Consider the following 115,343-nt stretch of genomic DNA (forward strand, 5'->3'; position numbering starts at 1 on the left):
AGGAAAATATGAAATTATTGAAGATAGTTCAGAGTTAGACTTGTATTTTGAAGATGAACAGTGGGAAGAGGCAGAGGAAGGTGGTTTTATTCGAATATCTAGGAATGAAAACTCTATCCTGTTTACTCTTGATCCTGATACTTACGCCTTACAACAGGTTGATAGTCTCACTGTAGATAGTGTTCCTATTGTAGGAGCATTAGTGGCTCTTCAATCTGAAGCAAAAACTTATGTTGGCTCAATGAATCGTGCCCAACAAGCAATTTATCTAGATGAGTCCAGATTTGCTTCAACAATGGAAGATCTGCAACAAGGAATTCCAGAAGAAACTGAATACTATTCCTATCGTGTTGAATCTAGCGACCTGCTAGCTATGAGTGCTGCTATCTCAAAAGAACCAGAATTAAATAGTTACTTAAGCATAACCGCTAAAAACAGAAATCGATTAGAATCAGTCATGTGTGAAGTTGATGGAATTCTTAATCCTCTTCCAAATTTGTCGTCTATTCAATTAAACAACGGCAGTCTTGAATGTCCTATTGGTGAAGAGATGTAATGCGTGTTGTGCAATAGTGAATCTACTTTTTGCCGATAAGGTTGTGAAAAATCTATGGTGACCCAAAACCTCACGAAAAATTCTACTGAATCAGGCACTCAATTATATAGTAATTCAGCCCGCGTAAAGCTCAAAGGCAAATTCATACGAGCTCTACGCTCTAAAGAGTATTCAATGACTAAACTATCTGCTTCAGGTACTTCCAAAGGAACTGAGATAAGTTGCTGGTTTGTCCCATAGATACATTGACCTGACCAAATTGGTTTCCCGTCAGCAGAAATCTCTACTTGATACGTTAAATCTACATCTCCACTTGATATATCTTCAATTCCAAATTGAAGTAAAATCCCTGATTGCTGGCCATTTAGCTTAAAGGCAACTCTTTCAACCGTTGTACCATATGGATTCACCGTGAAAATCGGCCTATAAATTCTCCCCAGTATAAGTATCTCTGAATTGCTAAAATCGGCATTTCCTGATACCAACAGATCACGAGTAAATAGATCTGCGCCTTCAAATTCTTCTAACTTTGCAGGCTCAACATTAAATCCTTGTTCTGGGAAAAAACCAGGTAGCTCTTCATTTTGATATTCTGGGTCTTCAGCTCTAATTATTACATCACGCCCAGCAGTAATAATCCCAACGCTTGTCCCTAAAGAAATATCTTCACCGTTGATAGGATTGTTTGTTTCACTTATGGGGCTACCATTACCTTCTGTTTCTTGTGTTCCATCCCCAATATCAACTTCATTCTCATTCCCTTCTATCGATGGACTACCATCTCCTGTTGTCGCGACATTTAGACCATTATCCCCACTAGAAATGACAATAGAGGACTTGCTAACTCTGACATATAAATATGCAAGTCCTCCAGCAATACCTGCTGTGAGTAAAGATCCAATAATTAAACCAACTACAAATACAGTAAGAAATAAACGACCTTTACGACGCGCCTTTGGATCATCCATTTTTATCAGTGTGACAGCCTTCGGGCAATATTATGGCTTATGAAATTTGATAATGCTTGTATTGTTAGCGTTTGTTCACTCAACAGCATTATAAGACAGTGCTACGGGCTGTCGATGAATTCTGGTGCAACGACGTGACGGTATTAGATCGTATGTCTCATATAGTCGATTGTTCCCCTTCATGTTCAATATAGCGGCGCAAAACCGAATTGATTAAAACACTGTAATCCTTATCCTGAGCCTGAAACCACTTCAGAATATCCGGATCAATTTTGACCAGCCGTTGCGCTTGCGGTGCAGGAATTCGCAACGTCGCATTTTCAAAGAATTTTTCCGTCAACGGTGGAATGTCAGAATAGTCAATTCTTTCATCATCCATCGACTCCAATGCTTCCCAATTAGTACGAGAGATATTGTTCAAATCTTTGTCGTTCATATCGATTTGCCCGTCGTGCTGAAATAATCCGAATTACTTCGTTTCGTCGCTCTGTCCAAACAACAACCGCTACGCCATTTCCCAGAAACCCAATCCCAAACCAGCGGTCTTCACCATAGTCAAATCGAGTATCTAGCTCAGTTAGCATTGGGCCATCAAACATTTCAGGGACATCAGCGAAATCAATCTCATGCTTGCGAATATTTTCTAAATTCTTCGCTTCATCCCACTCAAACTCCATGCAACTCCAGCCACACCCATCAAGCTAAATCAATTATTACCTGTCTGATTTTAGTGCGATCGCACTTTTCCAGTGGGTGTAGATGCGATATGGAAACTTGCGATCGCAGTTCACTATGCGATCGCATATCCCGTATGCTCACGTATATATGGTGGATGAAATGCCAGCACAATCTTGTCTTTCGGAATCCCCTCAGCCACGAGATCTTCCGTAATGCTGCCTTCTATACCGTCATAGTGAATCCAAATTTTGCTATCTCGGATTTCCGCATGAACCACCATGCCGTGAATCCGACGATGCTCCTGCCAGCCCTCATGCATCAGCATAAAGTGGTTGCCATCCCGACTCACTAACACATAGGTTTGAACGTTTTCATAGGGATAAGGCAACTCAGCATAGTGTTGAAGAATCTGCTCTAGAATTTCTCGCCATTGATTTAGGGTTTCCATTGCACAATTTCCTCAGTAGTCGGATTAAATACAATTAGCCGAAAACCAGGTTCCTCCAGCAAGAGCTGTCCAGCCTCTTCTGCAAATAAGGTTTGAAAAACAGTTTCATTCACAGCTAGATATAAAAGACGCTCCGGCTCTTGTTTTTGTAGGGTCCTAGCGTATAGGAAAAACTGCCCCCAAGCATTTTCCAAATCACTAATCGGCGAAGGACTGAGAAAACTTTTCACCTCTACAGCTATTTTCTCTAAACCCCGTTCCGCTGCAATCAGCTTTTCCGCACCCAGATCAACAAACACTGAACGCAAACCAATCGTCAAAATCAGCGGATCAGCCGTAATCGTCCAACCCTCTTTCTCAAGAGCATGACGAACGGCATCGTGAAAAAGGTCTTTAGCAGGCATACTTTTTTAGCTAGCCCTGTTCATCCACTGTTGCCGTCGTTTCAATTGCTTTCATTCAATCACCATCCACATAGGCGCGATCGCAGATCTTGCCTGAATTATAGCTTTCCTAAAAAGTGAGATCGCACTCTGACCGTTGCCAGAGATGCATTAAACTCCTATTGATTGTCATGTTGTTCGTTTGCCTTCACCATGCCGTCCCAGGGACTATTTATCGGGTTAATTACGCTCGACTTGATTTATCAGGTTGAGCATCTGCCCCAGGCCAACGAAAAGATGGTTGCCAACGCCCAAGTGATTGCCGCTGGTGGCCCCGCAACCAATGCCGCCGTCACCTATCAACAACTTGGCTCTAGCGCTCAAATTCTGGGAGTTCTGGGCACCCATCCGCTTTGTACGCTGATTAACGCCGATCTTCAGCAGCAGCAGGCCAAGCTGATTGACCTCCAGCCTGAGCTGAGCACGCCGCCGCCCATGTCGTCGATTTTTGTTACCGCCGCAACAGGCGATCGCGCAGTGGTGTCTCGCAATGCCGAAAAGCGACAGGCCACGTTTGACCAAATTCCCAAAGACATTTTGCAAGGCGTTGATCTAGTGCTGATTGATGGACATCAGATGGCAGTCGGATATGCGATCGCACGTCACGCTCAGGCGCAAAATATTTCCGTTATTATCGACGGCGGCAGTTGGAAACCCGGCTTTGAGGAAGTCTTGCCGCTAGCCGATTATGTGATTGCGTCCGCCAACTTTTTGCCGCCGCGCTGTGAAACAACTGAGCAGGTATTGGATTATCTGGCCCAACTGGAAATCCCCTATGCGGCTGTAACCCACGGCGAGAAGCCAATTCAGTATCAGGTTGTGGACGGGAAAAGGTGCGATCGCAACTCCCTCCCCGTTCCCCACATCCAGCCTGTCGATACCCTCGGCGCAGGCGACATCTTTCACGGCGCATTTTGCCATTTCATTCAACAGCAATCATTTCCCGAAGCACTGCAATCTGCGGCGGAAATAGCTGCACTAGCTTGTCAATCCTTTGGAACACGGGAGTGGATAGGCGAAATAAGAAGTGAGGCGAGAGGAGTGAGGCGTAAAGTAACCTAAATTCACTCAACACTCAGCACTCACTCCTTTTACTTCTCCTGCTGCTCCTGCTTCAACAAAAACAAAAACGCCTCCACCTCTGACCGGATTGGCTGAGCTGCGATCGCACCTGGTCGAGTTGTAGTCAAACCACCAACCGCATTGCCATAGGTGACAATCTGCCGCGCATGGTCGGGATGGTCGATTTTAACTAGCCCATGAGTGGCAAGCTGGTGCACTACTCCGGCCAAAAAGCCGTCGCCTGCGCCCGTCGTGTCCTCCACTTCCACTGGCAAGGCGGGAACGCGACCTTCATTACCTAATATATAGTAGGCGCAGCCCTTGGCTCCCTGAGTGACAAAAACCGCTTCAATATCTTCAAGCTGACGTGCGATCGCACCTGGATCAGTCGTACCAAACAGCCATTCCCCTTCTTCTTCCGACAGTTTAAGAAAGTCGATACGCGGCAGAATATCCCGAATCAGGGGCAGAGCCGCATCAGGATCAGGCCAGAAAACGGGTCGCCAGTTAACGTCTAGCGCGACTTTCAAATAGCGCTGTTCGGCTAAATCCAGTGCCGCTGCGATCGCAGCTCGCGTATCCGGATAGGCCAGTTCCAGCGTACCCAGTACCAGAAAGTCAGCTTCATCAAAAAGCTGTACATCAAGCTGATCTGCTTGTAAACGGGTATCCGCAAATGCAGTCGTTTCGTATTGCTTGAACCCGGCAAATTCGCGATCGCCTGTTTGCGATCGCACTACATAAATCTCACGCGTCGGTGCGGTGGCATGTCGCTGCACCCCTTGAGTATTAACGCCAATCTCATTCAGTAGGTTCACAAGCGTCTCACCCGGTGCATCTTGACCTACGCAGCCAATAAAAGCCGCAGGCGTCCCCAGTTTGACGAGCGCACAGGCTACATTGGCCGGAGCCCCGCCAGGATAGGCTGTCCAAGATGAAACCGACTCCAACGGCTGTCCGGCTTGATCCGCCAGTAAATCAAACAGCACTTCTCCTAAACACAAAACACGGGGGCTGGTCACGACGAAATTCCTCAGACGAGAAGGCAACTCACAGAATGAAGCACCTGCCATAGATTAGCAAAGGCTTCCCCTGTTCTAGATCGGCCATTTCTCTTCTTTAAGCATTTAAAAAGGTTCGCCTGCTTCTGGCTTAGGGTTGAGCACGGAGGATTGGGTGCTAGGTGTTGGGATGCTAGGTACTGGGTGTTGGGTATTGGGTCTTAAGGTTCCTGGCTGCTATAGCCGTAGCCACATCAGTTAGGACAGTAGAAAATTCTGAAAACGTTCCAACGTTCCAACGTTCCAACGTTCCAACGTTCAAATGCTGAACATGAGCCAACTTAATTTGCCTTCTCCTCACTTTTCACGCCTCACTTCCTACGGTTTAATCTCTTCAAGCTGAGTTGCAATCCGTTCGCCGAACTCTGGGTCGATATTTGCCAATCCCAAAAGCTGTAGATACTCTTGCTGGCTGAGCCCCGTTTCCTCAATTTGGCTAAATGCTTCCGCTACGATGTCATGCTGAATCCGCAGCGATTCGGATTCAGTTTCCGCTTGCTGGAGTTCGGCTTCTCGCTGATCAATGAGTTCAACCACTTGAACATATGCCTGCACAAACTGGCTAATCTTCTCGGATGAAATGTCGTCAACTTGGATATCAGACGTGTTGAATGTGGGCGTTGCTGGCACGATATCGAAATCCGGCTGTTCCTCCGCATAGGCGAAGTGATGGCCTGGGCTACTTAGGTTAGGAGATAGGCCAATGCTGAACCAGCACATGAGTAGGAGACAAAAGGTGCTGAAGATTTTTAGCGCATGTTGAAGGGTGGGGTAAGGTGCGATCGCAGATTTCCTTGCTTGATGCAGTCCACAGTGCCTGAATTTCAACATGAGTTTTATCCTGACTAAATCTCTGCATTTTCTAACGTAACAATGAAAAAGTTTGAGGAAATCATAAATCTGAGTTATAAGATGAAACACTTTACCCGCTGAATGTCGGCCCGCTGAATGGTTACGTCCAAATTCGGGCAATTGGAAAATTTCTTCCGGGGTGAGGGTTTCAAAATGTCATAAATCCCCTCCTCTTTCAGCGAGAACCCTTTAGAATCTAGGGTAGATGAGTACATATACACAGGTAGGAATGACTATGGCGAGCGGTGAGTCTCACATGCACAGTGCCCTTTCTGAGCGAGAAATCCAAATCGTGGAAATGGTTGCGAAAGGCTTAACCAATCAAGAGATCGCCGAAGAACTCGATATCAGTAAGCGGACTGTGGACAACCATATCAGCAATATTTTGACCAAAACGGCGACTGGTAATCGCGTTGCTCTGTTTCGCTGGGCGCTAGAATCCGGTAAGGTTTGTCTAGATAATGTCAACTGCTGCGTTTTGCCTCCATTTGACGAGAAAACGGTTCACAATGGTTCTCTGGAAAATTCTGATGTTCAAGGTAAGAGCATTGCTTAATTGCGGTTAGTACTACGACAAACCTAAATGAGGGCATTACCGTAGGGTACATTCGCGCAGCAATGAACCACTCCAATAGGGTTGTAAACTGACATCAACTGACGAAACAACCGACGAAAATCATCCAAATATCTAAACAACACGATTAAGCAGCAGTCCAATGGCTAAATCGCCAACGTTTGAATTTCCGTCTGAATATCAATTGTGCTGTCCTCATCTACCGCTGGCGGTTTATCGGGAAGTGGCTGCGCATTTGCAGCAGGTTGATGGAGTTGAGGTACAGCTTTTGCGGCAGCAGTCTCAAATCTTTGACTACCAGCAAAGCCAAATCGGCGGCATCCGCATCCGACATAAAACTGATGATGAAGCGTCCTATCATCGTGCGGAGCAAATTCTGGCCTACTATGGGCAACGCTTCGGTGCATGGGAAACGCTGCGTTCCTAACTGTGACTGGGTATCATGCGGCTTTATTGTTCTGCTCAGTTTAGTTCCGGCAAGCTAACTTGATAGGATAGGAACGCATTAAGTTTTCATACAGTTTGGCAGTGCTGCACCCAATGTAGCACTCGCATTTTGCATTAAAAGGAAAGAGAATCTTGTCGCCGCTGTGCGGCGGCAAGCCTTTTGTTTTGAGCTCTTATTCTAAACAGCAGCAGAGTCGATAGGACTGTAATCAATCATGAGTGCGATTAAGGCGTTACGAGGAACGCGGGATATTCTGCCCGACGAGGTGAAAAGCTGGCAGATGGTGGAAGCGGAGGCCCGCAAAATTTTGCATCGGGCGGCCTATCAGGAAATTCGTACGCCGATTTTTGAACAAACAGCGCTGTTTGAACGAGGCATCGGTGAAGCGACTGATGTTGTCGGCAAGGAAATGTATACGTTTCAGGATCGCGGCGATCGCTCCGTGACACTGCGGCCAGAGGGTACGGCAGGCGTCGTCCGCTCCTACATTGAGAATAAGCTGCATGCTCAGGGTGGTGTGCAGCGGCTTTGGTATACCGGCCCCATGTTCCGCTATGAGCGTCCACAAGCGGGACGGCAGCGCCAATTTCATCAGATTGGTGTGGAGGTACTGGGCAGTGCTGATCCCAGAGCCGATGTGGAGGTAATTGCGATCGCAACCGATTTTCTGCGATCATTGGGGCTGCAAAATCTGCACCTTGCCCTCAACTCCGTCGGCACCAGCGACGATCGACAGCGCTACCGCGATGCGCTGGTGGAATATCTAACCCCTTACAAAGCTGACCTAGATGCGGATTCGCAAGATCGACTGACCCGCAATCCGCTGCGGATTCTCGACAGCAAAGACCCCAAAACCCAGGAAATTGCCAAAGCGGCCCCCAGCATTCTGGACTATCTGGCACCAGATTCGAAGCGCCATTTTGATCAGGTGCAGCAGTTGCTGACGGATCTAGACATCACCTATGAGCTGAATCCCTGTTTGGTGCGCGGTTTGGATTACTACACCCACACGGCGTTTGAAATTCAGTCAGATGATTTGGGAGCTCAGGCAACGGTCTGCGGCGGTGGCCGCTATGACGGCTTAGTTGCGGAACTGGGCGGCCCGGATACCCCAGCAGTAGGCTGGGCAATTGGCCTGGAGCGTTTGGCACTTCTACTGCAACAGCGGCAAATGTCAACGGCACAAACCGTTGATCTTTATGTGGTGTCTCGTGGCGAGCAGGCAGAAGCTCAAGCTCTGCTGGTGGCGCAGCGTCTGCGGCAGGCGGGATACACAGCGGAACTCGATCTCAGTGGCAGTGCTTTCGGCAAACAATTTAAGCGCGCCGATCGCAGTGGAGCCAAAGCCTGCATCATCATCGGTGACGATGAAGCGGCCAACAAGACTGTACAGGTGAAGTGGCTTGAATCGGGTGAGCAGGAGCAGTTTCTTCAGGCCGATTTGCCCCAAAAGTTAGAGGCAAGACTGCGATAGTTTTTTGTTTTTGAACGACAGAATTAGGCGTTAGCGGCATAATTCTGCTAACGACTAATTCTGTCGTTTTATTAGACTTTATCGGAAATTGTTTTGTAGCGCAGCTCCACCGCGCTACAAAACAATTTCCACCCCCCAAAAACTTTATTTCCAATAAAGTCTATTCTTCCAATCGTGTAACTTGGAGTTTTTTGAAATATCTGGCGATTGGAAATAGCTCGAAGCCAGCTTTTTCATAGACGTAATGGGCTGGGGCATGACCGGGATCGCCACCGATTTCGACCATCGCAATTGACATTCCGGCCTCTGTCATCCAATCAAGTGCAAATCGAATCAGAGCGCTACCGATGCCGCGTCCTTTAACTGTTCTAACGTTTCAACGTTGCGTTGCGTAAATATCTCAACCAAAATAGCGACGGATAACAGGGCGATCAAACTCACCAGCGTAATCATCAACTTGCGATCAATCGAGTAAATGTAGTACCGAGTTGGCAAAAATAGCGGCTTGGGTGCGATCGCGAAAATTTAAGCGGCTCAGAATGTGGGTGACATGATTTTTGACGGTGCCTTCAGATATGTAGAGTGCCTGAGCAATTTCGCGATTGCTGGCACCTGTCGCCAAGTGGCGCAGTACCTCCTTTTCGCGCGGCGTTAGCTCCGTAAAGCCATCTGGGAGTTCTGGCTTCTGTTCCGGTGACGGGTTAACCTGTGCCGCCATTAGCTTCTGCAGAATCCCTGGCCCAAACTGGGTGTAGCCCCGGTGAACGGCCCGAATCGCGTCGGCTAGCTCTTCCGAGGGCGTGTCCTTGAGCAAGTAGCCGACTGCGCCCCGCTGCATCGCGGCAGCCACTAACTCATCCTCATCAAATGTCGTCAGCACCAACACTTTCAGATTGGGATACTGAGTGTGAATTGCCTCAGTTGCCGCCACGCCATCCATGACGGGCATACGAATATCCATCAGCACCACGTCCGGGAGCTGGGTTTGAGCCTCAAGTTCTGCCAGTTTTTGCAGGGCTAAATGCCCATTCTCGGCTTCCCCGACAATGTCTAAATCGGGTTCCAAATCCAGTAAAGCTTGCAGTCCCTGGCGCAGAATGCTTTGGTCATCCACCAGCAGAACTCGAATTTGAGGGTCATCGATTTCTTTCATGAATGTGATAGATAAACGGCTTTGATTCTACCTTCAGCCTCTCGCTATGTTAGATGCATTCCAGAGACATCCATCTTTACCGCCACACCGGAGGCTACTTCTCATGGTAAATCCAGCCAATTGCCCCGACCGGGAACAGCTTGAAACCCTCTATCAAAGTTCTGCTGCCCCCTCATTTCGTCAGCGGACGCTCTCCTCCATTCAAACCGCGCTCAAATCAGTCAGCATTGCCATATTTGAAGCACTGACTCGCGATCGCACCGAGCCGATTATCCGGCGACGGATTAACTATGACGGCACGCCGATTTGGTCAGTCTATGATCCAGTGACGCGTCAAACGTTCGTAGCAACATCGCAAAATGAAATTCGCGCTTGGCTAGAGCAGCGATATTACCAGTAGTAGAGTCAGAGGCACGCGTTGCGTGCCTTTTTGCTTGATGGCATGAGACTAATCCTTCGAGCGCCAGATGGTAAATTGAGCTGCACTGCCTACAATAAGCTGGCTTGGCGGTCATGCCAAATCCGATTTTGTAGGAGAAGCAAACATGATATTCAATAACTGGTCATCGCTTTATCAAACACTTGTAGTGGGGGTGCTTGGCTATCTTGGAGTTATCGTTTTGCTGCAAATTTCCGGTAAGCGAACGCTAGCCAAATGGAATGCCTTTGATTTTGTTGTCACCATTGCCTTTGGTTCCATCTTGGCTGCCATGGTGCTCAACAGCAGTACTTCGCTGATTCAAGGCTTGTTTGGATTTGGCTTACTGGTGACGTTACAAGTTTTCGTTAGCTGGTTGTCAGTACATTCTTCTAAAGTTCAAAGCTTAGTGAAAGCAGAACCGACGCTGCTGCTTTATCGAGGCGAATTTAAGCAGTCTGCCCTACAGCGAGAGCGCGTCACCAAACGAGAAGTACTGGCTTCTATTCGCTCCAATGGTATTGCGGCAGTAGAAGAGGTAGAAGCAGTGGTGCTTGAAACAAACGGCACGTTTAGCGTCATTCCCATGAGCGATCAAAATTCAGCTTCAGCATTGGCTGATGTCAAAGGATATCCCCGCGATATCGCTCCGGTTTAGATGCAGAATTAGGGTCGAGGCTTGACGAACACTTGCCAAAATTCTCCGGCAGCCAGAGTGGCACCACCCACAATGAGTAAGCAAGCCAAAATGACGCTCCAGGTTGGCTCCGCTAAACCACATAGAATCAGCAACAGAGTCGATAGCAAAGGGGCGGTGTAGGATAACGCGCCGAGTAGCTTGATATCGCCATGCTTGACGCCGTAGTCCCAGGTAAAAAAGGCCAGCCCGACTGGGCCAAGTCCCATACAACCGACTGCTAGCCACTGGCTGCCGACAGGCCAAACGGTCGGTTCAAATAATGCGTGGCAAATCCAGGCCAGGATTGCCGTTGCGCCGCAAAAGCCGCCGACCGCATTGGTTGGGATTTTGCCTAATCGGCGAGACAGTAACGAATAGCTCGACCAGGTGAGGGCACAGATCAGCGCCGCTAGGTAGCCCAGGCTGTACTGCTGCTCAAAGGCAAACGATTGGCCTTTGGTCACCAACAATCCTGCGCCAATAAAACCTGCGATCGCACCTGCAATATGGAACCAGCGCAGCCGTTCACCGGGTAGTAATGCCGCCAGCACCACAATCAGCAGCGGCCACAGGTAAGAAATCAAGCTGGCTTCCACTGCGGGTGCTCGATCCAGCGCCACGAAGTAGAAAAGGTGGTAGCCAAATAAGCCGAATATGCCCAACAGCCAAACCTGGGGCGGCAGTCGCAGATGATGCAGTATGTTGCCACCCTGACGTATCCACAGCGCGAGGCCAATACAAAACGCAATGGTAAACGACATCGCCGTGAGCTGAAACGGCGGCACTTCGCCGCTCAGCGTTGTCAGCAGCGCCAGAGTAGACCACATCAAAATGGCCGTGAAGCCAATCAGCGTCGGATAGCGGGCCAGGGCAAAGCGGGAATGATTAGGGCGGCGAGGGTCAGACATCGGGGGTACTGTTTCTCGTTGATTGATCGATGAATGTGAATGGGACAGGATGGGCAGGGAAGCAGGGAAACAGGGGGCAAGCAAGAGGGAATTTTCAGCCAATTGATAAGGTGGGTCTCTATCGTCCGGTACTGGGATTGAACCTGCGATCGCAGGTTAGCTAGACCTATGTAATCCACAATCCAAAATATTTTAGTTCCAGATATGACAACTCCAATTCAAGGCATTATTTTTGATATCGACGGTACATTAGTTGATTCGGTTGGTTTTCATGCCCAGGCGTGGGAACGCGCATTCAAAAAGCATGGTTATGAAGTGCCCTATCTAGAGGTCAAAAAGCACATTGGCAAAGGCGGCGAATATATCGTCGAGTCGTTTGTGCCTGAGGATGAAGTTGAGCAGGTCGTTGATGCCATTTCTAGCGATCGCAAAAATTATTACCAGTCTGAGCTGCTGCCCAAGGTAAAGCCGTTTCCAGAGGTTAAAGCGCTGTTTCATCGCTTACGGGCAGACGGCATTCGAATTGTGCTAGCGTCTTCTGGCCGACCCGCTTCAATCCAGCACTACATTGAAATGCTGGATATTGGCTCGCTGATCGATGATGCCACGTCCACTGAAGACGTGGAATGCTCCAAACCAGAACCGGACATTTTTGAGGCCGCACTGGAAAAGCTGAGTCCACTGAAGAAGGAGCAAGTCTTGGTGGTGGGAGATAGCCCCTATGATGCGGAAGCTGCAAGCCGCATCGGTCTGACCACGATTGGCGTTCTCTGCGGTGGATTTCCAGAGCAGCGGCTCAGAGAAGCGGGTTGTTCCGCCGTCTACAAAGATCCTGCCGATCTGCTGAATCACTACTCTGAGTGGTTACCCGCGCTAGTCGCTTAGGAACATGGATTTGATAAGGTGAAATCTTTGGATAGGGACACGGCAATGCCATGTCCCTACTTCCTAAATGACTTGATACACAAAGCTCAGGGTTGCCCAGGCGTTGGTATGCATCGCATAGGTTTCCGACGGCACATCATCTGGATTGACCAGCGGCATGCTGGCCTGGTGAATATCTTGCAAAACGGCTCGCGCGACATTTAGCGGCTGGGACAGCATACTGACGCGGCGGGCACTGCTAATCGAGCGCATCGACTCCGACAGCGCATTATAGGTTTGCGTCAGCGGTGAAGGACTAAAAATCAGATGAGTCTCGGCAAATCCTTTCGGTTCATGGACGACCCACTCCGATGAAACCGAAGCTTGTGGAATCACCAGCGTTTCACCTGCATGAATAATGCTGTCACTCGGAACAGGCTTGGCTTTCGATTCTTCACTGGATGCGGTCGGGGCTGGATAAAGTGCGATCGCACTACCGCTGCTGTCTAGTCCTAGCAAAATGAAATACAGTGGGCGATCGCTGAAATTTTCTAGCCGATACTGAATGCGGCTATCCACCGGGATCATCGGCACTTCTCCTTCACCTGCCAGTAGAGGAGCAACTTGACTTTCAACTGGGGGATTGGCCGAGCGAGAAACCTGCTGCTGCATAATAATACGCTCTTGCGGCGACACCATTTCCAGCGTCGCCCGCACCCCGACGCGGGACGATCCAGCGTTGGCGGTTAACCGCAGCAGTTTAAGCGCGAGAAGCGTCTGCAATTGGGGCGTTAAGCGCGTAATCGCCGTCTTGACCGCCTCTTCTCCATCCGCAAGCGTATTGGGAATAGCAGCACGTCCGACCCAAAACAATCCGTAACCGCTCTGGGGCGCATCGCTGCCGTTCTGAGCCAATAAGTCTTCAATCTCTTCTGACGACAGCGATTCATCCGAAGATGCCGCATAGGCGGCCTGGACAATACCCTGCGCCTTGCCAAAGAAGCAGTCAGCGGGCTGATCGCCTGTAATCACTGAGGAAACACTCGGTACACTCGAAAAGGCGCTGGTTGCATCCACCCGCTCAATCCGCTCCAGCGTCGAATCTAGCGCCACCGTCAAGCCAAGTCCTTTGGGCAACAGACGCAGCACTTCCCAAATTTGATTCCCGACCACTACCGCCTGCGGTAAGGGTCTACTCGCACCGTAGGGTTTGGCGCGAACTACGAGACCATTGCGGCTGCGAATCTGTAGCAGCGGTGCCTGAGACTGGAGAATTTCGCCCTCGCCCGCTTCTGCTGCGGGAAGTTCTGCGGCAGGTTCAGTACCGGACGCTGCGGCAGAATCGTCTGTGGCACTAATGGCTGACACGACCTGCACAATCGCTCCAGTCGTATAGTTTTCCACAATTGACGGAGGGAGGCCACCCAGCCACAGCTTGAAGCTGTTGCCGTTGTCTTCAACCGCTGTCACTACCCCATCGGCTGAGCTGGAGAAAGCAGGCGACAGAAAGTAAAGCGGCAGACCAGGATCACGGCTCGCTTGTCCGAGCAGTTGTGGCTGTTGTTCCTGACCAAGATGCTGCTCCACTTGACCAGCGGCTCGTCCCAAGGCAATCCGTAAGGTAGTGGCAGGAGTGGCCCACCAAAGCTGCTGAGTTAGAGCGTAGGTAAACAACCCTGCACTGAAGCTATTCCACTGGCTCTCTGCTGCAATGCCCTGGGTCTGAGCCGCAGCCAACAAAATGCCGGGAGCTTGACCCGCTCTCTGCTGCGCCCTAATTTGCTGTGGTGTGACTTTAACCTCAGCCAGCAGCTTTTCCTGCAGCGCTTGCTCTGCGTCGCTGATTTGACCTATTGGCATCAAGGGTCGCGATCGCAAATGCAAACTGCTCTGCAACACCCGTCCAGGGCTGTTGTAACTGAGATCGAGAACCGTCGTCACCTTCTGCGTTTTTAGCGATCGCAACAGCAGCCACAGTGTGTCCTCCATCAAGTCATGGATAATTGGCTGCTCATTGGTGGGCAGGTAGCCATCTACAGGTACCAAACTGTTATAAATCGTACCCGTTGAATCATTCAGTTTGACCTGGCTGCCGTAGCCGCTAAAGTGCAAGACCACCACATCTCCCGATCGCGCTTGGTTCACCAAATGATCAAGAAACGCCGTCTCAATGGCCTCGCGAGTGGCACGTTCGTTGGTCAACGTAAACACATCGTTGGGCTGAAACCCAAATCGATGCACTAACAGCTCACGCTGTAGCTCCACGTCTGTCACGCAGCCAGTCAGCGCTGATCCCATCGCCTTCACAGACTGATAGGTGCTTTCTGGATATTGATTAATTCCAATCAGCAAGGCCAATTTGCGTCGCGTAGGTTCAGCAAGCGCCTGCTGATAGCGAGTAGCCCAAGACAATAGGCTGGTTTGACTCACACCTAGGGTGGTGAGAACAAAGCCAGCCTGTTGTAAAAATGCGCGTCGATTAAACAGCACAGAGATTCCTATACTTCTGCCGGAACTTTCATTGCTTTCGCAAGTTCTGCAGCTACTTCCGGACGAGAAAACTCTGGCGGGGGCAGTTCACCCCGGCGCAGCATTTCGCGTACTTTGGTGCCGGAGAGGTGAACCCGCTCCTCTGGCAAGCTCGGACTCGTCTTGGTCGTAGCCATCGTCTGAGTCCGAGTGCAGTAGAAAGCATGCTCGAACTTCATCGGAATGATACCAAGTTCTTCAGGTTTAAACTCATCAAAAATGTGCTGAGCGTCATACGTGCCGTAGTAATCGCCTACACCCGCATGATCACGACCCACGATGAAATGGGTACAGCCATAGTTCTTGCGAATCAATGCGTGGAAGATTGCTTCCCGAGGGCCAGCATAGCGCATTGCCGATGGATTAATCGCCAAAATTACCCGATCGTGGGGGAAATAGCGATCCATCATAATTTCGTAGCAACGCATCCGCACGTCTGCCGGGATGTCATCGCTCTTGGTTGCACCAACCAGCGGATGGAGGAATAAGCCATCTACCGTTTCTAGCGCACACTTTTGGATATATTCGTGAGCACGGTGAATGGGATTACGGGTTTGGAAGCCAACTACCGTTTTCCAGCCCCGCTCCCGGAACAGGGCGCGGGATTCAACCGGATCAATCTGATACTTCGGGAACAGCGGATGGGGATCACGCTCTAGCAGCCATACTGGGCCCGCCAGATTGACTTCGCCTTGGTCATAAATCACCTTCACACCAGGATGCTTATCTTCGCTGGTGCGATACACATGAATTGCCTCATGGACTTTGTCATAGGTGTATTTTTGAGTCAGTTCCAATACACCGACAAAGCGACCTGTTGCATCATCTAGACGAACTAGGCTCCCTTCTTTGAGCGGCTCAGCAACTTCTGTGGTTACAGACAGAGTGACGGGCACTGACCAAACCGTTCCATCAGCCATTCGCATATCGGTAACGACTGGCTCGTAGTCTTCTTGGGTCATGAAGCCAGAAATGGGACTAAAGCCACCGATTGCAATCATAGCCAAATCAGATAGCGCCCGCTCATCGAGCGTAATCCGAGGCAGCGCATCTGCCTGGGCGAGAAATTCTTGCTTTTGTTCGGGGGTGGCAATCCGATCAATCAGAGTGCCGCCGTGGGGTGCGATCGTATCTTTGACGCTCAACGTTTTTACCTCCTAACGATCCATCCAGTTGTGCCAACAGGTCAATGCAATCGCATTTGAATTGCTTTCACTTTCAATCTGTATCCTATTACGCAATGGTTCATAATCCGCAACAAATACAGATAGCCTCATCCATTCTTCAAAGAGTTAAGAAACCGAGCCGGAATCAGCTTAAATTTCCGGAACGGCTGGTTTGGACAGGATGAGGTTGAAATAGCGACAATTCTTGTGTGCCCAATTAATCAATGCAAATTGACATTGACGATGCATCTTGAGCCGAAGCCCAGCAGGCTGATTTTGCCGATACACAAGTCAAGATCACCTCTTTGAGGGCGCATAGGCAAGAGACAACATGTCAATTAATCACTCGATTGATCTTCAGCAGTGGAAGCAATCGGCTCAGGCTGAGGCTGAGACACTTCTAGGATGCCACCGCCCAGCAGAACGTCCCCATCGTACCAAACCGCTGCTTGTCCAGGCGTAATCCCAAACTGCGGTTCGTCAAAAATCAGTCGGACTTGACCGTTCTCCTCCGTCTGATCCATTGGCACAATCGTGACCGGAGCAGGTTGAGAACGATAGCGAACCTGTGCTGTTGCCCGGATTGGCGCAGTCGGTGGGGCAATCGACACCCAGTTGACGCGACTCACGGTACAGTCAGCATCCAGCACGCTATCCCGCTCGGCTACAATCACCTGATTTTTACCCGCGTCAATGCCCACCACATACAGCGGCTGCGGCGCAGCAATGCCCAGTCCCTTGCGCTGACCAATCGTATAGTGATGAATGCCTGTATGCTGACCAAGGACACGACCAGAACGGTCTACGATGTCGCCGGGTTTGGGCGCTAGATATTTATCTAAAAACGCCTGCATGGAACCGTGACTTTCAATCAGGCATAAATCCTGGCTTTCCGGCTTGTCAGCGGTATGCAGATCAAATTCAGTAGCGATCCGGCGAGTTTCATCTTTCGTTTGCTCCCCTAAGGGAAATACCGACCCGGCGAGTAGTTCTTGAGTTAAGTCGTACAGAAAATAGGACTGATCTTTGTGCCGATCAACAGCTCGGAGGAGCTGATAGCGATCGCACTTCTCGTCGTAACGAATTCGAGCATAATGCCCCGTCGCAATTTTGTCGGCTTTCAATTCCTCACAGGCATAGCGCAGCATCGGCCCAAACTTCACCGCCCGGTTGCACTGGGAACAGGGCAGGGGCGTAATCCCGGCTTCATAGCCGGATACGAGGTAGTCCACAATGTAGGACTGAAAGGTTTCGCGACTATCGACGATGTGGTGAGGGATCTTCAACTCTTCGCACAGTCGCGCCGCGTCCACCATGCCTTCTGAGCAGCACTGACCTTTACCCTTCATCAGCCAGAGGGTGAGGCCAATAACCTCATAGCCTTGGTGATGCAGGGCAGCAGCAGCAACTGAACTATCGACGCCTCCAGAAAGGCCAACAACGATCTTGGTCATGGCAGATTACGGCTTAGTCGTGTGCATGTATTGAAAGGATTAGTTTTTCTAGGCTAGCATTTTGCACTCAAACCAGAAGAGGGCATTTTGCTGACGCGATGTGGCAGCAAAATGCCCTCGAATCTGATTCTAGAGCCAGGATCTTTAACGCTTTGGTCCTAAACCAACGGCACCTGCATAGATAGCCTGATCACCTAGTTGATCTTCAATTCGCAGCAAGCGATTGTATTTTGCGACCCGTTCGCTGCGGCAGAGAGAACCCGTTTTGATTTGCCCCGCCCGAGTCGCAACGGCTAAATCTGCGATCGTCGTATCTTCTGTTTCACCAGAACGGTGACTAATTACCGAGGTCATGCCGCTGCGGGTCGCGAGTTCAATGGCCTGTAGGGTTTCAGTCAAGGAGCCAATCTGGTTGAGCTTAATCAGAATTGAGTTGGCTGCTTTTTGGTCAATGCCTTTCTGCAAGCGGGTGATGTTAGTAACAAACAGGTCATCACCGACCAACTGAACGCGATCGCCCAGTTTCTCGGTCAGCAGTTGCCAGTGCTGCCAGTCTTCTTCATGGAGACCGTCTTCAATCGACACGATGGGATACTGATCCACCAGCTTGCTGAGGTAGTCCACCATTTCAGCGGGCGAATGAGTGGCACCATCGTAGGTGTACTGACCGTCCTTATAGAGTTCGCTGGCGGCTACGTCTAGCGCTAGTGAAACCTGTTCACCCGGCTTATAGCCTGCTTTTTCGATAGCCGCAATCAGCATATCCAAAGCCGCTTGGTTGGAGGGCAGGTTAGGCGCATATCCGCCTTCATCCCCGACACCGGAGAGTAAGCCTTCTTTGTCCAATACTTTGCTGAGGCTAGCAAAAACCTCGGCTCCCCAGCGGAGGGCGTCTTTGAAGTTGGACGCGCCGTGGGGCACAATCATGAACTCTTGAATGTCCACATTGTTATTGGCATGGGCACCACCGTTGATCACGTTCATCAGCGGTACGGGCAGCACATTGGACAGCGGCCCACCCAGATAGCGATAGAGCGGAATACCAAGTGCTTCAGCAGCGGCTTTGGATGTTGCCAGTGAAACAGCCAGAATCGCATTTGCACCGAGATTCGACTTGTTTTCAGAACCATCGAGTTCGATCATGGCCTGGTCAATAGCGCTTTGATCGATGGCGTTCATGCCGACGAGCTTGGGCTCGATGGAGTCGTAAACGTTTTCAACCGCTTGCAGAACTCCCTTACCGCCATAGCGAGCGGGATCGTCATCTCGCAACTCATGCGCTTCAAATGTTCCGGTTGAGGCTCCGCTGGGCACTTGGGCTATACCCTGCGCTCCACCTGCGAGATAGACCTCTGCTTCGACCGTGGGTCGGCCACGGGAATCGAGAATTTCACGTGCTTCAATTGACTCGATTGTGGTGTCCAATGCGTCAATCACCCTCTCACCTCTTTAACTCTGACTAATTACAGGCTTACCTAATGACAGGCTTTTAGAATTTACACTTAAGCCTGCTTATACGACTACTTTTATTACACGGACTGGTTTTGCTAGCCTTCCGAAAGTCATAACTATTGGGCCATTCATGACACGGTCAAGGTCATGCTAACGGGGTTCGTCTGGAAATTGTCCTAAAACTTTCTAAAACCCAACCTCATCGATTCACAGTCCTCAGCTAGGATATGCTGTGCCAGCGTCGTTTGAACAGACGCGATCGCAGATTTCGCTATTTTTCCGTGTCAGCATTTGCTGAAATGCAAAGTCAATGCACAGTTCAATTCATGCATTTCACCTGATGCATTTCAGCAAAAAAGCCGCTCATGCGGCCTTAGTTAGAATGTCGGCTTAACAGTCGGAAGCAAGCACTACGACTGAGGCTGCACCAGATTTTCTGCACCGTCAATTACCTTGGCGTACTCAATGCGATCGCTGGTGGTCAAGTCTTTCAAAATTTCTGGATTTTCAACCACGTAGCCAAAGGCTGCATAGCGACCATCTAGCATATTCCGGCCAGCAGGTGTCACTTCGGGATCATAGAGCTGGAAGAAAATCTGGGATGAACCACCATTGGGATCATCAACCGGACGTGCGATCGCAACCGCACCCAGGGCGGAAAACGGCAGCGCGGGTTCATCTAAATAGCGACCAATCGACTCTAGCGTAAAGCTGTAAATCGGCTCTTCATCACCGCGTACCATGATTTCTAGGGGAACTGCCCGATATTCGCCCGTGTTGGGATCAATAAAGCCCGCTGCGTCTCCGTCTGGGTCGCCCGTTTGGACAATGAAATTATCCATGACGCGAATAATCGGCAGGCCATCATAAAAGCCCCGCTGCACTAAATCCAAAAAGTTACCTGCAGAAACGGGCGCATTGTAACCATCTAGCACAATGGTCATCACGCCTTTAGTCGTACCCATTTCGACCGTGGCGCGACCTTTGAGCTGCGGCAGATTACTAAATTCTTCGGGCACCTCAAACGGGAAGCCGTCCACCATGTCTTCTTCGACTTTACCCACTAAAGTCAGAACGGCCCGCCGCTTCAGCCAGATCGTTCCCTTATCTTGAGTTTCGAGCGCTGCATCCAGATCATCAAGACTGGTTTCAATCTGATCCAGCAAGTTCGCAGCTTCAGTCTTATTCCGTTCCGGCACCGATGCCAAAATGCGATCGCGCTTGCGCTGTATAACTCGTCGCGCGTTGCTAATCTCTTTGGAAATGGAACTCCACCGCTTGGCCCGCAACTCTTCAGCAATATTTTCCAGGCTCTTTTGAACTTGCCGAATCTCATCGTTGTCAATCGGCAGAGCATAGCGCAACAGGTCTTCCCCATTGGTGACGGCATTGCCGGGCGGAAGGGCACTAATCAGCGTTCCGTTGCCAAGCTCACTGTAGGTTAAATTAACCGTGCCGGTATCTGACCAGCGCGCGGCGCTTAACCCAATTGAGAAGGTAAATAGCAGGATTGCTAAAAACCCCGTTTTAATCCAGCGTTGAATCACAGCCATGAGTCCTGTTGCTTAATCCTCCGTCTAATTGAAACTAAGTCGATTGGCACAAACTAACTCTCAAAGCTCCAAACCTGGGGGAACGTCCGCTAGGTTTGGGTTTTCAAAAGAATAATGTTTAGCTACTGCATCAAATCACCTAGATCTTGCCATAGGTTGGGGGCAGGTTCTGGATATCGAACGGAGGAATTCAGCGAAACGCTTGCTAATGTCAACGATTACGCCCGGATCAGTGGAGAGAACGACAGGGCTATTTGCGATCGCACACCAATCACAAAACCAATTTTCCCAAGGGACTGTACGGGAATATCCCACTGAACGGTAAAATAAATTGCCGATTGTTCCACAGCAGCAAGCATCATGATCTCCAGTAATGATTTTCGTCCCGGCGTTAGTATCGAACTCGAAGGTTCCGTTTGGCGCGTTGTCGAATTCTTGCACGTCAAACCCGGTAAAGGTTCCGCCTTCGTTCGCACCAAATTAAAGAACGTCCAAACCGGCAGCACAGTTGAAAAAACCTTCCGCGCTGGCGAAACCGTTCCCCAGGCCACCCTGGAGAAAAAGGTCATGCAGCACACCTACCGGGAAGCTGAGCAGTTTGTCTTCATGGATATGGAAACTTATGAAGAAAACCGCCTGACAGAAGATCAGATCGGTAGCGGCGTCAAATACCTGTACGAAGGCATGGAAGTCAACGTCATTCGCTGGAATGATCAGGTGCTAGAGGTTGAACTACCCAACTCTGTCGTTCTAGAAGTAACCCAGACCGATCCGGGTGTGAAAGGCGATACCGCGACAGGCGGCACCAAGCCTGCCATCGTTTCAACTGGAGCGCAGGTGATGGTTCCTCTGTTCATCTCCATTGGGGAAAGAATCAAAATTGACACCCGCAACGACTCCTATCTAGGACGTGAATCCTAAGTCGTGAATCCTAGGAGGAGTGAACCTGTGGCTCGGTGCGTTATGAATGAGGTCGAATAAGTGGAATTGGATTTTAACGAGATTCGTGAACTGCTGGCGGTTTTAAGCCAATCAGACATTTCAGAGCTATCGATAAAAAGCGAAGAGTTTGAACTGACTGTCCGCAAAGATCGCCCAACAGCGGCAACTCCCGTCGTCTCTGTTGATGCACCGCCACCTGCTCCCCTACCAACAACTGCTGCATCCCCTGCACCGACTCCTGCGGCAGCGGCTCCAGCTCCACAAGCGTCTCAGCCGACGGCTCCTCCTTCTGCGGACAGCAACGTTGTGGACATCACGTCGCCGATGGTCGGCACGTTCTACCGCGCCCCATCCCCCGACGATGACCCGTTCGTCAATGTAGGCGATCGGATTAAAACGGGGCAAGTTGTCTGCATTCTAGAAGCGATGAAGCTGATGAATGAGCTGGAGGCGGAAGTTTCTGGCGAAGTTGTCGAAATCCTAGTCGAAAACGCTGATCCTGTGGAATATGGCCAAGTTTTGATGCGGGTTCGCCCTTAATTAATTGCTCTCTGTCGAAACAAGCAGCGGGCAGCTAGCAATCAGCTAGCTGCCCGCTGCTTGTTTCAACGCTTTGGCTTTTAACCGGCTGAAACAGGTGTGCGTCCGTCAATTTCAGTAATCAGCTCATCTGCTGCTTGACACAGTTGGTCATGACAGTGGCCATGACTGGCGAGCAAACCGCCCCACTGGGCCACATCTTCTTGGTTGTAGAGTAATGGCGAACCATCAAAGCGTGTCCACTTGCCGCCTGCTTCCGACAGCACCAGTTCCGGCGCGGCAATATCCCAATCCTTGGGAGCCGACTTGCCCGAAAGACCAATGTAGACCTCGGCTTCTTGCTCTAGAATCGTGGCGATTTTGCAACCGACACTACCCACCGTGCGCTGTTTTTGTACCGGATAGCGCTGGAGCAGTTCAACCAGTCGTGCATCCCGATGGCTGCCGCTGGCAACTACAGTTAAATCATCCAGGTTTGTGCGATCGGAGACCTGAATTTTTTGCTGCTGGAATTCGCCGTTCTCACGAGTTTCGCAGTAGGTGCCGTGGCCTTTTGCGGCATAGTAGAGCTTGCCTAGTTCTGGACAGGCAACAACGGCTAATACAGGCCGACCTTCATTAACCAGGGCAATATGAACCGCAAATGTGCCCGTCCGCTCAATGAAATCGCGGGTGCCATCTAGCGGATCGATGATCCATACCCAGGGATGATTGAAGCGCTCAGACGTGGGATCAGCTTTGTAGGTTTCTTCACTGAGATAGTAAAAGTCTTCTTTGCCGAGCTTGGAGTAAAACAGTTCCAGGATGTAATGATTAACCGCTAAGTCAGCCTTCGTAACGGGGCCATCTTTTTTATCTTTAATTTCCAAAGAATCACTGTCAGTTTCGTCCTTGGGATAGTAGTAGGACAGTAAAATGTCTGCGGCTCCCCAGCCCGCCTCGCGAGCAATTGCTAAGACATCTTCGACGGAATGGCCCGCGATCGTTTGTAAGTCAGCCACGCTTTAAATCCTCCAACTGTTCTTCGCTACGTTAGCAAGTTTTGTAAAGCAGCGGCTAGATACCGCTATACGTTTCACCATCAGATTTACAAATAATTCACGCAGCATCCTGTAAATTTGCGATCGCTTCTTTAAGAACGTAAGGCAAGAGGAGTAAACGATGAAGATAGCAGCCACATTGGTTAAGGCATGGGTAAATTCTAAAAACGTTCAAACGCTTGAATGCTGCATCGTGTAACTGCCGCAACCAAAACAGGAAATATCTGGCAGTTCGGCCAATTTGATCGCCCATCTCGTGAAGTAACGCAAAATCTTGCACTCTACCGAGTTCCAGCCGATGTAGAGGATCTGCTGCGGATTTTATAGTGATTCCAGTTAAGAGTGAGAAAACGAGAGAGGAGAGTGCCTCATCCTGAGGCACTCTCCTCTCTCGTTCTTATCTAGAACCCCTATAGTGGGTAGTTTGGAAGCTTCATCAGGTGAAGCATGAGCATCCGGTCGGGGGGCACTGCCCGCCAAATCTTTGGATAACTGCAAGCATCCGGTAAGTATTGTTCACCAAATCTGAACTATCACAAGCGTACAAGCATCATTCAATTCTGCCGTAGCGTGCTGTGAGCTGAACGTTCGGATTGGCTTGCTGTTGCTGCCAGGCCCACATTTGGTCGCCATAGGAAAAATGCCACCACTCGTTGGGATGCTGGCAGAATCCAGCTTCGCACATCACACGGCGTAAAAGCTGACGGTTGCGATGATAGGTCTGCTCAAGGGATTGCTGACTGTTAGCAAAATGGTTGGGATACGAACGAGGTGAGGGTTCATCAATCGGCGAACCCATTGCGATCGCAGTGCCAGTCTCGTCAACTACTGTAACATCTACGGCAGCTCCAGTACTGTGAGGTGGCGGATAGGCCGGGTCAGGATTGGGGGCAGCCCAAAATTCATAAACCTGCTCAAACACCTGCTGGCGTTCGGTCTCCGTCATCGTTTCAACGGCCAATCCCTGAGCAGCAGCAATCTCGTGAAACGTGTGATAGACCATAAACTTCTGCACAGCCACGGGACGATAGGCATCAAAAATTTGAATTCGCCAATTGGGGTACTGCTGTTGGAGAACGGCTTGCGCATGTTGAAGACGGTTGCAGACTCCCTGCCGCACAAAGAAGGGAGAGCGATCGCCATAGGGAGCACCCAGCTTAGCGTAGGGATGAGGCTGCACCAGGGCAAACTGTTCTGCCGACAGAGGCACTAGTGGTTCACGGCAGTCTTGAACGGGAATTGTTTGGTAGGGCTTCATGGCTAATAGAGATGACCGCAGCGGGAGCCTGTTACCTTGATTACGGGGGGCAACGCTCATTTTCCGATAGGCTACACATAGGTTGTGTTGCAAAACCTGTGGTTGGAGCACCAACTACAGATCTAAAACAACACCACAACTATCATTACTTACAGCATATTCATGATTCAGGCGATTCTATACGACCTTGACGGCACTCTGGCTGACACCGACCCGATTCACTTTCAAACCTGGCAGCAGGTGCTGAAGGATCACCAGTTTGAAATTGACCATGCGTTTTATCGCCAGCACTTCAGCGGTCGGCTCAATCCAGATATTGTGCGCGACCTGCTGCCCCATCTAAGCGATAAGGCTGGCAAAGAATTGTGCGATCGCAAAGAGGCCTTATTTCGAGAATGGGCTGAACAGCAGCTTCAGCCGCTGGCCGGACTGCTGGATTTAATTGCCTGGGGCAAGACAAACCATATTAGGCAGGCGGTCGTGACCAATGCGCCGCGCCTGAATGCTGAATTTACCCTCAGCCTCTTGAATCTGACCGATGTCTTTGAGTTTGTTGTGCTGGCGGAAGATTTACCCAAAGGCAAACCCGATCCGCTGCCCTATCAAACGGCCTTGAATCGGCTGGGCCTGGAGCCGACAGAAGCGTTGACGTTTGAGGATTCTCCCTCTGGTATTCGCTCCTCGGTGGCAGCGGGCATTCCAACCATCGGCGTGGCTACGACCCACGCTCCGGAGGATATGCAAGCCCTCGGTGCTGTGATAATTGTTGACGATTTTACCGATGAGCGGATTCAAACCTTGTTCCAAGCATCGGAGACGCCTGGCGTTTTGCCATAGGGCATGCCAAACCGTTGTCTTTTTAAGCGCTACGTGGTTAGAAGCCGATAGTTTTGAGCAGCCGCGCGGAGGCGCGGCTGCTCAAAACTATCGGCTTCTAACCTGATTACGTTCAGTACAAGAGTGACAACGAGGCTGGATATTAACCAAAGATGCTGCCGAAGAAGTCCACCGCTTCTTTGAGTGCCACGATAAACGTATCAATCTCTTCCTTGGTGTTGTAGAAATAGAGGCTAGCCCGCGCTGTGGACTGGGCACCCACAACTCGGTGCAGCGGCTGTGTACAGTGGTGGCCAGCACGAATGGCGACGCCCGCCTGATCCAAAATTGTGGAAATATCGTGGGGATGAACCGCTCCGGTCGTAAATGACGCCAGCGCTGCATGACCTTTACCACCGGACTGAGGCTTCGGCCCGTAAATTGTTACGTCGGGCACTTGCTCCAGCTCTTGGAACAGATAGCTAGTCAGCTCATTCTCGTAGGCATAAATTTTGTCCATGCCGATGCCATTGAGATAATCAACGGCGGCACCGAGAGCAATCGCTTCTGCGATCGCAGGTGTGCCCGCTTCAAACTTGTGCGGCACATCGGCATAGGTGGAGTGATCCAGGAACACATCGGCAATCATCTCGCCACCACCGAGAAACGGCGGCATTTGGCGCAAAATTTCGCGCTTGCCGTAGAGGAAACCGATACCCGTGGGCGCACACATTTTGTGGCCAGAGGCAACCAGCCAATCACAGTCAATGGCCTGCACATCCAGCTTCATATGGGGGGCGCTTTGGCAGGCATCAATCAGCACTTTCGCGCCGTGCTGATGGGCCATCTCGGCGATTTGTTGGACGGGATTGACGCAGCCCAGGGTATTGGAAACGTGAACGACAGAGACTAGCTTGGTGCGATCGCACAACAGATCTTCGTACTGATTCAGATCAAACGCCTGATGCTCGTCTAGTTCGACGAACTTGAGTACTGCACCCGTTTTCTGAGCCACGATCTGCCAGGGCACCAGGTTGCTGTGGTGCTCCATGACCGTCAGAATCACTTCGTCACCCTGCTTCAGGTTGTTCATGCCCCAAGCGTAGGCCACTAGGTTAATCGCTTCAGTGGCATTGCGCGTGTAGACGATTTCTTCGCGATGGGCCGCATTGACGAAGGTCGCCACCTTATCCCGTGCTCCCTCGTAGGCATCGGTTGCCCGCGCACTCAGGGTATGGACGCCGCGATGCACATTGGCGTTGTCTTGCTCGTAGTAGTTCCGCAAGGCATCCAGTACCGCCACTGGCTTTTGGGAAGTGGCGGCATTGTCTAGGTAGACAAGCGGCTTGCCGTGAATCTGCTGATTCAAAATTGGGAAGTCCGCACGCACCTTGGTAGCGAGAGTGATGTCTTGAGCAAGGGTCATAGTGGTTGGCTTGGGTTCTAGCGAATAAAGAAACGAGCGTTACGTGAGCAGTCTAGTCGGGGTGGATCTGGAGAACGGAAAACATGAAGTCGTTAGTGAGTTTGTTCAGTCACATACTGAGTCAAGGTTTGCCGCAGTTCCGCGATCGGAATGCGATTGATAATGTCTTGGGCAAAGGCGTAAATCAGCAGGCGCTGAGCGTTGTCCTGGCTAATGCCGCGGCTCTGTAGATAGAAAACCTCATCCGCTTCCAGCTGGCTGATCGTGGCTCCGTGAGCACACTTGACGTTATCGGCCACAATTTCAAGCTGCGGCTTGGTATCAACTCGCGCCTTGTCCGACAGTAACAGGTTGCGGTTGAGCTGGCTCGCGTTAGTCAACTGAGCATTTTGTGGCACAAAAATCTTGCCGTTGAATACGGCATGGGCCTGATCATCGACAATGTTTTTCTGAATTTGATCAGCCGTGCCGTGGGGCTGACTGTAGTGAATCGCGCTGTGGGTATCTGCGACTTGCTTCCCAGTCAGCAGTGATAGCCCATACAAATTAGTTTCCGTTTGCGGCCCCGTTTGGAAGATATCGATATTGTGCCGAGACACCTGACCGCCAAGTGCGATCGCATTTAACGTATATCGACTATCACGAGCCTGAGATACTGCTGTTTTACCGATATGAAATGTTTGGTTAGTATCCCGCTGAACGCGCGTATGGTTGACCTGCGCGTTTTCATCGAGCCAAACTTCAGTCACAGCATTGGTGAACTGAGCGGTATCGCCAAAGCCGATGTAGTCTTCGACTAGCGTGACGGCACTGCTGGATTCAGCAACGACGAGAGTGCGAGGTTGAGCGAGCTGATTCGCTGTAGCTGTATTAACGAACAGCAGATGCAGAGGGGATTCAACTACCTGATTGCGCGGAATCCAGACAATCGCTGCATCTTGGAACCCTGCCGCATTCAGAGCGGTAAAGACCTCATTGCCGCCTTTTTGCTGCCCCAGATAGGTCGAGAGTTTGTCTCCCTCTAGCGCATCTAGATTGCCGACAACGACTCCATTGGGTAGATCCGCTGTTGTGGATAGTTCTGACACATAGCGACCATCGACAAACACTAGCCGCGTCTGGGATTCAGTTAGGGCGTAGCTTTCAATCTGTTTGGTATCCACTGAGCCAGAAGCGGCAACAGGATGAAACTCCGTGCCCAGCATGGCCGACAGATCAGTGAACTTCCACTCCTCATCGCGAGTCGAGGGAAAGGTTTGTTCATGGACAAGAGCAGAAGTGCGATCGCGCAGTTCATCGAGCCAATTACCCTGATCGGCGCGAACGGAACGCTCCAGAAGTCCCTTTAAGTAAGCTTGCCGCTCAGCGGCAGCTTTGCTCTGGGGTGGAGCTTGCGTTTCGGGAGAGACTTGGATGGTCATACGGCAGCCACCTCTACTTGGTTCTCTGCCAAAATCCAGTCATAGCCACGGGATTCAAGCTCTTCGGCCAGCTCCTTGCCGCCCGTGCGGAGAATGCGACCTTGCGCCATGACGTGAACGAAATCAGGCTGGATATAGTTCAGCAGCCGCTGGTAGTGGGTAATCAGCAGAACGCTGTTTTCGGGCGTTGTGATCTGATTGACGCCACCCGCTACGGTTTTGAGCGCGTCAATGTCGAGACCGGAATCGGTTTCGTCCAGAATGGCCAGCTTCGGCTCTAGCAGAGCCATCTGCAGGATTTCATTGCGCTTCTTCTCACCACCGGAGAAGCCCTCATTTACGCTGCGGCTCAAGAAGCTAGGATCCATCTTGACGACATCCAGCTTTTCTTGAATTAGTTCATCAAAGTCAAAGGAATCTAGTTCCTCTAGACCTTGCTGCTGCCGATGGGCGTTGTAAGAAACGCGCAAAAAGTCGAGGTTGCTGACGCCTGGGATTTCAATCGGGTACTGAAACGCCAGAAAAATGCCAGCCCAAGCCCGCTCTTCCGCTTCCAGCTCAGAGAGATCCTGCCCCCGGAACAAGATTTCGCCACCCGTCACCGTATAGTCGGGATGACCCGCCAAAATCTTGGAGAAGGTACTTTTACCGGAACCGTTTGGCCCCATAATGGCGTGGATTTCGCCTGCCTTAATTTCTAAATTCAAGCCTTTCAGAATTTGCACGCCATCGACCTCGGCTGTGAGGTCTTTGACTGAAAGAATGACTTCTGCGTTCTCGTTAATCACGGCTCAATCTACGTCCTAACTCGTCCTAATGGTGTCCTAAATCGTTCCTAATAGTTACTGTATGCCTTTATGCACATCAAGCGATAGCATTGACCAGCATTGAGCAATACCCAATTAACCGACTGAATTTTCTAGCTTCAGCGCTAGCAAACGATCCGCTTCGACCGCAAACTCCATCGGCAGTTCGTTAAACACGTCCTTACAGAAGCCGCTGATAATCATTGAGACAGCGTCTTCTTCCGAAATGCCGCGCTGAGCAAAGTAGAAGAGCTGATCCTCGCCAATTTTGGAGGTTGACGCTTCGTGCTCCACCTTGGATCGATTATTTTGCACCTGGATGTAGGGGAAGGTATTGGCCGAGGAGGTGTCGCCAATCAGCATCGAGTCGCACTGAGAGTAATTGCGCGCCCCTGCTGCCTTCGGGCCAATTTTGACCAGACCTCGGTAGCTGTTCTTGGATTTTCCAGCCGAGATACCCTTAGAAATAATGGTGCTGCGGGTGTTCTTGCCGATGTGGATCATCTTGGTGCCCGTGTCGGCCTGCTGATAGTTATTGGTCAGTGCTACCGAGTAGAACTCACCCACGGAGTTGTCACCTTTGAGGACGCAACTGGGGTACTTCCAGGTAATCGCAGAACCTGTCTCCACCTGGGTCCAGGAAATCTTGGAGTTAATGCCCGCACAAAGACCGCGCTTAGTAACAAAGTTGTAAATGCCGCCTTTGCCTTCCTCATTGCCAGCGTACCAGTTTTGGACGGTGGAATACTTGATTTCAGCGTTATCCAGTGCCACCAGTTCAACCACGGCTGCATGAAGCTGGTTGGTGTCGAACATGGGAGCTGTGCAGCCTTCTAGGTACGTTACCGAGCTGCCTTCGTCGGCCACAATCAGCGTCCGCTCAAACTGGCCAGACTCGCCGTTGTTAATCCGGAAGTAGGTAGACAAGTCCATTGGGCACTTGACGCCTTTAGGAATGTAGACAAATGAGCCATCACTAAAGACAGCGGAGTTGAGCGCGGCATAGTAGTTGTCGCCCGTGGGAACAACGCTGCCCAAATACTTCTCAATGAGTTCCGGATAGTCTTTCACGGCTTCTGAAACGGAGCAGAAGATAACACCTGCCTCAGCCAGCTTTTCCCGGAAGGTCGTGGCAACGGAAACGCTGTCAAAAATCGCGTCAACCGCGACGTTTACGTTAGCCAAACGCTTCTGCTCGGACAACGGAATACCGAGTTTCTCAAAAGTTTCCAGTAGAGCGGGATCAACTTCATCTAGGCTACCCAGCTTCTCTTTCTTCTTGGGCGCTGAGTAGTAAACAATTTTTTGATAATCAATCGGCGGATATTGCACATTGGGCCAGGTTGGTTCCTGCATCTTGAGCCACTGACGATAGGCTTTCAGCCGGAAGTTAAGCATGAACTCCGGCTCACCTTTCTTGGCTGAAATGGCGCGTACAACCTCTTCACTGAGTCCAGGGGGTAGAGAGTCGGACTCAATGTCGGTGATAAACCCGTACTTATACGGTTGATTAACAAGCGTTTTAACAGATGTACTCATGGGTGATTTAATGCTCTCGACTCTCTCTACGGATCTCTTGGGCTGATGATGGTTGTGGCCATCGTGGGGGGAATGTGCGATCGCACTTGATATATCGTGCTCAATTCATGAAATCTGACATATCATCACGTCGCACATCTCTTGCAAGTACTCCAAGTTAAGTAACTTATTAGTACTTGCTCGTCTCGGCCCGGATTTGTTCAAATGTAATCTCCTGGCTTTCACCCGCAAAGTCATTATCTGGGGTCAGGAACAACATACAGTGGCATTCTTTCCGCTCGCGCATGGGAACACAAGGGCAGTTCCAGAAGGCTGCGGCAACCTCAGCTTCCTTATCTTCATAATGACGGCAGGGACACAGCGGAGCACCTAGCTCCTCTTTGTGCTTGGCTAATCCCTCAATCACCACAGCCGTTACGCCTGGATCTACACAAAAGTAGGTGCCCGTGCGCTTGGCATAGGTTTCTGAGAAGTTGCGCATCGCCTCAAGATTTTTATCGGATGCTTGCTTTGCTTCTGTCGGTACTGAATTCATTTCGATCAGGTGCAGGACAACCAGTTAATTTTATAATTAAAGCAACAACTCTATTGCTTATATCTATTGTAGGCTACTTTAGAAACATAAAAGTTGTCAAAGTCCAGCCGAACCTTTTTTGAGGCGGTACCCCGTACTTGGTCTGTGTGAATTGCTCAGTTATTCATGAGGCAATGCCTGCTGTATCGGCTTTGCACCAAGGTTTACAGCGAGTAGTCACAGTTCAGTACGATTCGCCTCAATTACCGTAAATCGCGCAGATTAAATTGCGGCAGGCCAGTCGGTACGCACATCAGTACGCACACATATGGGGAAGACAATGTCAACGACCCAGTCTACTTCGACAAAGCATGACATTCTGGAATATTTGCTGAAACACGGAGAGGCGAATGCCCATGATTTAGCGGAGCATCTGGATATCAGTCCGCAAGCGGTGCGCCGCCACTTGAAAGATTTGGAATCGGAATCCCTGATTCAGCACCACGCAATTCAAGAAGGCATGGGGCGACCCAATCATAAGTATTCTTTGAGCCAAGAGGGACGCGATTGCTTTCCGGCTCAGTACGATGAATTTGCGATTTCGCTGCTGGATACGCTAACGGAAACCGTTGGCCAAGAGCAGGTTGGCACCATTCTGCAAAAGCAGTGGGAGCGCAAAGCCAAGGAGTATCGCGAGCACCTGGGTCAGCAGCCGTTAGCCGAACGAGTGGCGGCACTGGTGGAACTGCGGCGCGCCGAAGGCTACATGGCCGAGTGGTATCGGGTGGAAGAAGATGAATCTGAGGCATCTGAGCCGTCTGAACCGTCTGAGTCGTCTGAACCCAAATTCATCATCACAGAATATAACTGCGCTATTTCGCAAATTGCGGAATCGTTCCCAAACGTCTGCGACCACGAACTGGATATGTTTCGGGTTGCTCTAGATGGCTGTTTTGTCGAGCGAACTCACTGGATCGTCAACGGCGAACACCGCTGCGGCTATTTGATTAAGGCAAAAAATGATCAGTAAGGGCGAATGGCGTAGAGGGCGAATGGCCATTCGCCCCTACAAGGTTATGTCGGTCTTGTAGCCCTTCTTTGTAGGTCGGGTTGAGGTACGAAACCCGATGAATTCAGTGATTTTTTGAGAATGTCACCTTGTGCTGTTGGGTTTCCTTCGTCAACCCAACCTACGAATTATGACTAATGTGGTCAGGCTTGTGAGTTAATGGGCTTATGGCAAAACGGCTTCAGAGCCGACACATTTGAGGGATCGAGGAAAACTGTGCATTTGTTAATTCCAGCGGCGGGCATGGGGCGACGGATGAAGAGCGATCGCAACAAGCTGCTGCTGTCGCTGCTTGGCCGACCACTGATTGAATGGAACCTGCGGGCGATTGATCAGGCTGAATCGATTACCTGGATTGGCATTATTGGCCAACCGACGGATCAGCCGGATTTAAATGCGATCGCAACCAGTTTGAACCTGAGTAAACCTGTTGAGTTTATTATTGGCGGCGCGACTCGGCAGGAATCGGTCTATAACGGGTTGCAAGCGCTGCCGGATGATGCGACGCACGTGCTGATTCACGATGGCGCTCGCTGTTTGGCCACGCCGGATTTGCTCAACCGCTGTGCGGCAGCGTTAGCAACTTGTCCCGGACTGATTGCCGCTGTGCCCGTTAAGGACACGATCAAAGTGGTAGACGATCAGCACCGGATTAAAGACACGCCCGATCGCAGCTATTTGTGGGCAGCGCAAACGCCCCAGGGCTTTGAAGTACGGACGCTGAAGGATTGTCACGAAAAAGGTCGTCAACTGGGCTGGGAAGTGACCGACGATGCGGCATTGTTTGAAAAATGCGGCTTGCCCGTGCAGATTGTCGAAGGCGAAGAGACAAACTTGAAAGTGACCACGCCCGTTGATCTTGCGATCGCAGAATTTATCCTCCGCCATCGCCAGGACTCGGTCTAAGACAGGTAAGTGTCATTGAGCCTTGCCATACCAAATCTGCTCCGCCTGACCCGCAAGCTGACGTGCCCGATCCCAGTTGGGCTGATCGAGCAGAATCGTGACGTGGCCCAGTTTGCGTCCGGGTCGGGAATCTGCCTTGCCGTACCAGTGGACGGCTGCGCCCGGAATTTGGGCAAGCTGCTGCCGCCGTTCCGCGTAATCGGATTGGGAATATTCAAAACCGAGTAAATTGACCATCACTGCCGCTTGGCAGTTTTTGAAGGCAACGCTGCCCAAAGGATAGCCACCAACGGCGCGGAGCTGCTGCTCAAACTGGGAGGTTTCGCTGGCATCCAGCGTGTAGTGGCCGGAATTGTGGGTGCGGGGGGCAATCTCGTTGACTAAAACGCGATGATCAGGTGTCAAAAAAAGTTCAATGCCGAAGATGCCCACCACGTCTAGCTGCGTCAAAAGTTTTTTTGCCATGTCTTGTACCTGATCTGCGATCGCAGATTCAACATGGGCCGGAGCAAAGACGCGATGACAAACCTGATTTTCCTGCTCGGTAACCACGACCGGATAAACGGCAATTTCGCCAGACCGCGATCGCGCCGCCATGACCGCCAGTTCAGCCTGGAACGGCACAAATTCTTCCAGCAGCACCGGGGCATAATTCAGCTTTTGCCAAAGTTGAGCGAGGTCGTCCAGCGTTTTCAGAATGAACGTGCCCTGACCGTCATAGCCGTGCCGTCTGGTTTTCAGCACGACTGGAAAGCCCAGTTCCGTCAGCCGATCCGCATCGTCCTCATCTTCCAGCGTGATAAATCGCGGCGTTGGTAGCCCAATCGACTGGAGATAGCAGCGCTGGTCATACTTATCCAGCAACGGACGCAGCGCATCTAGCCGAGGACAAAACAGCGTGCCCGCCTCTTCTATCGGCGCTAACCGATGCAGATCAATAAATTCATTCTCAAACGTAATTACATCACAGCGCTGGGCTAAATTTGCCGTTGCTTTGGCATCCGCTACCGGAGCCAAAATCGTTTCGGTTGCGATCGCAACTGCTGGATCGCTCGCACTTGGTGTTTGAATAATCAAATCGAGCTGAAGTGCTGCGGCCCCATCTGCCATCATCCAGGCCAACTGCCCACCGCCAATCACTCCGACTCGACGCGCGGGAGCAGTGCTAGAGAACGTTTGAGCAACAGAGTCAGGTCGCAGAGAAGTCATAAGTCGGATGCAAAAGTGAGGCTAGCAAGGTCGGTATTATAGCAATTGCTTGGGGAAATCTGAGGAAGGGAGATGGGCTGACGCATCACGTCAGCCCATCTCCCTTCCTTAAGTGTTTATGGATTCGACGACGTTAGCTCTGAGTCATCAACGACGACGTGGCGGGGCAGCTCAATCCGAAAGGTAGAGCCCTGTCCTAACGTACTTTCAACTTCAATCTGACCGTTCATAATCCGCACCAGCCAGTCAGAAATGGCCAGCCCCAGCCCCGTACCTGAATAGTGACGGGTCATAGTCTGATCGGCCTGACGAAACTCGTGAAAAATCGCTTCTAAATCTTTTTGATCAATGCCGATGCCGGTATCTTTAACGGTGATGATAATCGTATCGGTGGCCTCATTGTGGGCGAGATGAATATTAACTTCACCCACTTCAGTGAATTTGATGGCATTGGAAATGAGATTGACCACAATCTGGCGTAGCCGCTTGCGATCATTGACCACATAGGGGTTATTGAGATGAGTCTGGGTAATCAGCTTGAGCTGTTTTTGGGCAGCTAGCGATCGCAATTCAGCAACCGTGCTTTTGACCAAGCTGCTGAGATTAAATTCTTCTAAATTCAGCTTTAATCGTCCCGCTTCAATCTTGGACAGATCCAAAATGTCATTAATCAAAGACAGCAAATTTTTGCCGTTATTCAAAATGCGCTGCACCATATCGAGCTGGGCCGGCTGAAGCGGGTGCTGGCGCTGGCGCAGCAGCAGTTGCGAGAAGCCAATTACGGCATTCATGGGGGTTCGCAGTTCGTGGGACATGGTGGCGAGAAACTGGGATTTCAGTCGCGAGACTTCCTGGAGCTGTTCATTCTGCTCCTGAATTTGCTGGCGATGCTGTTCGAGCTGGGCATTTTGCTGGGCCAGTAGCTCGTTTTGGTGAGCCAGTTGGATTTCGCGTTCTTCAAGCGCCTGAATCAAACGGGCATTGCTCAGTGCGATCGCAGCTTGTTCCCCAAACGCCATCAGCAGCTTCTGATCTTCCGGCTTAAAGACCCGATCGTTTTGCCAGTTGCCCACGGCCAGCACGCCTAAGCGCCCTTCATGGGACGACTCAATGGGCACCGCACACAGCGCCGACGGCACCTGTACATCTTCTGACACATCCACCGCCGCCGCCACCTGGATCAATAGCGGTTCGCCCGTGCTGTAAACCTGACCCAACCAGCCCTGGCCAACATCAAACCCCTGCTCGGCATCAATTCTCTCCACGTTATGGCCTGTAGCTGCCGTAATTTCCAGCTGTTGAGTTTGCTCGTTGTGCAGCACAATCAGACCAAATTCGGCCACTGGCAGCGCTTCTTGAATCGAGCGCACCATCACCTGCAGGAGTTCGGGTAAGTCTGCCAGCCGTTGATTCAGCAAATTGGTCAACTGCTGCAGCGTCTGCATTTGCTGCTGCTGTTCGCCCAGAACGACAATGGCGCGACGCAAGCGATCGCTAGCGTCTTGGGCCTGACGATAGAGGCGAGCGTTTTCGACAGCCAGTGCCGCGCGCCGCGCCAAATCTTTCGCTGGCACCAGATCGAGCTCGTCATAGGTGTGGTTGGGCTGCGTAGTAATCAGCGACAGCGCCCCTAGGATACGCCCTTGAACCATCAGCGGTGCAACAATGACCGACTGAAAGCCAAGCTGCTTCAAAATCTGGAAATGCTCATCATTTTGCGCAATGGTTCGCTGAACATCGTCGGAGATAGACGAGATGAGCTGCGTTTCCCCCGTTTGAAGCGCCGTGCGAATCGCCTGATGGCGTTCGAGCGTGGGCGGATAATCTCGCAGTTTTTCAATCAGATTGACATTAAGATTAGGGCCAGAGTGAGCCGTGGCTACCCGTTCAAACATGCCGTCTTCGCGGACAACATCAATGACACAGAGATCAGCCAGATAGTCCACGGACAGTTGAGCAATACGCTGAAGCGTGGTTTCGTAATTGAGCGAGGTGGCAAATAGCGTACTGGATTCCGACATCAGTCGTCGATACTGCTCAATCCGGCGCTGCTCTTGGATATTACGTGCGATCGCAACAAAGCGTGGCTGTTCACCTGATGGAGCCACAAACTGAATAAACAGCTCCACGGGCAGTAGCTGCTTTTCATGGGTGTAAAAAACCGTCTCAATCGTGTAGGAGGAGAGATTGCCCTGGCGCAGCGTTTCCAGAATCGGGTTGAGTCGTCCCTGCTCCAGCGTCGGAATCAAGTCCAAAAGCCGCATTTGAAAAAACTGATCTTCCCCATAGCCCAACTGCCGAATTGCACCCTGATTCACGTAGAAAAACTGCAGGCTCACTGGCTCGAACATGAAAATGCTGTCCGCACTGAGATCGAGCGTGGTTTTGAACTGGCTCAGCGCGATATTGGCTCGCCGCAGCCGTTCGCGAGCCTGGTTCTGTTCCGTTACCTCAACGGCATGCACAAAAATGCCGTCCACCTGTCCCTGGTGGTCATAGGTTGGCAAGTGAACAAAGTTAAAATAGGCTGTCCGCGCACCAAAACGACCTGTACTAAATTCAACTTTGACATTGTTGCCCACCAGCGGTTTATTCGTGCGATAAACCTGGTGCAATTGATCCAAAAAGCCGTGATCCACAGCTTCCGGCCATACTTCAGCAATGGGGCGACCAATTACGTCATCCATACCCACAAACTGCCGATAGTAGGTATTGGCAAACTGGTGAATAAAGTCGGTTCCTTTCAGCCAGCAGATAATCGCTGGAGCCTCCATCAGAACTGATTGAAACGATGTCGGTGCTGATGTGGACGCTACATTTTGGGTCGGACTCTGGATGAACTGCTCTGAAGGAAGGGGTTGGGAAAAGGGCTGAGAAGCTGCGATCGCAGTTGACTCCAGTTCTGGCTCCAGCCCTGCGGGCATCTCCGCTGGCGTCTGGACACACTCCGTTGGCCCAGCCCCATCTGCGTAGCTATCAATGTAACCATCAGCTTGATGTCCATCAGGATAAGTGACATCACGAGTGTAGGAAGCTGACTCAGCCGCCACAGAGTGAGAAGCCTGAGAAATTTGAGGCGTTTGAGATGTTAAGGAAGAAGTTGCGATCGCATTCTGAAACCGCTGCTTGAGGCGCTCAATATTGGTAAAGGTGCCAACCCACTCGACGACCCGACCATCAGTATCATAGACAGGCACCATCTGCATCCAAAACCACTGATAGCAGCCATCGAATCGTTGCAGCCGCAGCTCAAGACCTTGGGACGGATCACCATTAGCGTTAGCCCCATCACCTACAGCAGACGCATCTACTCGGGGAGGACAGCATTGTCTCACCCGCTCAACGTCATCAGCGTGAATCCGCCGCAGTACAGACTCAACGTCATAAGATTGTCTAGATTCTCCGCGCCCATCCCCGCACTCAGACGAATGCTCCTCAGCATTGCCCTCCAGATAAAATTGCCAAGCTGCATTCCAGTCTTGAGCCTGGCCGTGATTGTCTACAATCCACACAAGCTGTGAGAGAGCCTGTAGCCGCTGTTGATACTGTCCCGGCCTATCTTGTTCCATCTCTACTCATTTACTCAATACTGGGGCTGAATTCTGCGATCGCTTAGCTTGGTGGCTGAATCCTGATGTTGATGCTGCTGTTAGTTTTGATACGAACCAAGGCTAAATATTTGGTCTGACGACTAAATACGACAACTAAATACTAGTACTGGCCCAATAACAGCGGTTAACAGTAGATCTACTCATCATTCTGTACCTTGTATCTGGCTAAACTAACACCAGAAGAAATAACTTGCTATCCACTTGTGGTAGCAAATTAGCTCTTAGAACTGTTTGGCGTCGGTCAGCATGATAAGCCTATCTATAGTCCGTATCCACCTTATCCATATGGTGCTTATCTATAAAAATGCTTGTCCGTACTTATTCAGTGATCTAAAACTAAACATCTAAACGGGCTTTATGCTTCTGATTTGATACTGAGTTTGATAACAGGTCAACGACTTCGGAGTTTATTACCAGCATAGTTGAACCCGCTCCGACTGCGTTAGAGCCGAAAGTCTGAGATATAAATCTGATCTTAGATAGATTACGGTGCGCTTCAAACTTGTTTATGATCAGCCCGTTGAGATGAATACTCATTGTTATTCAGACCAAACAGTGCTGCAATATTTTTCCTACAATGTTTTTGCCCTGGTGAGGATACTGATTAGATTGTGGTGGAGGTCAAGATTAGAATAGCTGCTGAGTTCGTATCTTGAAACACATCTTTCAAGTCGAGAATTAGCAAGAAATTGGCAAAGCTTTGAGGAGCTCCCAATCCAGCTAATGTTTTTTCAGGTTAAGATGTCAATCTAAACTGACTCATTTTCTCACTAATGGTTCATGCTGGTTAGTGAAACTGGATAATAGAAATTGATGGGTAGAAAGTGAACTGAGCCTATCTCAATCATAACTTCTGCTTTTTGATACAAACCTAGGCTACAGGCGAGCTGAGCCTAGTTAAGCAAAGGGTCATGAAGTAAAAGCTACCGCACCGCAATAGCGGCGATGGAGATTAGCGCATCAAGATCGACGATCCTCACTGGCTCCCACTAGCATAGAAAAAATTTTGGGGTTACTGTTTTTTCGTTACGCAAAGGCACAGATAAGGCTATGGATGACATTCGCGTTGTTCTCGTTGAAGATCACGATTTGACCCGTGTAGGTATGCGGACTGCGTTACAGCAAAAAAATGGCATCATCGTGACAGGTGAGGCTCCCGACGGACGGCGGGGACTCGACTTGCTGAGAACAGCTCGGCCAGATGTAGCGATTGTTGACATTGGCCTACCCGATATGGATGGTGTTGAGCTAACGCGACAGTTCAAGCAGTTGGCAGAAGAGCATGAAGAGATCAAAACTCGAATTTTAATATTGACGCTGCAAGATAATGACGAAATCGTGCTGGCAGCTTTTGCGGCTGGAGCGGATTCCTACTGCATGAAAGATGTCAGCTTGGAGCGTCTTGTAGAAGCGATCAAGATTACTAATCAAGGAAATAGCTGGATTGATCCCGGCATTGCCAAGGTGATCTTGAAGCAAACGAAGCAGGCTCAGCCGGAATCCGCAGATATCGGTACTGTAGCAATTGACGCCGCTCAACCTGAGTATGCTCAGATGCTAGAAGCCTATCCGCTGACAGAGCGGGAGCTGGAAGTCCTGGAGCTAATCGTAGAGGGCTGTAGCAATGCTGCGATCGCAGAAAAGCTCTATATTACCGTTGGTACCGTTAAAACCCACGTTCGTAATATCCTCAACAAGCTCTGCGCCGATGACCGGACGCAAGCAGCTGTTCGAGCCTTACGTGCAGGTTTAGTTGGCTAAATGTTAATTCAACAAAATAAAGTGGGCATTCTTGAAGTTACGACGATAGAATGCTCACTTTTTTTTGGATATTACTTTGGATATTGCCTAGACATCGAATGATATTAGATTTGTTCAACCGACTTGAGTAGCTGCATTTGTATCCTCACAGCTTGCCGCCAAACCCAGAATGAACACTTTGTCATCTGGATAGGATAGCCAGTTTTTACTGTGGATTCAGCATTACAGATGTAGCAAGTGAGGAGAACGTCTTAACATAGGTGGCGAATGTCATAAAGTTTGGGGAGTTGTAACCGTCTCTCTGGCGAATGTCCCCCTTGATTCCAAGCCCCAACATCCCAGCAGAGGGAAAATGCATGAGTAGAGACTCTGACTGCAAGCTAAAGTTAATGGTTGTCGATGACGAACCGGATAACCTGGACTTGCTTTACCGCACGTTTCGCCGTAACTTCAAGGTCTACAAAGCGGACAGTGGACCAAACGCACTGGCGACCTTAGAGCAAGAAGGAGAGATGGCGATTATCATCTCTGACCAGCGGATGCCTCGAATGAACGGCACCGAATTCCTCAGCCGCACAGTTGAAGCTTATCCCGACACCATTCGGATTGTGCTGACGGGCTACACGGATGTCGAAGATCTGGTGGAAGCCATTAACTCCGGCAAAGTTTTCAAATACATCACCAAACCCTGGAGTCCGGAAGAACTGAAAAACGTCGTTCATCAGGCCGGGGAAACGTATCGGGTCTTAAAGCAGCGCACCAATGAACTGAACCGCGCCCTCAGGCGTGAATCTCTGTTCAATGCTGTGATCTCGGCAATTCGCGAATCGCTCGATTACCACAGCATGCTGCAAACTGTAGTGAATACGCTAGGGCAAACGTTTGAAGCCGAACAGGCCATCCTCTTTCCCATTGATGCACCACGGTTAACAGATAAAGCCTTTTTCTATCCTGGCAGTACTACCGAGGATGTTCTACAGCAGACACGGTCTGAGCTGACGGAAACTTTAGCCACATTTCTCAGTCAGTCTGCTGATCAGTCAAAGCAAATTCACATTTTGGCACAGGACAGCAGTGAGGCGAATGCAAAGCTAGCGGTCTTAATTGCCGATCAGCAGGAGTGGCTAGCGCTGCTCGATCTACAGCGACCGTCTGGTCAAGACTGGTCGGATGAAGATGTCAATCTCATTCGCGAAGTGGCCGAACAAGCAGCACTGGCGATTTCTCAGGCCAAGCTTTACCAAACTATTCAGATCCAAACGCAGCAGATGCAGGCTGAACTGGAGGTAGCCCGCCAAATTCAGAGCAATTTACTGCATCAAAGCTGGCCCGAATTTGAGCAGATCAAGGTGCAAGCCTGCTGCCATCCGGCACGAGCCGTTGGCGGTGACTTTTTTGAGGTTTATCCCCATTCTCAGGAAGATATCTGGCTAGCGGTTGGTGATGTCTCTGGCAAGGGCGTTCCGGCAGCATTATTTATGGCGAGCGCACTGTCGGTGCTGCGGCGAGAACTGTCTCAGGAGGTTTCACCGGAGCCGGATATAGTAATGCGCAACCTCAATCAAGGCCTGTCGAATGACCTGATTAGCAATAACTGCTTCATTACGATGGTGCTAGCTCGCTATCGACCTTCACAGCAGCAGCTGGTATATGCCAATGCAGGGCACATTTATCCCATGGTTTGGCCTCATCAGAAGCTGAAAGCGCAACCTCCAGAGGAGAGAAAGACAATTGAACCGACTTATTTGAAAGAAAGAGGGATTCCTTTGGGCATTCTACCTGTATGGCAAGCGAAGTCTGGAACAATCTCGATGTCTCCTGGTGATGTTGTGTTGCTCACAAGTGATGGAATTACTGAAGCAACCGTTGATGGACATCAGAACCACTCCGCTTCTGGCATGTTGCAGCAAGAAGGGTTGTGGCAAATTATTCTCCAGCATCCGGATGCTTTGAATTTAGATAAACTCTTGTCCATCATTCAATCCAACACGTCCATGCAAGAAGATGATCAAACCATTTTGTCACTGGAGGTCCTGTAGTCCATGAGAACTGAGCTCCACGTTCCAAGTGATTTGAAATTTCTTTCAATTGTTGAAAATTGGCTGCTAGGTTCGTTAGAAGCCGAACTAGGAGAACAGGTTGACTGGCCGAAGCAGTCGAATCGACTCCGACTCGTTTTGGTGGAAGCTTATTCCAACGTAGTGCGCCACGCCCATCGTGACCAGCCCAACTTGCCTGTATTAATGCGATTAGAGCTGCATGGACGGGATCTGTCGCTGGAAATCTGGGATTACGGCGGCGGATTTGATATTTCAACCTACCTGCCACCTAGCCCCGAAGATCGGCAGGAAAATGGCTATGGCTGGCTGATTCTAAATCGGCTGATGGACAAAGTGGAGTATCGGTTACAGGTCAATGGTCAAAACTGCCTGAAGCTAGAAGCCAGTTTGGCCCAATCCGAATAGTATATTCATCATGGCTGGTTGTCATGCTGAAATTAGTTGAAATGTTGAAATAAGCGGTTTTAACCGTATGTTGAGGTCATGGGACGCGATGCAAAATTAAGGAGACAGCGGCGGGAACAGCGACACGACCAGCCCACTGGCGATTTAGATCAAGCCAATGCGCCTACGACAGAGCGCTCCCCATTTCAGAATTTGGAAGAGTTCAACCAGGTAGAAGTGCCTGCGATCGCACCTGCCACTTCAGCGTCTGAATCCTCCTCGCCATCTTGGCTGGAACGTTTATTACCCTTTAAGCGTGCAGCTAATAGTACGCTTTATCAGTCTGGTCAGGAAATAGGCGAATTTTTTGACACCTATCAAACAACCTTAGGTGCGATCGCATGGCATGGTTACAAAACTCAGGGGCGCGGCTTTGTGTTGGCAACTCCGACCCAGCACGATACAGTACAACTGCGCTATGTGAGTCGTAAGACGCTCAAGCAATTTATCCAGCCAGAAAAACGGGCCATCTGTCGCCAAACGATGGAAAGCTACGATCCGCAGGCTGAGGTGATTCTTGTGCTTTTTGCGTCTATGGGTGATATGATGCTGCATTCACCTGAGGCAACCGAGCCGTCACCTCAGGTATGCTACCAGCAGTGGCGAGAGCAAGAGGCAGACTGATTCCAGCGCTACTTTTTTAGCCATTTTTCTGCAAGTTGTCGGAAACTTCAGCTTCCGAATTGAAGTCTTAATTGAAGAGAACCCTAATGTTTAACCTCAATTCACTTGGATTGAGGTTTTTTGCTTGAGTAGATTATAAATTCTTCTCACCTCCGACCCCTCTCCCGGCGGGAGAGGGGAGCAAAAAACAAGCTATCAAGCAGCAGGCTCGTCAACGTAGTACAGCAAATAACCGTGCTTGCTTAGACCTTGCCAGGTGCGATCGCCAACAATACCATCGGCAGCCAAACCGCTATTTTGCTGGAAGGCTTTCACCGCATTTTCAGTTGTTGCACCGTAGAAACCATCAATCGCGCCGCTGTAGTAGGTCGAAAACTGAGTATGGTTTTCAACTATAGCGGTTTGCAAAATTATGCAGTACGCTCGTTTGTACTGCTTTGGTCATGCCTATGCGTCCCCACTCCGCTGATTTACGTCACCGTATCGTCACCCTTTACGAGCAAGGTGAAGGATCCATTCGACAATTAGCCAAGCGCTTTCAAGTGAGTCAAGATAGCGTCCGTCTGCTTGTGAAACAGTATCGAGCTACCGGAAGCATCGCCCCCAAACCCTATGTCGGCGGTCCTCAACCCACGCTTCAAGCCAGTCACCATGAGGTGTTACGGGAGCTAGTAGAAGCGGATAATGATGCCACGTTGGCCCAACTGGCTGAGCGCTTAGCCGCCCGAACCGGCATCCAGGTGAGCGGTAGCACCATCAGTCGCACCCTCAGCAAACTGGGCATCACGCGAAAAAAAAAGTCTCAAGGCCAGTGAGGTCTATAGCGAAGCAAAACAGCAGCAACGCTATGACTACTGGCAAAGCATTCGGAATGTAGCCGTCGAAGATTTGGTGTTTCTTGACGAAACGGGAGTTAACTTGGCCATGGTGTTGCTGTATGCGCGCGCTCAACGAGGTCAACGGGCCTATGCCCAGCAACCGAAAGGCCGTGGCAAAAACCTCACGATCCTCGGTGCCATGAGCCTCAAGGCTGGGTTCCTTGAGGGCCTCAGCTTTACGGGTGGCACGACAGGCGATGTGTTTTTGTGGTTCATCGAAACGCTTCTCTGTCCACTCCTATGGCCGGGAGCGGTCGTGGTGATGGATAATTTGCCTGCCCATAAAGTGGACGGCGTCAGGCAAGCCATTGAGGCCGTGGGGGCACGAGTGATTTATCTGGCTCCTTATTCCCCAGATTTCAATCCGATTGAAAACCTGTGGTCAAAGTTGAAAGGGTATTTGAGAGCCGTTGAGGCACGAACTCCGCAAGCCTTGCATGAGGCGATCGCTCAGGGGCTTTCTCTGATCACCTTAGAAGATGTGCGTCACTGGTTCACCCACGGGTGCTACTGTGCTTAATCAATCTGCACACCGCTATAAGTACGTCAAAATCGTTTGCACAATTCGGACTTCTTCCTGACGACTACCCCGACGCAGCACAGGCATATCAACTGGCGCACCGGAATACAGCGCTCGCCAGGTCTTATTACCCACGATGCCATCATTTTTCAGAAAATGGGTGAGCTGGTAATCCTTCACACAGCCTTCTGTCCAGGCACCGAAGATGCCATCTACGGGCAAACTGTAGTTGTAGTGATTAAGTAAGCGCTGGAGTTCTTCAACGTCCCGGCCACGAGAACCCAAGCGGAGCGTCGGTTTTTGAATAGTTGTTGCAGTCATGGTTTCAAACCCGAATGTTTAATGATTGACATGCAATAACCTCAGCTCACTGCGATCGCATTTCGTAGGGTGATCCTCCCCCACAAGGGTAGGATTTTGGATCGCACCCATTTCTATTTTGATCTATAGCGGTTCTAGATCAGAACGAGAAAGGAGAGCGCCTCAGGCTGAGGCAATCTCCTCTCTCGTTTTCTCACTCTTAACTGGAATTACTACATAGCTGTAGCCAGCTAAGTTAGGACATGGACGTTGTTGTGGTACGGCAATGCCGCGCCACAACAACGTCCTGACCCATATCGCTATAACTAGCCCCATAAAGCAGGAAGGAGAGATAGGTTTGCCCTATCTCTCCTTCCTGTTCAGCAATTGCTACGGTAGAAGCAAGATGTACGGTCTTAGTTAGCAATCACTCAGTAATCACTTAGCAACCACATTGTTGGTAATACAACAAATAACCGTGTTTGCAGAGACCATACCAAGTGCGATCGCCAACAACACCGTCAGCGACTAAACCACTACGGCGCTGGAATTCTTTGACGGAACTTTCTGTAATCGAGCCATAAATGCTGTCAATCTGCCCCATATAATAAACAGAAAAATCTGTATCATCTTTAATCAAATTAGCCAAAATCGTCTGAACAATCTTGACTTCTTCTTGACAGCATCCTAGACGCAACATTGGCATATCAACTGGCGCACCAGAATAAAGCGATCGCCACGTTTTATTGCCAACAGTCCCATCATTTTTCAAGAAGTGAGTAAATTGGAAATCTTTTACACAGCCTTCTGTCCAAGGCCCGAAGATACCGTCAACAGGTAAGCAATACTCGTAGTGATTGAGCAAACGCTGAAGTTCTTTAACATCGTCACCACGCGAACCTAAACACAATGTTGGTTTTTGAAGAGTTGTTGCTGTCATGACTGCAACCTCCAATATTTGATGGTTGACATCTATAACTTCAACAATTGACTCCAACATTATAAATAGGAGTTAAACAACTATATTTATTGTGATATTCCGCATTGTAAACATGAACAAGCTCAGCGTTTATACGTACAATCTACTCGCCGCCAACTTAGGCTATTTTTCAACTTGTACGCCCCGCCAAAAAGCAACATAGCCTTTAATATTTTGAGCGGCACTTTTTGGATCTGGATAGTACCAAGCGGCGTCCTTATTTTCCTGACCATCAACGACGATTGTGTAGTAGCTGGCTATCCCTTTCCACGGACAGGTGGTGTGGGTATCACTCGGTTGAAAATAGTCTTGATTGATCGCATCAGGCGGAAAATACTGGTTGCCTTCGACGACTTCACACTGGTCGCTCTCAGCTAAAACCGCTCCGTTCCACATTGCTTTAGGCACGATAAACCTCCAAATCGAAGACAAATTTGAGAAAATTGGTTCTAACCAATTCGCAATCCTAAGACAGATGAAGTTCTGTCCCGCTTTTTGCGCTACTCATACTGTAGCTGGATAGGATAAAACCGTGTCAGATTAATTGACTCATCAAAATTGCTTGTTTACCATAAATCTCTTTCTATACAAAGTCAGAGATAAACCCTTATTTGGATTTCAGCCCCTAGGAGTACCACCATGATTCAGGCCGCTGGTTCAACCCCACTGCGAGGTCGCAGCATCACAGAGATCAAAAATCTCACGAATTACCGTGAGATTCAATCCATTCCGGAAATGTGGCCGATTGCTGCCAGCCAATATGGCAACATCACGGCCCTACACGACCCGCACAGCGAACCTGAAATCAAGTTTTCCTACGCTGAACTCAGCCAAGCTATTCAGCAGTTTGCTGCTGCGCTACAAGCACTGGGCATTCAGGCCAATGACCATATTTCCCTATTCTCTGAAAATTGTCCCCACTGGATGGTGGCCGATCAGGGCATTATGACTGCTGGTGCTGCTGATGCGGTGCGGGGTGCTCTAGCGGATCGGGATGAACTGCTCTATATCTATTCTCACAGCGACAGTGTGGCGTTGGTTGTGCAGGACAAGGCTACGCTGGACAAGCTACAACCCCAACTGACGGAGCTATCGCCTCGGTTTGTTGTGCTGCTGACGGATGAAGCAGTTGAACCCGATACCCCTTTCAAGCTGCTAAATTTCACTCAGTTTATGGAGCTGGGAGCGAATCAATCCGTAAAACTAGCTCCTCGTCAGCCCAGTGATTTAGCCACGCTCATGTATACCTCTGGCACGTCTGGACAGCCGAAAGGGGTGATGTTGACCCACGGTAATTTGCTGTCGCAGGTGTTTGGTGCAAGTGAAGTTGTCCAGCCGAATAAAAGCGATCGCATTTTGAGCATTCTGCCTATCTGGCACTCCTACGAGCGCTCGTTTGAATACTTCACCCTATCTTGGGGCATCACTCAGATTTACACCAACATTCGCCACGTCAAGAAGGATCTGCAAACCTTCAAACCACGCTATATGGTTGGCGTGCCGCGTCTTTGGGAATCGATTTACGAAGGGGTGCAAAAACAATTTCGTGAGCAACCGGCCAAAAAGCAAAAGCTGATTCATTTCTTCCTCAATGCCAGTCAGCAGTACATTGAGGCCCGGCGAACAGCCAATAACGTCAACCTCAATCGGCTCCATCCATCCCAGACGGAGCGCATGATGGCAGGGTTAAAAGCGAGCTTTCTGGGTATAGTGCATGGTCTGGGCGACAAAATGGTCTACCAAAAAGTTCGCAATGCAACGGGTGGCAATATTGACTTTCTGGTCAGCGGCGGTGGCTCATTGGCTGAACACCTAGAAGACTTTTTTGAAATTATTAATGTGACGATCCTGGGCGGATACGGTCTGACTGAAACCTCCCCGATTACAAACGTGCGGCGACCTTGGCGCAATCTCCGCAGCGCAGATGGTCAACCGTTACCGAATACGGAAATTTTGATTGTCGATCCGGAAACCCGTAAACCAGTACCCAATGAGCAGCAAGGACTGGTGCTGATTCGGGGGCCACAGGTGATGAAGGGCTACTACAAAAATCCAGAGGCGACCCAAAAAGTCCTCGACCCAGACGGCTGGTTTGATAGCGGCGATTTGGGCTGGGTGACGGATCAGCAAGATTTAATCATCACGGGTCGAGCTAAGGACACGATTGTCTTGACGAATGGCGAAAATATTGAACCACAGCCGATTGAAAATGCCTGTGCCCGTAGTGCTTATATTGACCAGATTATGCTGGTGGGACAAGATCAGCGATCGCTTGGAGCATTGGTTGTCCCCAATCTGGAAGCGCTCCAGCAGTGGGCTCATCAGCAAAATCTACATGTCAACCTGCCCGAACAGCCTGCCAGCGATGCACCAGCGGGGATGCAGGTGATTGAGCTAGACAGTAAGCCCGTACGGGATTTGATCCGCCAAGAACTGACGCACCAAGTCAAGAATCGACCTGGCTATCGGCCTGACGATCGGATTGGGCCATTCTGCCTGCTGGCTGAGCCATTTTCCATCGAAAACGGCATGTTGACCCGGACGCTAAAAGTCCGTCGTCAGGTCGTGAATGAACGGTATCGCGGTATGATTGACGGGATGTTCTCTTAGATGTTGAGGTGCGATCGCACAGTCACTTTGGTTGACCCAAACCTGAATATAGTGAACTGTTCGATACCACCTAAATTCATTTCATATACGTAAAGGAACCAACAAATCTCATTTTGGTTCTCGTATATGTGTGTGATTTTTAGATAAAAGCTGCTCATACATTGTCACGCAAAGGTACTCATGGAAGGTTCTCAGTCTCAACTGCTCTTAAAGCGGGCCGTTAACGTTAAAGCCATCGTCACTCCCCTCTGGAAAGAAGAAGTTCAAAAGCAACTTCAGAACCAACTGAATCAAATTGACAATCAGTTACAGCAGTTGGAAATGCAAGGACAGCGCGTTGCGGCTGAACTGCAAAAGCAAACCCCCCAGGGCGGCGAAGCGGCGGTACAACAGCAAATTTCCAACGTTCAAAACCAGGTTAATCAAAAGAAGAGTGGCCTGCTTGAACAGAAGAATAAAATTCTGCAACAGCTCCAGCAGGTACAAATGCTGGAAATGGATAAGGAAGTTTCTCAAGGCCAAATCGAGAGCTTTTTCCGAGTTGAAAAAGGCGATAACCTGATCAAGAAACTCCAGGTTGAAATTTTGCTCCGGGACGGCGTCATCGAAGATATTCGGGGCGAATTGTAAGTCTTTTCCTCACCTTAGCCCTCTCCCAGTGGGAGAGGGTTAAGGTGAGGAAATTCCGAGATATGAGAAGATATAGAATCTAGGCGCATCGCGCTATTTTTTGAATCTTAAGCACTGCTGTCCCATAAAGTCGTGCGTCAAGATACAATGCTTTCTTGGCGGTTTTGCCATGCTGTCGTTTGTAGGAAGGGATTCGGAAGCCACCCCATGATTCACGAAGTTTTCATGCCCGCACTTAGTTCAACCATGACCGAAGGCAAGATTGTCTCTTGGGTCAAATCGCCAGGAGATAAGGTTGAACGAGGCGAAACTGTGGTCGTTGTTGAGTCAGACAAGGCCGATATGGATGTCGAATCCTTTCATGAGGGCTATTTGGCGGCGATTGTTGTCGAAGCGGGTGAGACGGCGGGTGTCGGAAATGCGATCGCATTTCTAGCCGAAACCGAAGCCGAAATGGAAGAAGCCAAACAGCGGGCAGCGGGTGGCGGATCGGGTGCTTCGGCTAGCGCCAGTGCTTCTGCGGGAGAATCTGCGGCTCCGGCGGCTACTCAGACTGCGGCCACTGAAACTCAGGTCGCAGCCCAAGACGTAGCCCCTCAAAATGGCAACGGTGCAGCACCTAGCGGACGATTGATCGTCTCTCCTCGCGCCCGCAAATTGGCAAAGGAATTGAAAGTTGACCTAGATTCTCTCGCGGGCAAAGGCAGCGGGCCGCACGGTCGCATCGTGGCGCAGGATGTCGAAACCGCTGCAGGCCGAGCGCCGACAGCAGCACCAACAACCACGACTCCGGCAGCTGCAACCAGTATTCCTACTCCCAAACCACCCAGTACCCCGGCTCTCGCCCCAGCCGCAGCTGCTCCATCGCCAGCCGCCACTCCGGGTCAGGTCGTGCCGTTCAACACGCTCCAGCAGGCAGTTGTTCGCAACATGAACGCTAGCCTGACGGTGCCCACGTTCCATGTAGGCTACACAATCATCACTGATGAGCTGGATGCACTCTACAAGAAGATTAAGTCTAAAGGCGTGACCATGACGGCGCTACTGGCAAAAGCCGTGGCAATGGCGGTACAGAAGCATCCTCTGGTGAATGCAAGCTACACCGATCAAGGCATTCAGTACAATGCCGATATTAATATTTCTGTTGCCGTAGCAATGGAAGGCGGCGGCCTGATTACCCCCGTTTTGCGCAACGCGGATCAGATTGATATCTACTCTCTGTCTCGCACCTGGAAGGATTTGGTCGCTCGTTCTCGAACAAAGCAACTCCAGCCGGATGAATACAGCACCGGAACGTTTACGCTGTCGAACCTGGGTATGTTTGGCGTGGATCGCTTTGATGCCATTCTGCCAACGGGTCAGGGATCTATCTTGGCAATCGGTGCGTCTCAACCTCAGCTAACGGCTACGCCGGACGGCATGATGGCGGTGAAGCGACAAATGCAGGTGAACATTACCTGCGATCATCGCATCATCTACGGTGCAGACGCAGCGGCCTTCTTGCAAGATTTAGCGAAGATTATCGAAACGGATACTCATTCGTTGACGCTGTAACAAGTAGCCGATCGTCTGAAATACAAAACTAAGCGCCAGCCAAATGAGACAGTTCATTTGGCTGGCGCTTAGTTTTATGAGTGTAGTTTTTGGGGCAGTCTTAAACTTATGAGCTACTGATTGGGTAGTTGATCATGAGTAAATCATGCAACGTAAGTTAACGATTTATGGACTTAGAATTTATGAAATTTAGAGATATTCCATTGAAGGGGGTGGGGAAGTCCTTTGGGGAGATGCAGGTGTAGGTAACTTCCACATCATGAAAGCAGCATTGAGAAACCCAACACCTGAAACCCAACATCCAGAACCAGAACCTAACCTACGCACCCTTAGCCAATTCACCATACAAGTCATAGCCCCCTGACCAGACCAAAGTCAGCAGCCGTAAACCATGCTCTGACAATACGGCTTCGCCGCCTTCAATGGCGACATCTTGGGGAGAACCGCCTGCCGCCTGCACCAAGTCACTAATCCATTCGCCGCAAGGTTCAAGCTGAGTCTCTGGATGCAGCAGGCATTCTAAGCGGGCTCGTAGGGATAGCCGCAGCCGATTGTTTAACTGCGTGTAAAGCGAAATACCCGTGCGTTTCTCAACACCCGTTAAAACCTGTCGCGCATACCAGGCCGCTTGGCGCATTGGCAGTTCGCGAATGCGCCAACTGAGGGAATCTAAAATCCGATCGACAAAGTTAGTCCCTAGTCGTTTATGGAGCGCTGCGATCGCATCGTTAAAATTTGCCTCATGGATCTCAAACAGGCTGTCCCAATCCAGGTCTGGATAGCGCTGTTTGAGTAACTGGTATCCTTGCTCAGTCACCATACAGACATCTTGCTCGGCATCAAACGAAAAGTCCTTACCTGGCGTCGCGCCTGCCTGAACTAAAAGTTGAAATAGATTGACTGCTTCTTCACGCATACCACGCTCCACAAATTCTAAATATTTTGTAAAACGTAACATTGCGTCTTGCTGTATGCCATCACACCAAAGGGTAAGTGCGATCGCACCTAAATATAGAGGATTAACCACTCAGCTCAACATCCGTAATGAACCAATTACAGGCCACATTCTGCGCACTCACGCCTTGCCCCTCCCTCTACTTAAAATAAATCAACAAATTCAAACCCGGAATCGTCCGCGATAGCGTCCACAGCAGCAGCGCAAAATACAGCAGTCCCAGTGCCCACTGATACCAAACCAGGGCCGTAATCAGTCCCGGCATCTGTTCATCGCGCATGCGGATGTCGTTGAAGCCAAACTTTAGTAAGTTATTCAAGCTCAGGTCGAAGTAGTTTAGCCAGCCCCAGCGTCGCTCCCAGAGAATCGGCTGATAGCGTTCGCGAAAGAACGGCGTGTAGCGCGGCATAATCGGCAGGCGACCAATCAGAATCCGCAACTGGCGCAGGCTGCTGTCCTCCACAAAGTAGCTGCGATCGGGTTCTTCCGAGGGCTGTCGATAACGGCCAATAATCAGGCTGGCCGGGATGGGGATAATCAGTAGACTCAGGCTCAGCAGAGCTAACCAGGGATAGTCTGAATTGCGAACAATGGCGCTGATGCCGCCAATCACCAATCCGCCAAAGCTGGTCAACACCCAAGTCGCTTCCGGCAGCGTAATGCCCTCGGCGAATCGGTGTTCCCGCACCCGATCCACCAGCCAGAACAGCAGGCCAAAGCAGGCCAGCGACACCATGCCCACCCCAAACGTCAAACCAAAGCTGGTGCCATAGCGGCTGAGCAGAATCAGCAGGCTTAACTCGGCCCAGTGCAAGGCTGTCGCAATCCAGCTAATCGGCGTCAATGGGCGACCCGCCACAATGCGATCGCGCATTTTGACATAGGTGGCCAAATCCACTTCATCCAGCTTGAGCAAGTCAGACGTGCTGGTAAACTGCTGCTCTTCGCGCTGTTGGACAATGGCAGCGGCTTGTTCATCAGAGAAACCTGCTTGCACAAGCCGCTCCACCGAGGCGCGATTCACGTTGATGCCCAGCAGGCGCTGCTGCAGCGACTGTCGCCGCAGGGTTTCGGTCATGTATTCAATTTGGTTGGCGTCGGCAATTTGCTCCAGGTTGCGAAAATTGCGGACTAAATTGCGCAGCAGCGTTTCATTACCTTGCAGCGTTGGCACCGACAAGCGGCGGCTGACTTTGCCGGGGTTGCCGAGAATTTCGGTTTCTTCGGGATTAAATTTGAGGTTGGCAATATTCAGATAGGCACCTTGAGCAAAGGAGGTATCGCCAAAATCGGCCTGCTTGAAAATCTGGACGCTGCGTAAGTTGGCGGGCTGCTCAAATCGGCTTTCCCGCAGGCTCAGCGGCGCGTCGAAGCGAGCCTCGGTCAAAAAGAGGGACTGCGAAAACTGGTTGCGAGTTAAATTAGCCAGTTCATGCCAGGTGGTTTTGGCAAAGTCGGCGTTTTCGCTCCAGCTCACTCTGCTGAAGTCGGTAGTTTCGCTAAAGTCTGCGCGATTGAAGTTGGCCGTTTTTTCAAACTCGCTGCCCTGAAACGTGACGTAGCCTTGAAATTGAGTTTGGCTAAAGCGCGCGGCGCTGAAGAAAATGGCGTTGCGAAACCGCGTCGTTTCACAGAACACCGTGCCCGTAAAATTGACCGCGCCGCTGAAGCGCGCTTCATTCCAGGTGGTGTCCCCGCAGAAAACGGCACCCTGAGCTTCAATCCGATTCAGAAAAAACATGTCAGATGCTTGCAGGCCGCCCTGAAACTGAGTCTGCAATAGCTTCAGTGGCCCTCGAAAAACAGTGATCTGGGACGTAATCGGCTGGCTTTGAATCAGCAGCGATCGCGAAAGCTGGCTAAGTTGATTCAGCCGTTTGCGATCGCGATTCAACTGCTCTTTTTCTTGATCGGAAAAGATTGGGTCTAATGCTTTGCCGTAAAGCGGTGCCCGCAGGCCCAGTTCGCGCAGATCCAGCGTGCCCTTGATTTTGGCGTAGCTCAAGTCCAAACCGTAGGCGAAACCCTGGCCTTGGAGTTGGCCCTGCAGCAGCTTGTAAAACGAGTCAGCAATATCACTCTGACCGGGGCGCAGGTCAATCAGCGTGCGGCGTAAATCGATGGTGCGCGTGCCATCGGACTGACTGGGATTCTGAATTCGCTCTTTCAGCAGTTCCAGCGTCAGCGGCGTCAGTTCCGATGATGCAGATGATGGATTGGAAGCGGCTTGAGCAGGTAGAGGAAAAAGTGCGATCGCGCTGACCCAAAATACTAGGCTCAGCCCAACAACCAGCCAACGTCGCAAATTCAGCCTTGGCAGCAACAGCAGCAGCCAATCACCTTGCCTATCATCAAACCCCAATTTCAACGCAACACTACTCATCCACCCACTCACTCTCCCACCCATTCAGACTCTCACCCACTCATTCTCTTACCCACTAACCCATCCCCCCTCTGACCCATCTACCCATCCATCCTCCAACCCATCCCCCCTCTGACCCATCTACCCATCCATCCTCCAACCCATCCACCCTCCAACCCTCTCTCAATTAATCAATCAGCAACACAATTTTCCCCACCATTGAACCAGACTCCAGCAGCCGATGCGCCTCGGCAGCCTGTCGCAGCGATAGCTGGTGTTCCACATGAATCGTCAGCCGCCCTGCATCAATCCAGTCCGCACACTGCTTGAGAATATTGGCTTGGTGCTGCTGTGCTGCCACCAACCCCTGCATCATCGGCGTCAGCATCAGCTCAAAGTTGATGCGCAGATTCTGCGTCCGGGCCGTCTTCCAATCCATCTCATCGGCAGGAGCCAGCAGCGATACGGCTTTGCCATAGGGCTTGATCGCCGAAAATGTGCGCGAGAAGTTCTCACCGCCGACTGTATCAAAGCCGACATCCACACCCTCGCCGTTTGTCCAGTCCCGCACGGCCTGCACAAAGTCCGTTTGTTTGTAGAAAATCACCTGATCAGCGCCCAACTGCCGTACAAAATCCGCTTTTTCGTCAGAACCGACGGTTGTACAGACGCTCGCGCCCTTGATCTTGGCCAGTTGAATCGCCACATGGCCCACACCACCAGCTCCGGCATGGATCAGCGCAGTTTGCCCCGCCTGCAACTCTGCCCGATCAAACAGCGCTTCGTAGGCCGTAATCAGCACCAGCGGAGCCGCTGCCGCCGTAGCAAAATCCACCGACTTCGGTTTGCCAGCTACAAAACGCTCATCCACGACGGCATATTCCGCGTAGTTACCGGGCTGTGCGCCTAATCCCCCGTTGCAGAAGTAAACCTGATCGCCCACCTGAAACTGCTGCACACCAGCTCCAACCGCTTCCACAATTCCGGCCCCGTCACAGCCCAGCACCGCAGGCATCTGATCGGGATAGAACGTGCCGCGCTGCCGCAGTTTAGTGTCAATCGGGTTCACCCCTGCTGCTTTTAGCTTGACCAGCAGTTCTCGATCTGATCGAATCTCTGGAGTCGGCACATCGCCCATTTGCAGCACATTTGGCGCACCCGCACTGGTCATCAAAGCCGCTTTCATGATGCTCCTTCCGTCTTTGCTAGCAACCTGTCAAGAACCCGATTTATTTTTGAGAAACGCTTGCTCCGCAAGCGTTTCTCAAAAATAAATCATGGGTTTTCAACCGAACTTCATATTATTGCAGCATGGAAGGCGGGGGAATTCAATTTTAGGGTGAGGGGATGGATGGGAGGAGGGTGGATGGGTGGATGAGTAGGAGGGAGGAGGGTGAATGGGTAGCAGGGTAGATGAAGTAAGGGGCAGCGGAGTAGGGGGGGCAGGGGAGTCTATGGTACAAACTGGTTGAGTTTGTGGCGTGTGAGGGCGGCGACAGCTTGGACTAAGCGTTCTGGATCAAGGGGTTTGGTGAGGTGTCGTTGATATCCACTTGCGATCGCATGTTTGCGATCGCTGTTTCTGGCATAGGCCGTCAGGGCAATGGCTGGCGTCTGACCACCTTCCGTCGGTGGCAAAGCACGCACCTGCTGGATGAGCTGATAGCCATCCACATCCGGCATGCCGATATCGCTGACCAGCACATCCGGTTGAAAAGAGGCCAAATTGGCTAGCACCTCTGAGGCCGAGACCACTGCTCGCACCTCTGCGCCATACTGAGTAAGCGATGCCGCCAGTAGCTCTCGGGCATCGGCATCATCATCAACGGCCAGCACCCGCAGACCCGTCAGGTCAAGGTTCGTTTGCGGCAACTCAACGGGCGGTTCATTTGCGGGTTCAAGATTCAGCAGGGGCAACTGAACAGTGAACGTCGCGCCCAATCCTTCACCAGGACTCTCGGCGTGAATGGTGCCACCATGCACCTCAACCAGTTCTCGCACGATGGCCAAGCCCAAACCCAAACCGCCATACTGGCGGGTGATGGAAGCGTCTTCCTGGCGGAACGATTCAAAGATGTGGGGCAGAAACTCGGGGTTGATGCCTTTGCCTGTGTCAGAGACGGTGATGCGAGCATAGGCGGGTGAATGGGTAGGAGGGTTGGTGGGTTGGTGGGTAGATGGGGGGACGAGTTGGTGGGTAGATGGGTGGATGGGTGGGTGGGTAGATGAGAATTCTCCCACTCTCCCACGTACCCGCTCCAGCCTCACCTCTACCCATCCCCCACTGGGCGTAAACTTAACAGCATTGGACAGTAGATTCCAAACAATCTGTTGAATGCGGGCGGCATCGCCGGAGACTTGGCCGATGTTGGGTAGGACAGAATGCAGTGAGACGGATTTGGTTGCGGCGGATGACTTCACGGTTTCAATCGCCGCTTTGACTGTTGAAGAGAGATTGATGGGGGCAATATTCAGACTGAGTTTGCCGCGCAGGATTTTGGCAATGTCCAGCAGGTCGTCAATCAGTTGGGTTTGCAGCTTGGCATTGCGCTCAATTGTGGCCAAGGCTTCAGCCGTTTTGGCTTCATCAAACCGACGCATTTGCAGCAGTCTGGCCCAACCCAGGATCGGGTTCAGGGGCGATCGCAACTCGTGAGACAGCACAGCCAAAAACTCATCTTTGATCCGGTTGGCTCGTTCAGCTTCGGTGCGGGCGGCTTGCTCAAGCTGGAGCAGTTTTTCGCGCTCGGCCTCCGCGCATTTCTGGTCGGTAATGTTCAGAACCGTGCCGACAAAGCGAGTCACCTCACCGGCTGGGTTGAAAAAGGCTTTGCCCTTAGCGGCAATCCATCGTTCAATACCGTCTTCCAGCCCCACAGTGCGATACTCAATGTCGTAATCACCGCTGCCTGCCGGATCAAAGGACTGCAGCACCACCTGATGGGTGCGATCGCGGTCGTCGGGATGCAGGCCAGCCAGAAAAACGTCCCAGGTAATCTCAGCGGTGGGCGGCAGGCCAAACATGGCTTTGCACTGATTGTCCCACTCCAAGACGTTGGTGGCGGGGTTGAAGTCCCAGGTGCCTAGCTCCGCCGATGCTAGGGTGAGGCGCAAGCGATCCTCCGAGAGGCGTAACGCTTCTTCAGCTTGTTTGCGCTCGGTCACATCGCTATGAACACCAACCCATTCTCGAATCGCGCCATTGTCCTCAAACACGGGCACGGCTCGCACCGCCATGTGGCGATACACCCCATCGTGCCGCCGCACGCGATGCTCAAATTCATACAGGGCACGATTTTCTAAGGCAATTAACCAAGCTTGAGTGGTGGGGGCGCGATCGTCGGGATGCACCGCATTGAGCCAGCCCCAGCCTTTTAATTCATCAAACGTTTGCCCGGTGAAGGCACTCCAAGCGGGTTGCGGGCTCATAAACTCGCCGCGATCGCCTAGCTCATTCCAGATGATGTGAGCGGTGGCTTCGACCAGCGATCGATAGCGCTCTTCACTGACTTGTAAGGCGACTTCGGTTTGTTTCCGCTGACTAATATCCTCAAATAAAATGGCAACTTTTCGGCTTTCGGGTTGCCCAATGCGGAAGGCGGACACATCAAACCATCGACCTAACGCTTCAGAGTAGTTTTCATAACGGGCAGGTTCACCGGTCAGGACAACGTTGCCATAGAGGTCAATCCAATCCTGTTCCAGTTCCGGGTGCAACTCGCGGGCGGTTTTGCCCTGAGCATCTTTCAGACCGGAGTGCTTTTCAAAGACGGAGTTGGTTTCCAGCAAGCGATAATCGATTGGCTGATTGTCTGCGTCAAACAGCACTTCAGCCAGGCAAAAGCCTTCATTCATGTTCTCAAACAGGGTGCGATAGCGCTCTTCAGAAATCCGCAAGGCTTCCTCGGCTTGTTTGCGATCGCTAATGTCAATTACCGAGCCGATGTACCCCTTAAACTCGCCATCCTCACTAAAGCAAGGGTTAGCTGCATCAATTGCCCAGCAGTATGTTCCATCCCTACGGCGTAAGCGATACTCTAACCGAAACGCCTGGTGCTGCTTGTTAGCCTGTAAAAACACATCCTTGGAGCGTTCGCTGTCTTCTGGATGCACGACCCTCAGCCAGCCAAATCCTAGCCCCGTCTCTTCCGTCTGTCCCGTGAAGTCGTACCAGCCCTGGTTGAGATAGGTGCAGTAGCCCGTAGCGTCCGTCACCCAAATCATCGCGGGCGCATTGTCTGCCATGTTGCGAAAGCGCTGTTCACTCTGGCGGAGCGCTGCTTCGACCTGAATGCGTTCGGTGATTTCTTCACAAACAGTGCTGATACCAACCACCTGATTGCCCGATTTTAAGGGGAAGAAGTGTTCGAGCCAGGTGCGCTGTACGCCCGGTTGAGCAGGGAGTTCACCGTGGATTTCAACGTTCAGCAGCGGTTCCCCCGTTGCCAGAACAGGTTGCAGCAGATTTTCAAGCGTATTCGCCAAATCGGGAAACAGTTCCCAAACGCTCCGCCCAAGATGCGCCTCAATCGGCAAGCCGTTAATATCGGCGAGTCGCTGATTGATCCGCACGAAACGCAGATCGGTATCCAAGATGTTCAGACCAATGGGAGCCGTCTCATAAATGGCTTCAATCTCGGCTAACTGCCGCTGTACCAGCGCTTTGCTGCGCTTGATGTCGTCAATATTGGTAATCGTGCCGATCCAACCTGTGATCTGGTTATGACCATCGCGCGTCGGCACAGCGCGACAGATAAACCACTGATACTCCCCGTCCCAGCGGCGGAAGCGACACTCTGTTTCAAAGGTTTCGCCAGTTGCGATCGCAATCCTCCATTCAGTCAACGCGCGATCGCGATCCTCAGGATGAACCGCATTGGCTCTGGCGACGCCAATCGACTCGGCTTCACTAAACCCTGTGTATTCATACCAGCGCTGATTGCGGTAGTTGATCACTCCCATAGCGTCCGCTGTCCAAATCATCTGGGGCATCGCTTCGGCCAGCTCGCGGTAGCGCTGTTGACTCTCCTTCAGCGCGGCAGCATCCTGGTTGCGCTGGGTGATATCCAAAAAGGCTCCGACCACGCCGCGAATTTGATCCTGGTCATCTCGCAGCGGCGTCGCGTAGGACAACAACTGATGGACCGTCCCGTCCGGCAAAACAATATCAAACTCCTCATCGCGCACATCCATGCCCTGCTTGACAGCCCGCTGCATGGGCAGCGTATCGACTGGCATTTCCTGCCCATTCTGGAGCACCCGGAAAACAGGCTGCTCATCAGCGGGAGCACTCTTGGAAATATTGTTGCCAGGCGGAACGCCCAGCAGTTGCCGCAGATAAGCATTGTGATGCATGCGAGCACAGGTTGGATCATTTGCGATCGCAATGCCGACGGGAAGAATATCTAACAGGCTTTGCAGCTCAGCTACACGATTGATTAAATCTCGGTTCAACTGCTGAATGGCGGCTTCTTGACTCTGCAAATTGGCGATGGTGTTGCTCAATTCCATCTCCAACTGCTTGCGCTCCGTCATATCTCGCCACGACGCGACAAAGCCATCGTTCAGCTTGCTGACTCGAATATCAAAGGCTCGCAGAAGCTGCTGTTCATCACAGGTCTCTTCGTAGATTAATGAATCTTTAATTAACGGTTTTGCCGTTTCCACCACTTGGCAATAGTCATCAAACAGCCCCAAGCGACAATGGACAGGCATGACCTCGCATAATCTTCGACCAACCTGCATGTCTCGGGTCATCCGGTTGTTTTCACAGGCGGCCTCGTTGAGGTAATCAATCCGAAAATCGACAATCTGTCCCGCGTCATCCCGAATAGCTGAAAAGATGCCAAAGCAGTCCAGCATATTCTCAACCGACGTTTGAAACTGCTCCTGGCTGTGCTGGAGTTGCTGCCGCAGCTTGGCATTCTCAATGGCACTGCGCATGGCCAGACGCAAATCCTCCGGCGTCATGCGGTTGTTTACCAAATAGTCCGCAGCCCCATTCTTAAGTACCTGCACCGCTCTGGCCGCATCGTCACCGTCAATCACGACGATGGGTGGACAGCGATCGCCCATCTGTTCCTTCAGTTGACGCAGCAGCCGAACGCTATCGGCACAGGGTTGATGAAATCCCAGTAGGATGCCATCAACGTGTTGCGACGAGGATAGCGATAAGGCTGAATTAATTACTCGCGCCGATAAAATTCGGTACGCAACGCTCTCATCCTGCTGTAACTGCTGCCGATAGGCCCGATCACCTTCATCTGAGTCAGCGATGACGAGGAGAGTCCGTCGATGAATTGTCATGTTTTAGACCTATTAAGACCCAAGTTTCAAGGTTGAAGCGGTGCGATCGCAGCTACAGATATTTGAAGCAAATAAGGCAAAAATAATTTTTAACGAAAGCTAATCAATATCTTTAATAGAAGCTTATTAAGCATAGCAATTTGGGAGGGTTATTTGCTGGATTACGTTGGACGAGAAGAGATGCGAAATGGTGGGGGGTAGGTGTTGGGGACTGAGAGCTGGGAACTGAGTATGAGGTTTTGGGTTTTGAGTCTTTACAGGCTTTGCGACTCACGCTTCATGCTCTTGATGTGGCAATTTGCGATCGCTAAAGCGTGAAGAGCCAGCGGCGGCTACTGTGACCAGCACAATTGCGATGCCGGAGCGGAAGTTGAGCGTTTCGCCCAGGATGACAAAGCCTGCGATCGCAGCCATCATTGGTTCCAGGCTAAGCAGAATGCCGAAGACGCGTACGGGTAGAATGCGCAGCGCTTCCAGTTCCAGAGAATAGGGAATCGCTGAGGAGAGCATGGCGACGCCGAAGCCCAGCAGCAGCAGGTACGGTCGATCAAAAGCCTGGTAAACTGCGCTGCCGCCAATCGGCAGCAAGATCAGCGTGCCGAGGGTCATTGCGATCGCAAGTCCGCCACCACCGGGTAAAGCTTTCCCCGTACGAGCCGAGAGGATAATATAGGCGGCCCAAAAGGCTCCGGCGAGTAAAGCAAAGCCAATGCCGACCAGATCCAGATTGAAACCGCCAATTGGCGTGACGAGTAGAATGCCTAAACCTGCCAGCACCACCCACAGCACATCGAGCGGTTTACGAGAATTGCAAACGGCAACTCCTAGCGGCCCGATAAACTCCAGCGCTACGCCAATGCCGATGGGAATCCGGGCAATCGCTTCATAAAAGCTCAGGTTCATCAGCGCCAGCGATCCACCAAAGAACAAGACCAGCCAACCTCTAGCTCGCAAGGTCTGCCGCACAGATGGACGCCACAAGAGCAACAGCAGCCCCGCCGCAAAGCCAACCCGCAGCAGCACCATGCCCGCAGGTGTAATCTGATCGAGCAGCGATTTTGCGATCGCAGATCCAATCTGAGTAGAGGCAATCGACAGTAAAACGAGTCCGGTTGGCGGCAGAGCCAGCCGTCGCAGTAGTTGATGAATCAACGATCTCACCTCAATGTGAGTAGTGTACGAAACTGATATCGCGTGTCAAAACCAGAGTTCGTTTTGTAAAACGCTGGCAGCGCCAGCGTTTTACAAAACGAACTCTGGTTCTTCAAACCGCTTTGAATATTATTTGAACATTATCCGTTAGTGCCGGATGCCAACTCTGATCCGTTAAAGATTTCCATGATGCTGCGGCACAAATACTTTAAGCGATCGCGCCCTTCGTCACCCGGACAGGTTTCGCCCACAAAATCCCAGTTTTCAATGGTTGAGAAGCGCCACTGTTTGCCAGCGTGGGTGAAACCAATCGCTTCAATTCCAACTGCCCGGTAGGTTTTCACCAGCGGATCTTCGTGGAAGCGAATCTGAATTAAAATGCTACGGCTTTGAAATGAGCGGCTATAGCCCGGAAAGTGAAATCCAATATCAATCGAGTCTGGATCAACGAGATCTAGAGTTTCACGGTCGTTCATCCACGGCTTGAGGTCAGCACGAATTGGCGGAAACTCGGCCTTGAACAGATTGACGATAGCCGCAATTTTTCCGGCAACCTCAAAGTTTGTCGCTTTTTCGGCTGCATTCACTTGCTGTTCTCCTCTCTAGCCGACTACTGAATATCTAGCTGTAAACAGTTAGATTGCGGTAGTTTTTAGAGCGGCGAAAGCTACCCCAAAAACTACCTTGCCGCAATCCTACTGGCTAGCACTATAACTAACCATAATTATTTTGAATAATCTTATCAACAGACTTGTCAGGATAAACAGTTACCCCATAAGTATGTCTTGATTCGGCGATATGGGCGTGAGGCATAAGGCGCGAGGAGCACAAGGGAGAAAGCAGGCAAGGGAGCGACAGGGGTATATAGGGTGCTGTTACGCGAAGCGCAACGCACCGATCTGGGCGTGAGGAGTAAGGAGTGAGGCGTGAGGAGCAAAAGGGCTGTAGAAGCTGTAAAGGGCTATAAAGACCCAAAACTCAATACTTCAGCACTCAGTTACTCATTCCTCCGTTTTCGCATTAACTTAAAATGAGTTTCATTCTAAGCCGCGATTGGTAACTGAATGCGGAATTCGCTGCCTTGGCCAAGTTTGGACTGTACGTCTAGCTTGCCACCGTGGGTTTCGGTGACGATTTGATGTGCAATCGCAAGTCCCAAACCAGTCCCTTTGCCAACGGCTTTCGTCGTAAACAGATGGTTAAAGATTTTGGTTTTCACCGCTTCGGTCATGCCCATGCCGTTGTCGCGGATGCAGATTTCTACATGGTTGGCTTCAACTAACAGCATCGTTTGAATCGTAATCACTTGTGGATTGGCCTGGAGTTCGGCAAACGAGGCCTGCTGTGCTACTTCGTCTAGAACATCGATTGCATTGGCCAGAATGTTCATGAACACCTGATTGAGCTGTCCCGGAAAGCAGTCAATCGGCGGCAATTGTTCGTCGTACTGTTTGACGACTTCAATGGCAGGTCGAACCTCATTGGCTTTCAGTCGATACTTCAAAATCAGCAGTGTGCTGTCTAACCCTTCGTGCAGATTGGCGCTAACTTTATGCTCGGTATCGGCACGGGAAAATGTGCGCAGGCTATTACTAATTGACTTGATTCGATCGGTCGCTCCCTGCATCGAGTCGAGCAACTTGGGCAAATCTTCGGTGACAAACGCTAGATCAATCTCGGCGGCATGAGCTTGAATCGGTTCAGCCGTGTGAGGATACTGCTGCTGATAGAAGGCAAGATGCTCCAGTAGGTCCTGCACGTAGTCTTTGGCATTTTTGGTACTGCCGTTGAGGAAGCCAATCGGATTGTTGATTTCGTGAGCAACTCCCGCAACCAGGTTTCCCAGCGAGGCCATCTTTTCATTTTGTACCATTTGCAGTTGAGACTGGCTCAGCTCCGACAGCGCCTGCTTTAGCTTCTTCTCCTTCTGGCGGCGCTGATTTGACTCCAGCGCTAGGGCAATCAAGTTGGCAACAGAGCGGATAAAGTTCTGCTCCGCTTGGTTCCACACCCGTTTTTCTCCCACCTGCTCACAGCAAATCACACCGCTGACGTTGCCGTTGAGCTGCACGCTAGAGTCCAGCATGGATGCAATGTTGTACACATCCAGATAGCCATTGACGAACTCACGGGTGCAGGGATCTGTCCAGGCATCGTCAATTGGCAGGATAGGCTGCGACACCATCGCCGCAAAATAGGCTGGATAGTCTACAACCTTGAGTTCAAAGCCCTCTAGATGTTGCTGATCGGACTGGAGAAACAGGTCAACGCACTGAATTTTGGTGCGCTGGTCGTCAAATAGCCAAATGCTGACCCGCTCAACTTGCAAGATTTGGGCAGTGACCGTCGTGAGTTCCTGAAAGGCAGCGTTCAGATCACCCTGAGTAATTGCTTTACTTTCCGAAAGCTGCACCAGGGCCAGCGCCTGTTCCTGCATGATCTGTTCATCAGCCACCAGTTTAGTTTGAGCGGACTGTAGCTGCTGTAGCGATCGCTCTAGCTGGTCGGCATAGGCTTGAGCGGCCTGGTAGCGTTGGGCATTCTCCAGCGCGATGGCAGCTTGAGTGCAGATCAGGTTCAGGAGAAAAATGCGATCGCAGGTGAAAATCCCCTGAGCAGACTGGCTGGCGACATATACAACTCCTGTCAGTTGATCCGGTTGATGCGGATTGACTAGGGGCAGGCACAGAAAGCTCTTGAGCCGATATTGGCTCAAATCAGCCTTTAACTCCAAATTGTTGATAACAGACTTGTCAGTTGCCAAATCGTCAACTACGACCGTCTCGCCTGTATCTATTACCTGCTGAATCAGCTTGCTCGGCAGGTCAGCAGTTTCCGCCAGCAAATCAGCACACAGCTCTGTACCGCCAGTCGTTGACACCGCTCGAACCTGCCACTGTCCATCACCATGCGGCAGAATCAGGACACTGCGATCGCAACCCGACTGCTGCAACATAATTTGGCTACACTGGCGCAGCCATTCTTCGAGGTGAATAATACTGGAAATAGCCTGAGATGCTTTGAAAACAGAGACAACTTCGAGCGGAGAGATGTGATCCGGTAAACGGCTGGGATTGTTGCTGGCTACCAAAGTCATAAATTTGGAGTCGTACTGCAAGTAAACAATATTTACTCAAGAAATAAATATTTTGTTTAGGGTTCCCCAAATCTCCCCTCACTTGCACAGGTGCAATCGCGCTTCATCACACCTTTCTCAACCCCTTCAAACCTACTTCGCCAACCACCAACTCCTCAAAGTCCCAACTACACCCAAATCACCACCCATCCACCCTCCTACTCATCTACCCACCCACACCTCCTACACCCTCGCTCAAACCACCAACCTCTCCCCCCGAATCGACAAATCAAGCAGCTGCATCGGATGCTTCAGCAGAATTACCTGCCCCTGCTGTTCGAGATATTTCAAAATTTGCAGCGAACAGCCAGGATTCGCAGAGGCAATCAGCTTTGCACCCGTATTGGCTAAATTCATCGCCTTTTGCTGGCCCAGTTCTGCTGCAATTTCCGGTTGCAGCATGTTGTATACTCCTGCGCTACCGCAGCACAGCGCGGCATCAATCGGTTCCCGCAGTTGCACACCCGGAATCTGTTGCAAAAGTTGGCGAGGCTGAACGCTAATTTTTTGTCCGTGCAGGAGATGGCAAGCATCCTGGTACACCATTGGTAAGCCACCATTGGTCAGCGGGTTGAGCGTTGCAGTTAGGCCCACTTCAGCCAGGAATTCTTGAGCATCCCGCACTTTTGCGACAAACGCTTTAGCCTGCTCAGCGTAGGCTGGATCATTGGCCAGAATGTGGTGATACTCCTTCAGCGTGTGTCCACAGCCAGCCGCGTTGATGATAATGTAGTCTACTCCCGTATCGGCAAAGCTGTCGATCATTTGTCGGGCTAAGAATTGAGCCTGATTCTCTTGGCCTTGGTGGGCGGGTAGGGCCGAACAGCAGCCCTGCGACTTGGGAATCACCACTTCGCAGCCATTGGCAGATAACACCCGCGCCGTGGCTTCATTCACATCCGAGAAAAACAGCCGCTGCACGCAGCCCAGAATCATGCCCACCCGATAGCGCTGCTCGCCTTGAGCTGGAATGACGTCCGGTAAATTATCTTGAAATGATTTCGCCGTAATCGTGGGTAACAAGGACTCCATTGAGGCTAACCTGGGCGAAATGCGCTCCAGCAGGCCCGTTGACTGCACGAATCGCGATAAGCCTGAATGCTGATATAGCGCCAAGGGAGCGAGCAGGATGCGGAGCCGATCCGGATATGGAAACAGCAAAAAGAGCAGTTTGCGGAATAGCGTATCGCCGAGGTTGCGGCGATGATTGCGCTCAATCTGCGGTCGCGTAGCCGCAATTAGCTGATCATATTTCACCCCCGATGGGCAGGCGGTGGTGCAGGCCAGACAGCCCAAGCAGGTGTCAAAATGCTCCACCGATGCATCGGACAGCGGCGCGTCGCCTTTATTAATCGCATCCATCAGATAGATGCGGCCTCGGGGTGAATCCGTTTCTTTGCCAATTACGCGATAGCTGGGGCAGGTGGTGAGGCAAAAGCCGCAGTGGACACAGGCATCAATCAGGCTCTGTTCCGGCGGATGGCTGTCGTCGAACTGGGGAAAGTAGTTGCTTTCGAGGCGGGTATCGAGCTTCTGGGCCGGGATACTGGTGGATTGACTGGTAGGTTGATCAGACGTTTGCATACAAATGGGGGGTTAGCAGTTTCTAAATCGCTCTTTGGATAAACGCAATCCCTACATTGGGGATGAGCACGCTGAACTGTTGTCCTTATTACAGTGTAGAGAAAAGTCATTCGGGTTCGCGCCGGAATCTTAATGATCTCCATTGCGCCTCACCTCAATACCGCAATACCAACTCGGTTCAACATTGAAACTGTATGTCCTATCCCAAACAACCCAATCGTAATTTACGCAAACTCGGCCTCACCATTGCCCTAGGACTTGCGATCGCAGCTTTTATTTCAGGTTACTGGTCATTCTCTATCAGCGGTACCGGAAATGCTATGCGCTGGTGGGTCGGTTGGCTACAGGATGTCGGGACTGAGATGCTCGGCGCAGCGGTCACAATTTTGCTAGTAGAGTTAGTGATTTACCAGAAGCGGGATGAGGTGGATCGGCTCGACCGGGAACGGATGCGCCGCCGCGATCAGTTTGCCGATCGGCTCAAGCTAACCACTCGGCCCGCTATTCGACAAAAAATCTTAGACCAGATGCGTCGCCAAAATCTGCTGGCCGGAGCATGGCTCTACGAAGTGCATCTAGAGGAAGCTGACCTCAGTGAAGCTGATATGCAAGAGGTTGATCTGTTTGAGGCACAGTTGGTTGACGCTAATTTAAGTCATACCAATTTACAAAATGGCGTGCTGCGACGAGCCAACTTGAAAACGGCAAATCTGCAAAACGCTAATTTACAGGGTGCTGACCTGCAAGAAGCAGATTTAAGGGGAGCGGATTTGACCGAGGCCAATTTGTTACAGGCAGAACTGCATCGGGCCAAATTTAATGATCAAACGATTCTGCCGGATGGATCCCGTTGGCATCCTGATATCGATTTCGCTTGTTTTGTAGATGCCGACAATCCCAAGTTTTGGCAAGCGGCTGAGTTGATCCCGCTTAGCGTCGTTGCCTCAAGCTTGCTGAATACCTTAAAGACCTAGAGTCCCCGTGCGGGTACACTTTCCGTAGATGTGCGGATCGATAAGTTGAACCTCTGTAGGACTTCATATCACCACTTGATACGGAGTCCGGTTTGAGTACGGCTATACAAGTGAGGATGCTCCACGAACCACTACCATCAGAGCGCTAGACCTATGGCTTATTCTCACCGTCTCTCCTCTACCGATTTATCAACAGCTCGGGCCAAGCGCAACGTCAGTCGGCTCTCGGCCCAAATACAGGATTTAGAAAGCCGCGTCGATAGCTTGTCGCTGATCTGTCAGGCCATGTGGGAACTGCTGCAAGAGCGCACGAATGTGACCGAGGATATGCTGATCGAAAAGGTGAACGAAATTGACTTGGAAGACGGCAAGCTTGACGGCAAGCGTAATAAGCAGGTCAGCTACTGCCTCGAATGCCATCGTCCGCTGAGTAAGCGCCATCATCGCTGCATGTATTGCGATCGCGGTCATCCATTGGACAGCGCATTTGATTCAATCTAGTCTTAACCCAAGACTCTAAAGAAATACCGTAAAGTCCTCACCTCTAAACAAGGCGCGTTCCGCTTTACGTCGCCGTTCTAAACCCGGCAAAACCCGCCCGCCCGCATTTATCCAGCGTAAAAACTCATTGGAGGCCCCTGCACGATCGCCCTGGTTAAGTTTCCTCAGCAGCGTGGAATTTGCCAGTGCGCCCTCGCCCACGTTGTAGGCAAACGAAACCAGTGCCGAAAATTCATCTGCGTCCAGCGGCACCGTCACCAACTGCCGCACTGCCGCTTCAAACCGTTGTACATCGTTGCGCAACAACTGCTCCGCCTGAGCCTCAGTAATTTGCATACCGGGATAAACCCCTCGGGTCGTGCCGTAGCCAATCGTCCAAATCCCAACTGGATCGCGATAGGCGGTCAGTCTCAGCCCTTCAAAGGCCTTGATCAGCCGCAATCCTTTAGCATTAATCGATGTGGTTGCATCAAACGACTGGTTATTGTGCAACACCTCAACCGTTGGCTCATACACATACCAGGTATTGCGCCCGTTGAACTCAACTTGCTCACCTTGGGCATTTTGACCAAATGTCACCTTGAGATGCAGAAACTGCGGCTCAAAAGCCGCCAGCGGCAGAATTGTACCACCTTCAATAAACTGCTTTTGACTATCCGATAGGCTGGCAGCTTGAGTCGTACTTTGCTTCAGCCAGGTGTCGGTTTTGAACTTAAGTCCGTAATCAAACAGCGGCACATCATTGCGCAGCACATCAACATGCAGCTCGTAGGCGTACCAGGTATTGCGACCTTTCAGGAAGACCTGCTGGCCGACTTGGTCTTTGCCCAAAGTGAACTTGACGTGGTTTTGCTCAAACGCGAAGGCCGCAATCGGGAAGGTTGAGCCAGATTCTACATAAACCTTCTGGCTATCCGCCAAAGTCGATGCCTGAGCGACAGTTTGCTTAAACCAGGTGTTCGCCGTGACCAGAATGGAATAGGGATCGACAGTGGCAACGCGGAAGATCTCGACCGCAGGCTGATAGACGTACCAGGTGTTGCGCCCCTTGTAGAAAATCTGCTGTCCCTGGGCATTCGTTCCCAGAGTGATTTTGTAGTGATTGTTGCCCGCATCACTGTAGGCCGCCAGCGGCAAAACCGTGCGAGCCTCAATGAACTGGCGCTGATCGTCAGGTAGAGCAGACCCCTGAGCAGTACTGGTTTTTAACCAGGTGTCAATGTTGAACTTAATCGCATCCATGAACTTCAAACCGAATCAGCAGAGCAGGCGACCATAGTTATAGTTAAGGATTCCAGGTGCGATCGCAGCTTGAGATATATTTCGTAACGTAGCCACACTCCAATCAACCACCAACCATTAACTATTTACCCACCAACCATCAAACCTCACCGAATCCCCGTCCCATACGCAATCACCTCAATCGAAACGATCCCATTCTGCGACTCTGTATTCATGCATGAAGTTTCCAGGCGCACATTCAAGACCTGCTTAGCACCCCATGCGATCGCATCTTCTTTCATGCGGAGAATGGCTTCCCGGCGGGCGCGATCCACTAAGGTTTCGTAGCCAGATAGTCGGCCACCAAACAAGCTCATCAGCCAGCCAGCAAAGGTTTTGAAGTAGTCACTAGAAATGACGACGCTGCCGACGAATAGCTCTGACTCTTGAGCGTGTGGCAGCATATGACTGGCAGATAGATTAAAAACAGGCACGCTCTGAGTTTGATGCTCTCGGGCGTGGATTTCCTGATAGTGCTGCTGCTCAAAATAGCGTCCGGCAAAGAATCCCAGGGCAAGCAGACCGAGAAAGACAAGGTATTCCATAGCACGACTACTCCACTCGCACCGCTGTGCCATAGGCAAACAGTTCAGCCGCGCCCTGCGCCACAGAAGAGGTAGCAAAACGCACGTTCACGACAGCGTTTGCCCCCATTTGGGTCGCCTGCTGCACCATCCGATCGGTGGCTTCCTGGCGCGCTTCTTGCAGGAGTTCGGTATAGCTTTTCAGCTCACCGCCGACCATATTTTTGAATCCGGCCAAAATATCTTTACCAATGTGTTTAGCGCGGACGGTGCTGCCCTGTACCAGGCCCAAATGCTGGATTGTCTGCCGTCCGGGAACACCTTCTAACGTGGTTAGAATGATGCGTTGGTTCATGTTGATTTACCTACGGGCAAAAGGATAAAAGGATAGCTGTAGAATGCCCGCTTTAAGAGGTAAATCGCTAAACCACTATGATTCTTAAAGAAACTGCATGATTCTGCACAATTTAGTTTCTAATCCCTAAAAAAGGCGAATATCGCCGCAATGCGGCGATATCCTTCTGTTTGAAGAGTTAATCAAGTTAATTCAAGTCCGCTGCTGCTGGCTGCGATAGCGGACATATTCGGCGATAAACGCGACTAGGCCCGACACGATAATCAGCAGAACGCTCAGGGCATTGATATCTGGTTTAACGCCTGTGCGAATGCGGCTGAAGATTTCAATTGGTAGCGGATTGGCTCCGCCCCCTGCCGTAAAGCTGGAAATCAGCAGATCGTCCATGCTGAGGACAAACGACAGCAAGCAGCCTGAAACAATGGCGGGTAATAACTGGGGCAGCAGGACTTTGATAAATGCCTGCGCTGGTGTGGCACCTAAATCAAGCGCTGCTTCTTCCAAGTTGGGATCGAGGCCCGCAAGCCGAGATGAGACGACAACGGCAGTGTAGGCAATGCAAAACACCATATGCGCGGCAATAATCGTCCAAATGCTGAGGGGAATGGCAATCGAGGCCAGGAAAACCAGCGTCGCAACTGCGATCGCAATATCAGGAATAATCAGCGGTAGATAGGAAATGCCCTGGTAGAGCTTTTTGCCAGGGAAGCGGTAACGGGCTAAGCCAACGGCCATCAGAGTGCCCAGTACTGCCGAGGCGGCTACGGCTGTAAACGCAACCGTGAGGCTATCTTGCAGGGCCGAGAGTAAACGGGTATCGCTGAACAGCTTGGTGTACCAGCGCAGGCTCAGTCCTTCCCAGTTGGCGCTGTAGCGGGACTCGTTGAAGCTGTAAACCGCCAGCACCAGAATGGGAATATACATGAAGCCAAACATCAGCAGCGTAAAGGCCGCTTGCCAGGCGGGTAGCTGCCGGGTAGAAGCAGACTTAATCGGTTTTGCAGGGGAGTGTGATGTATTCATAGGGTTACTGGTAAACAGCGCTGGGTAGGGGCGAATGGCCATATAGCCCTTTTGGCATGGCTTCGCTAACGCCCCTACGTAACGTCGTGCTTTTAGATATTTTTTCAATAAACATAAAATAACCCTGCACTATGACAGAGCTTCGGGATCGCGACTGCCGTACTTGAGCAGAAGTGCAATCGCAATACTAACGGCAAAAATTAACACCATACTTAGGGATGAGCCGAAGCCCCAGTTGCGGGTTTGGCCGAGGAATTGGTTGTAGATCAGGCGCGAAATGGTCATGCTGGAGGCACCGCCCAGCAGTTCCGGCACGACAAAATCACTGAGGCTGGTGATGAAAACGAGCAAGCTGCCTGCCGCAATTCCCGGTAGCGTTTGCGGAATCGTGACCTTACGAAAGGTTTGAGTTGGCGTTGCGCCTAGGTCAGCAGCGGCTTCCAGCAAGCGGCGATCCAGCTTCTCTAGCGAAGCGTACAGAATCAGCACCATATAGGGCAAAAAGCTGTAGGTCATGCCGATGAATACTGCAGCTTCTCGGTTGAGCAAATCCTGAGTCGGTAGATGAAGCGTACTCAAGACCATATTCAACACGCCGCTCGGTCGCAGAATGCTAATCCAGGCGTAGGCTCGCAGCAGCGACGATGTCCAGAGCGGCAGGATAAAGCCAACTAGCAGCAGGTTTTGCCAGCGCTTGGGAGCCATAATTGCAATCCAGTAGGCCACCGGAAATCCCAAAAGCAGGCAAATCAGCGTGGTACCCACTGCAAAATAGAGCGATCGCACAATTACCCGCATGTAGACGGGCTGCAAAATTTGCAGGTAGTTGCCGATGCCGTAGCCATTGGTGGGTAATCCAGGCCGTAAACCAGGCACTAGGCTGATGTCTAAAATCAGCACCGTGGGCAGCACCAGCAGCAGAAACAGCCACAGTCCCGCCGGAGCGAGTAGCACCAGTGGTTGAATTAGCTTTGATAAGCGATATTTTGCGATCGCAACCCAGCTTTCGGTTTGAGAACTCGGCGGCGGAGAACTTGAAACGGCCATAGATTCACCTATGCAATGGAAGATGCAGTTATATCAGTTCTGCAATTTGGCACGACAGACGGGGTTAGTTTTGAGTTTTGAGTGGCCGGAAACGCCTTACGCCTCACTCTTCACTCCCACGTCACCAAGAATGCCCGTAAGGGCAGGTTTGGCAATCAAGCCTGACTCAGTCCCGTGCATTGAATGCTAAACCTGCCCCTACAGCAGCGCTCGATTGTAGCCCAATCTACCTAGGCGCTCGTAATCTCTGTCCAGTACTGATCGTACAGCTCTGCCGCATCGCCCACGGGCGCAATGCCTTCACAATTAGCCAGTACTTCTTCAGATGGGAACAGCTTGTTATTCTGCTTCAATTCCTCTGGCAGCAGCTCAAAAGCAGGCTTGAGCGGTGTCGCAAACGTCAGTCGCTCAACCGCTAGAGCAGAAATCTCAGGCTGGAGCATAAAGTTGATCCAGGCATAGGCTGCCTCTGGATTCGGCGCATTCTTAGGAATCACCATCGTATCCGTCCAGACCGATGAGCCACTGCTGGGCACAATATAGTTCAACTGCGGATTCTCCAGCGACGCCGCGATCGCATCTACCGAGTAGGCCATCGCCACAATCAGGTCGCCACCAATTAGCTGATCTTCATAACCGAAAGACTGGAACGATGCGATCGCAGGTTTCAATGTTCTCAACCGCTCATAGGCTTCCTCAATCTCAGCCGGATCGGTTGAGTTATAGGAATAGCCTAGGGAGCGCAGCACCGCACCCATTGTTTCCCGCGCATCATCCAGCAGCGACATCCGGCGGGATAAAGCCTCTTGATTTTCCCAGAGATACGTCCAGTCTTCTGGTTCGCTAGTCACTAACTCAGTGTTGTAGAGCAAACCCGTCGTCCCCCAGCTAATTGGCACGCTGTGGGTATTGTTGGGGTCATAAACCGGACTTTGCCACTTCTCGTTTAGCTGATCCAAGCCTTTGATTTGCGACTTATCCAGCTCCGTGAGCATGTCATGCTCATCCCGCATAATTTCAACGGTGTAGTCAGACGGATAGATAATGCTGTAGGCATTGCCGCCGCCAGCTAGCATCTTGGCCAGCATCGTCTCGTTGGAATCATAGATATCGATGACAACGGGATAGCCGGTAGCCTCAGTAAAGCGTTTGGCCAATTCATCATCGGTATAGTCTGCCCAGGTATAGACATGCAGCGTTTCTGCATCGCCACCAGCAGAACCATTGGCCGATGTTGCGTCTGATTCAGTATCTCCCGACTGCACATCCGAAACTCCGCGCTGGCAATTAGACAGCAGCACGGCTGTCAGGGCCGCTGCTGAACCCTGCAAAAAATGCCGTCGCGTGGAGGCAAAGCGACGAGCCTGACCACCATAGAACTGTTTGTTGGGATAGTTTGAACGCACCATTTCCTCCCGGAATCTTTATAGGACAGTGCTTTGACAATATGCGATCGCGGGTTGGATCAATTAGGGGCAAATCACCGATTAGCCTATTAGGCCAGCTTGTTGATCAACAAAAGCTAAAGCCAATACTAGGTCACCAAGTTGCAAAAAACTCCGCAACTCCTTACAAAACTGCGGCACACCAGCCATGCAGCACCTAGAAAGCAACAAATTTCTGTATAGTCTACCGGGGTGATTTGCCAACTCGACACGTTTTTTATACAATTCAGCCCAATCCGAGGACAAGATTTGGTTTTCAAATCTAATTATGCACTAATGCTCAGCTCTACTAATGCATAGCGAGTAGATAACGATCAAGTACTACGCCGGAGAGCTAAGGGCGCGACAGTCTGCCGCATCCCAGTAGGCATAGACAGACCGATGAGTTTCTAGAAGTGCCCCCACCTTATTCGGCTGCAGCACCGTAATATGATCGCCCGATGCGAGCTGTACCAGACAGTGCATGTGAGTCCCCAGGTACATCACATGCTTCAACTGTCCTTCAAAGCAGTTATCCATCTGCTGAGTCGGCGGATCCAGGCTGAGCTGAATCTTTTCGGGTCGGACGCTGACCACCACTGACCCAGTTGTCCCTAGCGTGATTCCCTGCCCAAGTAGTTTCACCATCACATCCAAGCCATTTTGAGTTTTGACTTTGAGCATGGCGGCATCGGTATGGGCTACCTCACCGCTCATCAGGTTAGTATCCCCAATAAAGTCAGCTACGAACGGCGTCTTGGGATAGTCGTAAATTTCGCTCGGCGTGCCAATTTGCTCAATGTGACCGTTATGCATCACGGCAATGCGATCGGACAAACAGAGTGCTTCTTCCTGATCGTGCGTCACCATCACAAACGTGACGCCAAGCTGCTGATGCAGGTTGGACAATTCGACCTGCATTTCCTTGCGCAGCTTTAAGTCTAAAGCTCCCAACGGCTCATCCAACAACACAACCGCAGGTCGATTCACCAGTGCCCGCGCTAAGGCCACCCGCTGCTGCTGACCACCGGATAGATTGCGAGGATACCGTCGAGCAAAAGAATCCATTTTCACAAGCTGGAGCGCTTCTCCAACTCGTTCTCGGATTTCTGAGCGAGTCTGTCCCTTAATCCGCAAGCCAAAGGCTACGTTATCCCATACCGTCATGTGGTTAAACAGGGCATAGCTTTGAAACACAGTGTTGACCGGACGCCGATAGGCTGGCACCCGATTCATCGCCTGTCCCTGAATCATCAAGTTTCCACTTGAGGGATCTTCAAATCCAGCAATCAGGCGCAGGGTCGTGGTCTTACCACAGCCGGATGGGCCGAGAATACTGAAAAATTCACCTTTGCGAATATCCAGGTCAATGGATTCGACGGCATACTCACCATTGAAAACCTTTGATACCTGACGTAGCTGGACATCAAGACGATCGTGGGTTTGTTCAAGTGATGAATGAAGCGCGGCAGTTTGGGACATAGTTGGGGTAGGTGCGATAGTGCCCGGTTGGATGACTCCAATCCGCGCGACGACTTAACAGTATGGTTTATACATAACCAGAGCAGTACTTATTGCTCGGTCTGCATAATTAGCTCCTTAAGGCAGATTTTTATTGATTTTTACAGGGGTTGCTCAAATGATGCAATAGATCGCAAGAAATCACTGAAAATTGTGGCCTTTAGTCGAGCGGACATGACCCAACCCGTCAGAACTATTTGAGCTTAATCACCGTCATCACGGATGGTCAGGATAGTTTAGTGATTTTAGAATACCCACTTTGCTCTATGGGTAAAACTAATTGGCGTTTTATTTGCGTCTTGGTAAGAGACGCAGCCTACGGATGCATAGGTTACGAATAGGTATATAGCGCTTCTTGCGCTAATAAAGGGAGAGTTATTTTTGGGAAGCCGTGCTCCGCACGGCTTCCCAAAAATAACTTGTCCCTCAGTAGCCCAAAAAAGGCTATATGGAGGTTCTGCTGCAAGCAGATTGCTAGATATTCGGTCTAGACAGGATGGCTCCCCCAGAATTCCAGATGGAACGCTATTCTAGAAAGAATGTTTCGTTGCTGTTACAAAAGACGGAATAATTATGTAACAGTTCTGTAACGGTGTCTGTAATAGGTCCGTTTCATCATCCACTTTAAGTCCCCGGCTACACAATAACCGGATACTCAGCTAGCTGTACGACAAATCTATGGCTTCTTCCTCCTTTGATGCAAAATCAACCAAGACAGTTGGACGACCTTATCAGTCTGTCATTGTCATGTTGCTGGTGAGTCTAGCTCTATTCCTTGGCATGGGCACCCGTTTGTTCTATCTACAGCTTGTGGAAGGACAGCGAAATCGGGAACTAGCGGAGGAAAATCGCATCCGTTTGATGCCGCGTCGGCCAGAGCGGGGCAAAATTATGGATCGAAATGGCGAGATCCTGGCGGGTAGCCGACTGTCCTATGCGGTGTTCTTGTGGCCAGTTGAGCGAAAAGAGGAAGAATGGCCGATTATTGTGGCACGACTTTCCAAAATTCTAGAAATCCCGGAGGATGAAATTCGGGACAAGCTGGAACAGGCGGGTTATACTTCGCCATCGCTCGTGCCGATTGCCCGAGGAATCAGTCCAGCACAAGCAACTGCGATCGCAGAATTTAGTCGTGAACTGCCTGGTGTCGGAGTTGAAGCGGAAGCAGTGCGCAACTATCCCTATGGCGACACGGCAGCCCACGTCTTAGGCTACACAGGTGAACTCACCGACGAAGAACTGATTAAGCTAGAAGACCAAGGTTATCGGCTAGGAGACGTTGTTGGCCAAATGGGCATCGAGTCTGCCTTCGAGCCACAGTTGCGTGGCGAGTGGGGCGGACGTCAAGTTGAAGTCGATGGTGCGGGTCAGGTGATTCGAATCATTGGTGAAAAGCCCTCTCAATCCGGCAACGATGTACAGCTGACCATCGATCTCAAACTACAGCGAGCGGCTGAAAAGGCTCTAGGCAACCGCATCGGGGCTATCGTCGCAATGGATCCTAATACGGGCGGTATCTTGGCAATGGTGAGCCGTCCCACATTTGATCCCAATCTGTTCTCGACCTACATCACAGATGAGCAGTGGGCACAGCTCCAAAGTGCCGAATTTCCTTTTGTTAATCGTGCACTACAGGCATACCCACCTGCCAGTACCTACAAAATCATCACCACGACAGCAGCCATTGAATCAGGCAGCTTTTCTCCATCTACAGTGTTGCCCACCTATCCCTACATTACCGCTGGCGGCATTCAATTCTGGGACTGGAATAATGCTGGATTTGGCCCGCTTGGATTTCCTGGGGCAATGGCATGGAGTAGTGATACCTTCTTTTACCAGGTTGCCCGCCGTATGGGAGAACAGCCGCTCATTCAGTGGACGCGCCGTTACGGCTTTGGCTCCAAAACTGGAGTTGAACTTGCGAGTGAAGAATCGGCTGGACTGGTACCCGATGAAGCGTGGAAGCATGAGAATATCGGTGAAGGTTGGTACTTGGGCGACACCATTAACATGTCCATTGGCCAAGGCTATTTACAATCAACGCCGCTGCAGGTTGCCGTGATGTTCGCAGTAGCAGCCAATGGTGGCTACAAAGTAACGCCCCACTTTATGAAAACGGATGAAGTGGCGGACGATTGGCGCGAATCCCTCAACATGAGTCCAGAAACGATCCGTATTCTGGAGCAGGGATTACGCCGCGTTGTCACGGGCGGTACGGGTACCGTGCTCAACTCATCAACGTTGCCACCCGTCTCTGGTAAAAGCGGTACAGCAGAAGCGCCACCGAATGAAAGCCATACCTGGTTTGGGGGCTACGGGCCAACGGATGATCCTGAAATTGTTGTTGTAGCCTTTGGTGAACATTCTGGAGGTGGGGGCGGCTCCGTTGCAGGACCAATGGTGAAGCAAGTTTTAGAAGCTTACTTTAACGGTACGGACGGTACAGATTCGAGTGAGACTCAAGAATAACCATCCTACTGTTCGCTTCTCTCGCTACACTAAAACAACAGTGGCTTGCTTTAAGATCAAACTGCTTTGTGGGATGAGTCGCCTTGTCTAATATTATGAAGTCGCCTATCTCTGTTTGCCCGGTGCCATTCGAGCAGCAGCCCGTCAATGAATATCAAGGTTTGAAAGAGTCTTGGTTTTATGGATGGGCTACTCGGAATGTGAGCGGCTACATTAAGCCTATTGTCATTCTGTGGTTCATCGGCTGTATTATCACGGCTCCCATTGCAACCGTTAGTTTTCCATGGGAAAAACTACCGATTCACTTCAGCCTCAGTACATTGACCGGAGCCTCATTTTTGCCGAGCCTGGCGCTGGTGCAGCTCTATTTGGGCTGGCGCTATGTCCGCAGCCGCTTGTTTCAGGATGTTATTCCCTATGAAGAGTCAGGCTGGTACGATGGGCAAACCTGGGTCAAACCGAAAGAAGTTTTAACCCGCGATCGCTTAATTGTCAGTTACGAAATTGAGCCCATTTTTCAGCGTTTGCGCCGCACATTCGGGGGAGTCGCTGCCTTTTGGTTAGCGAGTATTGCAATTTGGAGCTGCATTTAAGCCGGAACGGGGGCACTAGGCTTACAATTGCCAACGATTTTAGAACAAGTTATTGCAGATCAAATCGCAGTATGTCAGAGTCTTAGCCATGACAAGGGGAAAACGGACGCAGACCCACGATCTGCAAGTGCAACTATTACGAGAAGGCATTGTTGAATCAGTTCATCATGTCGAAGCGGTTGTCTGTGACGACCGAGGCCGAGTGCTATCGGTGGCGGGTAATCCAGAAACGGGCACGTTTATTCGCTCAGCGCTGAAGCCATTTCAAGCATTGGCCGTCGCGTCTACCGGAGCGCTAGAGCGGTTTCAGCTCTCCGATCGTGATTTAGCGATTATGTGTAGCTCCCACCGAGGACATATTGAGCAGGCGCGACAGGCGTTTCATGTCCTGTGGCGAGCTAATGTCGATGCATCGGAACTACAGTGCCCCATTCCGCCAGATAAGCGAAGCCCCCTCCAGCACAACTGCTCTGGTAAACACGCGGGCATGCTAGCGGTCTGTCAAATGCAGGGCTGGCCCCTGAATTCCTATTTGGATCGCAACCATCCGGTGCAGCAGCTTATTCTGTCGCGGATTTCAGATTTGCTGAAGATGCCAGCGGATGAGTTTATCTGTGCTCATGATGACTGTGGTGCGCCAACGTATTTCATGCAGCTAGGCCAAATGGCGACGCTATATGCCCAGTTGTCTTCTGGTAGCAGCCTGGAAATGGAGCGGATTATTCGGGCCATGACCCATCATCCGGAGATGATTTCAGGCGAAGGAGAGTTTGACACGGAACTCATGCGCAAGAGTGAAGGAGAGCTGGTTAGTAAAGCAGGTGCAGAAGGAATTCAGTGCATTGGCAAAGTAGGTCAAGGGTTAGGACTTGCAATCAAGGTGCTAGACGGTTCCAAGCGAGCCAAACATGCAGTAGCGCTGCACCTGCTGCGTCAAATGGGCTGGATCTCTCCCGAAGCATCTGAGGCGCTGGCTGAGCAGTATATGGTATTGAGTAACTTCAAACGATTGGATGTAATGGGCGACACGGTCATGCTTTAGACATACGGCTGTGAGCAACCTAGAGTTGAGTAATTTAGAGTAAAACGATTGAGCTTGCGTATCTACGCAGGCTCAATCGCTATTTATGAGTTTGGGGCAAGATAGAAGTTGAACCCTTCAAGGCGCGGTAGCGATCGCATATGAGTTCATCGTTTCAGTGGCAAGTTTATTCCGTCCCCGATTATCCAGACGACTGGATTGATACCGTTCAGCAGATTCATCCAGATGCGGGGCGCTACACTGCTCAGCTACTATGGCAGCGAGGAATCCGCGATCGCACTCACCTGAGCGGTTTTCTCGATCCGGCTCAATATCAACCCACCAGCCCGTGGGAATTTGGCGATGAAATGCGCTGGGCGGTTCAGCGACTAATACAAGCACTTGAAAATCAGGAGCGAGCCGCGATTTGGGGCGATTTTGATGCTGATGGCGTCACGGCAACTTCAGTTCTATGGGATGGACTGGGTGAGTTTTTCCCACAGCATCAGCGGCTAATTTATTACATTCCCAATCGCTTTACCGAATCTCACGGTTTATCCCGCTTGGGGATTGAGCAACTGGCCCAGCAAAACTGCCATGTGATTGTCACCTGCGACACGGGTAGCACCAATCAGGCGGAAATTGAATATGCGATCGCACTGGGCATGGATGTGATTGTCACCGACCACCATACGCTGCCGGAGCAGCGTCCACCTGTGACGGCGATTCTCAATCCCCGCACGTTTCCGCCGCTGCATCCGTTAGCAACGCTATCTGGCGTTGCCGTTGCCTACAAGCTGGTTGAAGCGCTTTACTTAGAAGCTCCTGAAATTCCCCAGCGTCCATTGAGCGACTTATTGGATCTAGTGGCGATTGGTTTGATTGCCGATTTGGTGGAGCTACGAGGCGACTGCCGCTATTTGGCGCAGTTGGGCATTGAGCAGCTCCAGCGCAACCTCACTGGCCAAGTGGCCCACCGACCCGGTGTAGCGAGGCTCCTAGAACTCTGCAGGCGCAATGGGGATCGCCCGACTGACATTTCGTTTGGCCTAGGGCCACGAATTAACGCTGTCAGCCGCGTGCATGGCGATGCCCGGTTCTGTGTTGAGTTACTGACCAGTCAAGACTCACCGCGCTGTCGGCAACTGGCAGAAGAGACTGAGTTGGCCAACGCACGCCGCAAAGAACTGCAGCGTACTGTTATGCGCCAGGTAGAGCAGCAGCTGGCTCAGATTGATTTGTCTACGACTGAAGTTGTTGTACTGGTGGGAGAACAGTGGCCGGTTGGCATTCTCGGCTTAGCGGCAGGGCAAGTCGCTCAGACAACGGGGAAGCCAGCGATTTTGCTGAATCAAGAGGCCCTGGCACCGGATAACTTGGTGGAAGAATCTGCACTGTCAACACCTCGTATGGCCTGGGGTTCAGCTCGATCGGTCAACGGCATCGATCTATACGAACTGGTGAAGGGGCAAGAGCATTTACTGACTCGCTTTGGCGGCCATCCCTTCGCCGCAGGTCTGTCGCTACCCGTCAACAATGTCCCCCTGTTTGCCGACAGCATTAACCAACAGCTGCGTCATCATCCTGAGCAGTTTAAGGTGAGGACTGTACCCGTGCTGCAAGCGGATTTACAGGTCACGGTTGCGGAACTTGGTAAAGATCTGTTTCGCGAGTTAAAGCTGCTGGAACCCTATGGCATGGGCAATCCGGTTCCTCGACTCCTGATCACAAACTGCTGGTTTGCAGGAGAAGGAAACACCAAGATCAAAGACCTGCGGGGGCAAAAACTAGAGTATCTCAAAACCAGATTCACCCTTTATGACGATTCCAGTACTGTGGGTTTTCCGGGTATTTGGTGGGATCACTATCAAGATGATTTGCCCCCAGGCCGCTGTGATGCGATCGCAGAACTCGACTTCAATGCCTACAGCAAGAAATACGAAATTCGCCTGATCGATGTTCAACCCAGCCGTACCAGCCACACACCGACTTCATCCTTAGAATTTAATTGGATCGTCGATCAGCGAAATGGCAGACAAACGATCGAGCAGACCGTGCCCTTAACCAGTTCCCCACTATCTCATTCTGCTGATCCATCAATTGTGATCACCGACTGTCCCAGCAGTTGGGACGACCTGATGCCTTGGGTTCAAAAGGCTGCCAAATCTCAGCAAACGCTGGCGATGGCCTATGCGCCACCCAACTTGATCCCACCGAATCAGATCTGGCAACAGCTCGTCGGTATTGTCAAATATTTAAGTCGCACTCAGCAGCCCATTTTGCGATCGCAACTGAAACAGCGGTTTCAAATCTGCGATCGCACTCTGCAGCTTGGCTTAGATACCTTAGCTGTAGCTGGCTTTCAAGTGAGTGAACAGGACGATCAGATCCAAATTGAACAGACACCCTCCACTGCTGAAATTTGGGCGACTCAGCAATTTGAGGATACCTTACAGATATTTTTAGCTGCGATCGCAGAAGATCAGTTTCAACAGCGCTACTTTGCAGAAGTGCCCCTACCGACAATTCAATCAACCGCGCAGCAAATTGCCCTCACACGGTAACCCCCCACTCGGTAACTAATGTGGCAGACAAGCTTTGAGCAGATTCGATATAAAATCTGCATCACCCTTCAAATTCATACATTTGTGAACCGACTGTCACCTGGTCTCCTGGTAGCAGCTTACGCCCTCTACGAGTTTCAACTTCGCCATTCACCTGCACATCTCCGCTTTGGATCATCATCTTGGCGATTCCACCCGTCGGAGCAATACCTATTAACTTGAGAAACTGATCGAGTTTAATCGTTACGTCTGTTGTCATCGTTTTAACTCTCATCTTCAAGAGTCTTAGAAAGTCTTTATCTCACAATGCCTGAAGCAAGGCTACGATCAATCTAGGCAAGGGAATTATCCACGTTCAATGAGGCATCTCCATGAAGCCAACCGACTCTGGATTGCTACGAGAACTTCAATCCAAACTTGCATCTCTCAAGCAATTCAAAGCATCGCTTGATCCATCGCTCCAATCTGTTCTAGATGAGTACGAATGGAGCATTATTCCTGGGGAAGGTCAGGGAGGAGTTCCTTTACTTTCAATTCGACTAGCAACCCGCATTCATTTAGATGATCCGTTCCTCGAACGCCTAGCAGAGCAAGCAGAACGATACTTCGGCCCAGTTGATTTTTCACTATTTTCAGGAGAAACGCCTGATCCACTGCGGGTACTCAGCCGCACCATTCTAGATGCCCGCTGGCGCTGGCGTTAGAGTCGATCACGGCAGCGTGGATAACTGGATAACTGATAGCGAGTAACAAGTATCAATCGTTTACCGTCCTGATTTGGAGGCCAACTCCGGTTCCGGGGGAGTTTCCGTAGAGGCTGGTGTTGCACTTTGTGATCGCGGAGTTTTGACCGCAGTGGGATCCCGCAGATCTTCAAGTACCTCAATAAAGTCACGAATACCCTGAAACTGCCGATAAACCGAAGCAAAGCGGACATAGGCAACTTCGTTAATCGACTGCAAATGTTGGAGAACAAGCTGACCGATCTCTTCGCTCCGCACTTCCCGATCGGCTCTCTGCTGCAACTCAGCTTCGATGTCATCCACTATTCGTTCTATAACCGCGACTTCAACGCCCGTTTTTTCACACGCACGGGCAATTCCTTTGTGGAGCTTCGAACGATCAAACGATTCTCGTTCTTCGTTGCGCTTAATGACTGTAACTGGAACAAATTCAATGCGCTCATAGGTTGTAAACCGACGATTGCACTGTAAACACTCGCGTCGCCGTCGGACACTTTGGCCAGATTCAGCAGAACGCGACTCTAAGACGCGATTATCGGGATGCTGACAAAAAGGGCAACGCATGGCTAGTATCCTCTAAGTGAACCTGCCTTGCTCAACAACTGCAAAATAGAGGCGGGTCGAACAAAAACAGAACAAAAAATTAGTTACCTAAGTCATTACTCAACGCTTTGATCAAGCTCAGACAACGCTTGATTCGGTTAAATCCTGTATTCACTAGTAAAAATCAACTTTATCCTTCACCAACTTTATCCCTTACAAAAAGGTTGCAATGCAAACCTTTTATAAGGCTAGATAAGGACTTAAGCACCGGATTTTGTATCAGCCAGCGTTGAGACTTACAAATGCTGAAGTGGAAAAAGCCAACCCAAACTCAAAAGCGTTTAAGTAACTTTGAACTAACTTTGAACTCGTTAAACCAATTCATCTTAGAAATCCGGATTTTTCTATTGAAAAATGGCTTTCAAGATGAAGTGAGTTTAGTCTGTATCACTTTGCATTATACGGTTTAACCCAAGTAATGCCTAGCACCGATGGATGTCTTAAGCATTACTTGGGTTAACCAAGATATTTTTTTGTCGTGAAGTTGAGCTGTTTGTCTCTCGCCAAGTCTTATTAAGTAAATGCTAAAGCGATAAGACAGTCGCCAACTTGGCGCGACACCTAGTCTTTGTTGATCCGGGGAGGTTCCCGAAATGCGATCGCAAAGAAAAGAGTGCCAATGATGCAGGTGAAAATGAAAATATATGCAACGCTTTCCATAGCAAGCTTTTCCTCAGAGCTTTCTCTTATTTCCAGTGTATCGGTTCTAAGAACCAATCCGGGTGATTTCGTTCAGAATTACCGGGAAAAAGTAATCCAGCGATGCATCTCATAGATGAAGTGCGATCGCTGGATGTCTAACTCATGCCAATCTGATTCGCTTAAGCTTCCTTGCGGGTTGTCTTGTCACCCACTTTCTGGAAGAAGCCCCACTCCACTTGCTCTTCAGACAGCTCAGGGTCAACCCCAGCAAACACGTCTCGGTACAAGGTCCGAGAACCGTGCCAGATGTGACCAAAGAAGAAGATGAGAGCAAACACAGCATGGCCGTAAGTAAACCAGCCACGCGGACTCGTCCGGAATACACCGTCTGAATCCAACGTTTCGCGGTCAAATTCGAACGGCTCGCCCAGCTGAGATTTCCGCGCAAAGCGCTTCACAACCGCCGGATCGGTGAAGGTTTGACCATCTAGATCACCACCGTAGAAGCTGACCGTGACGCCAGTCTGCTCAAAGCTATACTTCGATTCAGCCCGACGGAACGGAATGTCAGCGCGAACGATACCATCTTTGTCCGTGAGAACAACGGGGAAGTTCTCAAAGAAGTTAGGAATCCGACGGACGAAAAGCTCGCGCCCTTCGCTGTCCTTGAAGACGGGATGGCCTAACCAGCTACGAGCAATGCCATCACCATTGACCATCGCGCCTGTCCGGAACAAACCGCCTTTAGCAGGGTTGTTGCCAACGTAATCGTAGAAAGCTAGCTTTTCAGGAACGGTTTCCCAGGCCTCTTCTAGAGAAGCTCCGCTTGCTAACTCGGTTTGAACTCGGCGATCAATTTCCTGCTTAAAGTAGCCACTATCCCACTGATAGCGGGTAGGGCCAAACAGCTCGATGGGCGTGGTTGCACTGCCGTACCACATGGTGCCAGCCACTACGAATGCAGCAAAGAAAACCGCAGCAATACTGCTGGATAGAACGGTTTCAATGTTACCCATACGCAGCGCTTTGTAGAGTCGCTGAGGCGGACGAACGCTGAGGTGGAATAGACCAGCAATTACCCCAACAACACCTGCTGCAATATGGTGGGCTGCAACGCCACCTGGATTAAATGGGTTGAACCCAGCAGGCCCCCATTCGGGTGCAACGGGTTGAATACTACCCGTTAAGCCGTAGGGGTCAGATACCCACATGCCTGGCCCCCAGAGACCAGTCAGGTGGAATGCGCCAAAACCGAAGCAAAGTAGTCCTGACAAGAACAAATGAATGCCAAACATTTTAGGCAAGTCTAGGGCTGGTTCGCCTGTCCGTGCATCACGGAACAGATCCAAATCCCAATAGACCCAGTGCCAGCAAGCTGCTAGGAACAGCAAGCCAGACAGAACGATGTGGGCAGCAGCAACGCCCTCGAAGGACCAAAATCCAGGATCTACTGCGCTTCCACCCGTGATGCTCCAGCCGCCCCAGGATTCCGTTACACCCAAGCGGGCCATAAAGGGCAGTACGAACATGCCCTGACGCCACATTGGGTTCAAAACGGGATCACTAGGGTCGAAAATAGCTAATTCATAAAGGGCCATGGAGCCAGCCCAGCCTGCGACCAGTGCAGTATGCATCAGGTGAACCGCAATCAGTCGACCTGGATCATTCAAGACGACTGTATGTACTCGGTACCAAGGTAGTCCCATTGACTACGCTCCTCCTCTATACGGATTTCAACGATTCTTTCAGCCTTTTATTAAGGTGCTAATACTGGAATTAAGACTACCAGATCAGAACCGCCTAAGTACTGCCAAATACTACATTTAGCTGAGGTTCTTACCCAGAGAGGGAAGTAGCCTTGTGCCTAGATAGTTAAATGGACGTTTGGCAATACTTTTGTAAAAATGAAAGTGTATAAAGAAGTGTAACCAGTGCCAACCCCCTATTGCAAGCGGGTTTTGAATGCTGTTACCGTCACTTTGTTCACACTGAACGGTGTTGGACAGACGCAGGAATTCAGACTAGACGAAGATTGTAGACGCAGAAGCAGTCATGAAACTGCTAGGAGGGCACAGCCGTATGGCAAATATTAAGTTTATTGAAGAAGAGAAAGAAGTGATTGCTGCCGACGGAGCAAATTTGCGGCTCAAGGCTCTGGAAAATGAGGTGGATATTTACACCTTGTTTGGCAAGATGATGAACTGCGGTGGTTATGGGCAGTGTGGTACCTGCGCGGTGGAAATTGTAGAGGGCATGGAAAATCTATCGCCCAAAACTGAGGCAGAGGAGCGAAAGCTACGCAAAAAGCCCGATAGCTATCGTCTTGCCTGCCAAACCATCGTAAATGGGCCAGTGACGGTTCGAACGAAACCTCAGACGCGCTCAAACAAGTCGGAGAAGGTAGAGGAGGCGAAGGCTTAATTACCCACGGATTTTCAGGGGCTAGAACAAGCAGACATGCTCTTGGGTAAGCCCCTGATGATGACCGCAAATTTATGTAGATGGGATCATGTCAGAACAGTTGAGCTGAGATGATATTCTGGACAGTAGTTATTTTGCTCGACCTGCTTAGCGTTTTAATAGAGGCTCGATCCCATGGAAGTTAATAATCTAGGATTTGTGGCTAGCATTTTGTTTGTGCTAGTACCAACGGTTTTTCTGTTGATTCTGTACATTCAGACTGCCAGTAGCCAAGCAAACAAGTAAGTGGTTGACTCTGGGTAGAGGTGTAGCAACGCTATGCCTCTCCAGAAGACAGGCAAGGTGTCTAGAACACGATCCAATCTGATTGAGAGTAATTCTTTGACAGCGAGAGAGCATTCAGTTGAATGCTCTCTCGCTTTTTAGTTGCTTAACTAATTTTGCTCGAACAAAGAAAGCTATTTGGCTAGCACTGTTGTGCGCCCAGGCTGTTGCGTTCCCAGAAAATGCGATCGCAGTATCCCTGAATCCGCACGTCCGTCTCGGCTAAGGCTAAACGCTTTTCGGCCAGACAGGCATAATATTCGTCCATTTCAATCCCGACAAACTGCCGCCCCAGCTTTTTAGCCACCACTGAAGTCGTACCCGATCCTAAAAACGGGTCAAACACAACGCTATCAGCAGGACAGCTTGCCAGGATCACCTTAGCGAGCAGCTTTTCAGGTTTTTGGGTAGGATGTTCAGTGTTTTCCGGCATCGACCAGAACGGCACGGTTAAATCCGTCCAAAGGTTAGAGGCCGCCGTCAGGCGAAAGTTACCCCGACGAGTGGGTTGCCAATCTTTTGGGGTGCCTTGGGAATCTCGGTAGGGAGCGCGAACCTGGCGCTTGAGGCGCACAGCCTGAGCATCGAAATAATAGTCGTCGGCAACCGTACAGAACCAAATATCTTCGGCACAATTTTTCCAATTGCTCTTAGCGGCTCGTCCCTTTTCCCGCTCCCAAGTGATGCGATTACGGATTTTAAACAACTGTTCAACCACGGCATAAACCGCAGCAGAGGAGTGCCAGTCGCAGCAAAAATAGACTGAAGCCGTCGGTTTCAAAACGCGGGTTAGCGGTTTTAACCAGGTGAAGATCCAGTCGGCATAATCCTGATTGGACTGCTGCTGGACTTTGAACTGGCGAAACTGCTTGTTGAGGTTGTAGGGCGGATCGAGAAACAGCAGGTCTACGAAGCTGCTAGGCAAATAATCAAGCACTTCAAACAGATCTTGGCAGACTGTGCGATTCAAAATGGTCTCAACAGTAGCGGGTTGGGACAATTTGAGCAGGTTTGATTGAAAGTGCGATCGCTCTTCGTCAGATAGTCGCAGTGTACGATTGCGGGGAGCGGGAATGTCCTGAGCCATGATTTAAGGGGCTGACAGGGAATTATGTTGAGACCTAGGCCAAAATCCTTTGAATCAATAAAGTTTAATCGAGCTTTATAAATAGGTTGGCATAAGTAAACGCATCTAAGAACCGGGGAAACCCCGGCGGGGCTTCCCCGGTTCTTTAGATTATGCATCTTGCTCACATCTTACATCTGGCAAACCTAAAAGCTGGGCCAGGGATTTCGCTGCCGCGATGCGACGACAAAATCACCCGCCTGAGATTGGTGCAAGATGTAAACAAGAATCGCCTACACCGTGGGCTGGCGTACTAGCATGACTGGACAATTGGCGTAGACGCGAATGAAATCTGAGAGAGACCGTCCCAGCAGGCGATCCAAATCGGGTAAGCTCTTGGCAATTGAAGGACGCCGTTCGGGTGAACCGAGCATCAGCAAGTCTACGCTCTTTTCTTCAGCGAGTTGGCAAATGCGGCGTCCCGGTTCTCCGGCTGGTGCTTCACACTTGTACTTGATGCCGTACTTCTTCGCCTCAGCAACGGCATTTTTCAGTACCGGATCGTCTTCGGGATGGCCTGCAAACAGCTCTTGGGGATTGCTCTTTAAATCTGGTGTGGTGTGAACAAAGATTAGTTCACTGCCGCTAACATCGCGGGCAAATGCGATCGCTAAATCGAGGCACTGTTTCGCCATATCGGATTTGTCGAGCGCGACTAAGATTTTCCTAATCTTTTTCACGTAGATATCGTCTTTAACCAGCAGCATTGGGCGGGCCGCTAACTGGAAGACATACTGGCTGACTGAATTCTCTAGGATGGACTGGAGGCGCTTGAGCCCTCGTGAACCCATCACAATTAGATCCGTGTCAATTTCTTCGGCAACCTGACAGACTACATCTTTGGGTTCACCCTCACGCAAAATCGCGTTGGTTTTACCTGGATCAAGCTGGAGACGCTGCACGGCGGCGGCAAGCAGCTTACCGCCCTCTTCCCATTTCTCCGTCATCGTATCGGAAGAGACTTGGGGTGGGACAACGTGTAAGACGGTCACTGAGGCATTTTTGATGGACGGGATATCCATCAGCGCTTGGAGCATTTCTTCGGAATGACCCGTGCCGGAATCGGCTAGTAAAATCTTTTCAATCATTGCTATTACAACAGATCAATTGCTCAGCATCATTCGGTTGACTAAATTCATGTCGGGAGCCAATGTTTCCTAGCAGAAAAATCTGCCGCTGGAACAATTCTGTTTCCCAACACAAACGGAGATTTATAAGGAGGACGGAGTTTTTAGTGAAGCAATCTTTTGCGATCGCATCTTCCAGCTAGAACAGCGGAAAATACTCCACCTCTCACAATATCGAATGATTGCGGCGGCTGTTCTTAACTGAAGAGAACTGAAATATAACAAAGTTCATATTGTGTCTCATTTATGACATTAGTCTATGAGGTGAGGTGGTGTAGTGGGATGGTAATTGCCTCAAACGGCCATATTTCGACCCAAGGGTAGTTCTGTCTCTTTTTAGTGGAATTGAAACTCATCGTTATCTTGATCGTTATCTTTTGTGTAACATCGGCACTGTAAATCGTTCACAAAAAAGAAGGGGACGCATTGCGCCCCCGTTAACTCACCTGCATTCGGCCTCAAATCATTAGCTCCCAGCACCCAGGATATCTAGCACATCCTGGAGGACCCCGAGAGCTGGCTGAACACGCTCAATCACAGCTAAAGCCTCGCTGTAAACCTGTTCTAAATTACTGAGATTGACGACGATATTGTCTTCGGGATACTCCTCAATAATCTCAACTAGCGAAACCACTTGATCGTCTGCATAAGCAGCCAAGATGGCTGACTGAATAGGTTCAGTATTATCCTGCCCAGTGGCGTCATCTAGCAGTTTGTCAAGCTGTTCTAGCACCGCAGAGCCAATGATTGTGCTACCAATTTCTTTTTCAACTTTGCCTTCTAGGGCAACGCTCTGATTAAGGACTAAGCGAGCCTTGTCAGCAATCTCAGGATATTGACGAGAGGCCAAGCGGATAAGCGGTGAGGTGATTTCACCCGTTTCAGCAAAGACGCGCAGCTCTGGTGTTGAAACCCCAAATTCCAGCTCATTGTATCTGAACGTTACGGTTTCAGCCGCGATCGCAGATCCCGACCAGAACAGACCTATCCCCATGCCCAACGCCCAAGCTTGACCTAGACGTGGAGCGCGACGTTTAACCAGCGAATTGAGTAGCTTGTTCATAAGGAGATGTGAATGAGATCAGCAGGAAAAAACCAACAGCCCACGAAGCTACACGACGATACAGCCGCATTAAAGTTCCACGGTAAAAATCCCACTGAGTTAATTGTCAGCATTAATTGCCAGCGTCATTAATTATCAGCGTCATCTGATGGCAAACTGCTGGGATTGGAGGGAGTCAGCAAACCAGAGCCGTCATTGTCCAAAGAACCAGAACCACCCGGCGCTAGCGGGTTAAGCGGGTCGCTACCGAGCGGATCGGACAAACCCGGTGACCCGTCACCGGAACCCGGAGTACCAAATGGATCAGCCGGCAGCAGCAGGTCGTCTTGGGAGGGATTATCCAGTCCTGGATCGTTGGGATTGAGTGGAGTGGCTGTGTCTGGTAGCGTAGCCAGCGCCACCCGATCGCCACCGACCGAGCGGAGCAGATCTAAGACCTCCACAACCTCTGCATAGCGAGCATTCCGTGAGGCGTAGAGAACAAGCAGTCCTTCTGGAACTGCCTGCTCATACTGGCCTAGCACATCGGTCAGTTGCTGAAAGGTGACTGGTTGCTGCTCGACGTAAATTTGACCAATGGAATCGATACTGACCAGCAGCATATCCTGCATCTGCGGCGCACCTGTACTGGCCTGGGGCAGATCAACATTAATGGCCTGCTGTCGGGTCAAGCTCACTGCCGCCAGGATAAAGAACGTCAAGATGCAGAAGATCACATCAATCAGCGGCACGATCTCGATCCGGACTTCTTCGGTTTGGGAGTCAAAGTTGACGTTCATAAAAGTTGATCCGTTTGCGTGATTTTACCTGGGGGTTCAAATTGCAGACTGTTGACTGTCGGTTGGAATGGGATGTGGATGGGGTTGCGAATTAGGGTTGCAGATGGGGGTTGCGATCGCAATCCGCCCTCCTATCCCTGCTCTTAAAATATTCTTCAACATTCTTCAGCATTCGGCTTATAAAGCCGGACTTTCCTGGTGATCGGTGGGTAGCTCTTTCATCGGCATACCGCCAGTATTTGCCCAGTCTTGCCGATACAGCAGTTCCAGTTCACTACCTGCGCGATTGAAGGTTTTAGCTTGATTAAAGGCAAACGATTGAAAAATGCGATAAAACACGAGCGCAATAATTGCCACAACGAGTCCAGCCGCCGTACTGATCAGCGATTCACCAATCCCCAGGGTGACACCGGAAGTCGCATCTGTGCCAAGTTCACCCAAACGGATGGAACCAAGTGAATTAATCAAGCCGAGTACGGTACCAAGTAATCCCAACAGCGGTGCCAGAGCAATCGTTGCCTCCAACAGCTTTTCCCCGCGTCGCATGGCGGCAATCTCTTCGTTTGCAGCCGTTTCGAGCGCCAGCCGAAACACTTCAGGCTCCGGATTGACGAGATGTAACGCCCTGTAAAGGACTCGACCCATTGGTAAGGCACGGGCCTGACGAGACACATCGGTGGCCGCCAGCCAACTGTCACGAGCCGCATTGAGCACTCGATCGGCAACTTCCCGCTCTTTGTTGAGAATTTTTGACCAGAACCAAATGCGCTCAATGATGGTGCCGACGGCCAAAATCGACAGAATCAGCAGCGGCCACATGGCGAATCCGCCACGGCTAAATATTTCGAAAATGTTCACGTTCTATCTTCCCTCCGTATCGTCCTCACACCATCACAAATTGGTTGGGGCTACGCATTTAAGACTTTTGCATAGGACGGACGCAAAATCTACAGTCACGAGACCCAGATCTGCACCGTGGCATCTTTTACTAAAATCTTGATTCTGATGGCATCCTTTATCGGGATCTTAATAGAAGTTGCCAGGATCGTTGTCGTTTAGTTTGAGGCTTTTGGTACTGAGTTGAAATCTATTCGGCATGATGCCTCTGCACGACGCCGAATCAAGCCAACTAAATCAAACCAACTCAATCAAGCCAACTAATCGGACAAGCCAGAATCAATGGGTTGACCGAGCTGTGCTAAATCTAAGGCATAACCGCCTGTCACCAAGTAAACGGCATCTGCGATCGCACCCAGTTGTCGCGTCAGCATCCCCATGCGATCGCGGAATAAGCGGCCCAAGGGATACGCTGGCACAACGCTCCAGCCCGTCTCTTCCGCCACAAAAATTAGGTGGTGACGCGACTGCTGACGAATTTGCTGCACCGTATGTAACAAATCCTGTTGAGTTTGATGCCATTCGGCATCGGCTTGTTCCAAACAGTTGGCCAACCAGGTGCCGAGCGAGTCAATCAGCAAACAGCGTGGCGAAGACGGCGAAGATACGAACGTTTGGGTTTGCAGGGTTTTAACCAAATCTATCGGGGCTTCTACCGTTTGCCAAGTTTGCGATCGCCGCTGGCGATGCGCCTCAATCCGCTGTTGCCATTCGGGATCGGTAGGATCAGTCTGGGCGGTCGCAATGTAAATAACGGGCAAATGGGTCTGAGTCGCCAATCGCTCGGCCCATTCACTTTTACCGGAGCGAGCTGGGCCAGTTACTAAAATGGTGGATGAAATGGTCGATGGCTCGGTCATTACGAATAATTTTTCATGTACTAAGCGTCGTTTTGGAAAAACTGTGATTTAATTTGGGCAACTCCTTTCCCACTGGCAAATCCCTACTGACGAACGCAAGGAAGAACAGGTCATGATGAAGCAGGATCTCCAGCGCATAGAAGCCACGTTGCGGCGTCTAAACACGGCTGCCACATCGACTGTTTCGCATGTCTCGCAAACTGCGGCGTCAGTGACTTCATCTGGCCAGTCCTCATCCCGCAGCCGATCAGCCCAGGGAGTGTCATTTGCGATCGCAAAATCAGCCCGTTCATCCCAAGCAGGAACCAAATCAAACGCCACTTCAGCCCAGACTGTTCCAGCCCAAACGGCAACGATTCAATCTCCCCCCCAACCCAGCAAAAAGGTGATGGGCACGCCACCTCCTACCGTACAGCCTTTTCCCGCCCAGCACAGCGCGGCTCAACCCTTGTCGCTACCCAAGTTTAAGTTGCCGAGCTTCAGCAATCATCGCCACAGCTTTAACACAGAATTACCACTCAGCCTAGCCCGAGAAATCAGTTTAACCGTTGAACGCTGGCAAGCGGAATTACGGCAGGTCATTGTGCAAATTCAGGATTTGTATGCTGAAGGCCCCATTGTCAACGGTTGGCTCGAACAAGAAAAGGAATCATCTTCAGCCCAGGTTGATATTGACACCGCCATTTTGCGCAATGCAGAAGGAGAAGAGCTTCTCCAATACGTTGAAAAAATTTGTGAATCTACAGCAGCTAGCGAATCGGCTGATGCCAGCAATGAACCAACCGAAACACTGCCAGCATCCGCTAGCTATCCATCTTTTAATGCCGACAGCCGCTATCAGCTTTGTGGTCTAGACGCTGATGGCCGCTTATGGTGTCGCCCTTGCCCCTCAGAGCAACTGCCGACTGTAAGCATGGCAATTGCCCGCTATCGCAAACTGCGGGTGTTGCTCAATCGCAAAGAACAGCTCGAAGTTCATTTGCGCCATGCCGCTGAGGCCTTAGTAGAGGTACAGTCCTATCTCCAGCGCATGGTACAGCCGGTTTAAGCCAACGCTCAACCCCGTCTGGCGGTTCTGGCAACTTCTGGACGTCTTTTGGCGAAACCACAAACAGCAAACAGCTAGGGGGAATTCGGTCTGCCTGCTTTCGAACGGCTTCCATTGGGCGTCGGCAGGAACCGATCAGGTTCAGCCAAATAACTGGCACTCTAACTATTCACCAACGTGGTAGTATCCGAGTTGCCTATCCGCTCTAGGATAAAGATTCTAGTACGGTTCTGTTTTAAACTGCTGCCTCTCCTATGCAACTGCGACAAGCTCTACGGCGAACCAAAATTGTAGCCACAATCGGCCCTGCAACTAGCCATGCCGATGTATTACGGGATTTGATTGAAGCCGGAGCCACGACGTTACGGCTTAACTTTTCTCACGGAACCCATGAGGATCACCAGCGCAGCATTCGGCTGATTCGTCAGGTATCCTTTGAACTGAATCAGCCTGTAGGCATTCTTCAGGACTTGCAGGGGCCCAAAATTCGCTTAGGCAAATTTGAACAGGGTTCAATCACCCTAGAGCGAGGTGATCCGTTCATCTTGACCAGTGAGCCAGTGGTTGGGACAAAGCAAATTAGCTCTGTCACCTATGATTTACTGGCTGATGAAGTGCCAGCGGGATCAACGATTTTGCTAGACGATGGCCGGGTTGAAATGCGGGTTGAGCGGGTCGATCAAGAAAACAGAGAACTTCACTGTCGCGTAGTGGTTGGCGGCGTGCTGTCCAACAGTAAAGGCGTAAACTTCCCAGGCGTTTACCTTTCAATTAAAGCGCTGACTGATAAAGATCGACGCGATCTCGTTTTTGGGTTGGATCAAGGCGTCGATTGGGTGGCGCTGAGTTTTGTCCGCAACCCCCAGGACGTACTAGAAATAAAAGAGCTGATTTCCAACGCGGGTAAGCAGACCCCTGTCGTGGTCAAAATCGAGAAACACGAAGCCATCGAGCAGATGGAGGCTATTCTCTCGATTAGCGATGGCGTGATGGTGGCGCGGGGTGACCTGGGTGTTGAACTCCCAGCAGAAGATGTACCCGTACTGCAAAAGCGGTTAATCATTACGGCCAATCGCTTAGGCATTCCTGTCATTACCGCTACCCAAATGCTTGACAGCATGGTGCATAGTCCCCGTCCGACGCGGGCCGAAATTTCAGATGTGGCGAATGCCATTCTTGATGGCACGGATGCTGTGATGCTATCCAACGAGACGGCAGTTGGAAGTCATCCGGTAGAAGCGGTGGCCACAATGGCTCGAATTGCCCGCCGGATCGAGAAAGAGCAGATTGTCTGCAACGTCGAAAGCACACCAGGGCGTTCTGTACCTAATGCAATCAGCCACGCGGTTGCGCGAATCGCGACCCAGCTAGATGCGTCAGCAATTATGACGCTAACTAAAACAGGGGCAACAGCTCGTAACGTTTCGAAGTTCCGACCCGAGAAACCCATCCTGGCCGTGACGCCCCATGTAGACGTGGCCCGACAGCTTCAGCTCGTTTGGGGTGTAAAGCCGCTGCTAGTACTGGATTTGCCTTCAACTGGGCAAACGTTCAAGGCGGCACTGAATGTCGCACAGGAGAAACACTTACTGGATGAAGGCGATCTGGTGGTCATGACCGCAGGTACGCTCCAGGGTGTAGCGGGTTCTACTGACCTGATTAAAGTAGAAGTCGTAACGGCTGTGCTGGGTCGCGGTGTTGGCATTGGTCAAGGCACGGTCAGCGGTCGAGCGAGAGTCTCCGCTACGGCAATGGATATCAGCCGCTTCAACCCCGGAGAAATCTTGGTTGTACCGTCTACGAGTTCTGACTATGTGGAAGCCATTCGTAAGGCAGGCGGCATTGTCACGGAAGAAGACAGCCTGACCAGTCATGCGGCTGTGATTGGCCTGAGGCTGGGAATTCCGGTCATTGTTGGTGTGAAAGATGCCACCCATGTGATTCGGGATGGGGCGATTTTGACCCTGGATATGCAGCGGGGGCTGGTTTACTCTGGGGCCATGAGTTCCGGTGCAGTTGATGTGGCGCTACCTGTATAGTGTTCCAAGATTGTCGTAGAACGAAACGCTAGGTAGGGGCGGATTTTGTTGACCAGTTTGGATCTGTGATGATCGCTGATCGGCTAGACCCGCCCCTACAGTTATGACTGATGGAGAATCAGCCGATTGCCATCGGGATCGGTGACGTAGATTTCTCGACCGTGGGATGCGGTAATAATGGGCTGCGTGGGTGGATAGCCCATATGAGTTAAATGCGCGATCGCACTTTCCAAGCTTTCCACTTCCACACATAGGCTCATGCCACCGCTGGAGGGGGCGCTAAATTTGGCAGCGTGATCGGCTCTAGGCTGAAAGATCGCTAGCCGCAGCCCAGGGAGATGAAACTCAGCGTAGGACTGGGGAATGTGGGGCTGGGGTGGCTGTTCGAAAAGCTGCTGATAAAACGCCACAAGTGGCTCAAACTTTACAGTTGCTAAGGTTAGAAATACGTCACGGCAGTGTAAAACCATAGAATTTCTTTAGGAATATCTGTCAATAAATAGACCTTTCAATCCGGCAAGGTGAGATAGCCTTGGGGGAGAAAAGAGCATTTTATAGTCGTCATCATTTGGGTTGAGACAGTTACACAATCCGACGTTCAAACCTTCGACCGTTTTCAGAGTTTCCCGATGTCTTAACCGATACGGCTACTGCTATAAGTAGGTTGGCATAAATAAACGCATATAAAAACCGGGGGGAGACGCCCCGGAGCGGCGAGCCCTCAGTTTTTAAGTTGTGCATTTGTTTGTGTACAGCTACTTATCACACCCAGACTGAACGTCAATTCTCTTTTCTCATTGTTGAATTTAGGATTACTGCCGTGGTTGCAACACTTTCTTCGCCACAGTCGATTGAGTCACTCCTGGGCGATGAGGCCGAAAATCTGCTGATGTACCAGGCAAAGGTCTCGAAGGACTTACTGCATTTGCCAAGCCCCGACTGGGTCGATCGTATTTTTAGCCACAGCGATCGCAATCCACAGGTGCTGCGTAGTTTACAGCAGCTTTATGGCACTGGACGGTTGGCCAATACAGGATATATGTCAATTCTGCCCGTTGACCAGGGAATTGAACATTCAGCCGCCGCATCGTTTGCGCCCAACCCGATTTACTTTGATCCCGAAAATATTCTCAAACTGGCGATTGAAGGTGGCTGCAATGCCGTCGCGACCACGCTCGGCGTGTTGGGCAGCGTTTCTCGCAAGTACGCCCACAAGATTCCGTTCATCGTCAAATTGAACCACAGCGAGCTGCTGACCTACCCCAACGAATATGACCAAATCATGTTCTCGTCGGTAGAGCAGGCTTGGAATTTGGGTGCTGTGGCCGTGGGTGCGACCGTGTACTTCGGCTCACCGGAATCAAACCGCCAGATTATTGAGGTGCGAGAAGCCTTTGCTCGTGCTCATGAACTGGGTATGGCCACGATTCTCTGGTGCTACATCCGCAATAACGTCTTTAAACAGGATAAGGATTATCATCTTGCCGCCGATCTGACCGGACAGGCGAATCACATCGGCGCAACGATTGAGGCCGATATCATCAAGCAAAAGCTGCCCAATGTGAATAACGGCTATGGTGCAGTGGCACAGGCTACGGGCAAGAGCTACGGCAAGACGAGTGACTTAGTCTACGACGAACTCTCTAGCGATCACCCGATTGACCTGACCCGCTATCAGGTGCTGAACTGCTACGCCGGACGGGCGGGATTGATTAATTCCGGTGGCGCATCGGGCAAGGACGACTTTGCCGAGGCGATTCGCACTGCGGTAGTCAATAAGCGGGCTGGTGGCTGCGGTTTGATCTCGGGCCGCAAGACGTTCCAGCGACCAATGGAAGAAGGCGTCAAGCTGTTCCACATGATTCAGGACGTGTATTTATCGCCTGAAATTACGATCGCATAGATGATTTACAAGACGCGAATGTGTCGCCGTATTCACGGCGACACATTCGTTTTTTGGGACTTTACCGCAAGAAATGGGTGGTTGATTAGCACCGCAGTCGATACAGTGGTTGATACTGATTTTGGATTTTGGATTGGCGATTTTAGATTGGTGATTTTAGTGTGTATGTGCAGTCGGCTTTGCCGTGTCGTAGAGGATCAAACGCATACAAACTACCGAGCGAAATCCAATTTATAGCCTCCAAAAGCGAAACGGTATCGTACACAATCACGTTTGAATGAGCTGTCCTCATGAAATCTCAATCAGACATCACGGTTCCGAACAGTGATACCTATGAGCGGATGGCACGTGCGATCGCATTTATGCGGCAGCACCATCTCGATCAGCCGGACTTGAAAACCGTTGCCCAACAGATTCACCTCAGTGAGTACCATTTTCAGCGGCTGTTTACCCAGTGGGCCGGGATCAGTCCGAAGCGGTTTTCGCAGTATCTGACGGTTGAATATGCCAAGTCGAAAATTGCAGAAACGAAGAGCATGCTGGAACTAACGGCAGACGCAGGTTTATCCAGTCCGGGGCGACTGCATGATCTGTTCGTGAACTTGGAAGCCATGTCACCCGGTGAATTCAAAGCCAATGGCGCAGGCTTACAGATTCGCTATGGGATTCACGGCACCCCCTTTGGTCACTGTCTGATTGCAACCACTCCACGAGGCATCTGCAATCTACACTTTCTCGATCAGCCGGACGTAAGGTTAGCCGAGCAACATTTACAAGCTGAATGGGCCAATGCGGAGATTGTGCAGGATCAACAAATCAGTGGAGAACTATGCGATCGCATCTTTTCCGTAATTCAATATAATTCACCTGTAGTACTCCACGTTAAAGGCACTAACTTTCAAATTCAGGTTTGGCGGGCGCTACTCAATGTTCCCTTTGCAGGCATGACCACCTATCAGGATTTAGCGGCATCAATTGGGCGACCCACAGCAGCGAGAGCGATTGGTAACGCGATTGGCCGCAATCCGATTGGCTACTTGATCCCCTGTCACCGGGTGATTCGGGCTTCAGGTGAACTGGGTGGTTATCGCTGGGGACTAGAGCGGAAGACGACGATGTTGAGTTGGGAAGCAGTGCAAGGAGTGAGGGGTGAGGAGTAAAGGCTGTAAAGGGCTGTAAAGAGAGTCAGAGTAATAGGTGCATTATGAAAATTTCGAATGTTGTAGAGCTGCTGTTGCTGGCATCGCTTTGGGGTGGATCGTTTTTGTTTATGCGGGTGGCGGCTCCCGTACTTGGCCCAGTGTGGCTGATTGAATTTCGCGTGTTACTTGCAGGTTTGACTTTGCTGCCGCTGCTGATCCGGCTGGATCTGCTGCGTGAGGTGCGTCACCACTGGCTGCCGCTGCTGGTTGTGGGTGCATTGAATACTGCACTACCCTTTGTCCTGTTTGCGTTTGCCACGGTTTCACTACCGGCGGGATTCACCGCGATTTTGAATGCGACTGTGCCGCTGTTTGGTACCGTTGTGGCGCTCGTTTGGCTGCATGAAAAACCCACGCTACTGGGATCGATTGGTTTTGCCCTGGGGTTTACAGGCGTTGTCGTCCTGGTGGGTTGGGAGGCCATTAATGCGACGCCTGCTTTTTTAACTGCGGTCGTGGCTGGTCTGTCGGCGGCATTGATGTATGCGATCGCAGCTCCTTATATCAAGAAAACACTGGCTGGCGTTCCGTCACTGGTGATCGCTTCGGGTAGCCAACTGAGTGCAGCCTGTCTGCTTGTGCCTGTGCTGCCGTTTACTGTGCCGCTCTCCCGACCAACGACTGGCGTTGTGGCCGCAGTGATCGCGCTGGCTCTGCTATCAACGGCAGTGGCCTATGTGCTGTACTTTCGACTGATTGAAAATATTGGCCCTACTAAAACCCTGACGGTGGCCTATCTGATTCCGCTGTTTGCGATGATCTGGGGTGCGATCGCACTGGGCGAAGCAATTACAATTCCGATGATTTTAGGCTGTGGGTTGGTGTTATTAGGAACTGCGATCGCAAATGGCTTGCTGACACCCAAAGCACTGAAATTATTCGGCGAACCCAAAATATAGTAGATCCAGGGTACAGCATTCCTGAAAGCATATAAGGCTGTCAGCTACAAACTATTACGATCTCAAGTTTTTAGTGCTTTATGCAAAAGCCGTTTATCAAAATCTCAGCTCTTCTATTATCAGGTTTGCTCTCTGGCTGCCTCAGTACCACAGGTCTTGAGAGCAATTTTTGTCGTGCAGATCCCGACAATGAAATCTTGGCGAAACAGCAACAAGAAGATGAATTATTCCCCATCGCTGAAGCTGGTGCTTGGGGTTTCATTGATGTTAATGGTTATACAGCCATCACTCCACAATTCAAGGCAGTTTCTCGCTTCTCTGAAGGATTAGCAGCTTTCAAAGCTACAGATGAACGTTGGGGCTACATCAATACCAAAGGTGAAATAGTCATCGATCCAGTTTTTGATGCTGCATTTCCTTTTCATGAAAAACGAGCAGTGGTTACTGTTGACGGGAAACAGGGTTTCATTGATAAAAATGGAGCGTTTATCCTTCACCCTTTCTATACACAAGTTACACGATTTTCACAAGGTAGAGCTTTTGTTCTCATAGGAGGAAGCTGGAAGCTTATAAATCAAGATGGGGACTACGTTACAGATGACTCTTTTAAGCAAGTCAACATCTTTCGGGAAGGCTTGGCATCCTTTGTTGGATTTAATTCAGACTACGATAAAAGAGGCTATATCAACAGAGACGGAGAGATTGAGATTTTATTAGATAATGAACTTTTCGTCGATATTGAAGGGCTTGGATTTTCATATAGACGAGCACCTATATTTAGGTTGGAATCCTTTTCGCTTGCCCATATATTTTCGTCAAATACACAAAGAGAACGGGTCTATGGCTTAATAGATCAATTTGGTGAGCTGATTGTTATACCTCAATATAATTTTATAGATATCGGCTCTGAATGTATGGCCATCGTAAGTAGCAAAGACCAATATGGAGCGATTGATTTAAATGGCAATACAGTCATTCCTATGCGATACAGCTATCTTGAAGAATTTTCTGAGGGTTTAGCTCTTGCACAAAGACGGCAAGGTCAAAAATACGGCTACATTAACCTAAAAGGACAATTTGTTATTGAGCCTATTCAGGAAATCAACTCTTCGGTTTCAGCAAATCCAAATCCGAATCAAGAAACTACTCACCGGATAGACTTGCCAAGTGATAGAAATTTTTATCGTGGCAGGGCGCTCTTTAAAGACGCTAGTGGAAAATATGGCTATATCGATATGTCTGGAGAGCTTGTAATAGATCCTATTTTTGATACAGCGTTTCCATTTAGAGATGCTGATTTAGCAAAGTTTGAAAACAGAAGAGAATGGGGCTACGTCAATACTGATGGAACCATTGTCTGGCGTTCTGAAAAGAATATAGGTGCCCGTCAAGTCAACAATGAGAATGAGTAATCAGCGTTTCTTCAACGCCCGTTCCATCGCTTCCGTTACCGTTTGTACGACCTGCACGCGGGCGTGATACTTGTGATTGCCAGCGACGATATGCCAGGACGCTTGCGGGGTACTCGTGCGCTGCACCATTTGGTTGACGGCAACGTAGTATAAATCCCACTGATCGCGGTTGCGCCAGTCTTCTTCCGTCAGCTTATGCTGCTTGAACGGATCGTCGCCGCGAGACTCGAAACGCGCAAGCTGTTCTTCTTGGCTAATGTGCAGCCAGAATTTCACTAAAACATAGCCTGCGCTGGTGAGCTGGAGTTCAAACTCGTTGATTTCCTGATAAGCCCGTCGCCATTCGGTTTCAGTGGCAAATCCTTCCACCCGTTCGACCAGCACCCGACCATACCAACTGCGATCGAAGATACCAATTTGGCCCGCCCGAGGTAAGCGTCGCCAGAAGCGCCAGAGGTAGTGGTGCGCCTTTTCTTCATCCGTTGGTGCGGCAAAGGGATGCACTTTGTAGCTGCGCGGATCGAGCGTTGCCGTTAGCCGCTTGATTGCACCTCCCTTACCCGCCGCATCCCAACCTTCAAAGATGGCCAGGACAGGCACCTGCTGCTCAAAAATCCGCAACTGGAGTTCCCGCAGCTTAATTTGCGCCTCACGCAACTGCTGCTTATAGTCTTCCGGCGATAGGTTTTGCTTTAGATCCACCTGAGCTAGCAAATCTGGTTCCGCTGGCGTGAGATGAGTTTGGGGTTCTAGCTTTGGCGCAACACAGGTGATCTTTTGCCGATCGAGTGCTGTCGTCAGCGTGGCCGCCACCTGCGTCCAGACTTTCAGTTCCGCCCAGCGACTGCAATCTCCTTCCACCAGCGTCCAAGGCGCAGGGCCAGTGCTGGTATAGGTGAGCATTTCCTCGGCATATTCGGTGTACTGCTTGTAGTTTTTCTGCTGCTGCCAGTCCTCCGGGCGCACCCGCCACGCTTCCAGCGGATCGTCGGCGTATTTTTTCAGCCGCTTCTTCATCTCCTTCTTACTGAGATGAACCCAAAATTTTGCGATCGCAACTCCTTCATCGGCCAACTGGCGTTCAAAAGCATTAATATGACGCATCGCCGTCGGCACATCCTCTGCAGGCACCCGATCAAACAGCCGATCCTCCAGCACATGGGTATACCAACTGTGGTAGAACAGCGCTACGCTGCCCTTCCCCGGCAGCTTTTGCCAAAACCGCCAGAGAAACGGATACTGCTTTTCCTCCGCCGTTGGCGGCCAGATGGGATGCACCTGAAAGCCGCGTGGATCCATGCAGTCTGCGCCAATTTTGACGATATTGCCCTTACCCGCTGCCGCCCAACCTTCCAACACAATCACAAACGGCAATCCCGATTCCCAACACATTTTCTGAAGCTGCCGCAACTGCTGCATCAGCGACTTCATCTGGGTTTTATAGGTGTCTTTGTCCAGCGACAGGGACAGATCTAAGGTTTCTAACATAGTTGCTCACACCACCTACAGATGTTTGTGTTTGCGTTTGTGGGGATATTTGCGATCGCGCACCTACCCGCTACAGCCTCTCCCATCACCGTCCCATAAATCTAATACAAAGTTCCGGGCAGCACAGTTGTAGGATCTTAAAGTGATATGACAATTTGGGCATGACAGCATATTCAGCATTAGGAGGAGAACCACTGTGACAGATGCAAAACCCCTTGTTTTGGTAACTGGTGGAGCCGGATATATTGGCTCCCACGCTGTTCTAGCCCTCAAACAGGCTGGTTATGATGTCCTGATTTTGGACAACCTCGTGTATGGTCACCAAGATCTGGTCGAACAAGTCCTACAGGTTGAAATGATCGCAGGCGACACCGCCGATCGAACGCTGCTCGATCAGCTATTTGCTTCCTATAAGGTTGCCGCAGTCATGCACTTTGCTGCCTATGCCTATGTGGGTGAATCCGTCAGCGATCCGGGCAAGTACTACCAAAATAACGTTACAGGCACCCTCACCCTGCTGGAAGCCATGAATGCCGCTGGCGTGAAGAACTTCGTCTTCTCCTCCACCTGCGCCAGCTACGGCGTCCCCAAAACCAATCCCATCCCAGAAGATCATCCCCAGGATCCGATTAATCCCTACGGTCGCAGCAAATATATGGTGGAGCAAATCCTAGATGACTTTGACCATGCCTATAACCTGCGTTCCGTCCGCTTCCGCTACTTCAACGCCTGCGGAGCCGATCCGGAAGGTCGCCTCGGCGAAGACCACAACCCCGAAACTCACCTGATTCCACTCGTCCTGCAAACCGCCCTCGGCAAACGAGAGTCTATCTCCATCTTCGGCACCGACTACCCCACCCCCGACGGCACCTGCATCCGCGACTATATTCATGTAACGGATTTAGCTGACGCTCATGTGTTGGGACTCAAGTATCTGTTGAATAGTGGTGAGACAGCCATTTTCAACCTCGGCAACGGTAACGGTTTTTCCGTGCGCGAAGTGATCGACGTGGCGCGGCAGGTAACGGGACGAAACATTCCTGCGGTGGAGTGCGATCGCAGACCCGGCGATCCACCAGCTCTAGTTGGCAGCAGCGAAAAAGCCCGCTCAATTCTGGGCTGGCAGCCCCAATATGCGGATCTGCCAACGATTATTCGTCATGCGTGGAACTGGCATCAGAAGCGACATGGTTAGAAGGCTGCGCCTTTTAGTCGTTTTAGGGCGAAGTAGCGAAAATTCTGATTTGCTTGCTTAACGTTTTGGCGAAGTAGCGAAAACCCTGACTTGCTTAACGTTTTGATGGAGTAGCGAAAACCCCGTTTGTGGGGGCGGCTTGCCCCCACACCCCCGCTGGGAGACGGTTGCGTCCCCCAGCCCCCCTCCAAAAAAGCTAACGTGTTGAGTGGCAACAGATACCTGTTGGGGGTAATAGGTTTGGCGTTCCGCCAAACCCAAGAGAGTTTATGACAGGTAACGCCAGATCCTCCCCAGCAAAGCGAAGCGATTTAGTTCCACTCACCGATCACCTCGTCCGGGGGGGCCTGGGGCGTCGGAACGCACCAGTGGGGGAGCCTGAGGGGGCTAGTCCCCTCAGAAGCAGCCCTTCCTTACCCAACAAACAACCCCAACCCAATAAACATTTCCCAAAAGCCTTGAGTGAAGTGAAAGGTTGCTGAGCAACCTTTCACTTCACTCAAGGCTTTAATCCTGATAACCCAGTTTTCAATAACTCCAAAAACGCAAAAATTGCCGGCGGATGCAACGCATCCAGCCGAATAATCGCCCCCACAATCCGCTCCAGCCGATCCGGCAACTGCACCACCCTCACCCCATCCGGCAGCGTATACGCCGAAAGCTGCGGCAAAATCGCCACCCCCAACCCCTGCGCCACCATATTCAAAATCGTCGAAGTCTCCCGAAACTGATGGCGCGGCTTCAGCGTGTATCCTGCCTGCCGAAAGAACCGCTGCACATCCATATAGCAACTGTTGTCATCGGGGTAGAGAATCAGCGGCAGTTGGTTGATCTGGTTCCAGGTTAGGTTGCTGGTTGTTGATAGCGCCGTGGGATTTGACTCAATCGTTTGGGCAGCAGCAGGATCGGCACTCTCATCCCCATCAGCCTCAACTACAAAACTGGTTGGCAGCACCACCACATACTGCTCCCGCAGCATTTCAATTGTGTCGAACTCACTCGCTGTCGGCAAAAACGTAATCCCAATATCTGCCTTGCCCTCGCGCACCTCCTGCTCCACGTAGGTATAGTCATAATGCTCCGTGATCGTCACCTCAATGGCCGGAAACTGCGCCTGGAACTGAGCCACCAGCTTGGGTAATAAATGCGCTGCCGCACTGCGAAACGTAGCAATCCGCACCTCACCGCCATCTAAACCCCGATGCTGCCCCGCCCGCTGCACCACATCGTCCACCAGCGACAGGATCTGCTGAACAGGTTCCAAAATCTGCTGACCCGCCGCCGTGAGATGTGCCCCGTGCCGACCGCGCGTGACCAAAACGACACCGAGTTCTTCTTCTAAAGTTGCGATCGCATGACTGACCGACGGCTGAGTTAGCCCCAGCTGCCAAGCCGCCTCACCAAAATTGCCGCAGTCCGCCACTGCAGCCAAGGCGCGGAGTTGCGAGAGTTTAATGCCGGGATGGGTAGGCTTACTCATCAACGTTGCTGTCACCGAATTAGCCGAAAGGTGCCATTGTTCTAATCACTATAGCAATCCTATATTGGGCGCTTTATATTAGACGCTTTACGACGATGCAGCTAAACCCGAATTGGACAAGCAGCATAGGCTGGGGTCGCAGACTTCGGCGACATTGTCTGAACCGCATTCGGAACCGAAGCATGATGCACCTGGATTGGGAGCTGAATGATAAACGACGTCCCCTTACCCAGTTCCGATACGCACAGTAGCTGACCATCATGTCGTTCGGTCATAATCTGGTGGCTAATTGCCAGTCCCAACCCCGTTCCTTTACCAATTTCCTTCGTAGTGAAAAACGGATCGAACAGCTTGCGCTGCGTTTCAGGCGTCATGCCTGGCCCGTTATCCTGAATTTCAATCACAGCCTGTGCCCCTTCCACCCGAGTCACAATCGTAATACAGGCGGGTTCAGCGTGAGCCAGTTCATCCTTGGAAGATGTACGATCCATCTGCTCTTCCAAAGCGTCAACGGCATTGGTGAGAATATTCATAAACACCTGATTGAGCTGACCCACATGGCATTCCACCAAGGGCAGCGTATCGTAGGACTTAACTATTTTAATTTCAGGCCGATCTGATTTTGCTTTGAGGCGATTCCGCAAAATCATCAGCGTACTCTCTAATCCCTCGTGAATATTCACCGCCTTCAGTTCGTCATCCATACGCGAGAAGTTCCGCAGCGATTGGACAATTTTGCAGATCCGCTCCGTACCCATCCGCATAGATGCCAGCATTTTCGGCATATCTTCTTCAATGAACTCTAGGTCGCGTTCTGCGATCGCATCTGTAATCTCAGGCGCAGGTTGAGGATAAGCAGTTCGATAGAGCCGCAAAATATCGAGCAAATCCCTAGCATACTCTTCCACATAGCTGATATTGCCGTGAATAAAATTGACCGGATTATTAATTTCATGGGCAATTCCTGCCACCATTTGGCCCAAGCTTGACATCTTTTCGTTCTGCACAAGCTGGGTTTGGGTTGCCTTTAGCTGATTCAGTGTCGTCGCGAGTTCTAAATTAGCCGCTTCTAGCTGGGCCGGACTCGGCAACGATAATGCTTGTGGAATCAGATTCACGAGCTGCACCGCTGTATACACCAATACTGCCGCAGTGACCGCCCGAATCACACCCGCTAGCCAATAAGCCGGGTGCCACAGCGTCCAGATATCCATCAAGTGCCCAACACCGCAGGCAATGATAAACGCACCAAACAGCAGAAAAACACCACCAAATGCCACATCTTTTCGTTTTGAAACGAAATAAATGAGCATTACCGGAATCGAAAAATAGGCGGCAGCAATCAGAAGGTTGGCAACAACATGCAGCGTAACGAGAGCTGGTTGCCACAAGTAACACATTCCATGCGGCATGTACTGATCGGGACTAAAAACAGCATTGAAGAGTTCTAGCATGCGGATCTTTGAGAATAGGTAATTGGCGGATAACGCTCTGCGTTTTTATTCTTGGGTAGAAATCAACACAGATGGAAATCACAGTTAATGTTCCCACTTACCCCATCTCAATCAATAATTTGTCAATCAACTTATGGGCTTAAACCCAAACGACAGCTAGATTTTTCATCTATAGAGCTTTTGGCGGATTAATGAAGAAAAAATTAGCTAAACATGATTTCTTGCCCCAAAAACTCAATATTGCTTGCGGTTAATTCATCAATGAATGCAATCCAATTAAATTGTGAAAAGCGATTAATTCATATTTCTTACAATTTCTTTTGAGCGGCATACTCAAACTACATGCGTCTCAAAAGACGGAGGTCAATTACTTGTTGAAGCATAAAAGACCAAACTCAATTTGCTGGGGCCTAATCTATCGTCGTCGCCGCTAAAGTGCTGGCGGCATTGCCCAAAGCTGAACCGTTTCTCAATGCCAGCACCACCTGATCTTGCACAGCTGAGTGATTCATCATAAACGTATGCCAAACCGGCAGGTGCACGATGCGGTCATGGGGCGACAAGCGGGTTTCGCTGAGCGCGACAATGCCATCATTCACTTCATCCCCAAAGGGGCTGAGTAACCCGCGCGGGCCATTCGTACCCGCCACAATGGTGTAAGGGCTTTGTAGACCCGGTAGAGCTTTATAGAACTCTGGGCAGCTTAAATTAAAGCCGCATTGTCCGGTGTACCAGCGAAATGGAGGTAAATACCAAGCCATAGGAGCCAAGCGCGGCAACTGGTTTGGCGGGCCTAACATCACCACATGCTCTGGCTGAGGAACACCGCTTGAGCCCAGTGCAGCGCGGCTGAGGATGCCGCCTAATGAATGGGCCACGATACTATATGGGCCTTGTGCTGCGATCGCGTGTAATCGCTGCTGGAGTCGAGTTGCGATCGCATCAAATGAATCTAAAAACGCGAAGTAGCTAAAGTGCTGGGTCTGGTAACCTGCCTGCCGCAGCCGTGCTTCAAGATTCAGTAAGGATAAAGATGTACGGGCAAGACCATGAATGAGCAGTACTTGCATAAGCATCAGAATGACTTTAGTACTAAACCAAATCCAGGTTGAAAAGTAGAGTTTTCCCTGAGGGAAAACTCTACTTTTCAACCCTGTTGGGGTTTGAATATGCAGCGCCAGATCTGCAGCGTCCAAACAGCGCAAAAATATTTCAAAAACAAATAGAGAGTAATGAACTGGGTTCATTACTCTCTATTCTGCGCTTTTCTTAACTAGATGGTCAGGGAGGATTGCCGTCTGTTCTGTATTGATCGACAAGATTAATTGTCAGGCACCAACTCGGTATTCACTTCATTCACCGGGCGACGCTTGAGTTCAACGGATTCAGCACGCGGCAGTAGGTTAAACACTTCTCGCATCACATCATCAATCGGTTCAAACGCAATATTGCCAATTTCATTGAAAACCACATCCCCGGACTGATCAAAAACAAGGGTATGCGGCACCATGCCCTTGTAGTAATAACCTGGTTCTGTCTTGTCGTAGCTGGATTTTGCGGGAACAGCATCGGCAATCACAGGAATAAAATTAGCCGCTCGTCCATAGAACCCTTCTAGCTGCGAAACAACAGTGGAAAACTGCTTGCAGTCTTTGCTATCGTCCACATAAAACACTACAACAGCAGGCCTGCCTTGTTTAATGGAGGATTCTAGCGTGACGCGGGGAGGCACAAGCGCGCCATTGCCGGCATACAGCGGATAAATATTGCCATCGTAGTTATCGTCATTCAGGCCAGCCAGAGCAGGCACAGGATGCCAGCCAGCACTGAAAAGAATCAGCAGCAGACTCAGGCAAATCATCGTCACTCGGCGTCGATAGGACAACACTAAATCGAAACATGAGGCAACGGAGTGGGCCAAGGAAGCAAAAACCAATTTCATGAATGTCAAGTCAACCCAAAACTCTAAGGCAGTAAACGCAAAGACGGACTCAACCCCATGTTACAACAGCAACTTCGCCATATTAGGGGATGGACAAAGACCCCATCATTTATATCATCACTCTGGCATGATCTCATCTCTTGCCCACATCATGACTAGAGTCTGGTTCCAGCAATGACTATTATTTAGGTACTTTAGAATGTCAGGGTTGACCCTAAGCATGACTTGTTTGATGGATAAACCCCGATTCACAAGCAATCGCGCTGATCCGAACCAGTTTCAATGGTGCAGTAAGACCGTAACCAGTAAGGAGGATGTATGAGAGCAGTTCTAATGGCGGGAGGGTCTGGAACACGGCTAAGACCGCTGACCTGCGACCTACCTAAGCCGATGGTGCCGATTCTCAATCGCCCGATCGCAGAGCATATTGTTAATTTGCTTAAGCGACACGGCATCAATGAAATCATCGCAACGCTATACTACCTGCCCGATGTCATGCGGGATTATTTCCAAGACGGCAGCGATTTTGGCGTGCAGATGACCTATGCGGTTGAGGAAGATCAGCCCCTTGGTACGGCTGGCTGCGTCAAAAACATTGCAGAACTGCTAGATGATACGTTCTTAGTCATCAGCGGCGATAGTATTACGGACTTTGATCTCACTCAGGCAATTCGATTCCACAAGGAGAAAGGCTCAAAGGCAACGCTCATCCTCAAGCGGGTGCCCAATCCCATCGAATTTGGCGTCGTGATCACAGATGAGGAAAACCGTATTCGCCGCTTTTTGGAGAAACCCTCCACCAGCGAAATCTTCTCCGATACGGTCAATACCGGAGCCTATATTCTAGAGCCAGAAGTATTAGACTATCTGCCGGATAACCAAGAATCTGATTTTTCAAAAGATTTATTCCCCACTCTGCTGGCAAAAGGGGAACCCATGTTTGGCTACATCGCCGAGGGCTACTGGTGCGATGTCGGTCACTTGGATGCTTATCGGGAAGCTCAGTATGATGCCCTGCATCGTAAGGTAAAAGTAGACTTTGCCTATGAGGAGCAGTCTCCTAGTATTTGGGTGGGCGAGAACACTTATATTGATCCGACGGCTGAAGTCGAACCGCCTGTTTTAGTGGGCAGCAACTGCCGCATTGGCCCCCGTGTCCGCCTAGAAGCTGGCACGGTGATTGGCGACAATGCCACGATTGGCAACGATGCCGATTTGAAGCGTCCGATTATTTGGAATGGCGCAATTATCGGGGAAGAAACTCATCTGCGCGCCTGTGTGATTTCTCGCGGTACCCGCGTGGATCGGCGTGCTCACATTCTTGAAGGAGCAGTGATTGGTTCCCTCTCAACCGTGGGAGAAGAAGCCCAGATTAGTCCGGGTGTTCGTGTATGGCCGAGTAAAAAGATTGAGTCGGGTGCCACCCTCAATATCAATTTAATTTGGGGCAACACGGCCAAGCGCAACTTGTTCAGTCAGCGAGGTGTTGTGGGTCTTGCTAACATTGACATCACGCCAGAATTTGCGGTCAAGCTGGGTGCGGCCTATGGTTCAACCCTAAAGCCAGGAACCAGCGTAACGGTTTCCCGCGATCAGCGCAGTATTTCTCGCATGGTTTCGCGATCGCTAATTTCCGGCTTAATGTCTGTTGGCATTCATGTGCAAAATTTAGAAGCTACGGCTATTCCTGCCGCGCGGACGGTTGTGCCGACCATGACCAATGTGGAAGGTGGCGTACATGTCCGCATTCATCCCGATCGCCCGGATCAGCTCTTGATCGAATTTTTTGATAGTAAAGGGATTAATCTCTCGAAGGGCAAAGAGAAAAAGATTGAAGGGGCGTACTTTAAAGAAGATCTGCGCCGTGCCCAAATCGAAGAAATCGGCAATGTGATCTATCCCAGCCAAATTATTGACAAATACAGCACGGCCTTCGAGGGCCATCTAACGGTCAATGCGGTGCGGGATAGTAACTCCAAGGTCGTGATTGACTACGCCTATGCGGTATCGGGCGCAATTCTGCCGCAGTTGTTAGGAAAATTTGGCTGTGACGCTGTTGTGCTCAACGCGAGTCTGAGTCAAACGGCACCGACAAATGAGGATCGCGAAGAGTTGCTCACTCAACTCGGCCATGTCGTTGAGGCGCTAAAGGCGACGTTTGGCGTCCAGGTTTCAGCCAATGGTGAACAGCTTATCCTAGTGGACGAAGCGGGTAGCCAAATTCGGGGTGAAGCACTGACCGCACTGATGACCCATATGATTCTGACGGCTCATCCCCGCAGCACGATTGTGGTGCCCGTATACACCTCCAGTTCGGTTGAACAGATTGCTCGTCGTCATGATGGTCGCGTGATTCGTACCAAGGCTAATCCGACGGCGCTAATGGAAGCATGCCATACCAGTGCCAATGTTGTACTAGGCGGCAGCGGCGACATGGGCTTTATCTTCCCGCAGCTTCATCCCGGTTTTGATGCCATGTTCTGCATCGCCAAGCTAATTGAGATGCTGTCGGTGCAGAATCGCTCCTTGGCTCAAATTCGGCAAGATCTGCCGGGTGTATGCCACCGGACACAGACGGTGCGCTGTCCTTGGACGGTAAAGGGGGCACTGATGCGTCACTTGGTTGAAACTCATCCAGCGGAGAATCTGGAACTCATTGACGGAGTGAAGATCGTCAATCCATACGATGATAGCTGGGTGCTAATTCTGCCGGATGCGGGCGAACCGCTGGTGCATATCTATTCCAACAGCGAGGATGTGGAATGGATGGATACAAATTTGCGGGAATATCGTGCTCGGGTTCAGGAGTTTATTGACCAGGAACAAGGGGTCGAAGAAGGCCGAGTAGCGTAAACAAGCCTTCCGAAATCAATTGTAAAAATCGCTAACGCAAAGAAGAGGACACTTGGTGTCCTCTTCTTTGCGTTGATAGAACAAATTATACGAAGCTCGGTCAAAACCCAGTAATTTATTTTTTGTGAAAGCTTGGCTAAGCCAAGCTTTCACAAAAAATAAATTGAGTTCTCATACACGGACTTGATCCTACATATCGGCAGAGCCTTCATTCTTTAATCGTTCAATTTCGGCTCGCATGGCAGCAATTTGAGCCGTGAGTTCCTGCAAATCGGCTTGTACGGCGGGATCAGGAACAACGGTTGCAGTTGTATTGACAATTGGGTTGGGTGGTGTGCCAGAAGCTGCCGTGCTGTTAGACATGGAGCCATTCACTTGGGCAAACATTGATTCCACCATTCTGCGCGCTTCTTGCTCGGTGATTTCGCCTTTCACAGCGAGATCTTCAACTAGGCCGTCAAAGTCAGATGAGAGCTTTGACATATTCTCATCGCGCTTTTGAGCATCTTGCAGTGACTCAACCAAGGCGGTTGTTGCTCCGAGGGTAACGTGAACCCCTTTCTGGAAAAACTGGGTGATAGTATCTGGATTCATAGAGTTAAAAATCAGAACTTTCTATCGGTCTCGATACGTCTGGATGGCGAGAATGTGCGATCGCACTTTTAGCAGCATTTCGCCTTTCATTGTAGGAGGTATTTGGGAAAGGAACTGTTAGATAAGTGGCGCAATCTGAGATTGGTAGTTAGTCGCACTCAATCCTGCACCAGTGGATGCAGTTTCTGAATCGATTTGCTCTCGTAGCGCCTCAATTCGGTTTTCAGTGGTTGGATGCGTTCGCAAAAACTCTGGCGTGCCGTCCTGCTCCATCAAATTCTCAAAGAAGTTAATGGCCGCAATCGGGGCATAATCACTGGCTTGCAGAATGTCGAGGCCTACTTCATCCGCTTCATATTCAAACTCGCGCGTGTAGGGCAGTTCAACCGCAAGCTGATAGCCGATTTGAGCCAATGTACTGGAATCAATGCCAGCCGTATCGGCAATGCCCTGAGCCAGCACCTGGCGCTTGAGCTGTTCAACACTATGGCGCTCATTCACGTGGGCAATTTCGTGCGCCAAAACGGACGCAAGCTGAGCTTCATTCTCTGCGGTTCTTAACAGCCCAGTGGTGACATAAATGTAGCCACCTGGAATCGCAAAGGCATTGACTTGGTCGCTTTCCACGACTTGAAACCGATAGGGAATATCGCGGCGATCGCTTTGAGCCACAAGCCGCTCACCTATTTGCTGCACGTACTGATTCACCTGCGGATTTTCGTATGGCTGATACTGCTGCTCTAGCAACAGCCCATTAATTTGCGAACCAATTCTGACCTCTTGCTCATCCGAAATATTAGAAACCTGGATATAGCGAATGGTATTGATAATCAGATCGCCCAGACTAAAGCCCAGTACCGGATGAGCAGCAGGTGCTAGCGTCGCTTCTTGTAGCGTCACGGCGGCTGCGGGTGCAGCCACTGTGCTACTTATCAAACCAAAGGCCGCTGCTGTTGCCATCATCCAGCGCTGTAGGGGATAAGCCAGTTTGGATGACTGGGGTTCAATTGCGCAGGTTGTGGCTACCGCTTGAGCGGAAGGCTCGGGTCGAGCGGAGCGGAGATGATGTTGGGGTTGGAGATGTTGAGACTGAGACATGGGCTTTGAGGATAATTCGGGATTTAAGCAGCTCTGTACTTAGTTCTGTACTTAGGGTTAATAATTTCTAAACACCTCTATGGTGATAGGAATATGTCGCAGAATCATCCAACCGACGATTGAGCACAGCCCTCTCCTAGCGTTAGAAATTGGGGTCTGGAGTGAGGGGTACTGGGTTCTAGGTTTTAGGTTTTGGGTGGTAGGTGCTGAGTCTTTACAGCCTTCTACCTACTAGACCTTATCGGAAATTGTTTTGTAGCGCGGCTGAGTCGCGCTACAAAACAATTTCCAACCTCAAAAACTTTATTTCCAATAAAGTCTACTGACGCTGACTCCTCAGCACGTTGCTTTCAAAATAAGACCGCGTAAGGATGCGATGCTCCCTTACGCGGTCAAATGTTTGTTAATTCTACTGATATAGACTTTTAGAACCGGAACTGGGTTTGTAAGTTGCCTACAAAAATAGTCGGGTTGTCGTCGAAGTTGTTGGGATTTGCGATCGCATAAAAGGACGGAATCAAACTAATGTTGCTGGTCAGCGGATAGAAGTAGGACAGTTCAAATTCATATTGAACTCCGCCATCACCACCACCAGAGACCAGGTAGTTGCGGCCTTCCAGAGTGGCAAACGGCTTCAGGTAAGAAAATGTCATCAGGGCTCCTTCCCTGAATAGATCCGGGAAGGCAACGCCGAGTTGGACAGATTGGCCAGATACGATGCCATCGGGGCGCAGTGGGCTGACGATGACGGGATTTACATCAATCTCGCCATAGGTGTAGCGGCCAAAGAGTCCCACCCAGTCCGTGACTAGCCAGTCGAAGTTGACCAAGAACGTATTGGCATAGGCATCATGAACAGGGCCACCAAAGCCATCGTCGATGAAGCCATAAATCGGTTCACCTAGGGAACCACCGACGAAGCCGTTAACGGCATTCATCCGCGATCGCGTATACATGCCGCGCAGGGTAAAGTCACCAATCGAGAAATCCAGTTCTGCAGTGATGGTATATGTCCCGCCAAACAAGCCTTCACCGGGATCATTGGCGGTATTAAATAGCGGGGCGGATAGAAATTCGGTGCTTTCACCCAGGTAGCCCAGCGTCAGCTCAAAATTGTCGTTAATCAACCACTCTAAAACGGCACCTGCGCCTCGATCTACAGTGTTCACCAAAGAGCCACCACTGGAGTTGAAGCTGTTGGCACCCGTGAGGAAGAAGGTGAAGCGGTTGTTGTCGAAATGGCGATACCAGTTGATGCGGGGGCCAACCGTTAGCTGGATATCACTGGTAACCGGGAATGAGTAGAACGCTTCCCGTAGGATGACCTGATCGCCGCTGTCTTGCAGCGTAAACGGTACGCCAAAGGTATTAAATAAACCCGCCGAAGCAAAGGTGTTGGCGGGTGCGACACCGCCACCGACAGCCAACTGTAGATTGAGCAGATCGCGCCCAGTAAATGAGGTATTCAGATTCAGCCAGACCAAATGGTTGAAGATAATCTCCGGATCATCTGTAATCAGACGTGTGACTGGCTCCCCTGTGAGTGGATCGCGAGCAGGTGTGAAGACACTCGTTCCTTCCGCTAAAACGTCGCCGTCAGCCCAGGCCCCATTGACATGAAAAAAGGTCAAGCCATTTAGCTTAGTCGTGGTTGAAAACTGATTGTCTTCCAGGAAAATAACGCGGCTTTCTAGCGCATCCACCCGACCCCGTACTTCAACTAGCTCGGCAGCAAACTCATCCTGAAGCTGACGAATAGTAGCGAGATCCTCTTCTGTTAAGCCCCCTAGGCCCGCAATTTCCAGAACCCGATCTAAGCAAGCATTCAAGCCTGCGGCAAACTCGTAGCGGGTCAGGGAACGATTACCGCGAAATGTACCGTCGGGATAGCCTGCAATACAGCCGTAGCGTTCCACCAAAGATTGCAGCGCCTGAAACGCCCAGTCGGTCGGCTGTACGTCAGATAGCTGGGAAACCGATGTCACCTGATTCATTGATCCGGCTAGACCAATCCCCATTGGCTCCAGCAGTACCTCCTCCCCCTGCTGGATTTGCGTCGCGTCAAACTCCATGGAGCCTAGAGCTTCTGGCTCTAATTCAGCTAAATCAATTGAGGGAACTGCGTCTAATCCGTCTCCACCTACTGTATTTGCAGAATTTACCGATGCGTTTACCGATGCGTTGATCGGCGCGGTTTCCACATTCGATATATCCGTGTTGGCCTCTGTGTCTGGGCTGAGCACGTCTAGGTTGAATACATCGGAGCTGGATACATCAGACACATCAGATAGCGCAGCGCCCGCCGAATTCACGGTCGAATTCACGGTCGAAACGGTGGCGTCATCTGCCACTATCGCCTCTGCCTCAACGAGAGAATTAACTGGGGCATCAATCGGCTGAATTGGCTTCAATGCCTCGATATTAGCGGCATCTGTCTGAGTTGAAGCGGCGGGTTCAGTTGCGATCGCAGTTGACTGACCCAGGGATAAAACCAAACTGAACGCTAGCGCTTGAGTCCACCAGGGAAGTGGAAAAAACTTCGGCAAATTTGCCTGCATTGTTATCTTCCTCACACCATCGATACTTAAAAGTTGAATTTTAAGCTATCAGAGCCAAATTTCAGAAAGTGTAGTGTGTGAAACAGCATTGAAAGGAATGAATTTATATGTTCACGGTTAAATCACATTTCTAAACCCTGATGAACCACACTGTGTTCAATCGTAGGTAGCCGTCATCAAATCGCGATTTTTGCTGTGTCGGTATTGCCTCCACGACAGAAATCACGGCCTTTTGAGAGCTATCCAACCGTGTTTGTTGCTCCTAAATTGATTAAATTTTATTGAGGAATTTACTTGCTAATTTGCTTGTCAATTTATCTACCAACTTGTTGATCAACGCGGAGGCATCAGCGCCGATTAATTATCTAACTAGCTTTAATTTGCTCCTTGCAATCGTGGAGGGTTTTGGAGCGAATCAAATCACGTGTTTAAAGCCATTCAGTCTGAGTTCATTCAGGTGTTTGATTTACATCAGGATAGTTATCACATGACAAGCGAACAAGAAATCCAAATGATCGAGGAAGCGGAAGCAGATGCGATCGCGGCTGCGGGTTCAGCCGATTTAATTTACGGCCTCGAAGACAGACCGCCAGTCCGTGATGCC

Annotated in this window: 104 protein-coding genes and 1 pseudogene (2 of these 105 cut by a window edge); 42 read left to right on the forward strand and 63 right to left on the reverse strand. The window is 50.6% G+C overall.

Annotated features, from left to right (window positions below; genetic code table 11):
* Window positions 1-556, forward strand: the 3' portion of a protein-coding gene (locus AC286M_RS31700; RefSeq protein WP_488208199.1) for a type IV pilin-like G/H family protein. Its footprint begins 200 nt before the window's first position; the window shows 556 of its 756 coding nt (coding positions 201-756); the start codon falls outside the window, past its left edge; it ends in the stop codon at window positions 554-556.
* A 98-nt stretch (window positions 557-654) separates the two neighbouring features.
* Here AC286M_RS31700 and AC286M_RS31705 read toward each other — a convergent pair whose 3' ends face one another.
* The 5 genes from AC286M_RS31705 to AC286M_RS31725 all read right to left on the reverse strand — a co-directional run bounded on the left by AC286M_RS31705 (window position 655) and on the right by AC286M_RS31725 (window position 3,054).
* Complete coding sequence (locus AC286M_RS31705) at window positions 655-1,524, reverse strand: hypothetical protein (RefSeq protein ID WP_488208200.1); 870 nt, start codon at window positions 1,522-1,524, stop codon at window positions 655-657.
* Window positions 1,525-1,681: 157 nt separating this feature from the next.
* Entirely contained in the window at window positions 1,682-1,960 is a 279-nt protein-coding gene (locus tag AC286M_RS31710; RefSeq protein WP_488208201.1) for a BrnA antitoxin family protein, read from the reverse strand.
* On the reverse strand, window positions 1,923-2,201 hold the full coding sequence (locus AC286M_RS31715) for a BrnT family toxin (protein ID WP_488208202.1): 279 nt from the start codon (window positions 2,199-2,201) through the stop codon (window positions 1,923-1,925). The genes AC286M_RS31710 and AC286M_RS31715 overlap by 38 nt, the downstream gene beginning before the upstream one ends.
* A gap of 113 nt (window positions 2,202-2,314) precedes the next feature.
* Entirely contained in the window at window positions 2,315-2,650 is a 336-nt protein-coding gene (locus tag AC286M_RS31720; RefSeq protein WP_488208203.1) for a XisI protein, read from the reverse strand.
* Window positions 2,638-3,054 (reverse strand): element excision factor XisH family protein, encoded by a 417-nt coding sequence (locus AC286M_RS31725; RefSeq protein WP_488208204.1) that lies wholly within the window; start codon window positions 3,052-3,054, stop codon window positions 2,638-2,640. The genes AC286M_RS31720 and AC286M_RS31725 overlap by 13 nt, the downstream gene beginning before the upstream one ends.
* A gap of 192 nt (window positions 3,055-3,246) precedes the next feature.
* Between AC286M_RS31725 and AC286M_RS31730 the strand changes: the two genes are divergently transcribed.
* A complete protein-coding gene (locus AC286M_RS31730) occupies window positions 3,247-4,155 on the forward strand; it encodes a sugar kinase (protein WP_488208205.1) in 909 nt (302 codons plus the stop codon).
* Window positions 4,156-4,184: 29 nt separating this feature from the next.
* Here AC286M_RS31730 and AC286M_RS31735 read toward each other — a convergent pair whose 3' ends face one another.
* Together AC286M_RS31735 and AC286M_RS31740 are read right to left on the reverse strand one after the other, a co-directional pair.
* Entirely contained in the window at window positions 4,185-5,177 is a 993-nt protein-coding gene (locus AC286M_RS31735; RefSeq protein WP_488208206.1) for a carbohydrate kinase family protein, read from the reverse strand.
* Window positions 5,178-5,534: 357 nt separating this feature from the next.
* On the reverse strand, window positions 5,535-6,047 hold the full coding sequence (locus tag AC286M_RS31740) for a DUF4168 domain-containing protein (protein WP_488208207.1): 513 nt from the start codon (window positions 6,045-6,047) through the stop codon (window positions 5,535-5,537).
* 250 nt (window positions 6,048-6,297) lie between these two features.
* Here AC286M_RS31740 and pedR point away from each other — a divergent pair, with 250 nt between their 5' ends.
* The 3 genes from pedR to hisS all read left to right on the forward strand — a co-directional run bounded on the left by pedR (window position 6,298) and on the right by hisS (window position 8,564).
* A complete protein-coding gene (gene pedR / locus AC286M_RS31745) occupies window positions 6,298-6,624 on the forward strand; it encodes a photosynthetic electron transport-dependent transcriptional regulator PedR (RefSeq protein WP_488208208.1) in 327 nt (108 codons plus the stop codon).
* Window positions 6,625-6,784: 160 nt separating this feature from the next.
* Window positions 6,785-7,069: a hypothetical protein gene (locus AC286M_RS31750; protein WP_488208209.1), complete on the forward strand. Its 285-nt coding sequence runs from the start codon at window positions 6,785-6,787 to the stop codon at window positions 7,067-7,069.
* Window positions 7,070-7,304: 235 nt separating this feature from the next.
* Window positions 7,305-8,564 (forward strand): histidine--tRNA ligase, encoded by a 1,260-nt coding sequence (gene hisS, locus AC286M_RS31755; RefSeq protein ID WP_488208210.1) that lies wholly within the window; start codon window positions 7,305-7,307, stop codon window positions 8,562-8,564.
* A 160-nt stretch (window positions 8,565-8,724) separates the two neighbouring features.
* Here hisS and AC286M_RS31760 read toward each other — a convergent pair whose 3' ends face one another.
* Window positions 8,725-8,913 (reverse strand): N-acetyltransferase, encoded by a 189-nt coding sequence (locus AC286M_RS31760; protein ID WP_488208877.1) that lies wholly within the window; start codon window positions 8,911-8,913, stop codon window positions 8,725-8,727.
* A 114-nt stretch (window positions 8,914-9,027) separates the two neighbouring features.
* A complete protein-coding gene (locus AC286M_RS31765) occupies window positions 9,028-9,717 on the reverse strand; it encodes a response regulator (RefSeq protein ID WP_488208211.1) in 690 nt (229 codons plus the stop codon).
* A gap of 103 nt (window positions 9,718-9,820) precedes the next feature.
* Between AC286M_RS31765 and AC286M_RS31770 the strand changes: the two genes are divergently transcribed.
* Both AC286M_RS31770 and AC286M_RS31775 read left to right on the forward strand, forming a co-directional pair.
* Entirely contained in the window at window positions 9,821-10,117 is a 297-nt protein-coding gene (locus AC286M_RS31770) for a hypothetical protein (RefSeq protein ID WP_488208212.1), read from the forward strand.
* A 145-nt stretch (window positions 10,118-10,262) separates the two neighbouring features.
* Window positions 10,263-10,793 (forward strand): DUF421 domain-containing protein, encoded by a 531-nt coding sequence (locus tag AC286M_RS31775; protein WP_488208213.1) that lies wholly within the window; start codon window positions 10,263-10,265, stop codon window positions 10,791-10,793.
* Between the two features lie 8 nt (window positions 10,794-10,801).
* Here the strand turns inward: AC286M_RS31775 and yddG are convergent, their stop codons facing one another.
* Window positions 10,802-11,722, reverse strand: coding sequence for an aromatic amino acid exporter YddG (yddG, locus tag AC286M_RS31780; RefSeq protein WP_488208214.1), 921 nt, complete (start codon window positions 11,720-11,722; stop codon window positions 10,802-10,804).
* Window positions 11,723-11,751: 29 nt separating this feature from the next.
* On the opposite strand from yddG, the gene AC286M_RS31785 reads away from it, so the two are divergent.
* A complete protein-coding gene (locus tag AC286M_RS31785) occupies window positions 11,752-11,886 on the forward strand; it encodes a hypothetical protein (RefSeq protein WP_488208215.1) in 135 nt (44 codons plus the stop codon).
* 40 nt (window positions 11,887-11,926) lie between these two features.
* Complete coding sequence (locus AC286M_RS31790; RefSeq protein WP_488208216.1) at window positions 11,927-12,607, forward strand: HAD family hydrolase; 681 nt, start codon at window positions 11,927-11,929, stop codon at window positions 12,605-12,607.
* Between the two features lie 63 nt (window positions 12,608-12,670).
* Here the strand turns inward: AC286M_RS31790 and AC286M_RS31795 are convergent, their stop codons facing one another.
* The 6 genes from AC286M_RS31795 to AC286M_RS31820 form a co-directional block, all read right to left on the reverse strand.
* On the reverse strand, window positions 12,671-15,076 hold the full coding sequence (locus tag AC286M_RS31795) for a caspase family protein (RefSeq protein ID WP_488208217.1): 2,406 nt from the start codon (window positions 15,074-15,076) through the stop codon (window positions 12,671-12,673).
* A gap of 8 nt (window positions 15,077-15,084) precedes the next feature.
* Window positions 15,085-16,260, reverse strand: coding sequence for a sulfate adenylyltransferase (gene sat, locus AC286M_RS31800; RefSeq protein WP_488208218.1), 1,176 nt, complete (start codon window positions 16,258-16,260; stop codon window positions 15,085-15,087).
* Window positions 16,261-16,619: 359 nt separating this feature from the next.
* The gene (gene mnmA, locus AC286M_RS31805) at window positions 16,620-17,735 is read right to left on the reverse strand and encodes a tRNA 2-thiouridine(34) synthase MnmA (RefSeq protein ID WP_488208219.1); all 1,116 of its coding nucleotides are present in this window, start codon (window positions 17,733-17,735) and stop codon (window positions 16,620-16,622) included.
* A gap of 144 nt (window positions 17,736-17,879) precedes the next feature.
* Window positions 17,880-19,172 carry a phosphopyruvate hydratase gene (gene eno, locus AC286M_RS31810; RefSeq protein ID WP_488208220.1) on the reverse strand — a complete coding sequence of 431 codons (1,293 nt, stop codon included), beginning with the start codon at window positions 19,170-19,172 and terminating at the stop codon, window positions 17,880-17,882.
* A 425-nt stretch (window positions 19,173-19,597) separates the two neighbouring features.
* Window positions 19,598-20,740 (reverse strand): peptidylprolyl isomerase, encoded by a 1,143-nt coding sequence (locus tag AC286M_RS31815; RefSeq protein ID WP_488208221.1) that lies wholly within the window; start codon window positions 20,738-20,740, stop codon window positions 19,598-19,600.
* Window positions 20,741-20,958: 218 nt separating this feature from the next.
* Entirely contained in the window at window positions 20,959-21,102 is a 144-nt protein-coding gene (locus AC286M_RS31820; protein ID WP_488208222.1) for a hypothetical protein, read from the reverse strand.
* On the opposite strand from AC286M_RS31820, the gene efp reads away from it, so the two are divergent.
* Together efp and accB are read left to right on the forward strand one after the other, a co-directional pair.
* Complete coding sequence (gene efp / locus AC286M_RS31825; RefSeq protein WP_488208223.1) at window positions 21,101-21,661, forward strand: elongation factor P; 561 nt, start codon at window positions 21,101-21,103, stop codon at window positions 21,659-21,661. The genes AC286M_RS31820 and efp overlap by 2 nt on opposite strands.
* Before the next feature lie 60 nt (window positions 21,662-21,721).
* Window positions 21,722-22,222, forward strand: a complete 501-nt coding sequence (gene accB, locus AC286M_RS31830; RefSeq protein ID WP_488208224.1) for an acetyl-CoA carboxylase biotin carboxyl carrier protein — start codon at window positions 21,722-21,724, stop codon at window positions 22,220-22,222.
* 80 nt (window positions 22,223-22,302) lie between these two features.
* Here accB and AC286M_RS31835 read toward each other — a convergent pair whose 3' ends face one another.
* Entirely contained in the window at window positions 22,303-23,223 is a 921-nt protein-coding gene (locus tag AC286M_RS31835; protein ID WP_488208225.1) for a 3'(2'),5'-bisphosphate nucleotidase CysQ family protein, read from the reverse strand.
* Window positions 23,224-23,445: 222 nt separating this feature from the next.
* On the opposite strand from AC286M_RS31835, the gene AC286M_RS31840 reads away from it, so the two are divergent.
* Window positions 23,446-23,589, forward strand: a complete 144-nt coding sequence (locus tag AC286M_RS31840; RefSeq protein WP_488208226.1) for a hypothetical protein — start codon at window positions 23,446-23,448, stop codon at window positions 23,587-23,589.
* A 223-nt stretch (window positions 23,590-23,812) separates the two neighbouring features.
* Here AC286M_RS31840 and AC286M_RS31845 read toward each other — a convergent pair whose 3' ends face one another.
* On the reverse strand, window positions 23,813-24,520 hold the full coding sequence (locus AC286M_RS31845) for a M15 family metallopeptidase (protein ID WP_488208227.1): 708 nt from the start codon (window positions 24,518-24,520) through the stop codon (window positions 23,813-23,815).
* A gap of 162 nt (window positions 24,521-24,682) precedes the next feature.
* Here AC286M_RS31845 and AC286M_RS31850 point away from each other — a divergent pair, with 162 nt between their 5' ends.
* On the forward strand, window positions 24,683-25,357 hold the full coding sequence (locus AC286M_RS31850; protein ID WP_488208228.1) for an HAD family hydrolase: 675 nt from the start codon (window positions 24,683-24,685) through the stop codon (window positions 25,355-25,357).
* Window positions 25,358-25,499: 142 nt separating this feature from the next.
* Here the strand turns inward: AC286M_RS31850 and AC286M_RS31855 are convergent, their stop codons facing one another.
* The 5 genes from AC286M_RS31855 to AC286M_RS31875 form a co-directional block, all read right to left on the reverse strand.
* On the reverse strand, window positions 25,500-26,762 hold the full coding sequence (locus AC286M_RS31855; protein WP_488208229.1) for a SufS family cysteine desulfurase: 1,263 nt from the start codon (window positions 26,760-26,762) through the stop codon (window positions 25,500-25,502).
* 92 nt (window positions 26,763-26,854) lie between these two features.
* Entirely contained in the window at window positions 26,855-28,183 is a 1,329-nt protein-coding gene (gene sufD, locus AC286M_RS31860; RefSeq protein ID WP_488208230.1) for a Fe-S cluster assembly protein SufD, read from the reverse strand.
* Complete coding sequence (sufC, locus tag AC286M_RS31865) at window positions 28,180-28,971, reverse strand: Fe-S cluster assembly ATPase SufC (protein WP_488208231.1); 792 nt, start codon at window positions 28,969-28,971, stop codon at window positions 28,180-28,182. Before sufC ends, sufD begins: the two co-directional genes overlap by 4 nt.
* A 114-nt stretch (window positions 28,972-29,085) precedes the next feature.
* Window positions 29,086-30,528, reverse strand: coding sequence for a Fe-S cluster assembly protein SufB (gene sufB, locus AC286M_RS31870; RefSeq protein ID WP_488208232.1), 1,443 nt, complete (start codon window positions 30,526-30,528; stop codon window positions 29,086-29,088).
* A gap of 169 nt (window positions 30,529-30,697) precedes the next feature.
* A complete protein-coding gene (locus tag AC286M_RS31875; protein ID WP_488208233.1) occupies window positions 30,698-31,063 on the reverse strand; it encodes a ferredoxin thioredoxin reductase catalytic beta subunit in 366 nt (121 codons plus the stop codon).
* 319 nt (window positions 31,064-31,382) lie between these two features.
* On the opposite strand from AC286M_RS31875, the gene sufR reads away from it, so the two are divergent.
* Window positions 31,383-32,072 (forward strand): iron-sulfur cluster biosynthesis transcriptional regulator SufR, encoded by a 690-nt coding sequence (gene sufR, locus AC286M_RS31880; protein ID WP_488208234.1) that lies wholly within the window; start codon window positions 31,383-31,385, stop codon window positions 32,070-32,072.
* A 255-nt stretch (window positions 32,073-32,327) separates the two neighbouring features.
* A complete protein-coding gene (gene ispD, locus AC286M_RS31885) occupies window positions 32,328-33,017 on the forward strand; it encodes a 2-C-methyl-D-erythritol 4-phosphate cytidylyltransferase (RefSeq protein WP_488208235.1) in 690 nt (229 codons plus the stop codon).
* A gap of 12 nt (window positions 33,018-33,029) precedes the next feature.
* Here ispD and AC286M_RS31890 read toward each other — a convergent pair whose 3' ends face one another.
* Both AC286M_RS31890 and AC286M_RS31895 read right to left on the reverse strand, forming a co-directional pair.
* On the reverse strand, window positions 33,030-34,226 hold the full coding sequence (locus AC286M_RS31890; protein ID WP_488208236.1) for a 5-(carboxyamino)imidazole ribonucleotide synthase: 1,197 nt from the start codon (window positions 34,224-34,226) through the stop codon (window positions 33,030-33,032).
* Between the two features lie 116 nt (window positions 34,227-34,342).
* Window positions 34,343-37,795, reverse strand: coding sequence for an ATP-binding protein (locus AC286M_RS31895; protein WP_488208237.1), 3,453 nt, complete (start codon window positions 37,793-37,795; stop codon window positions 34,343-34,345).
* Between the two features lie 1,092 nt (window positions 37,796-38,887).
* Here AC286M_RS31895 and AC286M_RS31900 point away from each other — a divergent pair.
* The 4 genes from AC286M_RS31900 to AC286M_RS31915 all read left to right on the forward strand — a co-directional run bounded on the left by AC286M_RS31900 (window position 38,888) and on the right by AC286M_RS31915 (window position 42,726).
* Window positions 38,888-39,598: a response regulator gene (locus AC286M_RS31900; protein ID WP_488208238.1), complete on the forward strand. Its 711-nt coding sequence runs from the start codon at window positions 38,888-38,890 to the stop codon at window positions 39,596-39,598.
* 356 nt (window positions 39,599-39,954) lie between these two features.
* A complete protein-coding gene (locus AC286M_RS31905) occupies window positions 39,955-41,637 on the forward strand; it encodes a SpoIIE family protein phosphatase (protein ID WP_488208239.1) in 1,683 nt (560 codons plus the stop codon).
* Between the two features lie 3 nt (window positions 41,638-41,640).
* Window positions 41,641-42,063, forward strand: a complete 423-nt coding sequence (locus tag AC286M_RS31910) for an ATP-binding protein (protein WP_488208240.1) — start codon at window positions 41,641-41,643, stop codon at window positions 42,061-42,063.
* Between the two features lie 78 nt (window positions 42,064-42,141).
* On the forward strand, window positions 42,142-42,726 hold the full coding sequence (locus AC286M_RS31915; protein WP_488208241.1) for a hypothetical protein: 585 nt from the start codon (window positions 42,142-42,144) through the stop codon (window positions 42,724-42,726).
* A gap of 195 nt (window positions 42,727-42,921) precedes the next feature.
* Here the strand turns inward: AC286M_RS31915 and AC286M_RS31920 are convergent, their stop codons facing one another.
* On the reverse strand, window positions 42,922-43,134 hold the full coding sequence (locus AC286M_RS31920) for a peptidoglycan-binding domain-containing protein (protein ID WP_488208242.1): 213 nt from the start codon (window positions 43,132-43,134) through the stop codon (window positions 42,922-42,924).
* A 35-nt stretch (window positions 43,135-43,169) separates the two neighbouring features.
* Here AC286M_RS31920 and AC286M_RS31925 point away from each other — a divergent pair, with 35 nt between their 5' ends.
* Both AC286M_RS31925 and AC286M_RS31930 read left to right on the forward strand, forming a co-directional pair.
* The gene (locus AC286M_RS31925; protein WP_488202941.1) at window positions 43,170-43,541 is read left to right on the forward strand and encodes a helix-turn-helix domain-containing protein; all 372 of its coding nucleotides are present in this window, start codon (window positions 43,170-43,172) and stop codon (window positions 43,539-43,541) included.
* A gap of 22 nt (window positions 43,542-43,563) precedes the next feature.
* Window positions 43,564-44,124: pseudogene (locus AC286M_RS31930) on the forward strand (IS630 family transposase); the annotation flags it as partial.
* Window positions 44,125-44,139: 15 nt separating this feature from the next.
* Here the strand turns inward: AC286M_RS31930 and AC286M_RS31935 are convergent.
* The 3 genes from AC286M_RS31935 to AC286M_RS31945 all read right to left on the reverse strand — a co-directional run bounded on the left by AC286M_RS31935 (window position 44,140) and on the right by AC286M_RS31945 (window position 45,811).
* A complete protein-coding gene (locus AC286M_RS31935; RefSeq protein WP_488208243.1) occupies window positions 44,140-44,445 on the reverse strand; it encodes a peptidoglycan-binding domain-containing protein in 306 nt (101 codons plus the stop codon).
* A 421-nt stretch (window positions 44,446-44,866) separates the two neighbouring features.
* Window positions 44,867-45,364, reverse strand: a complete 498-nt coding sequence (locus tag AC286M_RS31940) for a peptidoglycan-binding domain-containing protein (RefSeq protein ID WP_488208244.1) — start codon at window positions 45,362-45,364, stop codon at window positions 44,867-44,869.
* A gap of 162 nt (window positions 45,365-45,526) precedes the next feature.
* Window positions 45,527-45,811 carry a DUF427 domain-containing protein gene (locus AC286M_RS31945; RefSeq protein ID WP_488208245.1) on the reverse strand — a complete coding sequence of 95 codons (285 nt, stop codon included), beginning with the start codon at window positions 45,809-45,811 and terminating at the stop codon, window positions 45,527-45,529.
* 231 nt (window positions 45,812-46,042) lie between these two features.
* Here AC286M_RS31945 and AC286M_RS31950 point away from each other — a divergent pair, with 231 nt between their 5' ends.
* The 3 genes from AC286M_RS31950 to AC286M_RS31960 all read left to right on the forward strand — a co-directional run bounded on the left by AC286M_RS31950 (window position 46,043) and on the right by AC286M_RS31960 (window position 50,197).
* The gene (locus AC286M_RS31950; protein ID WP_488208246.1) at window positions 46,043-48,013 is read left to right on the forward strand and encodes an AMP-dependent synthetase/ligase; all 1,971 of its coding nucleotides are present in this window, start codon (window positions 46,043-46,045) and stop codon (window positions 48,011-48,013) included.
* Between the two features lie 180 nt (window positions 48,014-48,193).
* Window positions 48,194-48,643 carry a YlqD family protein gene (locus AC286M_RS31955; RefSeq protein ID WP_488208247.1) on the forward strand — a complete coding sequence of 150 codons (450 nt, stop codon included), beginning with the start codon at window positions 48,194-48,196 and terminating at the stop codon, window positions 48,641-48,643.
* Window positions 48,644-48,850: 207 nt separating this feature from the next.
* On the forward strand, window positions 48,851-50,197 hold the full coding sequence (locus AC286M_RS31960; RefSeq protein ID WP_488208248.1) for a dihydrolipoamide acetyltransferase family protein: 1,347 nt from the start codon (window positions 48,851-48,853) through the stop codon (window positions 50,195-50,197).
* A gap of 319 nt (window positions 50,198-50,516) precedes the next feature.
* Here AC286M_RS31960 and AC286M_RS31965 read toward each other — a convergent pair whose 3' ends face one another.
* The 8 genes from AC286M_RS31965 to AC286M_RS32000 form a co-directional block, all read right to left on the reverse strand.
* Window positions 50,517-51,224, reverse strand: coding sequence for a hypothetical protein (locus AC286M_RS31965; protein WP_488208249.1), 708 nt, complete (start codon window positions 51,222-51,224; stop codon window positions 50,517-50,519).
* Window positions 51,225-51,291: 67 nt separating this feature from the next.
* On the reverse strand, window positions 51,292-53,535 hold the full coding sequence (locus AC286M_RS31970) for a pentapeptide repeat-containing protein (protein WP_488208250.1): 2,244 nt from the start codon (window positions 53,533-53,535) through the stop codon (window positions 51,292-51,294).
* A gap of 166 nt (window positions 53,536-53,701) precedes the next feature.
* A complete protein-coding gene (locus tag AC286M_RS31975) occupies window positions 53,702-54,700 on the reverse strand; it encodes a zinc-dependent alcohol dehydrogenase family protein (RefSeq protein WP_488208251.1) in 999 nt (332 codons plus the stop codon).
* Between the two features lie 266 nt (window positions 54,701-54,966).
* On the reverse strand, window positions 54,967-59,820 hold the full coding sequence (locus AC286M_RS31980) for a PAS domain S-box protein (protein ID WP_488208252.1): 4,854 nt from the start codon (window positions 59,818-59,820) through the stop codon (window positions 54,967-54,969).
* 270 nt (window positions 59,821-60,090) lie between these two features.
* The gene (locus AC286M_RS31985) at window positions 60,091-60,972 is read right to left on the reverse strand and encodes an EamA family transporter (RefSeq protein WP_488208253.1); all 882 of its coding nucleotides are present in this window, start codon (window positions 60,970-60,972) and stop codon (window positions 60,091-60,093) included.
* Between the two features lie 140 nt (window positions 60,973-61,112).
* Window positions 61,113-61,559, reverse strand: a complete 447-nt coding sequence (locus AC286M_RS31990) for a Tery_1686 family protein (RefSeq protein WP_488208254.1) — start codon at window positions 61,557-61,559, stop codon at window positions 61,113-61,115.
* Between the two features lie 455 nt (window positions 61,560-62,014).
* Window positions 62,015-64,069 (reverse strand): GAF domain-containing sensor histidine kinase, encoded by a 2,055-nt coding sequence (locus tag AC286M_RS31995; protein WP_488208255.1) that lies wholly within the window; start codon window positions 64,067-64,069, stop codon window positions 62,015-62,017.
* Between the two features lie 234 nt (window positions 64,070-64,303).
* On the reverse strand, window positions 64,304-65,692 hold the full coding sequence (locus AC286M_RS32000) for a (Fe-S)-binding protein (RefSeq protein ID WP_488208256.1): 1,389 nt from the start codon (window positions 65,690-65,692) through the stop codon (window positions 64,304-64,306).
* A 194-nt stretch (window positions 65,693-65,886) separates the two neighbouring features.
* Here AC286M_RS32000 and AC286M_RS32005 point away from each other — a divergent pair, with 194 nt between their 5' ends.
* Together AC286M_RS32005 and AC286M_RS32010 are read left to right on the forward strand one after the other, a co-directional pair.
* The gene (locus AC286M_RS32005) at window positions 65,887-66,666 is read left to right on the forward strand and encodes a pentapeptide repeat-containing protein (RefSeq protein ID WP_488208257.1); all 780 of its coding nucleotides are present in this window, start codon (window positions 65,887-65,889) and stop codon (window positions 66,664-66,666) included.
* A 153-nt stretch (window positions 66,667-66,819) separates the two neighbouring features.
* Entirely contained in the window at window positions 66,820-67,167 is a 348-nt protein-coding gene (locus tag AC286M_RS32010) for a hypothetical protein (protein WP_488208258.1), read from the forward strand.
* A 15-nt stretch (window positions 67,168-67,182) separates the two neighbouring features.
* On the opposite strand, the gene AC286M_RS32015 is transcribed toward AC286M_RS32010, so the two are convergent.
* The 7 genes from AC286M_RS32015 to AC286M_RS32045 all read right to left on the reverse strand — a co-directional run bounded on the left by AC286M_RS32015 (window position 67,183) and on the right by AC286M_RS32045 (window position 74,303).
* Window positions 67,183-68,409 (reverse strand): lysozyme, encoded by a 1,227-nt coding sequence (locus tag AC286M_RS32015; protein ID WP_488208259.1) that lies wholly within the window; start codon window positions 68,407-68,409, stop codon window positions 67,183-67,185.
* Window positions 68,410-68,555: 146 nt separating this feature from the next.
* The gene (locus AC286M_RS32020) at window positions 68,556-68,993 is read right to left on the reverse strand and encodes a YbjQ family protein (RefSeq protein WP_488208260.1); all 438 of its coding nucleotides are present in this window, start codon (window positions 68,991-68,993) and stop codon (window positions 68,556-68,558) included.
* Window positions 68,994-69,000: 7 nt separating this feature from the next.
* Complete coding sequence (locus tag AC286M_RS32025) at window positions 69,001-69,327, reverse strand: YbjQ family protein (protein WP_488208261.1); 327 nt, start codon at window positions 69,325-69,327, stop codon at window positions 69,001-69,003.
* Window positions 69,328-69,519: 192 nt separating this feature from the next.
* On the reverse strand, window positions 69,520-70,350 hold the full coding sequence (locus AC286M_RS32030; protein WP_488208262.1) for an ABC transporter permease: 831 nt from the start codon (window positions 70,348-70,350) through the stop codon (window positions 69,520-69,522).
* A 129-nt stretch (window positions 70,351-70,479) separates the two neighbouring features.
* Window positions 70,480-71,397: an ABC transporter permease gene (locus AC286M_RS32035; RefSeq protein WP_488208263.1), complete on the reverse strand. Its 918-nt coding sequence runs from the start codon at window positions 71,395-71,397 to the stop codon at window positions 70,480-70,482.
* Window positions 71,398-71,627: 230 nt separating this feature from the next.
* Window positions 71,628-72,806: an ABC transporter substrate-binding protein gene (locus AC286M_RS32040; protein WP_488208264.1), complete on the reverse strand. Its 1,179-nt coding sequence runs from the start codon at window positions 72,804-72,806 to the stop codon at window positions 71,628-71,630.
* A gap of 357 nt (window positions 72,807-73,163) precedes the next feature.
* Window positions 73,164-74,303 (reverse strand): ABC transporter ATP-binding protein, encoded by a 1,140-nt coding sequence (locus tag AC286M_RS32045; RefSeq protein ID WP_488208265.1) that lies wholly within the window; start codon window positions 74,301-74,303, stop codon window positions 73,164-73,166.
* 717 nt (window positions 74,304-75,020) lie between these two features.
* Here AC286M_RS32045 and mrdA point away from each other — a divergent pair.
* The 4 genes from mrdA to recJ all read left to right on the forward strand — a co-directional run bounded on the left by mrdA (window position 75,021) and on the right by recJ (window position 80,989).
* Window positions 75,021-76,811, forward strand: a complete 1,791-nt coding sequence (gene mrdA / locus AC286M_RS32050) for a penicillin-binding protein 2 (protein ID WP_488208266.1) — start codon at window positions 75,021-75,023, stop codon at window positions 76,809-76,811.
* Window positions 76,812-76,933: 122 nt separating this feature from the next.
* Window positions 76,934-77,404 (forward strand): CGLD27 family protein, encoded by a 471-nt coding sequence (locus AC286M_RS32055; RefSeq protein ID WP_488208267.1) that lies wholly within the window; start codon window positions 76,934-76,936, stop codon window positions 77,402-77,404.
* A gap of 88 nt (window positions 77,405-77,492) precedes the next feature.
* Window positions 77,493-78,446, forward strand: coding sequence for an asparaginase (locus AC286M_RS32060; protein WP_488208268.1), 954 nt, complete (start codon window positions 77,493-77,495; stop codon window positions 78,444-78,446).
* A 140-nt stretch (window positions 78,447-78,586) separates the two neighbouring features.
* Window positions 78,587-80,989 carry a single-stranded-DNA-specific exonuclease RecJ gene (gene recJ, locus AC286M_RS32065; protein WP_488208269.1) on the forward strand — a complete coding sequence of 801 codons (2,403 nt, stop codon included), beginning with the start codon at window positions 78,587-78,589 and terminating at the stop codon, window positions 80,987-80,989.
* Window positions 80,990-81,050: 61 nt separating this feature from the next.
* On the opposite strand, the gene AC286M_RS32070 is transcribed toward recJ, so the two are convergent.
* A complete protein-coding gene (locus tag AC286M_RS32070; protein WP_488208270.1) occupies window positions 81,051-81,248 on the reverse strand; it encodes an RNA-binding S4 domain-containing protein in 198 nt (65 codons plus the stop codon).
* Window positions 81,249-81,360: 112 nt separating this feature from the next.
* On the opposite strand from AC286M_RS32070, the gene AC286M_RS32075 reads away from it, so the two are divergent.
* Window positions 81,361-81,693: a hypothetical protein gene (locus AC286M_RS32075; RefSeq protein ID WP_488208271.1), complete on the forward strand. Its 333-nt coding sequence runs from the start codon at window positions 81,361-81,363 to the stop codon at window positions 81,691-81,693.
* A gap of 60 nt (window positions 81,694-81,753) precedes the next feature.
* Here the strand turns inward: AC286M_RS32075 and nrdR are convergent, their stop codons facing one another.
* The 3 genes from nrdR to psbB form a co-directional block, all read right to left on the reverse strand.
* Window positions 81,754-82,296 (reverse strand): transcriptional regulator NrdR, encoded by a 543-nt coding sequence (nrdR, locus tag AC286M_RS32080; RefSeq protein WP_488208272.1) that lies wholly within the window; start codon window positions 82,294-82,296, stop codon window positions 81,754-81,756.
* 600 nt (window positions 82,297-82,896) lie between these two features.
* Window positions 82,897-82,995 carry a photosystem II reaction center protein T gene (locus AC286M_RS32085; RefSeq protein WP_488208273.1) on the reverse strand — a complete coding sequence of 33 codons (99 nt, stop codon included), beginning with the start codon at window positions 82,993-82,995 and terminating at the stop codon, window positions 82,897-82,899.
* 161 nt (window positions 82,996-83,156) lie between these two features.
* Window positions 83,157-84,683, reverse strand: a complete 1,527-nt coding sequence (psbB, locus tag AC286M_RS32090) for a photosystem II chlorophyll-binding protein CP47 (RefSeq protein WP_488208274.1) — start codon at window positions 84,681-84,683, stop codon at window positions 83,157-83,159.
* Window positions 84,684-85,056: 373 nt separating this feature from the next.
* Between psbB and AC286M_RS32095 the strand changes: the two genes are divergently transcribed.
* On the forward strand, window positions 85,057-85,398 hold the full coding sequence (locus tag AC286M_RS32095) for a 2Fe-2S iron-sulfur cluster-binding protein (RefSeq protein WP_488208275.1): 342 nt from the start codon (window positions 85,057-85,059) through the stop codon (window positions 85,396-85,398).
* A gap of 174 nt (window positions 85,399-85,572) precedes the next feature.
* The gene (gene psbM, locus AC286M_RS32100; RefSeq protein WP_488208276.1) at window positions 85,573-85,683 is read left to right on the forward strand and encodes a photosystem II reaction center protein PsbM; all 111 of its coding nucleotides are present in this window, start codon (window positions 85,573-85,575) and stop codon (window positions 85,681-85,683) included.
* Between the two features lie 181 nt (window positions 85,684-85,864).
* On the opposite strand, the gene AC286M_RS32105 is transcribed toward psbM, so the two are convergent.
* The 6 genes from AC286M_RS32105 to cobU all read right to left on the reverse strand — a co-directional run bounded on the left by AC286M_RS32105 (window position 85,865) and on the right by cobU (window position 91,574).
* Window positions 85,865-86,809 (reverse strand): DNA-methyltransferase, encoded by a 945-nt coding sequence (locus AC286M_RS32105; protein ID WP_488208277.1) that lies wholly within the window; start codon window positions 86,807-86,809, stop codon window positions 85,865-85,867.
* A 272-nt stretch (window positions 86,810-87,081) separates the two neighbouring features.
* The gene (locus AC286M_RS32110; RefSeq protein WP_488208278.1) at window positions 87,082-87,936 is read right to left on the reverse strand and encodes a universal stress protein; all 855 of its coding nucleotides are present in this window, start codon (window positions 87,934-87,936) and stop codon (window positions 87,082-87,084) included.
* Window positions 87,937-88,441: 505 nt separating this feature from the next.
* Window positions 88,442-89,038: an alpha/beta hydrolase gene (locus AC286M_RS32115; protein ID WP_488208279.1), complete on the reverse strand. Its 597-nt coding sequence runs from the start codon at window positions 89,036-89,038 to the stop codon at window positions 88,442-88,444.
* Window positions 89,039-89,166: 128 nt separating this feature from the next.
* Window positions 89,167-89,817: an ExbD/TolR family protein gene (locus tag AC286M_RS32120; RefSeq protein ID WP_488208280.1), complete on the reverse strand. Its 651-nt coding sequence runs from the start codon at window positions 89,815-89,817 to the stop codon at window positions 89,167-89,169.
* Window positions 89,818-89,994: 177 nt separating this feature from the next.
* Window positions 89,995-90,675, reverse strand: coding sequence for a MotA/TolQ/ExbB proton channel family protein (locus tag AC286M_RS32125; protein WP_488208281.1), 681 nt, complete (start codon window positions 90,673-90,675; stop codon window positions 89,995-89,997).
* A gap of 299 nt (window positions 90,676-90,974) precedes the next feature.
* The gene (gene cobU / locus AC286M_RS32130) at window positions 90,975-91,574 is read right to left on the reverse strand and encodes a bifunctional adenosylcobinamide kinase/adenosylcobinamide-phosphate guanylyltransferase (RefSeq protein ID WP_488208282.1); all 600 of its coding nucleotides are present in this window, start codon (window positions 91,572-91,574) and stop codon (window positions 90,975-90,977) included.
* 112 nt (window positions 91,575-91,686) lie between these two features.
* Between cobU and AC286M_RS32135 the strand changes: the two genes are divergently transcribed.
* Together AC286M_RS32135 and pyk are read left to right on the forward strand one after the other, a co-directional pair.
* Entirely contained in the window at window positions 91,687-92,622 is a 936-nt protein-coding gene (locus AC286M_RS32135) for a hypothetical protein (RefSeq protein ID WP_488208283.1), read from the forward strand.
* A gap of 254 nt (window positions 92,623-92,876) precedes the next feature.
* Complete coding sequence (pyk, locus tag AC286M_RS32140; protein WP_488208284.1) at window positions 92,877-94,661, forward strand: pyruvate kinase; 1,785 nt, start codon at window positions 92,877-92,879, stop codon at window positions 94,659-94,661.
* A gap of 101 nt (window positions 94,662-94,762) precedes the next feature.
* Here the strand turns inward: pyk and AC286M_RS32145 are convergent, their stop codons facing one another.
* Window positions 94,763-95,131, reverse strand: a complete 369-nt coding sequence (locus tag AC286M_RS32145; RefSeq protein ID WP_488208285.1) for a VOC family protein — start codon at window positions 95,129-95,131, stop codon at window positions 94,763-94,765.
* A gap of 350 nt (window positions 95,132-95,481) precedes the next feature.
* Between AC286M_RS32145 and AC286M_RS32150 the strand changes: the two genes are divergently transcribed.
* The 4 genes from AC286M_RS32150 to AC286M_RS32165 all read left to right on the forward strand — a co-directional run bounded on the left by AC286M_RS32150 (window position 95,482) and on the right by AC286M_RS32165 (window position 100,077).
* On the forward strand, window positions 95,482-96,564 hold the full coding sequence (locus AC286M_RS32150) for a class I fructose-bisphosphate aldolase (RefSeq protein ID WP_488208286.1): 1,083 nt from the start codon (window positions 95,482-95,484) through the stop codon (window positions 96,562-96,564).
* 290 nt (window positions 96,565-96,854) lie between these two features.
* A complete protein-coding gene (locus tag AC286M_RS32155; RefSeq protein WP_488208287.1) occupies window positions 96,855-97,724 on the forward strand; it encodes a methylated-DNA--[protein]-cysteine S-methyltransferase in 870 nt (289 codons plus the stop codon).
* A 44-nt stretch (window positions 97,725-97,768) separates the two neighbouring features.
* The gene (locus AC286M_RS32160; RefSeq protein WP_488208288.1) at window positions 97,769-98,665 is read left to right on the forward strand and encodes a DMT family transporter; all 897 of its coding nucleotides are present in this window, start codon (window positions 97,769-97,771) and stop codon (window positions 98,663-98,665) included.
* An 80-nt stretch (window positions 98,666-98,745) separates the two neighbouring features.
* Window positions 98,746-100,077 carry a WG repeat-containing protein gene (locus tag AC286M_RS32165; protein WP_488208289.1) on the forward strand — a complete coding sequence of 444 codons (1,332 nt, stop codon included), beginning with the start codon at window positions 98,746-98,748 and terminating at the stop codon, window positions 100,075-100,077.
* Here AC286M_RS32165 and pap read toward each other — a convergent pair whose 3' ends face one another.
* On the reverse strand, window positions 100,078-101,565 hold the full coding sequence (gene pap / locus AC286M_RS32170; protein WP_488208290.1) for a polyphosphate:AMP phosphotransferase: 1,488 nt from the start codon (window positions 101,563-101,565) through the stop codon (window positions 100,078-100,080). It lies immediately after the preceding gene.
* Window positions 101,566-101,761: 196 nt separating this feature from the next.
* Here pap and galE point away from each other — a divergent pair, with 196 nt between their 5' ends.
* The gene (gene galE, locus AC286M_RS32175) at window positions 101,762-102,760 is read left to right on the forward strand and encodes a UDP-glucose 4-epimerase GalE (RefSeq protein ID WP_488208291.1); all 999 of its coding nucleotides are present in this window, start codon (window positions 101,762-101,764) and stop codon (window positions 102,758-102,760) included.
* 499 nt (window positions 102,761-103,259) lie between these two features.
* On the opposite strand, the gene AC286M_RS32180 is transcribed toward galE, so the two are convergent.
* The 4 genes from AC286M_RS32180 to AC286M_RS32195 all read right to left on the reverse strand — a co-directional run bounded on the left by AC286M_RS32180 (window position 103,260) and on the right by AC286M_RS32195 (window position 107,579).
* Window positions 103,260-104,240, reverse strand: a complete 981-nt coding sequence (locus AC286M_RS32180; protein WP_488208292.1) for a LysR family transcriptional regulator — start codon at window positions 104,238-104,240, stop codon at window positions 103,260-103,262.
* A 101-nt stretch (window positions 104,241-104,341) separates the two neighbouring features.
* Window positions 104,342-105,694, reverse strand: coding sequence for a sensor histidine kinase (locus AC286M_RS32185; protein ID WP_488208293.1), 1,353 nt, complete (start codon window positions 105,692-105,694; stop codon window positions 104,342-104,344).
* A 410-nt stretch (window positions 105,695-106,104) separates the two neighbouring features.
* Window positions 106,105-106,770, reverse strand: coding sequence for an alpha/beta hydrolase (locus AC286M_RS32190; RefSeq protein ID WP_488208294.1), 666 nt, complete (start codon window positions 106,768-106,770; stop codon window positions 106,105-106,107).
* 245 nt (window positions 106,771-107,015) lie between these two features.
* On the reverse strand, window positions 107,016-107,579 hold the full coding sequence (locus AC286M_RS32195; RefSeq protein WP_488208295.1) for a thylakoid membrane photosystem I accumulation factor: 564 nt from the start codon (window positions 107,577-107,579) through the stop codon (window positions 107,016-107,018).
* A gap of 375 nt (window positions 107,580-107,954) precedes the next feature.
* On the opposite strand from AC286M_RS32195, the gene AC286M_RS32200 reads away from it, so the two are divergent.
* Window positions 107,955-110,489, forward strand: a complete 2,535-nt coding sequence (locus AC286M_RS32200; RefSeq protein ID WP_488208296.1) for a sugar phosphate nucleotidyltransferase — start codon at window positions 107,955-107,957, stop codon at window positions 110,487-110,489.
* A gap of 189 nt (window positions 110,490-110,678) precedes the next feature.
* On the opposite strand, the gene AC286M_RS32205 is transcribed toward AC286M_RS32200, so the two are convergent.
* The 3 genes from AC286M_RS32205 to AC286M_RS32215 all read right to left on the reverse strand — a co-directional run bounded on the left by AC286M_RS32205 (window position 110,679) and on the right by AC286M_RS32215 (window position 114,739).
* Complete coding sequence (locus AC286M_RS32205; RefSeq protein WP_488208297.1) at window positions 110,679-111,083, reverse strand: hypothetical protein; 405 nt, start codon at window positions 111,081-111,083, stop codon at window positions 110,679-110,681.
* Window positions 111,084-111,200: 117 nt separating this feature from the next.
* Window positions 111,201-112,181: a M48 family metallopeptidase gene (locus AC286M_RS32210; protein WP_488208298.1), complete on the reverse strand. Its 981-nt coding sequence runs from the start codon at window positions 112,179-112,181 to the stop codon at window positions 111,201-111,203.
* 425 nt (window positions 112,182-112,606) lie between these two features.
* The gene (locus AC286M_RS32215; protein ID WP_488208299.1) at window positions 112,607-114,739 is read right to left on the reverse strand and encodes an iron uptake porin; all 2,133 of its coding nucleotides are present in this window, start codon (window positions 114,737-114,739) and stop codon (window positions 112,607-112,609) included.
* Window positions 114,740-115,163: 424 nt separating this feature from the next.
* Between AC286M_RS32215 and AC286M_RS32220 the strand changes: the two genes are divergently transcribed.
* On the forward strand, window positions 115,164-115,343 hold the 5' portion of the coding sequence (locus tag AC286M_RS32220; RefSeq protein ID WP_488208300.1) for a nucleobase:cation symporter-2 family protein. Its footprint extends 1,281 nt past the window's final position; only the first 180 of its 1,461 coding nucleotides appear in the window; the start codon lies at window positions 115,164-115,166; its stop codon lies beyond the right edge, outside the window.

This window comes from Thainema salinarum CENA647, assembly GCF_057732415.1.

Coding starts and splice junctions, on each gene's coding strand:
- AC286M_RS31705 (WP_488208200.1), bottom strand. CDS start 1,524: ATGGATGATCCAAAGGCGCGTCGTAAAGGTCGTTTATTTCTTACTGTA.
- AC286M_RS31710 (WP_488208201.1), bottom strand. CDS start 1,960: ATGAACGACAAAGATTTGAACAATATCTCTCGTACTAATTGGGAAGCA.
- AC286M_RS31715 (WP_488208202.1), bottom strand. CDS start 2,201: ATGGAGTTTGAGTGGGATGAAGCGAAGAATTTAGAAAATATTCGCAAG.
- AC286M_RS31720 (WP_488208203.1), bottom strand. CDS start 2,650: ATGGAAACCCTAAATCAATGGCGAGAAATTCTAGAGCAGATTCTTCAA.
- AC286M_RS31725 (WP_488208204.1), bottom strand. CDS start 3,054: ATGCCTGCTAAAGACCTTTTTCACGATGCCGTTCGTCATGCTCTTGAG.
- AC286M_RS31730 (WP_488208205.1), top strand. CDS start 3,247: ATGCCGTCCCAGGGACTATTTATCGGGTTAATTACGCTCGACTTGATT.
- AC286M_RS31740 (WP_488208207.1), bottom strand. CDS start 6,047: ATGTTGAAATTCAGGCACTGTGGACTGCATCAAGCAAGGAAATCTGCG.
- pedR (WP_488208208.1), top strand. CDS start 6,298: ATGACTATGGCGAGCGGTGAGTCTCACATGCACAGTGCCCTTTCTGAG.
- AC286M_RS31750 (WP_488208209.1), top strand. CDS start 6,785: ATGGCTAAATCGCCAACGTTTGAATTTCCGTCTGAATATCAATTGTGC.
- hisS (WP_488208210.1), top strand. CDS start 7,305: ATGAGTGCGATTAAGGCGTTACGAGGAACGCGGGATATTCTGCCCGAC.
- AC286M_RS31765 (WP_488208211.1), bottom strand. CDS start 9,717: ATGAAAGAAATCGATGACCCTCAAATTCGAGTTCTGCTGGTGGATGAC.
- AC286M_RS31770 (WP_488208212.1), top strand. CDS start 9,821: ATGGTAAATCCAGCCAATTGCCCCGACCGGGAACAGCTTGAAACCCTC.
- AC286M_RS31775 (WP_488208213.1), top strand. CDS start 10,263: ATGATATTCAATAACTGGTCATCGCTTTATCAAACACTTGTAGTGGGG.
- yddG (WP_488208214.1), bottom strand. CDS start 11,722: ATGTCTGACCCTCGCCGCCCTAATCATTCCCGCTTTGCCCTGGCCCGC.
- AC286M_RS31785 (WP_488208215.1), top strand. CDS start 11,752: ATGAATGTGAATGGGACAGGATGGGCAGGGAAGCAGGGAAACAGGGGG.
- AC286M_RS31790 (WP_488208216.1), top strand. CDS start 11,927: ATGACAACTCCAATTCAAGGCATTATTTTTGATATCGACGGTACATTA.
- mnmA (WP_488208219.1), bottom strand. CDS start 17,735: ATGACCAAGATCGTTGTTGGCCTTTCTGGAGGCGTCGATAGTTCAGTT.
- AC286M_RS31815 (WP_488208221.1), bottom strand. CDS start 20,740: ATGGCTGTGATTCAACGCTGGATTAAAACGGGGTTTTTAGCAATCCTG.
- efp (WP_488208223.1), top strand. CDS start 21,101: ATGATCTCCAGTAATGATTTTCGTCCCGGCGTTAGTATCGAACTCGAA.
- AC286M_RS31820 (WP_488208222.1), bottom strand. CDS start 21,102: ATGATGCTTGCTGCTGTGGAACAATCGGCAATTTATTTTACCGTTCAG.
- AC286M_RS31840 (WP_488208226.1), top strand. CDS start 23,446: ATGCTGCATCGTGTAACTGCCGCAACCAAAACAGGAAATATCTGGCAG.
- AC286M_RS31845 (WP_488208227.1), bottom strand. CDS start 24,520: ATGAAGCCCTACCAAACAATTCCCGTTCAAGACTGCCGTGAACCACTA.
- AC286M_RS31850 (WP_488208228.1), top strand. CDS start 24,683: ATGATTCAGGCGATTCTATACGACCTTGACGGCACTCTGGCTGACACC.
- AC286M_RS31855 (WP_488208229.1), bottom strand. CDS start 26,762: ATGACCCTTGCTCAAGACATCACTCTCGCTACCAAGGTGCGTGCGGAC.
- sufD (WP_488208230.1), bottom strand. CDS start 28,183: ATGACCATCCAAGTCTCTCCCGAAACGCAAGCTCCACCCCAGAGCAAA.
- sufB (WP_488208232.1), bottom strand. CDS start 30,528: ATGAGTACATCTGTTAAAACGCTTGTTAATCAACCGTATAAGTACGGG.
- AC286M_RS31875 (WP_488208233.1), bottom strand. CDS start 31,063: ATGAATTCAGTACCGACAGAAGCAAAGCAAGCATCCGATAAAAATCTT.
- sufR (WP_488208234.1), top strand. CDS start 31,383: ATGTCAACGACCCAGTCTACTTCGACAAAGCATGACATTCTGGAATAT.
- AC286M_RS31890 (WP_488208236.1), bottom strand. CDS start 34,226: ATGACTTCTCTGCGACCTGACTCTGTTGCTCAAACGTTCTCTAGCACT.
- AC286M_RS31895 (WP_488208237.1), bottom strand. CDS start 37,795: ATGGAACAAGATAGGCCGGGACAGTATCAACAGCGGCTACAGGCTCTC.
- AC286M_RS31900 (WP_488208238.1), top strand. CDS start 38,888: ATGGATGACATTCGCGTTGTTCTCGTTGAAGATCACGATTTGACCCGT.
- AC286M_RS31905 (WP_488208239.1), top strand. CDS start 39,955: ATGAGTAGAGACTCTGACTGCAAGCTAAAGTTAATGGTTGTCGATGAC.
- AC286M_RS31910 (WP_488208240.1), top strand. CDS start 41,641: ATGAGAACTGAGCTCCACGTTCCAAGTGATTTGAAATTTCTTTCAATT.
- AC286M_RS31915 (WP_488208241.1), top strand. CDS start 42,142: ATGGGACGCGATGCAAAATTAAGGAGACAGCGGCGGGAACAGCGACAC.
- AC286M_RS31925 (WP_488202941.1), top strand. CDS start 43,170: ATGCCTATGCGTCCCCACTCCGCTGATTTACGTCACCGTATCGTCACC.
- AC286M_RS31935 (WP_488208243.1), bottom strand. CDS start 44,445: ATGACTGCAACAACTATTCAAAAACCGACGCTCCGCTTGGGTTCTCGT.
- AC286M_RS31940 (WP_488208244.1), bottom strand. CDS start 45,364: ATGACAGCAACAACTCTTCAAAAACCAACATTGTGTTTAGGTTCGCGT.
- AC286M_RS31950 (WP_488208246.1), top strand. CDS start 46,043: ATGATTCAGGCCGCTGGTTCAACCCCACTGCGAGGTCGCAGCATCACA.
- AC286M_RS31955 (WP_488208247.1), top strand. CDS start 48,194: ATGGAAGGTTCTCAGTCTCAACTGCTCTTAAAGCGGGCCGTTAACGTT.
- AC286M_RS31960 (WP_488208248.1), top strand. CDS start 48,851: ATGATTCACGAAGTTTTCATGCCCGCACTTAGTTCAACCATGACCGAA.
- AC286M_RS31970 (WP_488208250.1), bottom strand. CDS start 53,535: ATGAGTAGTGTTGCGTTGAAATTGGGGTTTGATGATAGGCAAGGTGAT.
- AC286M_RS31975 (WP_488208251.1), bottom strand. CDS start 54,700: ATGAAAGCGGCTTTGATGACCAGTGCGGGTGCGCCAAATGTGCTGCAA.
- AC286M_RS31980 (WP_488208252.1), bottom strand. CDS start 59,820: ATGACAATTCATCGACGGACTCTCCTCGTCATCGCTGACTCAGATGAA.
- AC286M_RS31995 (WP_488208255.1), bottom strand. CDS start 64,069: ATGACTTTGGTAGCCAGCAACAATCCCAGCCGTTTACCGGATCACATC.
- AC286M_RS32000 (WP_488208256.1), bottom strand. CDS start 65,692: ATGCAAACGTCTGATCAACCTACCAGTCAATCCACCAGTATCCCGGCC.
- AC286M_RS32005 (WP_488208257.1), top strand. CDS start 65,887: ATGTCCTATCCCAAACAACCCAATCGTAATTTACGCAAACTCGGCCTC.
- AC286M_RS32010 (WP_488208258.1), top strand. CDS start 66,820: ATGGCTTATTCTCACCGTCTCTCCTCTACCGATTTATCAACAGCTCGG.
- AC286M_RS32015 (WP_488208259.1), bottom strand. CDS start 68,409: ATGGATGCGATTAAGTTCAACATTGACACCTGGTTAAAAACCAGTACT.
- AC286M_RS32020 (WP_488208260.1), bottom strand. CDS start 68,993: ATGGAATACCTTGTCTTTCTCGGTCTGCTTGCCCTGGGATTCTTTGCC.
- AC286M_RS32025 (WP_488208261.1), bottom strand. CDS start 69,327: ATGAACCAACGCATCATTCTAACCACGTTAGAAGGTGTTCCCGGACGG.
- AC286M_RS32030 (WP_488208262.1), bottom strand. CDS start 70,350: ATGAATACATCACACTCCCCTGCAAAACCGATTAAGTCTGCTTCTACC.
- AC286M_RS32035 (WP_488208263.1), bottom strand. CDS start 71,397: ATGGCCGTTTCAAGTTCTCCGCCGCCGAGTTCTCAAACCGAAAGCTGG.
- AC286M_RS32040 (WP_488208264.1), bottom strand. CDS start 72,806: ATGGTGCGTTCAAACTATCCCAACAAACAGTTCTATGGTGGTCAGGCT.
- AC286M_RS32045 (WP_488208265.1), bottom strand. CDS start 74,303: ATGTCCCAAACTGCCGCGCTTCATTCATCACTTGAACAAACCCACGAT.
- mrdA (WP_488208266.1), top strand. CDS start 75,021: ATGGCTTCTTCCTCCTTTGATGCAAAATCAACCAAGACAGTTGGACGA.
- AC286M_RS32060 (WP_488208268.1), top strand. CDS start 77,493: ATGACAAGGGGAAAACGGACGCAGACCCACGATCTGCAAGTGCAACTA.
- recJ (WP_488208269.1), top strand. CDS start 78,587: ATGAGTTCATCGTTTCAGTGGCAAGTTTATTCCGTCCCCGATTATCCA.
- AC286M_RS32070 (WP_488208270.1), bottom strand. CDS start 81,248: ATGACAACAGACGTAACGATTAAACTCGATCAGTTTCTCAAGTTAATA.
- AC286M_RS32075 (WP_488208271.1), top strand. CDS start 81,361: ATGAAGCCAACCGACTCTGGATTGCTACGAGAACTTCAATCCAAACTT.
- nrdR (WP_488208272.1), bottom strand. CDS start 82,296: ATGCGTTGCCCTTTTTGTCAGCATCCCGATAATCGCGTCTTAGAGTCG.
- AC286M_RS32085 (WP_488208273.1), bottom strand. CDS start 82,995: ATGGAAAGCGTTGCATATATTTTCATTTTCACCTGCATCATTGGCACT.
- psbB (WP_488208274.1), bottom strand. CDS start 84,683: ATGGGACTACCTTGGTACCGAGTACATACAGTCGTCTTGAATGATCCA.
- AC286M_RS32095 (WP_488208275.1), top strand. CDS start 85,057: ATGGCAAATATTAAGTTTATTGAAGAAGAGAAAGAAGTGATTGCTGCC.
- psbM (WP_488208276.1), top strand. CDS start 85,573: ATGGAAGTTAATAATCTAGGATTTGTGGCTAGCATTTTGTTTGTGCTA.
- AC286M_RS32105 (WP_488208277.1), bottom strand. CDS start 86,809: ATGGCTCAGGACATTCCCGCTCCCCGCAATCGTACACTGCGACTATCT.
- AC286M_RS32110 (WP_488208278.1), bottom strand. CDS start 87,936: ATGATTGAAAAGATTTTACTAGCCGATTCCGGCACGGGTCATTCCGAA.
- AC286M_RS32115 (WP_488208279.1), bottom strand. CDS start 89,038: ATGAACAAGCTACTCAATTCGCTGGTTAAACGTCGCGCTCCACGTCTA.
- AC286M_RS32120 (WP_488208280.1), bottom strand. CDS start 89,817: ATGAACGTCAACTTTGACTCCCAAACCGAAGAAGTCCGGATCGAGATC.
- cobU (WP_488208282.1), bottom strand. CDS start 91,574: ATGACCGAGCCATCGACCATTTCATCCACCATTTTAGTAACTGGCCCA.
- AC286M_RS32135 (WP_488208283.1), top strand. CDS start 91,687: ATGATGAAGCAGGATCTCCAGCGCATAGAAGCCACGTTGCGGCGTCTA.
- pyk (WP_488208284.1), top strand. CDS start 92,877: ATGCAACTGCGACAAGCTCTACGGCGAACCAAAATTGTAGCCACAATC.
- AC286M_RS32145 (WP_488208285.1), bottom strand. CDS start 95,131: ATGGTTTTACACTGCCGTGACGTATTTCTAACCTTAGCAACTGTAAAG.
- AC286M_RS32155 (WP_488208287.1), top strand. CDS start 96,855: ATGAAATCTCAATCAGACATCACGGTTCCGAACAGTGATACCTATGAG.
- AC286M_RS32160 (WP_488208288.1), top strand. CDS start 97,769: ATGAAAATTTCGAATGTTGTAGAGCTGCTGTTGCTGGCATCGCTTTGG.
- AC286M_RS32165 (WP_488208289.1), top strand. CDS start 98,746: ATGCAAAAGCCGTTTATCAAAATCTCAGCTCTTCTATTATCAGGTTTG.
- pap (WP_488208290.1), bottom strand. CDS start 101,565: ATGTTAGAAACCTTAGATCTGTCCCTGTCGCTGGACAAAGACACCTAT.
- AC286M_RS32180 (WP_488208292.1), bottom strand. CDS start 104,240: ATGAGTAAGCCTACCCATCCCGGCATTAAACTCTCGCAACTCCGCGCC.
- AC286M_RS32185 (WP_488208293.1), bottom strand. CDS start 105,694: ATGCTAGAACTCTTCAATGCTGTTTTTAGTCCCGATCAGTACATGCCG.
- AC286M_RS32190 (WP_488208294.1), bottom strand. CDS start 106,770: ATGCTTATGCAAGTACTGCTCATTCATGGTCTTGCCCGTACATCTTTA.
- AC286M_RS32200 (WP_488208296.1), top strand. CDS start 107,955: ATGAGAGCAGTTCTAATGGCGGGAGGGTCTGGAACACGGCTAAGACCG.
- AC286M_RS32205 (WP_488208297.1), bottom strand. CDS start 111,083: ATGAATCCAGATACTATCACCCAGTTTTTCCAGAAAGGGGTTCACGTT.
- AC286M_RS32210 (WP_488208298.1), bottom strand. CDS start 112,181: ATGTCTCAGTCTCAACATCTCCAACCCCAACATCATCTCCGCTCCGCT.
- AC286M_RS32215 (WP_488208299.1), bottom strand. CDS start 114,739: ATGCAGGCAAATTTGCCGAAGTTTTTTCCACTTCCCTGGTGGACTCAA.